This is a genomic window from Spirosoma knui (genome assembly GCF_054780635.1).
The window spans coordinates 1-115,343 of sequence record NZ_BAAGVY010000010.1; the positions used below are offsets into that span (position 1 = coordinate 1).

Consider the following 115,343-nt stretch of genomic DNA (forward strand, 5'->3'; position numbering starts at 1 on the left):
CGCAACAAGATTGTCTTGCGCATTTTCGCCTGTGTTCGGGAAGACCGCAATTATGACGAAAACTTTTCTTTCCCCTTTGTTTAAATCATAGAAATCGGTCCGATCTCACTCTTTAATAGTACCAAGCCACTGCCGGATGCCCTCTTCGGCGTATCCCGCCCCCGAACTCATGCCCTTTCCGCCAATGCCGGTCACAATCCGGATGTGCTCATCGACATTATACTCAAAAATTTCGGCTTTGGTCTGGCTGTAAAATCCCGCCCAGGTCTTTCGAATCTGTAGGGGAACGTTCATGATACGTCGAGCCTCGGTCAGCATCAGTTTATTAATAAAATCCTGGGTATGATAGCCAAGATCTTCAGCCTGTGTAGCATCGGCATATTCGTGCGAATCGCCAACGATAATCGACCCATCGGTCGCCTGTTTGAACAGAATATGGATGCCCCACTGCTTCAGTTCGGCCAAATGCTCGGGCAAATCCTGGTTAACCTTCGCGTAAGAAGGGCATTCCTGAAAGGCTTCGTACCGACGTATCGTCAACCCCGTTAAGATGTTGCCGGGCAACTGCAACCCATCAATGGGTTCGGCTAACAGCATCTGAAGCTTACTGACAACCAGTCCAGCTTCGGCTAGTATACTCGGAAACAGTAACCGCACCTCGTGCCCACCACAGATCAGTACGCGACTGGCCTGAAACCGTTGCTGGTTTGCGAGTGTCACGATGGCTCCGCCATAATTCGACTGGCAATCGATCACGACCGAACCGGGTCGATAATCTACTCCATGCACTTCCTGCACATAAGCAATGAGCCGATGAATCATCTGTTCCGGCTCCACACTTAACTCATCCGGGAAGAACAGACCGCCGACGACGTACTCGGGTTGCAAAGCCGGGTATTTAGCCAGGCACTGGGCTTTACTGAGCAATTCACTGGTATAGCCAATCTGTCTGTATCGATCGTGAAGCTCATGGGCGAGTGTCCACTCATCAGCATCCGATGCGATGTAGATGGTCCCATTGGCCCGTACGGTCAGATCGGTTTTGCCTTGGATTTCCCGATAGATAGCCAGGCTCCGACGACCGTAGTCAAACCAGCGCCCGGCAAGTCCGGAAGGTACTACCTGGCCGAAATTACGTACCGTAGCGCCAATTGGGTACCGATCTTTTTCGAGCAGCAATACGCGCTGCCCGGCTTTCGCGGCATGATAGGCATGAAAGGTACCCAGCACTCCCGCGCCAATAATAATCAGGTCGTACATAGTTCAGGTTACTGATACGAGCGTCAGTACTACGCTATGGGCAACTGAATGGATTAGGAACTGACAATGAATGCCAGCACTTAAGCGGCCAGAACCTCCCGCGAACGTAACAGTGCTGGTAGATCGGCTAAAGAGCTGAGTAAGTAATCGTGCGGATGAACCTCCAGTTGCTCACGCGTGTGCGTGCCGTTCGTAACGCCCAGGTTCAAGCCAACGCCAGCGGCCCGCCCCGACAGCAAATCCGAAGGTGTATCACCGATATTGACAACTGCTTTAGGATTAATGACCCCTAACAGCTGCATTGCCCGCTCGATCATGAGCGGATACGGTCGGCCGCGCTCAACCTCATCGCTGGCGATAGATACTTGAATAATACTGTTTGAATCACCCACGTGCTGTTCGTTAAGGCCGTCCAGCCAACCGAGTTTGCCCAGGATGATATCGGTTACAATACGGTAGAAACCGGTGGTGAGTGCGATAGCAATACCCCGGCTTCGCAGATAAGCAAAAACCTCCAGACAGCCTTCGGTGGGCGTCGCGCCGTTTGTGAGGTAATGCTCTTCCAGGATTCTTCGAAAAGCCGCGTACGATGCGTCTACCTGCGCTGGTATGTCAGCATGTAGCTCGCCCAACTGCTCTTTCCAGAGCGTTTCGAACACGTACCGTTTGGCTAGTCCCTGCATGGCCAGAATCCGCTCGTCGGTGACAATCAGGCCGGTTTCAGCGGCTGCCTGCGCGAAGCACCGCTCTACCTCGTGGTGGTCAGTCACCGTCGTGCCCGCCATGTCAAAAACCACTAACTCAATCGGTTGCATTATGAATGGGTTTAAAGAACGCCGAATTGCCGGGAGAGTAAAGCAACGGAAAGTTTTGACACGCTCGGCGCAGCTTGTATTAAGAAATCGAGAAGAAGTTAAGAATAAACGACGTATGCCCGTTCATACCAGACAGCAACCGGAGCCAGCGACCGCGAATCGAACAGGCAGCGTCACATACTTTGAACCGCCCTCATGTGATATAGCGTTTGCATCAACCCTCCCGTAGCTTCAGAATCAGTTCTGTTTTTAGCTCGTGCAGATTTTTTTCCAGGCCAACCGGATAGGTGTGCGGATTGACAAAGCGCTTGACGCCGGGGTGCAACTGGCTTAGCTGAGTCTGCACCCGAGCTCGCACCGTATGGATATCCGGACTATCGTACACGCACTTTCCATTCTGAAATACCGAAACGAGCAGATCTTCGTAGGCTTGTTCCGCCGTGAATCGTCGGCGTCGGGTGAAATCCAGCGGGTCGATCATAGTGGTGCCGGTTGCGCCCAGAGCTTCTTCGCCGGGGTTGCGGCTCTGATCGTAAATCATATCAGCCAGATACCCGCGCTCGTCGCGGTACCGCCGAACCTGCTGGATGCCGGGGGTTGATGTCTTAACGGCCTGTTCGGATAGCTTCATCTTATAGTCCCAGCCGGTCGTTTTGTCATTACGGAAAGCGGCCAGTTTATACACGCCCCCCAGCGCTGGCTGGTCGTAAGCCGTAACGAGTTTCGTACCGACACCCCAGATGTTGATCTTGGCCCCCTGCTGCTTCAGACTGTTGATGATTGTTTCGTCCAGGTCATTACTGGCCACAATGGCGGTATCCGTAAATCCGGCTTCGTCAAGCAGTTTGCGCGCTTCGATACTCAGGTAGGCTAAATCACCCGAGTCGAGCCGGATGCCCGAAAGTTTATGACCCTGTTGTTTTAGTCGTTTACCCGTTTCGATGGCGTGGCGAACCCCCTGTAACGTATCGTAGGTATCGACCAGCAGCGTTACGTTGTTGGGCAAGACGTCGGCATACGTATTGAAGGCCGTTTGCTCATTTTCGAACGACATCACCCAGCTATGCGCATGCGTACCCCGAATCGGAATATCGTACAGCTTTCCGGCCAGTACATTCGACGTAGCGTCGCAGCCGCCGATGTACGCGGCCCGACTCGCCGTCATGCCCCCGTCGACCCCCTGGGCCCGGCGCAGCCCGAACTCCAGCAACGTATCGTTCTCCGCTACCAGTCGTAACCGGGCCGCTTTGGTGGCAATCAGTGATTCGAAATTGACCAGGTTAAGCAGTGGAGTCTCAAGTAGTTGACACTGCAAAATGGGACCGCGCACCCGTACCAGCGGCTCGTTCGGAAACACTACCGTCCCCTCCGGAATCGCGTCGATGTCGCAGGTAAGTTTGAGCGTAGACAGATACTCGATAAAGCCGGTTTCGAACATCGGCTGACCGTCGTTGCCCGTCAGCATCTCCAGATAGCGCAGGTCTTTCTTCGACATCCCGAAGTTATTGACGTAGCCAATTACGTTGCTCAGCCCACAAGCCACCGTAAATCCACCGGCAAAGGGGTTTTTACGGAAATACAGGTTGAAAACCGCTTCTTTTTCGGCGGTCCCTGATTTCCAGTATCCATAGGCCATAGTGACCTGGTACAGGTCCGTGAGCAGGCTCAGCGAGGTATCGTACAGCTTATTTGTCATGGCGCGAAGGTAGTACTCAGGGGGTTCCCAGAAAATTTCTGCTGGCAAAAAACAATTAATTACCTAATTTGGTCTGATAATTGTGAGGGGCAGTTTTGCTACCAAGCTCACCACTCAACGTAGGCCCCTAATCTGTAATTCCGCAGTACCACCATGCAGAAGTTAAGCCTTTCCCAATCGCTCCAGCAGAAGCTATCTCCGCAGCAGATTCAGTTTATAAAACTGCTGCAGATACCGACGGCTGAATTAGACACCCGTATCGAGGAAGAACTGGAAATTAACCCGGCGCTTGAGGAGGGGATGGATGAAGAATACGATCAGAAAGAAGACGACCCATTCGACGAAACCGACGACTTTAAAGACCGCGACGAGGAGCTTGACATCGACAGCTACATTCAGGACGAAGATTATGCAGGCTACAAGATGCAGGGCGATGGCAACTACAACGAGGAAGAGCGGGAGATGCCGCTAGCCACCAGCTCAAGCCTGACCGATTCCCTGTTGCAGCAGTTCGGATATCTGAACTTAACCGAAGAGCAGCGGCTGGTTGGCGAGCAGCTCATTGGCAGTATCGAAGCCGACGGCTACATTCGACGGTCACTTCAGGCCATTGTCAACGACCTGGCGTTCTCTCAAAATGTATTTACCGACACCGAGGAGGTAGAGGAAGTGCTGAAAAAAATTCAGTCCTTCGACCCGCCCGGCATTGCCGCCCGCTCGCTTCAGGAGTGTCTGCTGCTACAACTGTACCGCAAAGACCAGTCTGATCCGTATAACGTGCTGGCGATCCGCATCATCGACGATTTCTTCGATGAGTTTTCCAAAAAGCACTACGACAAGATCCAGCGTCGACTGAATATCAGCGACGATTCGCTCAAGAAAGTTATCGACATCATCATTCGGCTTAATCCCAAGCCGGGTTCGGTCGAGGGCGAATCAGGCAGCGCGCAGTACCTCATTCCGGATTTTATCCTGACCAACAACAACGGCAAACTGGAGCTGACGCTCAACTCCAAAAACGCGCCCGAACTGCGAATCAGCCGGTCGTTCGCCGACATGCTCGATACGTATGACAAGAGCAGCAAGCAGAACAAAGCGCTCAAAGAAACGGTCTCGTTCGTAAAGCAGAAGCTGGACGCGGCCAAATGGTTTATCGACGCCATCAAACAACGCCAGCAGACCTTGCTCAAAACCATGAACGCCATTGTGCGTTTTCAATATGATTTCTTCCTGACCGGCGACGAATCGAAACTACGGCCTATGATCCTGAAGGACATCGCTACCCTGATTGACATGGACGTATCGACGGTGTCGCGGGTCGCCAACAGCAAAGCCGTACAAACCGAATTTGGCATCTACCCGCTTAAATACTTCTTCTCGGAAGGGATCTCGACCGATACGGGCGAAGACGTCAGCAGCCGGGAGGTTAAAAATATTCTGAAAGATCTGATCGACAACGAGCCCAAACTCAATCCGCTCTCGGACGACAAACTCGAAAAAATCCTGAACGACCGCGGCTACAACATTGCCCGCCGTACGGTCGCCAAATACCGTGAGCAGCTCAATATTCCTGTGGCCCGACTGAGAAAACAGTTGTAACTAAATTAGAATGATGGATGATGAACGATATACAAGCGCTCAGCACTTAAATTTGTCTCGGTAATTGTACCATTCATCATCCATCACCGCACCGGCGATCCGGTCACCGTCTTCAAGTTGAATACCCGTCTTGCTCAGTTTCTTTCTGTTGTCTTTCACCCCTTGCTCATGCCGACGCTTCTGTTCGGCGTTTTATTGTTTTTAGCGCCGGGGGTATTAGGACTGGATGCATTCTCCGATTCGCTTCGCTTTAGCCTGTTGGTCCTGATCTTCATCGGTACGTTCGCCGTTCCGTCGCTGCTGATTTATTACCTGTTCCGGAGCGGTTACGTCAGCAGTCTGCACCTGAACGATCTGGCCGACCGGCGGCTGCCTTACTTTCTGACGGCCCTTGTCTACACGTTTATGACCTATCTGTTTGCCTTTCGGATGCAACTGGTGTCGACGCAGGCACCGGGCGTAGCGGTTCTGTTAGGCGGCATTTCTTCGTCGATTCTGCTGGTTGGTCTGGTCAGTCTGTATTGGCAGATCAGCGCCCATAGCGTGGGCATGAGTGGCGTACTGGGCAGTATTGGCGGGCTGATGCTCAAATTTGGCACCGATGATCTGTTCCTTCCCCTGGTCGTTCTGGTACTCCTGACGGGTCTTGTCGCCAGCGCCCGGTTGAGGCTCAACGCCCATACGCCCGCCCAGATCGGAGCCGGTGTCGTGCTGGGGTTGGTAGTCAGTTTAGCAACGGTATTCTGGCTGATCTGATTTTTACCGCAATTAGTACGTAGCATCGGGACGCATTTCGTTAACTTGCTTCGTGCGACAACTAGCTCGTGCTAAACCACGAGCGGCTACCACCTATTCCCCTTTACTCGTATGTATGAAAACCTCCTTTATGACGTAACAGACGGCGTTTGTCGCATTACGTTGAATCGCCCTCAGGTCTATAACGCCCTCAGCCCCGGCCTGATTCGTGACATTACGGACGCTATGTATACGGCTGGTACCGACAACACGATTCGCGTTGTTGTGCTCACTGGTGCGGGCGAAAAAGCCTTTTGTTCCGGTGCCGACCTGAAAGAAGGCTTCGCGAACGCAGCCTCAACGGGGGGCCCACTCAACCTGGGCGAATCGTTACGTACAGGCTATCACCCCATGATTCGGGCGATCCGTAACCTGGCAAAGCCCGTGGTGGGACGTATCAACGGTGTAGCGGCCGGAGCGGGTTGCTCACTGGCGCTGGCCTGCGACGTAGTGATCTGCGCCGACGAAGCGTACTTCAGCCAGATCTTCGTTAACATCGGCCTCATGCCCGACGCGGGTTCTACGTTCTTTCTGCCCCGGCTGGTTGGGCCACAGCGGGCGTTCGAGTTAAGCAGCACCGGCCGACGCGTGTATGGTCCCGAAGCCGCGCAGATCGGTCTGGTTAACCGATCGGTTCCCGCTACGGAATTAGACACGGCCGTTGCCGATGTAGTGAGCTATTACGCCACTGCCCCTACCCTCGCCATTGGCGCGATGAAAAAAGTTTTGAATCAATCGCTGTATTCCGACCTCGACCATCAGCTGGAGCAGGAAGCTGAAAATCAAGATAGTTTGGGGCGTTCGGCGGATGCGGCAGAAGGCATCGGTGCCTTCCTGATGAAGCGTAACGCAAATTTTTCGGGCAAATAGGTTGACAGACGCCTTTTTTCTCTCTACTTTTGCACTCCCAATCAACGGGAAATGCCAACGAGCAATGCATTCGTAGCTCAATTGGATAGAGCACCTGACTACGGATCAGGAGGTTTGGGGTTCGAATCCCTACGAGTGCACGAAATAGCCAGCCGATTAGATTTTAAAATCTAATCGGCTTTTTTCTGTTTATAAATTTAAATTCCAACTCAGAACTCGCTGAGGAGGAGATCACTTATTTCTACAAGTACAAAGCACCGCGCTCACTGGCGTAGATAAAGGCCGATAGTCTGGCCCTGTAGAACGAGCGGTGGGGGTTTCTGTAGCTTTAGTAAACGCGATCCTACTAATTATGACAACGACCAAACTCAACCCGGTACAACTGCACCTGTTGCAACTGTTCGCTCATGACTTAAGCGAGCACGAACTGACTGACATCAAAAATTTGCTTGCCGATTATTTTGTCAGCAAAGCCGATGAAGAGATGGCAACGCTGCAAGAGCAAAAGCCAACTACTCAGGTCGATCTGGACGTTTTATTGAACACGCACTTACGTACTCCCTACAAAAAGTAATGAGGGTACTGCTCGATACTAACATTCTGTTAGTTATTACACCGCACTTCTCGCCTTTTCGCTGGGTGTATGATTCCCTACGCAATGGACAGTTTGAACTAGTGGTTTCGACCGAGATTCTGGACGAGTACGCCGAATTGCTCGAACGGCAGTACTCGGCTGCGTTTGCCGAACGTACCTTATTGGCCCTCGACAACTTCCCAACCGTAGTTCGGGTAGAACCATCATTTCGGTTTAGGCTTATTGCCCATGATCCCGACGACAATAAATTTACCGATGCTGCCATCGTTGGTAATGCTGATTATATTGTTACCAACGATGGACACTTTCGGCATCTACCCGACATTCCATTTCCCACGGTCGGTTTGTTATCCTTTGAGGAGTTTTGCAACCTACTATCTCAAAGCGGAGAAAGAGAAAATTCAGATATTTGATAAGCTGTTTACCGATCGGAGTGGCCCGCAGAAAGAAGCGTAAAACTTTAGTGAGTAATACCTAAGTTGCTTAAAAATCCTTTCGACTCAATAAATTCCAGGATTGTATTCATAAGCTGAATCAATTGTTGTAAGGATATAGTAGCGGGATTCTTGATTTTAGGTCAAAAGCAACAGTCACCTTCTCGTAAAAGCTTTTTGATTCTTCATACTGATTATTAGCATTCCAATTAACATTTAAAATGATACTTGGACCAATTTGAGAATATACTGGGAGGTCGTAAACGGTTGCCTCTACCTGATAGCTATAAGTAGCGTGGGAGAGCCTATCACTTTTCCTACTTGCATATAGACCATCTGGCAGATGTGCGTTATGCGCAAGATGAGAGAGAGGAACCAGTGCATTTAATAACATTGAAACATCTTCATCAGAGAACGTTATAGAATGCTGTTTTATAGAATTTAGTGCATTCTTAAAGGTCTGATAGTCGCCAAAAACGGTGGCCAGTATTTGTACCACTGAAAGTATTGGGAAGCCAGTACTGCTGAAATTAAAGAAATTAACGTCTTGTTTAATAGGTGTTGTATACTGTGATGCCCAAGCCTTTTTGCGCCTACCATCAAGGGCAAATGACAAGCTTGGTTCTACATCTTCAATATCCTCTTTGCTAAATGCATACCTACCTAGCTGAAAAGGTGTAATAGGAGATGTTCGTTCATGTTTGATTAAACCCCTTATGGATAGCTTCTTATTTAATACAAATATGTGTAGAAGTAATCCTAGTACTCTAAGTGCAGATTTATCAAGCTGGGTTTTATAATTTTTTAAGCAGAATTGAGCTATTGCATATTGGTTGCTAAAATGAAATACTTTAGTTGAATAAAATTTTTCTAAATAGCCGTCAAAGTCTACATCCTTCCCGTATTTATGTTCATAAATATTTTTGATATTACTTACACTACAAACTATAACTATTTTATCAAAGCCAAATTTATTTTCATTATCTAAGTAATTGTTATGAACGCTTAGAATATTTAGTATTCTGAAAATGTGATCCGGGTCTAGCCTATCGAAGTCATCAATAATTAATACGTTTTATTTTTTTGATATTTTCTTTCGTTTTTGTAATAAGTATCTTATTGATTGGGTAGTAAGGTCATCCTCGTAGATAGATCCCTTTATTTCCGTTTGTGATAAACTGTAATTTATTAGTTTCTCATAATCTGTCTTAGCCCCTTCAGTTAAATCTTCCTTCCATTTCTTGAACGCGTCATAAACTTTAATGCTACCATGGATTATAGAAGCAACAGATTTTACAACAGGTACTTCTGTGTCCTTCAACGATTCGATTAATAGCCTTCCGACTTCAGCGGGATGATTTCTGAGATATTGATTCAAATATAAATCGGTAGTAAAATTCTTTACTGACACATCAACTAGATCGTCAGTAGAAAGTAATTCCATCGCCAAATCCATTTTTATGTACTCAAATATGTCTTCATTTTGACCTACTACATATTTGATCGGTGAGAGCCAGATGGCATTATACCTTTTCTTGTCACGGAAATATTTATCAAGAAAGTAGGTTTTTCCGTAGCCAAATGGAGCGAATAGAAGTATTCGTTTGTTGCCACTTATCGAGAGGTGGTTATCAAATTCCTTGAAAGGGTTTTCTATTTCAATAGCAATAGGCATGAGTTTATGTATTTTGTTAAGCTACTGATTCCAATTTCAACCTCACGTGCACGCAGGTACTTGTACAAGGTCATCTTCGAAATGCCGATCTGCTTGGCAATCTCCTGCACCAAAGTATCTAGTAAAGATCTAGAATACCAGGCGCCCCTTGGCGGTGGTGTATAGTCTAGTTAATGTATTTCAAGATACACAAAATTAGACTCATTAACTATGCCTAGTGGTGAATACTCAACCCTTCTTTAGCTATGAAGCTGAGTTAAATTGCGCAATACTTAGTCTAACTCTTACCGATTAATCATTAGCATTCACCTTCGCTACTGATCGCGTAGAACCGGATGAACAGGTAGGTTTCGTCGGAATGGCTTGGCTTACCGATCAGTAATCGTTCCTGAATATTTCCGGAGAGTGGTCATTTTCTTGGGCTGTCCTACGTATCTTGGTCTGTATTAGCGCATTCTGCCGATATTCGGAAAGCATGCAGTTCGTCTCCAACACCTTTTCTTTATGCAGCAGTCGGCTGGTCTGCCAGTGGGTTAACGACGCCTTGAACCATCGGGTTGTAGGGGGACGCAACCAGGCTTCACCAACGTACCATACGTATCGTCTGCTGGCTGGTTTACTCCTGCTGCTGAGCCTGGCTACCGGCTCTTTACGGGCGCAGCAGTTCATGCTCCCGCCCCCACTACGGCAGATCACGCAGCCGTCGGGGATGAACCTGATGGTTGACTATATAGCGCATGGACCGGGACAGGAGGTATGGCTTCCTACGGACAATGGACTGGTTCTGTTTGATGCCGGGAAATTCCAGCCGATACGTGTCCTGCATGCCGCCTGGCAGCCCCAGGACGATGCATACGCGCAGCCCGCTTTTACGGCCGATGGGCGCATCTGGCTCCGGCAGCACCGGGTCGGTAATCCGAGGGGGCACTTAACGTATGTCGATCCGGCCAGAAAGAAGATCCACCGCGTCGCCGATACAACCCGACTCGTCCGGGAGTTTTTGGCTAGATACGATTTTGGGGCCATACTGGCGGGTCGGCAGGACCAACTCTGGATTGCGCTACGTAACCGGGGCCTGTTACGTGTCAATACGCGAACGCTGGCAACGGAGCACGTACTGATTGACTCGCTGAACATTCTGGATTTGACGGAAGCTGCGGATGGGCGCATCTGGTTTACGACCTCAGCCGCCCTACACTGGTTTGACCCACGTACTAGACAACGGGGCCAGTACGTACCAGCGCTTACCGACAAGAACCGGATAACGGGAGCCGTTCGAGTACGGGCCAACGGCGACATACTCATCGGTCTGCTAAACGAAATTCGTTTGCTTACACCCCGCACTGGCAACGTACGCCAGATTCACCTGCCAAAGCCCGACACGGAATCTGCGCTGTGGACAGAAATGTTCGAGCCTGACGGACAGGGAAATGAGTACTTTTCGGTGGGCCGTATGGTGTTCCGCCTGACGGCCGGGGGTGAGCTGCAACGTATCGAATTTCCGCGACCTGCCGAAAAAGTGATCAGCCTCTCCGTTCGGAAAAGAACGGGAACGGCTCCGATCCTGTGGGTTAACACCATTACCCGTAGCCTCTCCGCCTACGACCTCAGCCGCGTACGGCCTATCCCACCATTCAACATCCTCGACATAAAAGTAAACGGTACCCGACTGGCCGAAAACGAACACCATACCGACGACCGATTCCGGCGCGACTCAACCGGTCAGGCTAGCCTGACGTTACAGGAAGCGGATTTTGTTCAGCTCCGGTTCGCACCTAATGCCGAACTCAGCGTGTCTTCGTTCCGGTATAAACTCGAAGGCTACGACCAGCAGTGGACCGCCTATCGGGATGTTATGGGGCAGGCGAGTTACCAGCTGCCCGCCGGACAATACGTCTTTCTGTTTGCCCAGGCCAGACCGGGTGGAGGCTGGTCTGAGCAGACGGCCCGGCTGCTACTAAGCGTAGAACCACCCTTCTGGCGACGCGGCTGGTTTATGGTGGTCGTTGCTCTCGTTCTGGGCTCCGGAATCTGGGGGTTGTTCCGAATTTTGGCTCGGCGGCAGAAGCTCCAGCGTGAGCTGACGCGCCGGGAAGATGAAGCCGCCAACCTGCGCCAGCTGGATGAACTGAAAGGCCGTTTTTTTGCCAATGTCACCCACGAGCTACGTACTCCCCTTACGTTATTGCTCAACGCCAATGCACAGCTCCTCCGTCAGCCGCTGGACGATCAGGGCCATAAACACGTATCGGCCATTGAACGGAACGCCGACCAGCTCCTGCGGCTTATTAATCAGTTGCTGGATATGGCCCGCCTGGACGGGGGTAAACTGGCGCTTAAGCCCAGCCTCGGCGATCCGGTTGCGTTTGTGAGTCAGCTGGTGGAGTCATTCGGCGAGCTGGCCGAAACCAAGCAAATCAAGCTGTTGGTAGAAGCGGCCGAAACGGGCGGCAGCTACCTCTTCGACCACGACAAGCTCGAAGCTATCGGGCATAATCTGTTGAGCAATGCCCTTAAGTTTACTCCTATGGGTGGAACGGTACGCGTTGATGTTCACATCACCCCCGCCCATGTTCTGGTACTGACGATAACCGATACTGGCCCCGGCATTTCCTCCGTCGCCTTACCGCACATCTTTGAGCGGTTTTACCAGGTCGACTCGTCTAGTACCCGCGCCTACGGCGGAACGGGTATCGGGCTGGCGCTGGTGAAGGAACTCGTTACGTTACAACAGGGCACCGTTGCGGTAAACAGCCAGCCCGGCATGGGCAGCACCTTCATCGTCCGGTTACCGTATCATCCTGCGAATGATTCAGCTTTATTTTCGGAAGTCCAGCCGAATAGTCGTGTGCTGCCATCGGTTGAGGCCGAAGATCTCCCGGACGAGAAACCGGTTGTTCTGCTGGTCGAGGATAATGCTGAACTAGGTGATTTTATTGCCGACAGCTTACCACCTACGTATCAGATTCACCGGGCGATGAACGGGCAGCAGGGTTTTGAGCAGGCGCTACGTCTGCTGCCCGACCTGGTGATTAGCGATGTGCTGATGCCCGTGCTGGATGGATACGGACTTTGCCAATTGCTCAAAGCCGACATCCGTACGAACCACGTACCTATCATTCTGCTAACGGCGAAAGCGTCGATCGATAGCCGACTGGAAGGGTTGTCGGCCGGAGCCGACGACTACCTCACCAAACCGTTTCATGTGCGCGAACTTCAGCTACGGGTTGGCAATCTGCTGGAGCAGCGTCGTCGGTTACGGGAGCGGGTGCAGGCCAGCCTGACCAGCCTGGACACCCGCCCGCCCGACGCACTGGAAACGGTGCCTGATCCATTCCTGGGCCAACTCTACACCCTTATCGAAGCCCACCTCGACCAGTCTGATTTTGGCATCGAACAACTAGCGCAGGCCTTAGGCATCAGCCGAAGCTATTTGTTCCGAAAGGTAAAAGCCCTGACTAGTATGTCCGTCAGCGAGTTGGAACGTAACTACCGGCTGAAACGTGCTACGTACTACCTCCAGCAAGGGTACGGTGTTGCCGAAACGGGGTATATGGTTGGTTTTGAAACCCCGGCCTATTTTACGCAAAGCTTCCGAAAGCTCTACGGCCTTACGCCCACCGACTACCTCGCCCAGCACAGCAAACCCGACTAAAGCCTGGTTTAAATCAATTTTTCGGGCCTATGCAACATTTGCGATAGTCTGCGCAACATAATTGATAGTGCTTGCCAAGTAGAGATTTCACCTTTGGGCCAACTAAACAGCCCAATCATGAAACACCTTTCTTCATTCCTGCTGCTCATCTGCGGCAGCCTGCTCAGCCTAACTACACTGGCTCAGTCGACTACGATCTACGTACGCGAAAACGGTTCCAACACCGATCCAGCCACGGCCACCAGCTGGGCCAATGCCCTCTCGGGTACGGCCTTGCAAGGCGTTTTAGCCACAGCTCCGGCCGGCACAACGTTCCTGGTAGGGGCAGGTTTATACAAACCGACAACTGGTGCTGATCGCAGTTTTAGCTTCTCGATTCCGTCCGGAGTACAGGTATATGGCGGATACGCGGGTAGCGGTGCTACACCTGATGTTCGCACGGCTTTCCCTTCCTCGACAACTTTATCAGGCGACATTAATAGCCCGGGAAATGCAGCAGACAATAGTTACCATGTCGTCAAATTCAAAAATGCCAGTACCAATACCCGGCTAGACGGAGCGGTCATTACAAATGGTTACGCGGGGAATAGTGAGGACGATTCACCCGATGGAAGAGGAGGAGGGATTTACAATGACGGAAGTAACGGAGGCAGTAGCAATCCAACCCTGTTCAATCTTAGTTTAGTAAATAATCAAGCTTTCAATTCTGGAGGAGCCTTACACAACAATGGGGATGGTGGCAACAGTAGCCCTACACTTACCAATGTCAGTTTTTTTAAATAACTCAGCAGGCGGAGCTGGAGCGATGGATGATGTCGCGCTGAATGGGGGAACCAGTAGCCCCATACTCACGAATGTTAGTTTTTCAGGCAATTCGACAGTTCGGGGCGCAGGAGCGATGAGTAACTTGGCATTAGACGGCGGCACAAGTAGCCCCAAACTAACGAATGTTAGTTTTTCGAACAACAGAGCCGGTGACGCTGGTGGCGCCATGTTCAACCGGGCACTGCGCGGTAGTGTCTGTAATCCAGTCCTGATCAACGTTAGTTTCCTAAGCAACTCCGCCGATGCGCCGGGAGGGGCAATGTACAACGACGGACAGCTCCAAGGCACATGCAGACCTCAATTAACTAATGTGAGTTTCGCGAATAACACGTCCAGCAGTGGAGGAGCGATACATAATATAGCGAGTAACGTGACAATGACTAACTGTGTTGTCTTCGGTAATGGCAAATCAAACACGTTTTCTACCTCTTCCATTAATGTTGGCAGTATAACAGCCAGCTACTCTCTCTTCGATGTGACCATAACAGGTTACTCACCAGACCCTACTAATCTGACGACCACAGTCAATCCCTTTTTAAACCCAGTTAGTTCTCAACTTAACGCCTGCTCCCCAGCGATTAACGCAGGCTCCACCACTAATTACAATACTGTAGGTGGCCCTCCTGAGGATATAGCGGGCAACCCGCGTATTTCGGGTAATACCATTGACATGGGCGCTTATGAGTTCCAACGTGAGCCCATCGTTGGTCAGCCCGTAGCCATCACTCAGCAGCCCCCCAGTAGCTCTGCTGTCTGTGCAGGCAGCTCTGTTACAGTACCTGTCGGCGCGAGTGGCACGGGATCACTCACTTATCAATGGTATCAGAATGGTCAACTTCTGCCCGACCAGACGTCCTCTACGCTTAATCTGCCAGTTTCCACCACAGCGAACAGCGGATCCTATTCGGTGGTGGTGACAGGTAGTTGCAACAGTGTCCTCAGTGTTGTCTTCACCCTGACAGTTAACGCCCTCCCTACTCCTTTTACGGTAATAGGCGAGGGAGGCTACTGCGCTGGTAGCGCGGGGTCACCGATAGGATTAAGCGGCTCAGAAGCGGGCGTGAACTATCAACTGCTATTTAACAGCGCTCCACTCGGGAATGCTCTCCCTGGCAACGGTGATCCCCTGAGCTTTGGTAATTACACGCAAGTAGGCACTTACACCGTGCAGGCCACTAACCCTACCACAGGCTGTCAACAGATGATGACCGGCCAGATAAGCGTTAGCGTCAATGCCCTACCCGCAGCTTTTACAGTTACGGGTGGGGGCAGTTACTGCCAGGATGGTGCGGGTGTACCTGTAAGTCTTAATGGTTCGGAGACCGGCGTGAGTTACCAGTTGCTGTTTAATGGCGGTCTTTCTGGCACTGCTATAGTAGGTACGGGCCAGGCACTAAGCTTTGGCAACCAGACTCAGCCAGGCACCTACACCGTTCGAGCTACTAATATCGCTACCACCTGCAATCAACTCATGGCGGAGCAGGCCGTTGTTTCCGTCACCCCCCTGCCCACGACCTTCACGGTTACGGGTGGAGGGGCTTACTGCGCTGGTAGTGGAGGCATATCTATAGGCTTGAGCAGCTCACAGACCGGTATCAGCTATCAATTATTGCTCAATGGTAGTATTTCGGTCAGTGCGGTAACAGGCACCGGACAACCCATCAGCTTCGGTAATCAGACGCAGGAAGGCACCTACACCGTACAGGCCACTAACCCAACAACAGGCTGTCAGCAGACGATGACCGGCCAGGCTAGCGTTAGCATCACGCCCCTGCCCGATGCCAGTTTTACCGGTCTCAGCAGTCAGTACTGTCTGGGTAGCCCTGCTAGTTCACTCAACCCTATAGTAAATGGGGGCCAGTTTGAGTTACTGGGGGCTGGGACACTCAACAGCATCAGTTTTTCACCCACTTCAGTGGGCAGTAGCACCATTACCTACTCGATTACAGTCAATGGATGTAGCAACACCACTTCCCAGAGCCTGACCGTCAATGCGCTACCAACCCCTACCCTGAGCAACACGGGGCCACTCTCCTTTACCAACACGACCGTAAGCCTTTCAGCTACAGGAGGAACTTCCTACAGTTTTAGTACAGGGGCCAACCAAGTCGACAACGGCCCCACCGCCAGGGTCACAACAGCCGGTGTCTACTCGGTCACCGTTACCGACGCCAATGGCTGCTCATCTTCCACCTCTACAACCGTGGCGGGGGGTAACAACCCCACTGTATGCCGGGGTGGAACAGCGGTGATCAACGTAGTGGTAGAAGGTGATCCGGCGAAGTATGAGTGGTACAAGAATAACCTCACTACGCCCAAGATTATGGAAACACCCCAATTGTTCCGGGGCACCGCTACGTCAAGCTTGACCTTGATCAACGCCCAGACCAACACCCAGGGTAACTTCTTTCTCAAAGTCACCGACCGCTCGGGCGCGGTGAAGGTCTACGGTCCGTATCGGCTCACGGTAGACGCCAGTTGCCGGGCTAGAGAGGTGGCCATTGAAGGGATAGCGGAGCCAGGTTTGCAGGTCACGATCCTGGGCAATCCAGTGGCGAATGGGCAGCTTCGGGCGCTGGTTCAGGGAGCTGCCGGACAGCACCTGCAGGTTGAACTGCGCGATAGTCAGGGACGTAGTATCCGCAGCCAGCGGTGGACACAGGCGCAACCGGATCAGTTCATAGAATGGGACATCAGCCAGCAGCCTGCCGGACTATATCTGCTGCAAGCTCAGACTGATCAGCACACTCAGCAGCACAAGATCATTAAACCCTAATGATTAACAGTCCTGTTGGGTCTCTTCACCCTCTTCTGTTGATGGTATTCCGAGGTCTGATAGGGAATTTTTAAGTAAAAGACAACATAGCCACCGGGCGTTACTCCGTCATCAATACCGCTGAAAGTCCCTCGACAAGAGCCTGCTTCGCTATTCGGCTATCTAAATAAAATGCCCCTTACGGACTGGTCCGTAAGGGGCATAATTAGTTTAAACGAGTAGTAGCAGCCAGTTGTACTGCGTTACGTTAGCGACAATAAGCGCAGGCAATTCAATCGTGCGGAATCCTGACCCGGCCAACTAGCTTTGCAATCATAATTCTGCGTGTCCCCCACTTCATATATCAAACTTATTGACTATATTCATACCAAATTAATGAGTAGGGCAAACTCCTTCGCCGATGGTGCGCCTAATTGGTCAGAAATCCTTGATCTTATCCAATAAGCCTCAATAATTGCCGTTGGTTAAACAATTAATCGGGCGTGGGTGCAGCTTTCTTAGTTTTGTCCCATCTTTTGCTCGACAGTATAGTAGTGAATATGACGTACGAAGCGTGGCTGCTTTTCTTCTTGGGTATCGTAACAGCAATGCTGCTTTATAACGTAGTGCAGTGGGGACTATACCGCGAACGCATTTACGGTCTTTACACGGCTTACATGCTTGTCTGGCTAAGCTATTTTGCTTTACGCGCTATTGACTTGCCCGACAATCTGGCCAATTTTGTGCGAATCGTGGGGCCTATGGTCGCTTATTTTGTCTACTACGATTTCACCATCGCCTTCGTCAATATTCGTGATAGTCAGCCTAGATTGATGCGCCTATTCAAGGTTACGCAGGCGGGTCTGGTTGCCTATATTGCCGTAGAAATCGGCTTCTGCCTGCTGACCGATTACTGGCAGCAACCCGTTCATGAATTGATTCATTCACTGGCCCGCACCGTGCTGGCGGTTCTGTCCGGCTACATCATCGTTAACCTATTTCAGCGGAAAGACCTGATCACCCGCTTTTTCATCACGGGCTCGGCACTCCTGGTGTTCGGCGGTCTGGTCGCTATGGTTCTAACACTGGTCTGGACAGACTATCAGACGAATGTGTTCTGGAATGCGCCCATTGCCTACATGCAGATTGGCATCATTCTCGAACTGCTCTTCTTTTCGTTGGGTTTATCGTACCGCCACCGTCAGGACGCCGTTAAGCGGGCTATGTTCGAGCAGGCCCTCACCCGCGAACGGGAGCAGCGCTGGCGGGCGCAGCTGGAAGCGGAACTCGCCGTTCAGCGGCTGAAACAGGAAGTGACCGAAATGCACATGCGGGCGTTGCAGGCACAACTGAGCCCCCACTTTTTGTTTAATAGCCTGAACTCGTTATCCTCACTGATTGCCGACGATCCCATAAAAGCAGAACGGTTTGTGGATGAGTTGTCGAGCGTGTATCGGTACCTGCTTCAGGCCAGCGACCGCGAACTGACAACCCTCGCGACGGAGATGAAGTTTATCAGCTCGTATTATCACCTGCTGAAAACGCGCTACGGCCAGGGAATTTGTTTGCAGGTCGATATTCACGATACGTATCAGGAGTTTCTGCTGCCTCCACTCACGCTGCAACTGCTGGTCGAAAATGCCGTGAAGCACAACGTAGTGTCGCCCAACAACCCGTTGACCATCCGGATTTATACCGATAACGATGGAGCGCTGGTGGTTCGTAATAACCTGCAGCGAAAACGGCTCAATCGGCTTGCGTCGACTAAGAAAGGACTGGAAAATATCAACCTCAAATACAAGCTACTGAACCAGCCCGCCATCGATATCTGCGAAACCGACGATGCCTTCGATGTGATCGTGCCGCTGATTCCGTCGACGGAAGAACTGGTCTAAATCCTTACTTGCTCAATTGCAGAGCCGCCTGCTGATCTACCATCCAGATCAGTTCACCCTGCTCAGGTTTGATGACCTGCGAAGGATACGTATCGGGTTGATACTCCCCTTCCAGCACTTCTTTCAACGGGGCCGCTTTCTTGGGTCCGGCCACCAGAAACGCTACGCACGACGCCCGGTTCACGATGGGGGCTGTCAGCGTCAGGCGATACATGTTTTGCTGGGTCAGGAAATAGGCTTTTGTCCAGGCAGTTTGCTCGTGAACAACTTCGGTTCCGGGAAACAGCGAAAGCGTGTGGCCGTCGTCGCCCATGCCCAGCAATACCAGATCGAACGTAGGACCTGTATCGCCAAAATAGTCGTGCAGAATCCGGTCGTAATCGGCCGCAGCCGCGTCGGGTTCCAGGTCCGTGCGCCAGACGTGAATCTGGTCTTCGGGCGTGTATACGTGACCTAACAACGTATCATAGGCCATCCCGGCATTGCTTTGCTCGTCGTCAATCGGCACGTAGCGTTCGTCGCCCCAGAATACATGGAGTTGCAGCCAGGGAATCTGCTCCCGATACGGCGATTTAGCCAGTAATTCGTGCAGGGCTTTAGGGGTGCTGCCGCCAGATAAGGCGATGGTAAACCGATCCTGTTTTTTCAGGACGTCTTTTATACGCTTGGCGATGAAATCGGCCGCTCCCTTGGCCAGATCATTCGGATTTTTTTTGATAATGAGTTGCATGCAGTACGTTCGTAGGTTGCCGGGAAATCTGTTCACACAAAATCTTCCCGCATAGGCGTAAAGATATCAACGAGGACGCCCGCTTCTACGCAGACAGCTCCGTGCCAGACATCAGGTGGGATGTAATACGCATCACCAGCACGTACCGTTCGGCTTTCATCGCCGATGGTGATGGTAAACACTCCACGTTCAACGTAACTCATCTGCGTATGGGGGTGGCTGTGCGCTGCGCCAATGCCGCCTGCTTCGAAGGCTACTTTCACCATCATCAGGTTGGTATCGTACGTCATAATCTTGCGCTGCACTCCGGCTGCTACCGGTTCCCAGGGCAGGCGTTCATCATCCACAAACAGAGCGGCTAGCTGAGGTTGCGCCATAGCAGAACTAGATCTTAATTACTAAAAAAACAGGGTTAAGACCATTAAACGATAGCCCTAACCCTGCGAGGAATTTATTTAATTGCCCACTGGAAACCGTCTTTTTCAACGAGTTCATCAGCCGCTTTTGGGCCCCATGTACCAGGTTCATAATTCGGAAAGTCGGCGGGAGCTTCACTCTCCCAGGCATCCAGAATCGGGGTAACCACTTTCCAGGCGGCCTCGACCTGATCAGCCCGCATAAACAACGTAGCGTCGCCGGTCATTACGTCTAACAGCAGGGTTTCGTAGGCTTCGGGGTCCTGACCTTCGTAGGCCGTTTTATAGCTGAACACCATCTCGACCGGGTCGATCGCCAGAGTCTGGCCAGGCCGTTTTGCCTGAAACCGCAGCCGGATATCCATAGCCGGTTGAATACCAATCATGAGCCGGTTCGACTGCCAGGTTTGAGTAGCCTCGTCCGGAAAGGCATAGTCAGGTGCCGGTTTAAATTGAATTTTGATGACCGTTGTTTTCTCCGGCAGCGATTTACCGGTACGCAAGTAGAACGGTACGTTTTCCCAACGCCAGTTGTCAACGAAGAGCTTTACGGCGGCAAAAGTTTCGGTGGCGGAGTCCGGCTTTACGCCTTCTTCTTCCCGATAGCCCGGAATTGTCTTATCGTTAATCGTACCGGCACCGTATTGGCCGCGTACAGCTACGTCTTTCACCTGCTCTGGTTTGATCCGGCGAATGGCGTTCAGGACGTCTACTTTCTTATTCCGTACTTCGTTGGCATCGAACGAGATCGGCGCTTCCGTGGCCACCATGCAAAGCACCTGCAACAGGTGATTCTGGATCATATCCCGCAAGGCACCAGAACCTTCATAGTAGCCGCCCCGACCTTCGAGGCCAACGGTTTCAGCCGCCGTAATCTGCACATATTCCACGTAACGACGGTTCCAAATCGGCTCAAACAGCGAGTTCGCGAAACGTAGCGCCAGAATATTCTGCACGGTTTCTTTACCCAGGTAATGGTCGATGCGATAGATTTGCTCTTCGGCAAACAGGCCACCCAGCAACGCATTGAGCTCCTGTGCCGTTTTCAGGTCGTGACCGAATGGCTTTTCTACGACAATACGAACCCGGTTTTTGTCGGAACATAAGGGCAGTTTACCGAGATTAGTCGCAATGCCGGGCACTAATTGGGGCGCTACGGCCAGGTAAAACAAGACGTTCGGACAGTCGCCCCACTCCTTCTGTTTTTCCTCGACCAAATCTGTCAGCTGCTGATACGCTCCGGCATCGCCCGCGTCTAATTGCATGTAAGAGATTACGGGCGAGAATGTCTTCCAGGCATCTTCCGGGCCATTCTTACGGCGGGAAAACGATTGAACGCCTTCCAGCAACCGCTCCCGAAACGATTCGTCGGTATACTGGCTCCGGCCCAGACCAACAACCGCCAGTCGCTCCGGTAGATAGTTGTCTATAAATAGGTTATACAGTGCGGGCGTAAGCTTGCGAAGGTTGAGGTCTCCGCTGCCGCCGAAGATGAACAGCACCGTAGCCGGTGGCCGCTGATTCGTAGCTGGGATCATAATCCGGTTGTATTGACGGGCCGCAAATTACCGACGGTCCACGTTCGGAACAAGTTTACGTAGTTAAGGTTCCCTGAGGTACCCAAATCTTAGGCTAACCGGACTGGCCTTCCGCCTTTGCGGGAGAAGCGTCATCGCACTTGTATTTAACCAGCCACTACGTTCATCTGGCAAACCTGACGTAGCCAGACACTACTGTATAAGCACCCACTCGAACGTACTGGATAAAGCTGGTTCGTTTCGGGCTATAACTTATCGTACTTCCAGCGAGTTTTTTAATCAGGATTGCATCAACCGGTAAGAATGCGGTACTTTTGACCCGCGCTTACAACCATTTCTAATCGTATGAAAATTGCCATCGGCTCCGACCACGCCGGTTTCCGGTACAAAGAAGCCATTAAACAGTACTTGATTGACCTTGGCCATGAGGTTACAGACAAAGGTACCGACTCCGAAGCATCGGTCGATTATCCCCGTTTTATCCGTCCCGTTGCCGAAGCGGTTGCGGCCGGTGAGGTTGAGCGAGGTGTTGTGCTGGGCGGATCAGGAAACGGCGAAGCTATTATGTCTAACCGCGTCAAAGGCGTTCGCTGCGCGCTCTGCTGGAACGAAGAGTCGGCCCGGCTCGGTCGGCAGCACAACGACGCCAATGTAATTTCAATCGGCGAACGGATGATGAGCGAAGAAACGGCGTTGAAACTCGTCAAAATCTGGCTCGATACGCCTTTCGAAGGTGGCCGTCACCTCACCCGCATTCAGCAGTTGGATGAGTAGTTAACCCCCTCCCCGTGCGCATTCTCTGGACGTACCTAAAACCGTACCGCTGGTTAGCTGGCCTATCGTTGGCACTAGCGGGTATCGCGCAGGTGCTGGCCCTGGTCGACCCAATCATCTTTGGCAAACTCATCGATGAGTACGCGACCAACCCCGGCCAGAAAACCGAATCTGAGAAACTAACGGGCGTTCTTCAGTTACTCGCGCTGGCCGTTGGCGTCGCCGTGCTGTCGAACGTAACGAAGGCGTTTCAGGAATACCTGACCCGCCTGGTTGTCCAACGATTTGGCACGGATATTTTCAACGACGGCCTCGCGCAAACGCTGCGTTTATCGTACGAAGAGTTCGGTGATCAAAGCAGCGGGGCTACCTTATCCATTCTTCAGAAAGTACGTACAGACACCGAGCGGTTTATTAACTCCTTTGTGTCTGTACTTTTTTCGTCGGTCGTCGGCATTGGCTTTCTGAGCTGGTATGCTATCACGAAACATTGGGCACTGGTTCCGGTCTTTCTGATTGGCGTGCTGCTGCTGGGTGGCCTCACTGGCTTGTTGAGCAAAGAAATTAAAACAACCCAGCGATCCATCAACCGCGAGACCGCCCTACTCTCGGGCGTTATTACCGAGTCGCTACGTAACATCGAACTGGTGAAAAGCCTGGGATTGACTTTTCCCGAAATCCGGCGGCTGAAAGGCCAGACTGCCCGAATCTTTGATTTGGAAATGCTGAAAGTGAAGCGGGTTCGGCTGCTGTCTTTCTGGCAAAGTACAACGCTTAACATCCTGAAACAGTCGGTCCTGTTTACGTTGCTATGGCTCATTTTTCGTCATGTGCTGAGCACGGGAGAGCTTATATCCATGCAGTTTATTTCGGTGGCGATTTTCAATCCCCTGCAGGATCTGGGCAATATTATACTGGCGTATCGGGAAGCCGAAGCGGGTCTGAACAGCTTCGCTCAGCTGATGCAGAAACCGATCGAGCGTAATCCGGAGTCGCCCGTTGAGGTTGGCCCGATTGAGCGATTGCGGTTTGCTAACGTCGTTTTCCGGCACAAAGGCGCTGGTCAGAATGCTATTGACGGCGTTTCGTTTGAGGCTACTCTCGGCGACACCATTGCGTTTGTTGGTCCGTCGGGTTCGGGAAAGTCGACGATGGTGAAGTTACTGGTTGGCCTGTACCGCCCGGTTTCCGGCGAAATATTTTATAACCAGTTGTCGACGAAGGACATACGCTTCAACCCCATGCGTCGGCAAATCGGGTTCGTCACTCAGGAAACGCACCTTTTTGCGGGTACAATCCGCGAAAATCTGTTATTCGTTAAACCTGATGCGACTGAAGCCGATATGCTGGATGCGTTAGAGAAAGCCGCCTGTACGCAGCTCATGGCCCGCTCGGGAAAAGGATTAGACACGGAGATTGGAGAAGGAGGGCTCAAAATGTCAGGGGGCGAAAAACAACGACTCTCCATAGCCCGTGCCTTAGTCAGACGCCCTCGAATGCTTATCTTCGACGAAGCTACGTCGGCTCTCGACTCGCTGACTGAAGAAGAAATTACCGATACGGTTCGGCGTGTATCGACTTTGCACGGCCAGATTACCATTCTGATTGCCCACCGACTGTCAACCATCCTGCACGCCACCACCATTTTTGTCCTGGAGAAAGGTAAAATTGTTGAAATGGGCAATCACGATACGTTGGTTGCACAGAAGGGACTATATTACGCCATGTGGCGGCAACAGATTGGTGAACGTAAGTCCGAGCCGCTAGTCCGCGAAGCGTAACATCTGTTGCAATTGGTCCGTTAAAGTCCCATTATGAACAAACGTATCCGGCAAGCCAGCTACTTTCTTTCCAGTCAGTACTTCTCGAATGGTCTACGGATTACGCTGTCTATATTGCTTCCTTCCTTGCTGTTCGCGCAGATAGGGCAACTTCAGACTGGCATGGCGATGTCACTCGGTGCCTTAAGTGTCAGCCTGAGTGATGCTCCCGGTCCTACCGCTCACCGACGTAACGGCATGGTGGCCACAGTATTGGCTGGATTTATGGTAACCATCGTGACCGGTTTCGCCCGGTTAAATGTCTATACCTTAGGCCTGGAAATTTTCCTGTTCGGGTTTATCTTCTCAATGCTTGCCGTGTACGGTAATCGGGCCACTGCGGTTGGAACGGCGGCCTTGCTGGTGATGATCCTGATGATCGACCGACCGCTCGATCCTGCCGGGGTTGTAGTCGAAAGCGGATTGATCCTGGCCGGAGGGGTGTGGTACACAGCGATCAGTATGCTCTCGTCCCGGTTGCAGCCCTACCGGTCAGCTCAGCAGGCACTGGGCGAATGCATTCACGAAATAGCCAAATTTTTAACAATCAAAGCTGATTTTTATACAGTTGCCACGCAGTTGGACGACGACTATAGAAAGCTGTTGGCCCAGCAAGTCGATGTAAGCGAGAAGCAGGACGCCGTTCGGGAAATTTTATTTAAAAGTAGACGCTTCGTAGCCGAGTCAACACGGACCGGTCGGCTGCTGGTGTTGACTTTCGTGGATGTGGTCGATCTGTACGAGCAGATTATAGCGATGTACTATGACTACTCAGACATTCGCGAACGATTTGGCCACACGGGCGTTCTCGACCGGATTGCCGGAGTCATACGCGGGTTAGCCACCGAACTCGATCACATTGGGCTGAGTATTCAATCGCCCGTGCCGATACCCATTCACCGAGCTACAGATTTTACGCCATTGCTGGAAGACGTAAAACAGAGCATCGACGCGCTCGGAGAAGAGGATGGCAGCACGCTCGTGCTCAAAAAGGTGTTGGTTAGTCTGCGTAATCTGAGTCAGCGTTTAATTACCATTCAGCATAACCTTGCTGCGCCCGACGTTGGCCCCATCCGCAGCGATCTGGAATACGGCCGGTTCGTGTCTCACCAGGAAATTGACGTTAAATCCATTCTGGATAACCTAACCCTCGATTCATCGGTTTTCAGGCATTCGGTACGTGTTGCGGTGGCTATGTTGCTAGGTTTCGTACTCACCAAGCTCAGCTCATACGGTCACCACAGTTACTGGGTGATTCTGACTATTTCAGTTATTCTGAAACCGGCCTTTAGCCTGACCAAACAACGGAACATCGAACGGATTTCGGGAACGCTCGTAGGGGGACTTGTTGGGTTAGTAATTCTCAAATTCATACCCGATACGACAATCCATTTTGTCTTTATGGTTCTGTTCATGCTGGGTACATACAGCGCCCAGCGGGTGAACTACATTGTTATGGTCGTTTGCATAACCCCCTTCGTGCTCATTCTATTCAGCTTCCTGGGGGCCAGTTACCTGGGGGTTGCCGAAGAACGCTTTCTGGATACCCTGTTCGGTGGCGTTATTGCTTTAGCAACCGGGTACCTTTTGTTTCCCAACTGGGAGTCCGACCAGCTGGCGAAGCCCATGAAAGCCTTGTTAACGGCTAACGTACGCTACATGCAGCTATTATATGATGGACTACTGGGCCGTTCCATTAATCTAGTTGATTATAAGCTGGCTCGTAAAGAGGTCTACGTAACCTCGGCCAACCTGGCAGCAGCTTTCGAACGGATGATATCGGAACCCAAACATAAGCAACGGAACGAACGTATCATTTACGAGTTCGTGGTACTCAATCATATTTTATCCGCAAACGTTGCTACCATAACTTCAGCGTTAGTCAACAGTACCCCTATTGTGCATTCGTCCGGGGTATTACGCCCAGCGAAGCGGGCACTATTTGCCTTGACCGAAAGTCTGCGTCAACTAGGTGTAGAACCTGAACCGCAAAGCACCAATGCCACCCCAGCTCCTCCTAACTCCGACAACGTAACGCCTGACGATCCGCTACTCACCGAACAACTTCAGTTCATTCAGCGGGTCAGCAGCGATATTAGTAAACTTCTGGAAAAAGTTGAGCGATAAGCACCCACCCCAGCAATTGACCATCATACCGGGCGGAGGCAACAAAAGCGTTGATCTCGAAGCAGACCGGCCTGGCCAACATCACGCAATCCGCTACGACCGGCCGGGTGTGAAAGGCCGCGAAGGCCCTGTATGAAAGCAGCGCTGGTGCAGTCGCCCGAAGGGCCTAAGAAAGCAAACATAAAGAGCATGCTTGAACTGCTGGAAGAAGGTAGGAGTGCAAATTATCGTCGATAAATCATACGGATAAAGACAAACAACAAAGCCCCGGCGAGTGATCGTCCGGGGCTTTCCAGTGTAATTATGAGTAAAACCCGATAGCTGCCCTAAAAGTTTCAGCCTTGGAAAATAGGTAGATAGTTTTTCAGTAAAAATTGCGTTCTGTAAATCCGTTAACCATTATTAATTTTGGTTAACTCAATATCAACATGCCTTTTTTAGTTCTTGACCTGGAAATGACCGGTCCCGAGCCGGATTACAATGAAATTATTCAGATTGGTGCCGTTCTCTTCGACGATAATTGGGTCGAAAAAGGTCAGTACCTAACGAATGTCTACCCCGAAAATGAAGATGCGTTCTCGTCCTCTTCCGAGAAAATACATAACCTTTCGCTGACCGATCTGCAGGATGCACCGATGATGTACGACGTACTGCCCGAGATGGAAGAGTGGATTTGTGAACAGCTAGGGCTGCGCGTCCCCAAAGGTCAGCTAGACCGTACGCCTTATCTGCGTGATGTGATTATTTGCGGCCAGAGCGTGATCAACGATATTAACTTTCTCAAGGAAGCGTACCGCTATGAGAAGCTCAAGTGGCCTTACTCACGTGTGCTGATTGACCTCCACACCCTGAGTTATTTTCTATTTCGGGTACTGAAAGCCAATGGTCGCCGGGTGCCTGATCGGCTTAGTCTGACCGCTATTGCCAGCTATTTTGGCCTGGCCCGCGAAGATGGCTTTCATAACGCGCTGGAAGATGCGGTACTCACCGCACAATGCCTGAAAGAAGTATTCAAGCTGAGCGATGGAATGAGACTAGCGATTTAGCTCTCCATTTCCGGCGCCATTGCCAGGCCCCAATCCCACCTGTAATCAGCAGGAGTCCGCCGGCCACCCAGGGCCAGCGGCTACCCGCCCGGAGCGGTTCTGTATCGCCGACCAGGATCAGACCCGCCCAGAAGTTAGGAAGCTGCTCAACTCCTCCGGCCGATTTAAGCCAGTCCTGCTTTGCCCGTTGCAGAGCGAGATCTTTGGGCATACCCTCATCCACGTACTGATAAAACAGATTGGTCAGCTTATACGTAGCGTCGTTTTCAACACTCCATAAGGTGGTCAGGATACTCGGTGCACCCAGTCCGGCAAAACCACGAGCCAGACTAAACACACCCTCTCCCTGTTGATTGGCACCTACCCCTGTTTTACAGGCCGCCAGAACGATCAGTTGCGCATTCGGTAGACTGCCGTCGCCCAGATCGGAAAGCCGCAGCGTTGAATCCGCAAAATAAAGGAGAGGTTCGCGCTCCGAGCTGTCGGCAATAGCGTGCGTAAACAAATGAACAACACGGGCATCCGCAGCCTTTTGTAAAAACGCCCGCCGGGTAGCCGTTTGATACGTCAGCAGGGTTGGCGACGTAAAGCGGCTGGCAATCGACTGCAACGCTACGTCTGAGCCCGGCAGGGAAACCTGGCCCAGCGTTGGCGCAAACCGTACCGGCGCTACCCCCAGAAAATCAGTTACATCGAATCCAGATTTCCCAATATTGTCCGCATTACTTTTTAACAACAGACCAGCCGAGTACGTGTAGCTAAACGCATAATTATTAACCAGATACGCAGGCTGACTAGCTGATCGGCTCAATGTTTCAAACGGAATAAACACCCCGTCCGGAGATACTGAAACCCGGCCCGCGGGCACCCGAAGCGACGCCATGAGTTGTTGGTATAAACTATGTCCTAAGCTCAGAAACTGGTTCAGGTTCGCTTTACGGTTCATGGCATCGGCATTACTCAGCAAGTCCATAAACGCTTTTATATTCTGGTTATAGGGGTCGACAGGTTGCCGGATCAACGTACTGCTTGTGTCTGTAACGCCTAATACGTAGAGCGCTTTATCGCCCACAAAATAACTCAGAAAGTAGGTATTCAGCGCTCCCAGCTTACGACGTAGATCGGCTAGCGGGGGCGTAGCGTTATCGTATTTGTAGCGGAAATAGGCGCTGTTCGTTACTTCCAGGTGTTTCCGGAACGTATCCAGCTTGTCCTGCTCAGCCAGCAGGGTCGTCCGGGCTTTAGCGTAAGTCGCGCTGTCGGAGGCTGCCTGGGCCAGTTTAGCTTGATACAACCCAACCGACCGTAGTAAACGCTGTTCTTCGGCAATCTGCTGTGGCGAAAGCTTTTGCCGCGCGCCGAGTTCGTTTAACTTATCTGTCAGCATCACAGCCCGACTTTTCTCCAGAAATCGGAACGCCTGTTCGGTATCCTTTAACTGATAACACGTTTCAATCGCGCGTTCATACATACTCCGCGTCTTCTGCCGCCAGAATAGCTTTGACTGCTGACCTACCTGCTGCCAACGCATAATGTCGACCATCTCGTCAGCAATTCGATACGTATCCAGGGCATTACGCAGATACTGCCGGCTGTTAGTCGCCTTGGCGTAAGCCAGCCAGGTGTCGGCTTTATCCTGCATAATCGACAGCAGAATTTCCTCATGGGTAATTAACCGGATGGATTCAGCCGACGGATTTTTAGTAACGTCCTTATTCCTGAATGAAATTGGAAGCAGTTGAAACGCGTCCTGGAAGTAATGTAGTGCCTTTTCATAGGCCTTACGGCTTCGGTGAATACTACCAATGTTATCAAGGCTGATCGCTTTGTTATGCTTTTCGGGGTAGTTTGCATAAGCCAGTTCAAAATAAACCTGCGCTTTATCAAGCTCGTTCCGCCTGTAGTACAAGTCGCCGATACTATTGTACGCATGAGCCGCCTGATCCAGATAACCGATGGCTTTATACGCATTGGCCGAACGCTCCAATTCGTGAAGTGCTTCTTCTGTTTTATTCTGTGATCGGAAAATAATGGCTAAGATACCCCGGCTCACGTTCTCAATGTCGCTGCCATACGGGTCATTTTTGGCCAGTTCAATGCCCGCACGCGCCATTTTTTCGGCCTGCGCCAGTTTGCCCAGGTTGATTTGATTGCGGGCGATTTCGATGGAACACTCGGCGAGCAGAAGCTTATCCTGCTGGATGAGAGCGGTTTGATAACTCTCCTGCGCTTTAATCAGTGCCTGCTCGTAATCCCCACGAAGGTACAGAACCTGAGCCTGGCCAATGAGCGCTCGGGTAACATTGGCGATTTGAGCAAGCGACTGTTTCCCGAGCGTAATACACTGCTGATAAGCCTCAAAGGCTTCTATGGATTGATTATCAGCCCGCAGGTAATTTCCCAGATAATAAAGGGCTTGTATACGCCGGATCGGCGCTGCATTCGGCGATTTTCGGCTGTTTATGCCAATACTGGTCCTAGTCAGTTTGATGGCCTGGACGTTATCACCAGCGTAACTCTGGGCATAACCCAGCAAAAACAACACTTCGGCGTAATTCGAATCCTGAACCGCCCGGCAACGGTCGAGCTGTGCTTTTAACTGAGAACAAGCCGGTAGCCACTGCTCGGTTGGCCCTTCTTTAATGGTTATAATCCGTTTGGCTACAGCAACCGCATCCGCGCACTGCCCCCAAAGCAAGGTAGTGGCAAAACACAGCACGAGGGATAAGGTGAAGCGGAAAATCATTTGCTGCTTTCTTGTAAACCAGTACGTTCAGCAACAAAAGTAATTCGATCTCCGCAAAAACGTTTCTACACCTTATCGACCGCCCGTTTTGATTGTTTTCAGCAATACCGGCTGACCAACCATCTTGGCCATAATCTGATTCAACTCATTCGGATCAGGAATTTTGGGTCGTGGCGGGCGCGGAGCCTGGAACGAATCGACGCCGTTCATTACGTCGCCGGGACTTGCCATAGCCCCCGTTTTCTGAGTGGACTTACCACCGGATTTCTTATCCTGCCCCTGTACGGCTCCTATGTTTTTACCACTGACGATCACGGTTCCGTCGGCGCTAACGTGCATAGAATCAGCCGTAATGGGTGCCTGACCGGTTCGACGGGGCGCTTGCTTGAGAAAATAATCTACCCACTCCGTAATGTGCTGCACCGATGTGCCGGGCTCAAATTTCAGCACCAGTTTATCCTGCTGATTCATTAACGTGTTTACCGCCGAAACGGCCGATTTCTTATCAATCTTACTGGTATTCATAAGGCGTTTAGATTATGAATCTAATGTATTGAGCAGCTTTTCAGCTTCAGCTTTACCTTCCAAGTTCTTACGAACTACCTCTTCAAGCAATTTTTTCGCCTGACTCTTATCCGCTGGCCGACCTCGTTTTATGAGCGCGATCGCTTCGTAAAATGAGCCAGGATTGGCGAACAAGTCGGTGCGCTCACCAAGGCGGTGAAACCGCTCGATGGCCTGATCGTACTCACCCTGACGTAACGCGGCAATACCCGCGTATTTCAGAGCCCGGTCGTTGGTTGGCTGACTAGCCAGTACGCCTTCAAATACCGTTTCGGCTTCGGCCAGCTTGTTTTCATTGAATAAGCCAACACCCGTTTTCAGGCTATCGGTCTCGCCACTCATGGTCGTGCTCAATTGGTTGAACGTAGTGCTGATGTACGCATCGGCCAGTTGCGCGGCCCCCTCCGACTCGTTGCGAAGCCGATAGACTGACCAGCCTAACCCGAGAATGAGCACAATACTGGCAGCCGCGGCCCAGCGCATGGGTGCACTCATCAACGGTTTACTGGTGCGTTGGCGCAGGGCATCGAGTTCCGCCTGTCGTTCGGCGCGGGCTTCATTTCTGGCGGTTTGTTTCGCGAGTACGTAAAACGCGAGCGCGTCGGCTACGGCAGGGTCGGTACGTAGCGCTGTTTCGAACCGGGTTCGCTCGTCGGCGGAGAGCTGCCCGTTCACGTAGTTCTCAATGAGTTCCAGATCAATCATAGGGTTGCGCGATATCGTTCACGAAGTTTATCCAGGCAACGTAGGCGGCTGGTCTTGGCCACGGCAGCGGTGTTATACCCCATAGCCGCGGCAATCTCGTCATCCGAGTACCCCTCACCCCATGACAGAATCATGGCCCGACATTTCTCGCCCAGTTCACGCAGATGCCGGTAGAGATTTTCTACGTCGCTCTGCGCAATCAAACGCTGCACTGCCGACTTGGCCTCGTCGGGCAACTGCATCAGCGAATCATCCAGCGAGAAGGCATCGTGTACGCTACTTCGATTAGTCGTTTTTTTTCGAATTGCGTCAACACATTTGTTCGTAAATATTTGATAGAGATAGGTTTTAAGTTCCGAACGCCCTTCAAAACGGCCCGTAGTGATGTGCTCGAAGATCGTTAAAACCGCGTCAGAATAGGCGCTGGCGCACTCATCTTCGCTTAACCGATGCTTACGCGTACCATCGGCAATGAGGTAATCGTATTTTTCGTACAACTTGTTTTCGTAAAGCCGACGCTGCGTTCCGCCCGCCCGGATACCGGCCATTAAATCAGCATCGGGGAGCTGCCGGGAAAAAAGTCGCATACTATAAACGGGGATTGTGTGCCCGTAAGGTACTAAAAATAGGGTATTGGCAGCGCTATACGGCTGAATTTCATCAGGATAAGTCTGTAAACGGCAAAACCCTGTCTGCGTTGGTACGTAGCAGACAGGGTTTCGAAACCTTATATTCAATTCGGTAACGCCTACAACAGAAAAGGCCGGGGGCTAAAGCACAGCACGAAGATCAATAAGGCCAGCCAGCCCAACACCTGGCGCGTTGCATTGAGCGGCTGCTCCTGCTCGGTTTCGGGGTGATAAACGCCCAGGAATCGACCCACTACAAAGACAAATACCAGAAAATTAGGGTAGCCCTCCCAATCCGGACGTATCCACGAGCACAATAGTTGCAGGGCGACAACGCTCACTGTAATAAACCATACGGTGGTGCGATTCTCGCTGATCCGCGAAAAGCACAACGACAGAAACAAGATGTACAGGCCGAGGTAGCCCAGCTCGGTAAAAAAGGCTTCGTTTGAAGGAATCGCGAAATCGACTGGTTTGAAAAACCCAAGCCCGGCATAAAACGCGAACGTAATAAACAGAGCGGGTGCTATCCAGCGGTACCGTTTCGGGCCGACGAGGGCGTACAGGATGTGTCCGCCATCGAGCTGACCGATGGGGATCAGGTTCAGCGAGGTAAAGAACAGGGCTAGGTAGCCAGCCAGCACGTATGGGTAATGCATCATTTCGTAGGGATGAGGTACCCGGGCAGGATCCGCTACGTAGTTCGTAAAAAAGCTGAACAATAAATTGTCACCTAAACCAACTGGCCCATCCGGCGGCATATTGGCATAGGCGTATTTAGCATAATCAAGCCCCCATTTCTGGTATTCAGGATGAATGGTGAAGATAAACTCCGGTGGAGGCAGATGAGTAAACGCGTACCACAACACAGCAAGCGCCAGCACAAATCCCGCCAGCGGACCAGCAATGCCAATGTCGAAGTATTTCCGGCGACTATTGATGTAATCCTGAATGCGAATAAAGGCCCCTAACGTACCGATACTTTGCCCGATACCCAGCCACAGCGGAATATAATACGGTAGGGTCACCCGAACGCGGTTCGCCTTCGCCGTAAAATAATGACCGAATTCATGCACGGTAAGGATCGCCAGGAACGGTACCGAAAACTGAAATCCGGCCACGAACTCGGCCCAGCCCAACGGTTTCATACCCTTGACTCCCAAGCTTTCCATAACGCTCTCCGGAAGGAACACCCGGCCGTACATCCACTCCGCCCCGGCCAAGGTTGTGGTAACAAGCGTAATTAAAAAAAGACCTCCGTGAAGGAGGTACGTTTTGGTACGTGGCGTCATACAGGTAACGCGGGTAGAAACCCACAGTAAACAGCGGCACGGGCTTCCCACCCGCGTTACTTATTTATCCTCTAAGTAATCTAAAATCGTTTTGGGCGGTTGCACATGCACCGCCTGAATACCTAACTCCGCAGCCGCCTGGATGTTCGCAGCATTATCGTCGAAGAAAGCCGTTTCCTCGGCCACCAGACCCGCTTCGGACAAGACATGCTGGTAGATTTCAGGTGAAGGCTTCGCCAGGCGCACTTCGTACGAATAAAACACCCGCTCGAAGAGCTCCTCCAACGTGGGCTGGCCCATACCCGTCAGGACGCGGTTCACCTGCCGAATGTGGATGGGACTGGTATTGCTGAGCAGAAACAGCCGGTAGTTTGGTTTCAACGCTTTAATGCGCTCAATCCGTTCGAGCGGCAAATCCAGTAGCACGGTATTCCAGGCCGTATCGATGACCTCATCGGCCCACGCATCCGAGGCTACCGTTTCGGTGCCGGCCTCAGTCGCCCGATTTCTTAACAACTCCCGAACGTGGCTCCGGAAGGATTCATCATCGATCAGACCGGTTTCGTACCGATTGATAAAGTCGTGCTGTTTCCAGATCGCCCGCACGTCCTCTTCGGGCAGTTTAGCCAGCATAGCGAAGTTGCGGATAGGAGCCGTCAGGTCAATCGGTATAATGACATCTCCAAGATCAAAAATGAGGTTTTTAAGCGTTGCCATATACGTTAGTTAAACCATTCTAATAGTACGGGTTGAAAAGCAGGACCGTTCCGGATGGAAGGGACAACTTACTCAACCACTACGCCCATTGAGCAGAACTTATCAATACGCTGGTTGATACGTTCCTGTGGATCAATGGCACTCAGTTCGGCTAACGTATCAAGGATGACTGTTTTAAGATGGTTGGCCATCTCATTGTGGTCGTTATGCGCTCCGCCCAGTGGTTCGTCAACGATACCGTCTACGAGTTTGAACGTAGCCATATCTTTAGCGGTCAGCTTCATGGCTTCGGCGGCCTGCTCCTTATAATTCCAGCTTCGCCACAGGATGGTTGAGCAGTTCTCGGGCGAAATCACCGAATACCACGTATTTTCCAGCATGAGCACGCGGTCACCGATGGCAATACCCAACGCGCCACCGGAGGCTCCTTCGCCGATAACGATGCAGATAACCGGCACCGTCAGCATAAACATCTCTTTCAGGTTACGGGCAATGGCTTCGCCCTGCCCGCGCTCTTCGGCTTCCAGGCCCGGAAAGGCTCCTGGAGTGTCGATCAACGTAATGATTGGCTTATTGAACTTTTCGGCCAATTTCATCAGCCGCAGGGCTTTCCGGTAACCTTCCGGATTGGGCATCCCGAAATTGCGGTGCTGGCGCTGCTTGGTGTTACGTCCTTTCTGCTGACCGATGATCATTACGGTTTGTCCATCTAACTCGCAGAAACCGCCCACCATAGCCGGGTCGTCGCGGACGCTGCGGTCGCCATGCAGTTCGATGAACTGATCGCACATTAGCGAAATGTAATCCAGGGTATACGGCCGGTCGGGGTGGCGGGACAGCTGAACCCGTTGCCAACGCGTAAGGTTCTGATAGATCTCCCGGCGGAGCTTATCAATACTTTGTTCAAGAACACCAACCGCTTCACTAACATCTACATTACTGGTTTGCGCCAATGTTTTGGTTTCCTCCAGCCGCGATTCCAGGTCGGCAATGGGCTTTTCAAAGTCTAGGTATGTTCTCATAAAAGAAGGGAGGAAGGAGGAAAGGGACAAACCGGAGGAGAGACAAAACACGTTCCTCCTTACGCCCTCTCTTCCCTTTACTCCTTATAGTTCAAAGCTTTCGCCTTTTTTTGGAATAATTACTTGTGGGTAACCAGCTTCGGCCAGCGTCGCCTTAAACGACTCCATGCTCTCATATTCTCCGTGGACAAGAAAAATATTCCGAAGTGTTTCGGGCGACTGCATCCCCACAAAATTCATTAAGTCATTGCGATCGCCGTGACCGCTGAACACGTCGATTTTCTCGATGTTTGCCAGCACCTGGTGATCTTTACCTTTGATACTCAGCGTCTGCTGCCCGTTTAGCAGCCGCCAGCCAAGCGTTCCTTCGGCGCAGTAGCCGATAATCAGAATGGTTGAATACGGATTGCTAATATTTTCGGCAACGTGGTACTCGACCCGACCGCCCTGCACCATGCCCGATGAGGAGATGATAATGCAGGGTTCGCCGTAATTTGACACGGCTTTACTCGCTTTCGATGACTCCAGAAACTGGAAGTTCTGAAAGTCGAACAAGGCTTCATTTTCCTTATAAAACTCCTTAGCCTCCCCGTTCAGCATCTTTACGTGCTGCGTGTAGATTTTGGAGCTCTCAAACGCCATGGGGCTATCCGAGAAAACCCGAATCGGCGGAAAGTCGCGTTCAGTGTACAGACGATTCAGCGTATACAGCAAAGCCTGGGTCCGCCCCACACTGAACGAAGGAATAATGAGTCTGCCGGGAATATCGATACATGTCCGCTGAATAATTTCAGCCAGTGCATCTTCAGGCGACATCATATTCTCGTGCAGCCGATTGCCGTAGGTGCTTTCGCAGACCAGATAATCAACCGGCGGAACGGGAGCCGGATCAACCAGAAGCGGGTAATTACGACGCCCAATGTCGCCAGAGAAGCAAATGCTTTTACGCTCCCCGTTCTCCGTTACGTTGATCACAATATGGGCCGCCCCCAGCAAGTGACCAGCAGGAATGAACGTAACATCGACGCCATCGGCTACTTTAAACTTTCGGTTAAAGGCAATGGGCACTACGTTCTCCATGGCTTCGCGGACCTGTTTATCGAGAAACAAGTCTTTCTGCATCTGCGCCTGCCGATCTTTTACGCGCTGTTTCTTACTGGCGTTCAACTCGTTAATGCGCTTCTGATTTAGGGAAGCGGCATCTCTAAGCAATACGTTCGTCAAGGCGAATGTCGGTTCGGTACAGAGAATCTGGCCTTCGTACCCTTCCCGAAATAGATTGGGCAGATTCCCCGAATGGTCGACGTGAGCGTGCGTGAGTAGGACTAAGTTTATGCTTGAAGCCTCAAACGGAAAGAATCCTGGATGAGGAGTTGTTGGGACCGCTTGACCGTTGGAACCGGATCGTTCCATGTCCGACCCACAGTCAATCAGGATGCGATAATCATCCTCCAGTTCCAGCAGGTACATACTACCTGTAACCTGCCGGGCTGCCCCCAGAAATGATAATTTCATGCGTATAGCTTAAATAGCCAGTGGCTTTTTGATCAAAATCGTTAAAGGGTGGTTTAGCGCAAGTTGGGTGGTACGAATTACGTAAGTTTGCAAAAGTACGAAATACCGCTCGAATCGCCTAACTGTTCCCAAACGCGCTTTATGCCCTATTTTACCTCTTTCTTACGGGTCAACCCGCTCGCTTTTCTATTTGTTTTTTTTACGGCCATTCGAGCCTTTCCGCAGGCCCAGCCAACCGTCGATTCGCTGGCAACGCAACGTCTGTTAAGACAGGTAGAAGCGTTTCAGGCCGGACCTGCCGTCCGCTTCGGAACGGTCGCACTTTCGGTTCGTCGGGTGCGGGATGGTGAAGAGCTTATTGGCTATAATGCCCGCCAAAGTTTGCCTTCTGCCTCTACGCTTAAACTGATTACTACCGCTACGGCCGTAGCGGTGCTTGGGCCGAGCTATACCTATACCACCACACTCGAATACGACGGCACCATCGCCGACAGCGTGCTTACGGGCAACCTGTACATCCGCGGCACGGGCGACCCGTCGCTGGGCAGTTGGCGCTACCCCGGCTACAACGACGTATCAGCGCAGCTCAAAAGCTGGTCGGACGCGGTACGAGCCGCTGGTATTCGCCGGATTCAGGGCGCGGTGGTGGGCGATGCCAGTCTTTACGATGATCTGACGACTCCCGACACCTGGCCGTTCGGCGACCTGGGCAATTATTACGGTGCCAGCCTAAGCGCACTTAATATGAACGAAAACTTGTATCGCGTATTTTTCCGGCCCGGCAAATCGGTGGGTGCCCCGACGACGGTGTTACGTACCGATCCATTGATTCCATACGTAACGTTTCGCAATACGGTCACGACCGATGCCCCCAATACAGGCGATCAGGTAAACATTTACGGTACGCCGTTCATGAATCAGCAGTGGCTGACCGGGAAAGTACCGATGGGCGAACCCGCCAATGAGTTCAGCGTGAAAGGAGCCTTGCCCGACCCGGCCTATTTTGCCGCTTACGCCTTGCAGGAGCAACTCACTCAGGAGAACGTAACGATCAGCGGCCCACCCGTTTCGCTGGGCGGGGGCTTGTCCACCACAGTAGTTACGTCGGGAAAACGAACGGTGCTTAACCAGCACAAATCTCCAGCGTTGGCCGAGCTAATCCAGCAGACCAATTTCCAAAGTATCAATCTATACGCCGAGGCTTTACTACGTACTACGTCGCTGGCGCTCGCCAAACCGGTTCGTTCCACCGAAGCCAGCATTGACGCACTGGTAACATTCTGGAAAAACAAAGGGGTAGATCTGGAAGGGTTCCGAATTCGGGACGGCAGCGGTTTGTCGGCCGTTGGGGCACTCACCGCCGACAATATGACGGGCATTCTGAGCGCAATGGGTCGCGAAAAAACGTTTCCGCAGTTTTATGCAACGATCCCGGTTGTCGGACAGAGTGGCACAGTACGTACACTAGCTCGAGGAACAGCCGCAGCGGGTAACATCCGGGCCAAAAGTGGCTCGATTGAAGGCGTTCGGGCGTATGCTGGCTATTTTACCGCCACCGACGGCGAGCCTATGACCTTTTGTGTCCTTGTCAATAAGTTCACGCCCGGCCAGAACCGGACGGTTACTGCTGAACTGGAGAAGATTTTTGTGAACCTGGTGAAGCTATCGGGGAAATAAACGGAATAGATATCTGAAATGCGTCTTCCCTATAGTGGCACACGCATTTCATTTAGTAGCCTTCGGGCTTCACTCACCCGACTCGTGTTCGCAGATTGTCACTACGTTGAACCAGTACTGGCCAATTGCCTTAGTCACTTCACTCAGCCGCTGAAAGGTAGGCGGTTTGGTGATGAAGCTGTTGGCCCCATTGAAATACGAGGTTTCGATGTCGTCCTTCGCGTCGGAAGTCGTCAGGACAACAATCGGAATATGGCGCAATTGCTCACTACTCTTGATTTCACGCAGGGCCTCGCGACCATCTTTGCGAGGCATGTTCAAGTCCAGCAGAATCAGTTCCGGCAACGAATGTTCGGCACCAACGTAACGACCTTCATACTTCAAGAAGTCAAGCAAGTCCTCACCGTCTTCGGCAAATGAGATGCGGCTGGAGGGGTAGTGCTGATGAAAAGCCTCACGGGTGAGGTAACGGTCGTCCTCATCGTCATCAACCAACAGTATATGAATAGGCTTCGGTTGAGTTTGGTCGGTCATAGTTCTGCATTAATTGGCTTTCAGGTAAAACTACCACGAAGGTTGTGCCCTGATTAGGCTGACTACGGGCGGTAATGTACCCCTGGTGATACACAACAACCCGCTTGCAGATAGCCAGCCCGATACCGGTACCTTCAAAAGCGGTTTTGCCGTGCAATCGTTGAAAAACTTTAAAGATATGGTCCAGGTATTTTTCATCAAAACCGATTCCGTTGTCTTCGACAATTATTTCGAAATAACGGCGGCCCGCCACGAGTTCGGGATAGTCGCGGCCATCAACGGCCCGCGCTTCAATCCGTAAAACGGGCTGCACATCGGTTCTTACAAATTTAAGTGCGTTCGAAATTAAGTTATTAAACAGGTGATCCATCTGGCTGGCAACTGCCGGAATCATGGGCAACCACCCAACGATCACCTGCACGTCCAGTCCTTTGATCCGTAGCTCCTGATCGTCCAGAATCCGGCGAACAATGTCGTTCAGTTTGACGGGCTCAAAATCCTCGCGGTGATTCGAGATGCGCGAAAAATTCAGCAGGTCTTTGATCAGCTTGGACATCCGTTCCGCCGAATGGGAAATCTTGTTCATGAACATCCGGCTGTCCCCATCGAACAAATTACTGTACCGCTCCGTAATTAAATCGGCAAACGATTGAATCTTACGCAGCGGCTCTTGCAAATCGTGGCTGGCGACGAAGGCAAAGCGCTCCAGTTCATCATTGGAAGCCTGCAACTGCCGGATCTGCTCTTTCAGTTTAACCTCAAACGCCCGAAGCTGATCTTCGGTTTCCTGCCGGTGCGACAACTCCTGCTCAAGCAGGCGGTACGAAATTGCCAATGTAATGAACGTTAACAGCGACAGCGAAAAAATAAGGATGATGGTATGTCGAAACGACCGTTCGGCCTGATCATTTCGCAGCTCCACCAGAATCTGCTCCATGTCGACCATAATCGCCACCTGCCGACGTAACGCATCCATGCGCCGTTTTTCTTCGGCACTTAGCTTTAAACTGGCGATCTTACCGACCGGCGACTGATTGATGCGTACCTTGGTGATTTCCAGCTTCGCCAGGATGAGCTGCTCAAGCTTCCTGACTCGTTTCTGCGGAGACTCATTCGGCCCCATCAGGTTACGCAAGCGCGCTAACTCCTGCGGCAACTGACTGACGGCCAGGTCGTAAGGTTCCAGATAACCAGGATCGTTGGTTAGCGTATAGCCTCTGGCTCCAGTCTCCACATCCTTCACCAGCGATAAGATCGTTTCAATGGCGCTGGTGACTTCGTACGTATGCCGGACCTGCTTGGTTGCTTCCCGATATTGGGTGTAGCTGTAAAAAGAGATGGTAAACCCCGACGCAATCAGCACCATCGCTACAACGAAGCCCAACGCAATGCGTCGGCTCATAAGTTTGGGTGCAAATCGATTGATTAATTTCATAACGCCGGTTAATCGTATACGTCGCAAAGATAAAAAAGACAGCGTAAACCTAACGAACCGGCCTACGCCCTTCCCATCGGTTTGTTTCTACAACGTCTCGACCATAATATTATGATTGGTATAGATGCAGACGTCAGCGGCAATGTGTAAGCTCTCCCTGACCATCTCTTCGGCGGAGAGCGTAGCCGCGTGCTTTTTCAGGGCAACAGCCGCCGACTGTGCATACATACCGCCCGACCCGATGGCCGCTACGTCATGATCGGGCTCGATTACGTCGCCAGTGCCCGACACCAGCAGCAGATCTTCTTTGGAGGCAACGATCATCATAGCTTCCAGCTTACGCAAGTACCGGTCTGTACGCCAGTCTTTTGCCAGTTCAATAGCCGCTCGTTTCAGGTTGCCGCCATAGGCATTCAGCTTTTCTTCGAATCGTTCGATCAGCGTAAAGGCATCGGCGGTTGACCCCGCAAAACCGGCCAGTATTTTTCCGCCCATCAACACCCGAACTTTCCGAACATTACTCTTGGCGACAGTATTGCCCATCGTCGCCTGCCCGTCGGCACCGAGCGATACTTGCCCATTATGCCGGATGCCAACAACAGTGGTAGCGTGAATTACAGGTTGCATGTATTGTGATTTGGTTGTGTAGTATAACACGTCTGGGGCAAATTTCGTCCGCTACACGGTAAAAAAGCAACTGAACAAACCCAGCAAATGGTCAGTTCAGAAAAAACACCATAATGCAGAACGCTTATGAAGGCCGCTTTCTTGTTCATTTTCTTGACATCACTGAGCAGTGCAGCGCAAACGGTTTCGGCCCGATTGGAAGAAGCCGTGTCTTTTGGACCCTATCAGCCCGTTGGCGTCGCCATATCCAAAGCCAATCGATTGTTCGTTTCATTTCCCCGCTGGACCGATACGTATCAGTACGGTTTGGTCGAAGTAACCAAAGACGGTCAACGCAAACCGTTCCCGGATGCCGCCTGGAATCAATGGGACACGACGGCCCCTCAACAGCATTTTGTTAGTGTGCAAGCCTTGTTTATCGACCAGGACGATGCGCTCTGGGTGCTCGATCCGGCCAACCCCAACTTCGGCAAGTCGATTCCCGCCGGGGTTAAGCTGCTACGTATTGATTTAGCTACTAATCGGATTACAAACACGTACCGTTTCAACGATCTGCCTCTAACACAGGCCGGTCTGAACGACATACAGGTCGATCCGCGTCGGCAGGTGGTTTATCTCTCCGATCCGGGCCGGGCCTGCCTGGTTGTGCTGGATTTGAAAACGGGAAAAAGCCGGAGTGTACTCACTAAACATTCATCTACTACAGCCGACCCGAATGTGGTCTTAACGATCGACGGGAAGGAGGTTCGCGACAATAGCGGCAAACCGTTTTCCAGTCATGTCAACGGCATTGCTCTTACCCCCGACTTCAAGTACCTGTATTACCGCCCAATCACCAAAAAGCGCCTGTACCGCCTTGAAACGGACCGGCTGAACGATGCATCGCTTACGGATCAGCAGTTGGGCGCTTACGTAAAAGATATGGGCGAAGCGGGCATTTCGCATGGCATGATTGCCGACAAGGCGGGCAATGTATACATGGGTGACTCGCCAGCGAAAACCATCCGGCGTATGACACCGGCGGGTAAACTCGAAACGGTAGTAACCGATGAGCGGTTGCTTTGGCCCGACAGCTACGCCATTACGTCGGATGAGTACCTCTACGTAACGGCGGCCCAGTATGAGCGGCTTCCTAAGTTCAATGGGGGCGTCAGTCAGGTAAAAGAGCCCTACTGGTTATTCCGGGTCAAACTACTGCGTAAGTAACCCGTCAGGCGTTACTCTTTCAGTTCGGCGAAGGGAATAGGCCGATTTACGCTTTCTTCGAGGGATATAAACGTTTCAGTACGCTGGATGCCACTTACTTTCTGGATCTTATCATGTAGTACCTCGCGCAGATGTTGGGTATCGCGGCAGACAATCTTGGCAAAAATGCTATAGATACCTGTTGTGTAATGAATATTGACTACCTCGGGTATGCTTTCCAACTGCTTCGACACTTCAGCATATAACGAACTTTTGTCGAGATAAATACCCAGAAAGGCGCTGATATCCCAGCCCAGTTTGGCGTGATCGATCACCAGTTGCGAGCCGCGTACAATGCCCATCTGTTTCAGTTTATTCATCCGAACGTGAACCGTCCCGCCCGAAACGAAGATTCGTTTGCCAATTTCGGTATAGGCCATATTCGCGTCCTGCATGAGCAGACTGAGGATTTTCAGATCGGTATTATCAATCTCTAAATTTTTCTCGACCATTTTTTGATAGTTTTTGATGAATGCTAACAAAAGTAGCCATTTTTTAAACAAACGATAAATTTTCAGAAATTTTCATGTAAAATTTGCAATTAACTGACTGGCTATACTATATTTGCATTGTCAAGTTGATCGAGCGGGGTCACACGCCGATCTTCTTGGCAACTTTTCTCACACTGTAGGATGTCGAAATTGGCAGACGTGCCCTCCTGTCTCGGGGGTGGTGATAAGGGATAAACGCAGCATAATGCCGCCCGCAAGGGCGACTGGGGTTGACCACCAGGATTTGTACTGTAGCTAACTGCACCGTGGGCGGTTCGAGTCCCCCTCCTACAGCACTTGTCCAAGTCACGGACATTTACGATTTTAGTTTGTTGATGAAGTGTAATTGAACACGCCGGCTCCCTGATGAGTCCGGCGTTTGTTTTTTCTACTCGGCTTGGTTCTGACCAAACGCGGACTTTTTTGCTTATTTTTGCGGTTTATAGACTGTATGAATCTGCTACGTTAAATTCATACGTCCTACATCGTAAATCGCAATTCACCTACGTGAAACATATCCGTAATTTTTGCATCATCGCCCACATTGACCACGGCAAGAGTACACTGGCTGACCGACTGTTAGAATTTACCAAGACCGTTGGAGCCCGCGACATGCAGGCGCAATTGCTGGACGATATGGATCTGGAACGCGAGCGGGGCATTACCATCAAGAGCCACGCCATTCAGATGAACTACACCTACCAGGGTGAGACCTATACGCTCAACCTGATCGATACGCCCGGCCACGTTGACTTTTCCTACGAAGTGTCGCGCTCGATTGCCGCCTGCGAAGGCGCTTTGCTGCTGGTCGATGCTTCGCAGGGTACCGAGGCCCAGACGATCTCAAATCTGTACCTGGCCCTGAATAATGATTTGGTTATCATTCCGGTCTTGAACAAAATCGACCTGCCGGGTGCCATGCCCGAAGAGGTAAAAGACGAAATGGTGGACCTGCTCGGCTGCGAACGAGATGACATCATTCCGGCCAGCGGTAAGGAAGGCATCGGTGTGCCCGAAATTTTGGCGGCTATCGTCGAACGCATTCCGGCTCCCAAAGGTGATCCCAACGGCCCGCTGCAGGCGTTGATTTTCGACTCTCATTTCAATTCGTACCGGGGTATCGAAGTTATCTTCCGGAATGTCAACGGGCGTATTCGGAAAGGCGACCGAGTGAAATTCATGAACACCGGCAAGGAGTATGTTGCCGATGAAGTGGGTACGCTTGGTTTGTCGCAGGTGCCAAAAGACGTGATCGAGTGTGGCGACGTAGGCTACCTGATTTCCGGGATTAAAGTGGCCAAAGAAGTAAAAGTGGGTGATACCATCACTACGCTTGACAATCCGGCTACTGCTGCCATTCAGGGTTTTTCGGAAGTTAAACCCATGGTATTTGCCGGGATTTACCCCGTCGAGACCAGCGAGTTCGAAGACCTGCGTGACGCCATGGAAAAGCTACAGCTAAACGATGCGGCTCTGGTCTGGGAACCCGAAACATCGGCAGCGCTGGGCTTTGGGTTCCGATGCGGCTTCCTCGGCATGCTCCACATGGAGATCGTGCAGGAACGGCTGGAACGCGAGTTTGATATGACCGTTATTACGACTGTACCGTCGGTGCGGTTCGAGGTCGTAACCACCAAAGGTCAGGAACTGCAGGTGTCGGCACCCGCTGAGATGCCCGAGCCGAACCTGATCGATTACATCGAAGAACCCTTTATCCGGGCGCAGATCATCACGAAAGCCGAGTACGTTGGCGGCATTATGGGCCTGTGCATGGATAAGCGTTCCAACCTCAAAAACCAGGTCTACCTCACCGCCGACCGGGTCGAACTACAGTTCGAAATGCCGCTGGCGGAGGTCGTGTTCGACTTTTTTGACAAGCTTAAAACCATTTCGCGCGGTTATGCGTCGCTCGATTATGAGTTTATGGACAACCGTGAGTCCGATATGGTGAAGCTGGACGTAATGCTCAACGGCGATAAAGTCGACGCGCTGTCGGCCATTGTTCACCGGTCGAAGTCGTACGAATGGGGTAAAAAATTGTGCGAGAAACTTCGGGAGTTGATACCCCGTCAGCAATTTGAGATAGCTATTCAGGCCGCTATCGGCCAGAAAATCATTGCCCGTGAAACCCTGAGTGCCCTGCGTAAAGACGTACTGGCGAAATGCTACGGGGGTGATATTTCCCGGAAGCGTAAACTGCTGGAGAAGCAGAAGAAAGGTAAAAAGCGGATGCGTCAGGTCGGTAACGTAGAGATTCCGCAGGAAGCGTTTATGGCCGTTCTGAAAATTAATCAATAGCTTACATTTTGCAGGCACTATGTACAGGCCCGTCGGTATGCCGACGGGCCTGCTTTGTTAGCGGGTCAATCCATCGCGACGAGCGCGGTTACGTACCCGATCGGCCCGGGTCTTGCTGTCGGGGTGGCTAGAAAGAAACGTAGTGATACGTCCTCCGCTATTTCCGCCACTTAGCTTGGCCAATTTCTCGAATGAGGTAGCTAAGGCCATGACGCTATAGCCGTTCCGTTTCAGAAAATCATAGCTGTAATCATCGGCCTCCGTTTCCTGCTGACGGCTAAACGACGCGCCTACCAGGTAATCCGCGGCACCCGCCAGTTGCGACCGCGACACTTTACCTACAAGGCCGGATTGGGAAGCACCCGCATTCCGCAGAGCCGACCGGCGAAGTGCGCCTTTCATGGCATCGCGGGAGTCGTGATTAATGACGTGGCCAATTTCGTGGCCCATAATGGCCAGCAGCTCGTTGTCCGTCATGATGTCCATAAGTCCTTTGAAGACTCGTACGCTGCCATCGGCGGTGGCAAATGCGTTTACATCAGGGACCATATACACCTTGTAATTGATGGGCAAGCCCCCGATCGTCCGGTGACGGCTGACAATTCGGTTCAGCCGCTGTGTGTACGGGTCATTCGGTCCGGCAATGGGATTTTTAGCATCCATCTCCTGTATAGCCTGTTTGGAGTATTGAGCCACCTGCGCGTCGGACAACGTAATGGAGCTGGCACCTTCCATCAGCGCCTGCAAGAGATTCGGGTCGATCCGTATCTGAGCCAGTATGGGAGTAGATAAGCCGACTACGAAAAAGAGACTACTTAGTATGCGTTTCATGGTTTATATCGGTTGAGTATGGATGGGCAGAACAAGCGATCGTTATGCTCCACTTTCGTTTCGTTACTTATCCTATTGACTACTCAACCCAGGCAAAAGTTTAATCAGGGTACATATATCAACCTAGTTTTCGCCTAACCGTAACGACCGAAACAGTTCGTTGCCAGCAACTATCCAGCAGGTTGCTGCAACGGATCAAACCCTTCGAAAGCGTCTGTACATCTTCCGATTCAATGTAACAGAGAGGCCTGAACGTACTAAACCGGATAGCCTGAACAAGCCGAAGACACGCTGTTCTTCCCTTGCTCAGGCTACCGAACGTAACGTGGCTTATACAGAAATTTAGGCCTTTGCTCCTTTCTCCTGACCGCTAGTGAGCTTTGTCAGTTTAGTCGCGTCATAATCCTCTTCCGTCGGATTGTCTTCATTGCTGGTCTCACAGGTTACGGTCCGGCCATTGTCTTTAACGGCTTTTACGGTCATTGGCGCGCTACCTTCCAGCAGGGTAACCTGATCGCCGGGTTGAAACTGGGTTGGCGTGTTTTCCATATCGTTTGATGGTTAGATGGATTGGAGTGATTTGTTTCCAGCTTCTTCTGGAAATCGATTCTTATTACCCAAAACTATAAAACTGGGGATATGGTGTTCCTCAACCCATCATATTCTTATTGTATACCCAAATCAGGAGCGCGTTTTACTTAAGCACTGGGTGTCTCACGCTCGAATTAACACTCCGTTCAGGCCGCTAGCCGCTAAATTCTACCAGTTACGGACGTCTGTGGGCCAGCTATTGGTTTTAGCTGGTCGCTCACTAGCGCCCCATCTACTTTTGCCACGTAATAACATTCTCTTTGTTAACCATGCAACAACATACGATGGCGGCCTTGGCCGTAAATGGACTTTTGATTACGTGTCTGCTGAGCGCTTGCCAAACCGAAAAACTGGTGTCTCCTCTAAATCCTGCGGCCCAAGCTCCGGACCCAGCCGCGACCTTAACCAGTACCGATGGAGCAACTACCCGAATTAATCGCAAGCTGATTAAGTATGATGGCAGCAAACTGCTTTACAATGCCGACGATCGGTTATGGAAAGTAATCGATACGCCTACTGAGTATACTGAGTACTCCTACAGTCCGGGAACGCTTGTGTCCATCCGTTACAAGAATGGTCAGAAAACCAGCCAGATTTCATACACGCTAAACGCCGATGGACGATGTATTTCGTCTAAACACGTTAATTCGCTGGATACCAAGGTGTATAAGTACGAGTACAATGCGCAGGGGCGGCTTATTAAACGGTATAACGCCAACGCCGTGAACGAACGTCACGAATATGAGTACGACAGTAATGGCGAATTATTGGTGTTTAAAACGTTTGACTCAGGTAATCTGAAGGGCGTTGAGATTACCTTTAGCTACAGTGTGCCAGGCGAGCCCATGCAGATAGACCGTTACCGGCTAAACTCCACCTTGTTAGCCCCGCTAGATGAGCATCTACCAATCTTTGGGGCCTTTTCGAAACACCTCATCCGGCGTATTACGTACAAGGCGTGTGGTAACAACGATGTGGTTGAATACCTGTATACGTACACGTTGAACAACGACGGGCTGGCTACAGAACAGAAAGTAACAAACATGGTTACGAACGCGCTAATCTGGAAAAGCGTGTTTGTATACTCAGGTTACGGTCTAATCCTAGTAAATTAAGCCTTAACTCCTTCTAAAACACCGCCTGGTTATGCATCGAATAATCAGGCGGTGTTTTGTATGTTGATTTATCAAGGTAAACTTAATCCTCAGATTCGGCTCATCCGTACCATTAGACCAAAGCGTTACGTTTCTTTCCAGTAAAATACACACCATTAATTCATGCATTCAATTTGGTTTACGATTGCCACTGCGGCCTGGTGCATAGTAGGGTTGGTCCTGTTGATCCGTAGTGTTACGTCACTCATTGGCGCGTATACATCTGGCATCCGCATCGAGCAGAGTGCCCTGGCAGCAACGTTCCGCTTCGATCTGCCAGAGCCAGGGGTGTATGAAGTAGCGATAAAGCGAGCTTCAGTCTTCGGCGCAATCCCCAGGAATAACTCGTTTCAGATCAACGAACTCGCGAATAATCAGTCAATCGCCGTCGATAATTACGCCTTTCTAACCAGCAAACGTACCGACATGTCCGGTCATCGTATCGTACCGGTGGCGGAGTTCGCCATTGAACAACCGGGCTCTTTTCAGTTTACCAATCCAGCTACGGCGAAGTTTACTCAGACCGACAAATTATTGATTGGACCCAAGGCAGGTCTTAAAGGAGTGCTGCTGATCCTGGCGACCGTATTTACGGGTATTCTTTTCATCAGCGGATTCGTGTTTTTCCTGCTGTCGCTCATCAACAGGTAGTGCCTCGGTTTGAATTAACTTAACCTTTCTAGGCGTCTGCTTTTCCCAAAGCTGCCTGGCCGGTGAGCATAAATAAATTTTGGCTATTAAAACCTCATAACGGTTCAGTGAAACAGCCGTCATATGTGTAATGGCTTATTACATTTGTACCGAACGTTTCACTTTACCGTCTTTTGATATGCGTTTATTTCACCGACTGGGTTTAACCCTTCTCGCCGTTGGACTATTGCAAGCTTGTAAGCCGGAACAGCCCGATCCTGCTGTGACAGATCAAAGCTCAACCAGCGATTCGTTGATAACGGTCACGGTGCCTGACTTTGCCACCGTTATTAAGACTTCAATTACACCTAAGGGGAAGTTAGATCGGATAACGAATACATATCAGTATGGTAATCCTGGTAACCCTGATGGCATCACCACTAACTTACTCTACGATGCCAAACAGCGAATCATCGGCCATACTGTGCTTAACTCACCTTCCAAAGGTGTAGACAATGCGTTTATCTACGAGTACGCCAATGACAAACCTTATCGTACTTTCAATAAAGTAATCAATCCAGATAAGTCGGTATTCTATTTTATGGAGCAGTTGGTGTATGATGCGAAGGAGCGTCCCAGTGCGCACCTTTTGTACCGGGTAGAGGTCGGTGGGCAGGCTCGTTTGCTGGAACGCAACACCCTGATTTACGACTCAGCGAATCGACTAGTAGAGATTAAAGACCCAAACCGATATCACCTTGGCCAACTATTCGACTACAAAGGCGATAACCTACAGTTATTGAGGCACAAAAACGCCGATGGCACACTTTCAAACCTTCAGACGGAGTACCGCTATGATGACAAACCAAACATCCTGAAAGGCGTTTTTTGGCGATTTAGTCTGGACTATATTCATGAAAATCTGAGTAACAATAACCTAATCAGCCGAACCTTCAAAGACAATATAACTCTTTCCACGCCCACGGATTACGTTTTGGAGTATGATACTCAGAACAGGTTGATCCGTCGATCATCCACCTCTGCAAGTTTAGGCTTGGAGACGGTATCGTACTTCTTTAATGATTAAGCACCCGCGACGCGGGTTTGAAAGATTATAGACAGCTCCGAAGACTTTTTAGGCCTAGCTTCTTTAGTATTGATCTTAAGCCTAAAAAGTCTGGGGCTCTACGTATCGTTACGCTCCTAAACGGATTGCCACAGGCTAGTCAGTCTGCCCATGTTCAGGCGCTCAAGCCAGGAGCCAGTAACTGTTTAGGGTTGAGTTGATTGTCGTAGGCTGCGATACGTTCACCGCTGTATTTTCCAGATGCGCGACAACTTTACCAATGGCCTCCTTGGAGGTTTCGATGCCATGTGCCGTGTTCGCCAGCACCTGGTGGCTCCGCAACGAAGGGATATGCCGTTGAGCCAGCCGAACCGTTTCCTGCGGGGGAAATAGGAGGTCTTTTTCGCCCAATACCAGGTGAATATCAGTACTTAGGTTGTTCAATTCTTCCTTGCTCAACGGTGCCGGATAGTCTCCCCGGAACTTGTGATTTTTTAACGCGTAGAGCAGGTATTGACTGATCAGATGCCGATAAACAGGTGGAACGGTATGCGTCGGTGAACAGAAAATAGCCGCGTTCAGAAACTGATTGAGTGTCTCCTGGGTGGGCCAGAGCATGGGTAATAGATTGTAATATAGATTTCGGAACGACGACGAGAAGGGTTGGATACCGGCCGGGTTCAGCAGTATCGCTTTCTCAATCCGTTCGGGTGCAGCCAGGCACAGTTTAAGGCAAATCAGTCCACCCAGCGAGGCACCGGCAATGGTGGTCTTTTGCAGCCCGAGTCCATCCAGCACTTCGGTGGCCCAACGCCCGTAGGCATCCGTTTTTACGTCGGGGCACTCCCCGTCACTCAGGCTCGGCTGCCCGTTCACTTCTACGATGTAATACCGATACTGTTCCCGAAGGGGAAGCAGCGCATTATCCATATCCCAAAACAAACCGCAGGTACGGGCACCGGGAAAAAAGACGATTGTTTTGGCTTCTGTCAGGTGCAGGTTAGCGCCCCATACCCGCGTCATGCCGAATGAAGTCAGCACCGTAATCCGCTCGTACGAAAACCCATTCAGTGCTTCTATTTTCTGATTCCAGTGTTCCAGAAAGGTGACGGCTTCGGCCGGTTTTTTAAACGTTGATACACGGTGAGTTCTCATACGGAGTGTTCGTGGGTTAAAGTAGGATGACAACTCAAAACTATCCGTGATACCCGGAATCCGGTAGGCGAAACCGATAGTAGGCAGATCTGGGTCAATAACTGGTCTGTTCAGCTTGATAATTGGGTAATTGCCATCAAATACGTTCGAGCAGATTCAGAAACTCCTGCTTCTTATTCCGCGATACCGGAATGTTTTTGTTGTTAGCCATGATTACCTCCCCCCCGTCTCCCCGGATGTATTTCTGCACGTACCGCACGTTGATCAGGTAGCCATGATGCACCCGGCAAAACCCCTTGCTTTCGAGCACGTCTTCAACTTCCTTCAGCGTTTTCGAGATTAAAACGGCTTTTCCATTTGTCAAAAAGAAATGCGTATAGCCACCGTCAGATTCGCAGTAGTATATCTCTTCGCTTTGCAGAATTTGCAGACCTTCCATGGTGGGCAACGCAATGCGGTCGCCGGTCTTCTGCCGATTTAGGTAGGCCACAAACTCATCAACCTGAGAAGTCGACCGGATTGACAGGGCTTCCTGAGCTTTTGAAATCGCCTGCCGCAGTTCGTCCTTATCGATAGGTTTCAGGATGTAGTCGAGCGCATTATGCCGAATCGCCTGAATCGCGTATTCATTGTAGGCCGTCGTAAAAATGACCCGAAAATCTCTAAACTGGCAGGTCTTGAGCATATCGAACCCACTCATTCCCGGCATTTCAATGTCCAGAAACACCAGATCAGGGTGATGAAGATCAACCGCAGCTACTCCCTCCGGACCGTCGCTGCAAGAGGCCAATAACGTAATTTGAGGGCAGTATTTCGCCAGCAACAACGCCAGTACGTCGCGGCAATGTTTTTCATCGTCTACCAGAACAGCAGTCATGAGAACGGTAATTTTAAGGTAAAAGATACGCTCGTTCCGGCCGCTACTCCCTCGGCCCGGTATTGATCAACTATATCGATGCGGGCGTTAGCGCCGTACATTTCGTTTACAAGCTGCAACCGCTCCTCCATCAGCTTTATGCCTTCCGCTTTGTGACTCGACAGCTGATTAGGACGTAGCTGAGCTGCAGCTACCCGCCCGATGCCATTATCGTCGATTTCAATAATCAGGTTTCCGGCCTGCTGCCGACACGTAATCTGCAACTTCGGCGCTCCGCCTTTCATCGGCAACAGCCCGTGCCAAATCGCATTTTCAACGTAGGGATGCGTAATGAGCGGAGGCACATGAATGGTATCCAGATCAAGGTCAGGCTGGACCTCAAACACGACGTCAAATTTTTTGTCACAACGCAGTTGTTCCAGTTCCAAGTATATTTCCAGCGCTTTAAGCTCTCTCCGCAACGATACCCACTCGGTTTTTGAGTTATCGATTACCTGCCGCATCAGCCGCGAGAACTTGGTGAGCAGATCGGACGCTCGTTCCATATCCTGCTGCAGAATAAAGCTGTTGATCGACGTCAGGCTATTGAAAATAAAGTGCGGGTTCATCTGCATCCGGAGCGCCAGTAGTTTCGTTTCGGCCACCCGCTTATTGGTTTCCATCAACTGTCGCTCAGCGTTCTGATACGCCTGTTGTACGTCTACCTGCCTGATCTTCTGCGCACACAAAGCCGCTACGGTCGTCAGGATCTTCAGGTGCCGGGGCTGAAAGAAATTCCGGGCTGGGTGTTCGGCATCAATAACGCCCAGCACCTGCCCTTCCCACACAATCGGTACGGTGATCTCGGACAAACGAACGGCATCATCCGGTATATACCGACGATCGAGGGACGTGTCGCCAATCACTTCGGGTTGGCCCGATCGGGCTACCGATCCCACAATTCCTTTTCCCAGCGGAATCTCGATCGGCTGCAAAATAGTATAAGATTGAGGGCTTTTAGGCCCGTGAGCCGCTTTCTGCACCAGCACCCCACGCTCCTGGTCAAGCCAGTATACCACACAGTCGACAAAATTGAGCCGGCTGATGCAGTTTCTGGCGACGTCCCAGAGTACCTCGTCGATGGTCGTTTGGGTAATGAGCGAGGTCGCGAAAAAGGTAATGGCCCGTTCCGCTTCCAGCTCTTCTGCCAACGCCCGACAACTCGGTGACTTACTAGGGGGAGCCATGGAGTGTTTAACTATTTTTCTCATTCACATAGGTCGACAATCGCTTTGCAGCCCTTCAGAATCCTACCGATTACTAAAAGGTGAGGCAATCCGTAAAGTTAACAGCGGGTTAAGCCGTTACGTTGGTAGCAACTACGCAAAACAGAGCTTAACTTGAAAGCCCAAATAAACAGTAAGTGATTTTTGGCTGATAACTTCCGCAAAACAGATTAGTCCTGACATTCCATTCTCGGTATGTATCACTCCCTGATCAGTAGCTGCTCAACTCCTAGCCTGGTATTTGCTTGAAAAATCGATTCAGCTTTATTCTTTTCCTTTTAGGGCTTGTTTCGGGGCAACCGCCGGGGCTCAGGGCACAACCGGTTACGCTGCGTCCAAACGTCAGCACCTCATCGCCTTCGCCCACGCCCTGGTTTCAGCACTTTACGCTACGTCAGGGGCTGGCGACTAATTTTGCGACCTCAATCACGCAGGACAGCCTCGGCTTTATCTGGATCAGTACGGTTAGTGGCCTGACCCGCTTCGACGGGGTACGTTGCCGCACCTTCGCCCGGCAGGCGGGCAATTCCCGTTCGTTGTCGCACCGCATTGTCCGCTCGTTATTCACGAGTAGGAATGGTACCCTTTGGGCGGGTGCCCAACACGGGTTAAATCGCTTCGACCCACTTACCCAGCAGTTTCAGCGCTATTCCTTTCCGAAGTTAAGTCCGGATCAGCATTTTATTCGCGTAATTACCGAAAGTGCAAACGGCCTGCTCTGGTGCGGCACTAAAGGCGGAGTCGTTCGCGTCGATCCGGCTACGGGTAGCGCGCAGGCTATTGCTATACCCGCCGATTCCAGTTCGCGGGAGGGGGCCAACTCCGTTCGAGCGCTGCTGATGGATGGGCCGTTGCTTTGGATTGGTACCCAGGCTGGGCTTTATAGCTTTAACTGGCAAACCAAACGCCTGTACAGCTATCGACACACCCCGACAGCCCCCTTGTCGCTACCGGAAGATTACATCACTTCACTGGCAAAAAATCCACGTACCGGCGAACTGCTGGTTGGTACGACGAGTGGCTATGTCGGCGTTTTTAATCCATCAACAAACCGGTTCAGCAGCCTACCGTTAGCCGCAACCAATCAAGGCGCGGCCTATTTACTGTTCACGAGAAAGGGAGATTTGTGGGTGGGTCTTGGCAGTGGTGGTCTGCATCAGTATAACGTCCAGAAAAAACGGTTCACTACGTATCAGAACGATGAGCTTAATCCGCGCAGCCTGGGCTCCAACTCCGTAAAAGGCTTATTTGAGGACCGGAGCGGGGTGATTTGGGCCATTACCGACGACGCGGGCGTCAGCTGGTTTAACCCAACGGTCGAGAAATTCCACTCCCTGTTCGATGAGGTTTCGTACCGCCCAACTTCATCCCTTGGTTTAGATGCTGCCAAGCTATCCATAGATCCGAAAAACTGTCTTTGGGCGTCTACGCGCGACGGGCTGGTCTGGATTGATCCCACAACGCAGACGTATCGGTTATACCGCCATGACCCGGCAAACCCTAACAGCCTAATTACCAACTTCTTGTATGGCGTCCTGGCCGATACCCAGGGATATGTATGGGCGGGCAGCCCAAAAGGGATTACCCGCTTCCATCCGGCCACCAATACATTCAAGCGCATTCGGTACGTAAGTGCTCCGGCCAACACTGTTCCATCTATTCGCCCACAGAACACTACGTATCAGGAAACAGCCGGCGAGCAGGTGTTCACGATCATCCAACACCCCGATGGGCGCATATTTATAGGCACGAATGAAAAAATAACCATCTACGATCCCAAAACTCGCCAGTTCCGGCACCAGTACAACGACGAACGCATTCGAAAGCTTCCTGGCAAAAACTACAATACCCTATACGTTGACCGCCATAACAATTTGTGGGTAGGTGGCTTAGGCCCCGTCTACAAGATCAGTCCAGATCTGCGCCTGCTGACCCAATACGTATACAAGGAAGACGACCCGAACAGCCTGCCCGATGAGGGCGTTACGGGTTTTGCCGAAGATAGTTTTGGTTACATGTGGATGGCTACCGATAATGGCCTCGCTCGGTTAGACGAACGAACCGGCCGGTTCGTGACCTTCACTACCCGCGACGGCCTGCCGAGTAATGATACAGCCGCTTTGTTAACGAAGGGCGACACACTCTGGGTCAGCACCAGTCGGGGTCTGGCCTGCGTAGACACTCGCCGACTGCGGCTGACTAAGTTCGACGAAGCCGATGGGCTCCCTTCGTCTGAGTTCGAATCCAATTCGATGGTTCGGGATGCGGCCGGACGGATTTATTTCGGGGCTATGCGCGGGCTGGTCTACGTACAGCCCGATAAGATTCGCCCGAATCGCTTTGTGCCACCCGTGTTTGTCACCTCATTCCGGGTAAACGATCAGGAGTTTCTGCAAGGGCCAGCGGTAAATCCGGCAACCATCGTTCTGGATTATACCCAGAACGGGTTTACGTTCGACATGGCCACGCTCAGCTTCGACAATCCGGCGGGAAATCGCTATGCCTATCGGCTCGAAGGCTTCGAAGATCGGTGGAACGAGGCCGGTGACCGGTCATTTGCCAGTTACACCAACGTACCGCCCGATCGGTACGTACTGCACATTATTGGAGCCAATAATGACGGGGTCTGGAACCGGCAGGGCTACCGCTTACCCGTTGTCATTACGCCCCCCTTCTGGCAAACCTGGTGGTTCCGGATTAGCGTTCTTTGTTCGCTTGTGGCCGTCACGGTGGTCACGGCCCGTTGGCGGGTACGGCGGATCGTGCGCGAACAACGGGAAAAAAGTGAACTACGGGAGCGGATTGCTGCGTCGGAGATGAAAGCGTTGCGGTCGCAGATGAACCCGCACTTCCTCTACAATTCACTAAACGCCATCCGGTTGTTTGTCTTGCAGAACGACAGCGACAACGCCGACAAATACCTGGTAAAATTCTCAAGGCTCATGCGGCTTATTCTCGATAACTCCCGTCAGGAATGGGTAACCCTGGCCAGTGAGTTGGAGCAGTTACAGTTGTATCTGGAACTTGAACAACTCCGGTTTGGCAATAAATTCGATTTTTCGGTGGATGCAGCTCCTACCTTGGATAAAGAACAGACGTCGATTCCGCCGATGATTATTCAGCCCTACATCGAAAACTCGATTCTTCACGGGATGGCGCATAAGAAAACACGGGGCCACATTCAGGTGTGTATTAAGCCGATGAACGACGGACTGGAGTGCATTGTCGATGACGATGGCGTGGGCCGAAAACGAGCGGGTGAGTTAAAGAGCAAAATGGTGTCGTCGCACCGAAGCGTAGGGCTCAAAGTAACCGAAGAACGGCTCCAGCTCATCAGCCAGCGCAGCGGCAAAGAAACCCGCGTAACGGTACTCGATAAGATGGATGCGGCCGATGAGCCAACTGGCACCAAAGTAATCGTCCTCCTGCCCGTGATGCCGGTATAAAAACGAGTCTGGCAATTGTGCCAGACTCGTTTTCTCATTGCAGGATATTCTAGGTTATACGTATTGTCCTTAAGGCTGTACGCTAATAACACTAATCTTGTAGTCGTACGGCTTGGTATCAACCAAAGCAGCATTAGCTACGTTAAATTCTTTTTCTTCTGTTACATACCCGTCTGCATTGAGCGTGTAGTTGTGGAAACGATCAAACTGGATTTGGTTACCTGGAAGCTTTTTCTGCGTAATGCGCTTCACTAGGTGTTTACTCGACTTGCCGAAAATTTTCAAATAGGTGTCGGGGAGGTTCGCCCAGCCAGGGTTCAAGGCAGTCCGATCGTCCAGAATCGGATCGCTGACGGGCTGGTTATACGCGAACGTTATTTCGTTAGAAGCGGCTCCATTTGCGCCATAGGAAGTAACTTTGGCTAAGTCGCCTTCCGCGTTGAAGCTATAATCAGTACGTTCGGCCCCGTTGCTTTTGTTGGCGCGCGTCTTCAACTGGCCTTTGTCAGTATACTTGTACACCCAGTTTTTCTCGTTGACCACCGTGCCAGAACTGTAATAGCTGTACGTTACGTGCTTCGATTCGTAGCAGCGACCGGTATTTACGTCAATCTGATACGTATCCTCCTGCCCAACTTTGTTGCCATCGTATGATGTAGCTTTGATCGACAGAAAGCCATAATTATACTCCGTCCGGTTGTAGATGTTTGCATACGTACCGGGGCCATACGTTACTTTCTGGAGTTTCCCATCGGCAAGATAAGTCAGCGTTGCCTGCCCATGTTTAACCAATTGATAGTTCTTTGGCAGGCCTGGCGATATAATGTCTTTCGCGGACTCGGTTGACGCATACACTGGCTTATCGGGCGTAACCAGGTTATTTTCCTGACAAGAGAGCAGGCCGAACGATGCAACGAACCCAACGGTTGTGATACTCTTTTTAAATAAGGTATTCATTAGTACTTGTTGTTGTTTTGGTAAAGAAGATTGTGAATAACGCTGCAAAGTTGGCGGCTAGTCGAACAGGCATCCAGCCGTAACCAATAGCCAGTAGGTTTGGCTGCATAACGTGTTTTCCCTTGCTCATAACTGGTTAATTCACCCGTTCTTTCGGCACACGAGTGCACCAAAACAGCTGTCAATTCTCTAGAATAGCCTTTTTTCACTTTTTTGACTGTGTCAATTGACAGCTATACCGCAGAGACTACTCGTTGTGTTCGGAATGCTACTAGCTGTTAAGTCGCACTCGCCTACGAATCGGGTGGGCGGTACCTTTAGCGCGTACAATCCAGATTATTCCCAACGCCCTCTTTTTCAACCAAAACCGGAATGGAACGTGTAATTTCGTCGCTTCTGGCCAGCCTGTTCGCGGCTCCTCTGTTTTACTTCGCAACGGCCTGGCTCCTGAAAGCCGCCAACTCAGAGACGGGTGGCCCCGACGATCGCCTGGCGGTAGCGTATCTCAGTACGTTTGGTGGGTTTGCGGCCATGATTATCGGCTTTTTCCTCGTCGGCTTTGTTACGTATCGGTTTCTCAGCCCGCACTACCTACGTATCGTTCAGCTTACGGATGCTGTTGCCCTCATTGGCTGGATCATTGTCTACATGAATTACGCCGACCAGCAGCCCCAGCGGTTAGACTACGGTGATTACCGACCCGTATTGGAAGTCGAATTGCGGGCTACGAACGCGCTATTGGGCGACAGCGCCATTGACTCGCTACTTACCCTGGATTTCAGTGGAGGTACAGACGTAAATTCTCCGCACCCCGAACAGATTCGCCACGAAGCCGACGTAACAATCCTGCCCTGGGAGACAACGCCTATCGACGTAAAGCAATGGGAGGTACGGGCGTTTTTACGTAATCAACCCATGCTGTTTCCACTGGATCTACCCCGACGCCCGGATCAATCAACGGACTGGTCAAATTGGCAGAAGCCCGTTCAATACCAAGATTATACACTGCCGGAAAAGGCCAAGCATGGCCTATCGCTACGGTATCGCTTCCGCCTGATCCCGTACGGTCAACCGTAGATACACTTTGAACGGCAGGTTACTTGTCGCCAAATGAGGCTACCCAGAAAATGAGGGCTAGGAAACCGGCGAGCACGCCTACAACAATCAGCGTCCACTTTAAAAATGGCATAAACGGCCACTTGGTTGCTAAAAACAGCACGGCGATGCAGCTACCGACAAATAGGGTCATCATACCTAAGCCAACAAACATGATATAACCGCTGCCCACCCCCGAATTACGACTATCGCCATAGTCAATGCCTGCGCAGAGACAGGCAGGCACCAGCATAATTCCAATGCCCCCGGCCAGAATGATACGTGCCAACACCCACCAGGGACTGCCGGGTGCCCAGGCTAAAGAAATAAAGGAAAGCATAACACCCAATATGGGCAGAAACCAGCCGATGTGTTCGAGCTGTAGATTACCAGCCTCCGTAGCGGGTTGATTTCGGAATACCAGTAAAACCGTTATGGCCAGCATTAGCAGCCAGGCCAGTTCCGGACCTAACGAATAGGCAGCAATACGATTCATATTCTCAATAGATTGATTGATTGATAGTTAGCCATTCCTGCAAACCGCTGATGACACATACGGTGATGGCCAGCAGCCCACCTCCCATCATGGCAAGGCCGAGCGCACTGCGAAGCAACCAGCTGCGCCGGGAACCCGGCTGCGTATCGTCCAGTTCTTCGGGCACATACGTAAGCCGGGTCGTGGTGCCTTCGCTCAGTTGAATCCAGCGCCTTGACTGCATACTGACATCGACCTCCTGGGGTAGCCCGGCGGCATCCAGGAACATACAGCGAGCGTAGTAGTTTTCCAGTTCTCCCAGTAAGCCGGGATCTTCCCTTCGAAATTTCGTGAGCACGGTTGCCGTCACGGTGAGACCACTGCTTCTGAGGTCACGTCCTTCATACCATAAATACCAGCCAACCAGCGTACAGAATACACTAATAACAAAGCCGCCAAAGGCGATGAGCAGGGGGATGATAGAGATGGAGGAAGTCATGGATTTGCCGGTCGTTCAACCAAAGTTGCCGATCCTCTCCACCGAATACCAGCCCCAATCAGTAACTGGTGGAGTTGACGTAATAACTCGTTGAATCTACGGATAACCGGTTCGTGGTCATTTCACGAGCCTGCCTACCTGTTATTGCTCCAAACCCGCCAGCTGTTGATTCGTGATAGGTCAGGCCCGGCACATACGCTAGGTTTGTAACGTCCCGCCGAATAACGATGAGCGGACGTAGTAACCGACAACCCTTATGAAAATTATAACGATAGCCAACTGGATTCTGGTGGGTATATACGGCGCTCTGCTCCTGTTCACCCTCGTAAACATCAGTCGCCCCGGAAACGATGCGGCCGGCCGGGGGATGGAATCTGGATTCATTTTTATCGGATTTCTGCTGCTGGCAGCACTTGTCGGCTTGAACCTTCTCCCATACCGGGCGGCCCGAATAACCGCTTTAGTATTGGCAAGCTTACCCCTGCTGATCGTTCTCTACAACCTGGTTTCCGATCAGCTGACCTCAGTCCACCAACCACAGCCGGACGATACGAATACACCTGACCGACAAGCGTAATTAGCGGCATCGAGTATTGTCACCCAACACCTGTTCACTACCATGATTTGGTTATTCAGATTCGGCGCTGCTATTGATTGTTTAGGCGTATTAATCACCTGCTGGATTCTCCTGTCGCCCGAGATCAACCGCCCTAAACAGTTCAGCAACAAACAACTTTTCGGACTCGTATGGCTGGGTATAGGGTTGGTCTGGTTCTCGTTCTACCTCAAGAACTGCCATTACCTGACCACAGCTACGGCGCTGGTCTGGTTGCCCGGTCTCCCCCTGCTAGCCAGCGGTTTACTGCTGGTTAGAACGCTGACGACAAAGTCAACCTGGTAACAACAACAGCTGTTGTATCAGAACCGATTCGGTCCCTTTCGATTAAGGCGCAACATCACGCATCTATCTAAAAACACCTTCCATCGCCCCAATTTTGCCAGCACAAATCTGACGTTCAACCGCTTAGTAACGTGAAAGCTGTCGCGTAGTCCCGCCACGAACACTCTGTATATGAGCTAGTTACCTTATACTTTATGCATAACTTACCCGATACGAGCTGCCAATCGTATCGGTTTCGTAAAGTGCCGGGCGCTACGTTCGCGCAACGGCACTAGGTAATGCGCGGCTTCAGGCATCTTTACTGCCCGATGCAATCAGGTATTTAATCAGCGCTTTGAAGGTTGGGGGCGCATCGTCGCCCGCGGCAAAAATTTCGGCGTGGCGGTCGATGAGTTCACGAAACACCAGGCGTTGAGGTCCCGTAACGGCAGGGTCGGCACCGCGCTCCAGCAGAAGCTGACAAACATCCCACAACTCCAGGCGGGCAGCAGCCAGTAAAGCCGAATGCCCCGCCAGCCAACCCGTTGCCGTTGGTGGATACACAGCATTTGGATCGGCACCGTGTGCCAGCAAGAGCTTAATTTTTTCCAGCCGGTCTTTATCGTAATCCATTACGGTAAACAGAATCGGCGTAGGCTTGTCCTGCATTCGGTTGGCGTTCGGGTCAGCGCCGTGCGTAAGAAACCACGACATCAGTGAAGCCGGGCAGTCGCGACTGATCAGCGCGTGCGTAGGCGAACGTAACGTATCGTCAGTTTGAATGGCCGCGCCTTTGGCCAGCAGAAGGGACAAATAAGGAACTACCCAGTCCGCACTATCGCTGTACACCCCACGCATGGCCGCAAAGTCGAGCAGCGTAACATGGTCGGTTCCACTCTCGTTTATTGCTGGGACAGACTGTGCTAACAACGTTTGTACCCGCACCAGATCCCGATTTGCAATTGCCTGAGCGATCTGGCGTCGCTGGGCATCCCGGAAATAATACGTACCGTTGAAACGCCCGTCGTCGTCCCGGCTGGTTTGTCGGGCCGAAAATCCCTGCCCGATCAGTTCAACAAGTCCGCCCAGGAGTGGCAACAACAGCAGGACAAACACGCCAAGTCGTGTAGCGTGGAATGAAAGACAATTTACGCCTACCAGCACAACCAGGAGGATGCATCCAAAAAGAAGGTAAGCCGTTGCCAGGCCCCGACCCGCAGCATCAGTATTCGACGGATTCATCGCCAGCGCACTGTACGCAAGCAGGATTCCGTAAATAGCCAGCAGCAACCAGTTGATAAGGGCGATGAGTTTCATACGTAACGAGCTCTATGACAAGACAATCTCACCCGAGCGAAGACAATTAGTTGGTGATGGCAATTCGATACATACCCCGGCGGCTACTGGTAATTGCGCTGCCCGCCAGAAATGGGTCGTCGGCCTTTACGTTCTTTTCTGAGTCAACGAGTAAATCCAACGTATTGAACCGCTGTAAAGGCCCTTTGAAATACGACTCCGGTATGGTGAATGTCCCCTGCCCCGACCCGATATGGGTACTGAGGTAATCGGCATCGTCGGCGCTGCCCCGCTCATACTGCACATGGCCCCAGGGGTCGACCAGCATGCTGCTTTTAGAGATTTTCAACTCAGTTACGGAGCTTTCCCCCTGCCATTTTTTCCACTGGGCCACAAACCAGTTGTGGGGCTCCAGCCCTTGCCACTGTAAACTGAGTGGTTGCTGTTTCGAGTGCTTTATTGGCGGAGAAAATAGCCCCGGTGTAAGCTCAGTCTGCGTTTCAATGGTTCCAACTTTGTATTCTTTACCGTTCGTAAGCACAACAGTAACCGTATACGCAGCGTCGGCTTCGACAGCCACCTCCGAATTAACGAGTTGGTAGTACGGGTAGGCTCCGTAATAATTCGACGAACCGTTATTTAGCCACAAAGGCTTGCCATTTACTTTCAGTTGGATATCCCGATTGGCAACCGTTTTATTGCTTTTATCACGGATAAAGCCCTCAATCGATTCGGTTAGGGTGCCCCCGTAACTCATGGAGCGGCTAATGACCACATTTATTCGTAGTAACGAAGGATCGACTACGGCTCCGGTTGATAACGATGACGTACTACAACGCATAAACAATACGCTAAACGGAATAATTAAACCCCGAAACACAAGACGCAGGCGATACGACATGGCTTCTCATGGCTAACTGATGACATACTTCTGGTCGATGATTATTCATCAACAGCGTAAAAGTATAGACACAGGAAGTCCTCAACCAGCCCGACTTAATAGCAGGAAGGTTTCACTGAATAACTAGCAACAACGGGCTTACTTGCGGTAGAACCGAGAACAGGACGTGATCAGACAAGGGTACATCATGCAGTACCAGTGGTTGGCGTATAAATAGGATCTTATTTATTCAGGAGAGCCATTACAGCTTCGTCGCCAACTACGGCTTGGGCGGGGCGGGGGTGTTCGGCGTTGAAAACCTGAAGCGCGGAAGGCTCCAGTACCGTGTTCACCCCTTCATCAACCTGGCTATCTTTTAAGGCCTTATTTAAATCGAGGTTGAGGTGCTTCGCCAGAAACCGATACGCTGCTGCCCGTTTGCTGGGTCCGTAATCATGCCCTTCAGTCGGCAAATGAACGTTTTCGACACGGTCGGTAGCTCCGCAGTACCCATAAATAGTGCGAATGTACGGGTACTCAACATCGGGCGTATTTTTTGTCCAGTCTTTGCCGTCAGATATCAGCAGCATAGGCCGGGGAGCCGCCAGCGCGGCCAGTTCTACGTTACTCGTTTGATGCGTTGGCCGTTTGTGGATCGGCATTCCGCTTTCGCAGGTGCACCCGCCAAAGAAGTGCGCCGAGACCATCACCACCGGTACCGACACTTTCACCCGCGAATCCAGTGCCGTTAACAGAAACGTCTGCGTGCCGCCCCCCGATTCACCGGACACCCCAATGCGCGCCGGGTCAACGTCAGGCAGGCTGGTCAGGAAATCGAGTGCCCGTATACTGTTCAGCGTTTGCAGTTTCAGCGCCTGCGGCAGTTTATGCGAGCACTGCTGCGAATCACCGTAGCCAATCATATCGAACACGAACACGGCGGCTCCCATTCGGGCTAACGTAGCGCATCGCTGCTGGGTCTGCTCCATAAACCGGGCATTCTGTTTGGGCGCGTGCCCGTGTGGACAAAGCACCCCCGCCAGTTTACCCGTTTTCCCGATGGGGCGATACAAGTTTCCGGTTACAAAAAAGCCGGGTATACTTTCGAATGCTACGTTCTCGACGGTGTAGCCGTTCATGGTACGAACACTATGACGTATCGGACGAAGGGGGGCAAAAACGGGTTTGCCGGGCAAGGCCATGCCCTCGCGTATTCCCTGCCGTATCAGAGCGGCCCGCTTCTCCCACGATGCCCGGTCGTGGTAGGTACGCGCAAACGAACGTAACGAATCGGCTCCCTGCGCTTCGGTGAAATAAGCCCCCTGGCATAAATCAGGGCGATCGGGATTGGGTTGAGCCAGAACGGCTAGAGACGCGAACAGGCAAACTGCAGAACCAACAAGCCGGGTTTTCATGAGCGAACAGGAAGGGCTACGCGTGAACGGGTTAGGACCAGGGATACGCATTCCTAAAGACGTTCACCTCGCGAACTTACCTGTTCAGACTCCGTTGATCGGCCTATACGCAACTGAGCCGCCCCGGCCGTTGATCAACGGCCGGGGCGGCTCAGTTATTTGTAATGACTTAACTAGTTCTTCACCTGCACCGGCAGGTCTTCCAGTTGAGCGTAGCCAAGCTTCCAGCTATCATCGGCCTGTTTCTTCCAGACGAAGATAAAATTACCTTCGCCGAAACCGCGGGGGCGGTTGGGGCCATCGGGCAACACATCTACTGAAAACGTACCGGCCTGATACGCCGTTTGCGCGTCGACGGTTGAACTCACTACGTTTGTTTTCAAATCGCTGATGGTCGGTAGAGTTTCGCGTACCCATTTTTGGGATACCTCCGATTTTCCATTGAAGTGGACGTCGCCCTGCAAAAAGTTGACATCTTCGGCCAGGAACGAGATAACCTTGTCCGACTCCTTGTTATTCCATGCACCAATAAATTGCTTGTTAAGGTCGTCGATAACGGCCGGATCGGCAGGTTTCGAGCACGACGAGAATAGTGCTGCCATAAGCAGCAGTGATACGATCGGTTTCATAAGATTGAACGGTTAGAAAATGGTGAATGATATGCACTGCGTGTTTACCCGGAAACCGGCTGGCAAACCGGGTAAACACGTTTATTAAGCCTTACCAGCTTTTGCGCCGATATTCGGACGTAGGGTATGGCGTTGAGGGATCGCCGTACGTATCGTTTGGCAAGAAGAGAGTATTCGTGGTATACGCAGCCGCCACCTGAGGGCTATACGCCGTTGCCATTGGGCTAGGTGCAGCAACAGGTGCAGGAGTTGGCGCAGCCGCTTTTGCGACCGCAGGTCGGGGAGCGGCTATGGCTGGTGCCGATTTATGGGATGCAGCTTCCTGACGAGCCAGAGCGGCTTCGCGTCGGGCTTCAGCGGCCTCCCGTTCAGCTGCAGCTACCCGAGCCGCAGCCTTCTTCCGGTTATCGACCCCTTTACCGATGGCATACCCGGCTGCCGTACCGGCTACCCCACCAATGACACCACCGACTACGCGGTTGCGTTTGTTGATAATAGCTCCGGCAGCACCACCAGCAGCACCGCCAATCACGGCTCCTTTTGCCTGTGGGCTCCAGCGTCTACCAAATTGAGCCTGAGCCGATTGTATGAGTGTAGTCGTTACTAGTAAGATCAGCACTACACTGGTTATGGTCTTTTTCATGGTTGTCTTTAGTTTACTAGTGGATTTTAAGCGTGAACTGGTTCTTTGACAGTTGCTAAATCAAAAGGTTTATTCAGCGGTCGTTCACTAAACAACCAATAACGAGACAAGCGAATTGATTGTTTGTTCCAAACCAATTCGCCAGTGGGCGATTCTTTCAGATATCGAGCACTTTACCTATTCAAAATCAAGCACCTACTACGTAACGACACCCACTATCATTTATCACATCCAGGCTGGTGTACTGTCAGTTTTTGTCGGTCTCAATGTCTTTCTCTTCTGGTTAAAATACCATTAATGAACCAAACAGTCTGCTCTGCTCAGCGTAGTTGATAGCGGAATTAACCCATCACGTATGTCGCTTTTAATTCTTGTCCGGCACGGACAGTCGCAGTGGAACCTGGAAAACCGCTTCACGGGAACGGTTGATACACCCCTAACGAAACTAGGCCGTCACGAAGCCCGCGAAGCAGGGGTCTTGCTGAAGTCCGACCGCTTTGCCATTGGATTTACGTCCGTCTTGCAGCGCGCCATCGAAACTATGGATATCATCCTGCACGAAACCGGCCAGACCGACTTGCCGATTGAACGTAGCGCGGCACTCAACGAACGTATGTACGGCGATTTGCAGGGCATGAATAAAGCAGAAGCCGAAGCGCGTTTTGGTGCCGAACAGGTATTCCGCTGGCGTCGGGGTTATGCCGACCAGCCCCCCAACGGCGAAAGCCTGGCAGATACGTATCACCGGGTTGTGCCGTACTTTGAGTCCATTATTCTCCCGCATCTGCAACGGCAGGAAAATAGCCTGATCGTAGCGCACGGAAATAGTCTGCGGTCGCTGGTGATGCGGCTGGAATCGATAACTCCCGCTGATATTGAACGAGTTGAACTGGCAACGGGTGTTCCCCGGCAGTACGAATTTGATCCCGCAACAGGCTTGTTTCAGCTAAAACCGCGCTAAGGATGCATTTTTCGGAGTCTTTCGCTGTTACAGCAGACAAGTAAAAAAATATACGTATGAAAGCCGTTGTTTTAAGTGATTGGGGTGGCGTTGAGAATTTTGCCATCCAGGATGTAGCTAAGCCTACCATCCAAGCATCGGACGTATTGGTGCAGGTAAAGGCGTTTGGGGTTAATCCCGCCGATTTCAAAACCCGCACTGGCACGACTCCTTATTCCAAAAACTATACGCATCCTATTATTCTAGGTTGGGACATCGCTGGTGAAGTCGTAGAAACAGGCTCCGACGTAACAGAATTCAAACCGGGCGATGCCGTCTATGGTATGGTGAACTTTCCGGAGCCGGGCCATGCCTACGCTGAATACGTTGCCGCTCCGGCCGCCCATCTGGCCCGCAAACCCGCCGAACTTTCGTTCGAACAGGCGGCAGCCGCTCCGCTGGCGGTGCTTACGGCCTGGCAGGCCTTAACCGAACATGGTCAGCTACAGACTGGCGAAAAGGTGCTGGTTCAGGCTGCTTCGGGTGGCGTGGGGCATTTGGGTGTTCAGTTAGCCAAAGCGCTGGGTGCCCACGTAATCGGTACGGCCTCAACTAAAAACGAAGCGTTCGTGCGGTCGCTGGGCGTAGATGAATTTATTGACTACACCCAGACCAACGTCGAAGAAGCCGTATCGGATGTTGATCTGGTTTTCGACACAGCCGGTGCCGACACCATTTTCACCTCGGCGAAAGTGCTTAAACCGAACGGGCGTTTGATCTCGATTGCCTACGGAGCCATGGATAAAGTACTGGAGGTTCGGCCGGACATCCAGGCGGAGCGCATTCTAGTCCACACCAGCGGTAGCGATCTGACTAAAATCAATCAACTGATTTCGGACGGAAAGCTAGCCATCGAAGTCAGCGAAGTGCTGCCCGCCGACAAAATTGGCGACGCCCACCAGCGGCTAGAAAGTCGCCGGACTACGGGTAAAATCGTATTGACGTTTTAATTTTTTGAGTCTGTAAATTCCGTAAAAAGCTGCCGTAAATCAGGCGGCTTTTTACGGAATTTTGTGGGTCACCGCGGCATAAAATAGGTTTATTTATAAAACAACACCTGGTAATTGGATTTTCCCGCTGGCTCGAAGCGCGTTCGTTCATATAACATTTCTTCGCAGAGGGGCGTTCTGTGACTGTACTACCTCTTACAGCCGTTTATCGGACTAGTATTTTGTAGATTCATTCAGTTCATTTAACACGCTCTCAACGTATGAACAATCAAGGTTTTTTTAGAACGCTGCGGCAAGCGCTAGCTATGGTATTAGTTGGTTCAGCCACACTGCTGATCGGTTGTACTGGCACCGAAGACCCTCAGCCATCGGGCACGGGTACAACGGGCCCTGGCTCAACAACGACAACCCCAGGATCGGGTACAACCACGACACCGGGCTCAGGCACAACCACGACACCGGGCTCGGGCACAACTACTACGCCAGGCACCGTGGTAGCGAGTGTAGACTACATTAAGGCGAAAGGGAATCTGACCTTTCTGGCAGCTGCTATTGCACAGGCGGGCCTAACGGCCGATCTTAATAAAGCCAACATAACCATACTGGCCCCCTCGGATGATGCGTTCAAGGCTGCGGGTTTTGCCAGCGTTGCAGCTGTAAGCGCTGCACCAGCGGCTGATCTTCGTCGGATTCTGCAATATCATGTTATCGGCTCCCGGATTGACCTGTCGTCTATTCCGACAGTTCCTACGTATTACCAGACCACGTTAAGTGACAGTCGGGTATATGTTACCAAAGTGAGCAACAGCGATGTAAGCTTTAACGAGTCAAAGGTGATCGAAGGTGACATTCCAACGACGGGAAGTACAATTCATATTATTAACAAGATACTTACTCCGCCCTCACGAAGCTCAAGCGACGTAGCTAAAGCCAACGCTGACCTGTCAATCTTCTACGCTGCAGTTGATAAGGCGGGTACGGCCGTACAGAACTTACTAACTCAGTCTACGGAAACTGGCATAACCGTATTTGCGCCAAATAATGCGGCCTTTAAAGCGGCTGGCTATGCCGATGAAGCGGCTGTTCGTGCGGTTAGTGCGGATACCCTCGCTAATCTGCTTTCGTATCATATTCTAAAATATCGCGCTTTCTCGCAGACATTCCAAAATGGAGCGGATGTTGTAACAGCACAGGGTACCAGTGTTCGTACCAACGTTTCCAACGGTAAGGTGACCATTCTGGGCAAAGGCAATGGCACCAATGTTGCCAATGTTGTGCAGGCCGACCAGATTTCTACGAATGGCGTAGTGCACGTCATCGACCGGGTATTGCTGCCGAAGTAACCCTGGTTCAGCCAAGAGGTAGTAGACGAAAAAAGCCCCAATTGGGGCTTTTTTCGTCTACTACCTCTTTCACCTGTTACGTCTTCCGCTTCTTCTTACGAGCGGATGGAAATAAGACGTTATTCAGAATCAGGCGATACCCTGCCGAGTGCGGGTGAAGATTTAGATCGGTAGGCGTACGAAAATTACCCCCGCGCGTTCCTTCCGGGTCATGACCGCCGTAGAACGTCCACTGACCTTTGCCCAGCTCGCCGTAGAGGTAACGATGCGAGCTTTTTCCCTCGCCCATCACCAGCGAACTCGCCTTCACCGCATCTTTCCGAAACGCCGTGGTCTGTCCGAAAAACTCTTTGATAATGTTCTCGTGATTCTGCGTCAGCATAGACGGTATTACGTCCCACTTAGCCGAGAAGTTGAACAGCTCGAAGAAACCCGAGGTCTGATCGTAGCCTCGACCACCCGACGAGTTGATGTCCGAGAAAGTCGAAAAACCCCGGTAGCCGTTGTCCCCTTCGAGCGTAAAGTTCTCGAAGGCCACGCACTTGCTGAAATCGAGTTTGGATTGCGCATTGGGGTCAACGCCGTCCCCGTCGTACGAACTGCCGACGATGTCAACGCCCTCGGCCGCCAGGGCAATGTCGAAGGTTTCGGCAGCTGAACACATGGCAAATAGATACCCCCCACCCGCGCAGAACCCTTTGATGGCTTTGGCAACGGCCAGTTTCATCTGCGATACTTTCGAATACCCGAATTTCCGGGCGATGTCCTCCTGCGCCTTTATATCGGCCAGCGTTTGCCGATGCAGATTTCGGCCGTACTGCCCCGTAAAATCTTCGTGGTGCAGGTGCAGCCAGTCGTATTTGACCAAGTCTCCTTTTAGGACTTCCTCGTCATAGACCACTTCATAGGGAATCTCGGCATAGGTCAGCACCAGCAGCACCGCATCGTTATTCTCAAATTCGGCGGGACCCACTTTAATGGGCGAATACACTACGATTTTAGCCGCTTTGTGGAGCGTCACTACGTTCATATTCACATCCGGATCACTGAGTTGCTGCCGGATCGACGCAGCCCGGGCATCGGAAATCACCTCTGCCGATACGCCCCGAATGCGGCACTCCGCTTCTACGGCCGGGCTGTGTTTAAGGAGGAAACTGCCCCCCCGATAGTTCAGCAACCAGTCGAGTTCCTGGTCGTCTTTAAGCACTTTGTAGGCAATACCGTAGGCCTTGAGGTGGTTGGCCTGCTGATCGTCCATGGGAATCAAGATTGCATTGGCCAGGCTAGAGAGGCTGCTGCCGCAAAGGGCTACAAAAACCAGGAGCGTAGAGACGTAGCGTTTCATAAAGTGCGTTACTTTTAAGCCTATGTTGCAAACCTACCGCCCAACCACGCCGAACATGGTCAGGATTATTCAACGAAATACGTGTTACGGCATTATTATAAGCATCACTCTTTTACTCGCGGCTATGGCCTATGGTCAATCGGTACCCGTCAAACAGCCATCGGTCGAAACAGGGGTGTCACAAACCCTTGCGAAGTTTCGGAAGCAAACGATCCGTCAGCTATCCTATGAATTAAATTTAGACATTCCGGCGCAGAAAACGCAACCCATTCCAGCAACTGAAACAATTACTTTTCACTGGACAAAGCATTCGGCTCCTCTTCAACTGGATTTTAAAGAAGAACGCGCTCATTTGCAGAATGTTTGGGTGAATGGAGGAGACATCCCTATTGTTTTTAAGAGCGAACATTTGCTGATTTCTACTGCTTATTTAAAGCCCGGTAAGAACACAATTATCATCCGGTTTACGGCGGGTAACTTATCCCTCAATCGAACCGATGATTATCTCTACACACTGCTTGTTCCAGACCGCGCCCGGACGCTATTTCCGTGCTTCGATCAGCCGGATTTGAAGGCTACTTTTCAGCTTTCGTTAACGCTACCCGAAGAGTGGCAGGCCATGACCAACGCCCCATACCGTTCCAGCGTTGTGGATGCAGCCAAGGGACGAATCAGCTACGGTTTTGAACCCTCTGCAGTCATTCCTACGTACCTGTTCTCGTTTGTAGCGGGCAAGTTTACGTCGGTTCAGCGCACCATGAACAACCGACCGATGACGCTGTTGCACCGCGAGACCGATTCGACAAAGATCAGGCTGAGCCTGGACCCAATCTTCACGCTCCACGCCGACGCGTTACGTTTCCTGGAAGACTACACCCAAATTCCGTACCCGTTTCAGAAACTTGATTTCGCGGCCATTCCGGATTTTCAGTACGGGGGTATGGAGCATGTGGGAGCCATTGATTACCGGTTATCAAGTCTGTTTCTGGATGCCGGAGCCACCCGTGACCAGAAGCTTTCCCGCGCTACGTTGATTGCGCACGAAACGGCGCACATGTGGTTCGGTGATCTGGTGACTATGCGCTGGTTCGACGATGTCTGGCTGAAAGAGGTGTTTGCCAATTTTATGGCCGACAAGATCACGGAAACCGCAATGGCCGATGCCAACTACGATCTGCAGTTTGTAGTCGATCATTTCCCGGCGGCTTACGCTGTTGATCGAACCGAAGGAGCCAATCCGATCGGCCAGCCGTTGGCGAATTTGCAGGAGGCTGGTACGTTATATGGGGGCATCATCTACCACAAAGCGCCCATTATGATGCGTCAGTTGGAGCGGCTGATGGGCAAGACGGCCATGCGCGACGGGTTGCGTGAGTATCTCAAAACGTATTCGTTTGGTAACGCGACCTGGGCCGACCTCATTGCGATTCTGGATGCCCGCACGCCAACGGACCTGGCCGCCTGGAATCAGGTGTGGGTCAATCAAACGGGTCGCCCTAAATTTTCGTACAAGCTGGCCAGACAGAACGGCAAAATCAGTCAACTCACGATTTCGCAAACCGGCGAAGACGGCTCGGCCCGATTGTGGCAGCAGAAATTTGAGGTTGCGCTGGTGTATGCTGATCACATCGACGAATTGACCGCGTCCATGGACCAGCCAGAGGTCACGCTACCGGAGGCCGTTGGCAAACCTGAACCGCAGTATATTGTCTTTAACTCCTCCGGGCAGGGCTACGGCTTGTTCCCCGTTGATCCGGCCATGATCCCGCTGGTAAGCACGATTAAAAACCCGGTTACGCGAGCCGCTACGTATATCAACCTGTACGAAAACATGATAAATGGACAGGTTATCGAGCCGAAGCAGTTAGCCGATATGTACCAGCAGCTATTGGGCAACGAATCCGAAGAACTGAATATACGCCTGCTTACGAGTCAACTGTCGGATCTGGTCTGGACGTTCACCCTTCCGGAAAACCGCAGGTCGTTGGCCACCTCGCTGGAAAAAACGGTTTGGCAGGCGATGGAGCAGGAGTCAGCTCCCGGCAAAAAGAAGCTCTTGTTTAGACTTTATCAGAACCTTGCCATCAGCGCCGAAGCCCAGGAACGTTTATATACCATCTGGACGAATCAGCAAGCACCCGCTGGCGTTACGTTAACCGAAGATGATTATACATCGTTGGCCCTGGCCTTAGCCGTACGCGACTATCCGGCTGACGGCATTTTAACGAAGCAGCTAAGCCGGATAAAAAACCCCGACCGCCAGAAACGACTACAGTTTATGATGCCAGCCTTATCGAGCGACGTAACGCAGCGTGATGCGTTCTTCGCTTCGCTGGCGTCTGAACAGAATCGGGAACGCGAAGCCTGGGTGACAGCCGCGCTGGGTTACCTGCATCATCCCTTACGAGCGGCCACCTCGGCTAAGTATCTGCCCAAAAGTCTGGACTTGCTGGAAGAGATTCAGCGGACGGGCGATATTTTCTTTCCCGAATCGTGGCTTCGTTCTACCTTTTCGACCTACCAATCACCCGCTACAACTCAGTTAGTCCGGCAATTTTTAGCTGACCGCCCAAATTACAACCCGCGACTCCGGGCGAAACTTTTACAGGCTGCGGATAGTCCGTTTCGGGCGAGTAAACTCTTGTATCAGCCATGACTTCCGATGATCCCTTTCCAGCCATTAGTCCCGGAATGGCTAGGGAACGTTTTTTAGTAAAAGACGAGCTGTGGGACACGCGGTTCCGGCCAAATTTCAATCGATTCATTATCGCTACCTTAGAATTTGCCCGACCGGTCATTAAACTTCCGGTGCCTCCCGGTCGAACGGGGAACCACGCCTTATTTTTCCTGACCGCCGGGCAAATTCAGTTGACAGTGGGACACCAGACGTACACGCTTTCGGCGCAGGACCTGGTGATTGTCCCGGCTTTACAGATTTTTTCGATCACGGCTATTCAGGAAGATACCGAAGGCTTTATGTGCTTTTTTAGCCCGGAAGCACTGCTCAGCACGGCTCAGGAAACCGATTATGACTTCTTAAAGCTCACGGGCAATCCATTCGTTACGTTATCAGCGGAACAATCCGGTTATGTTAAAAACCTTTTAAACCGGTTACATGCAGAGTATACAGAATTCGGCGCGACCAAAACTGACCTCATCGGTGCTTACATATTGGCGCTGCTGACGGAAATCAATCGGGCTTACGTTGGTATCAATCCTGCCAAAGTCGATGCAAGTGACCGACTCGTTCAACGATTTCTGGATCTGCTCAATACTTACATTCGGCAGAAACGATTGGTTACGGATTATGCAGAGTTGTTAAGCGTTAGCCCGAACCACCTGAACAAAGTCGTTAAGTCCCGTACTGGCCGCTCCCCTTCCGTGTGGATTGACGAACGTATTGTACTCGAAGCTAAGGTGTTGCTGTTCCAGTCGAACCTGACCGTTGCGCAAATCGCGGCTGAGGTAGGCTACGACGATCAGTCTAGCTTTGGAAAGCTGTTTCGAAAATACGCACAAACGAGTCCGGCCAGTTTTCGTAAAATGATTGATTCCAACCAATTTCTGACGAGTTTAGCCTAACTCGAACTGCGCCTTATGCTGAACTTTGCGGCTGAATTAAGTTTGTTGTTTGGTAATGTTGTACCCTATTTTATTAGCCCTTCATAGTGCGTTACGCTGGTTCGTCCTGGGCGGTCTGGTTGCTACGTTGTTCAGCGCCTATTCGGGTTGGATCACTGCTCGCACCTATCGTCCGACCGATCAGAAGCTCCGAATCATCACCACGTCGATTCTGCATACCCAACTGCTCGTTGGATTTTATTTGTACACGATCAGCCCTATTATACAGTACTACTGGAGTTATAAACCCAGCTTTAACGAGTCGCCGGAGTTTCCTTTTTTTGGCCTGATTCACATCAGTTTCATGTTTACGTCCGTAATTTTGATGACGATTGGATCGAGCAAGGCAAAACGGCAGACAGACCCGCTGCAGAAGTTTAAAACCACGGCCGTTTACTTTACTATTGGGCTGCTCCTGATTTTGATGGCCATACCCTGGCCGTTCTCTCCGCTGGCGGCTCGCCCCTTCGTTCGACCTTTCTGATTTAGCGCGGTTTGGTGTAAATCCTTTTCGGGGGAATTGCATGCAGACCGTACGTAACATACATGACGACAAGCTATGACTGCTACTATTTTTAACTCGACTAAAGTTCGGTTACGTGCCATTGGCCTCGCCGAAGGTGTTTCGTACCTGATTCTCTTGTTTATTGGTGTTCCTCTGAAACGGCTTGCCGACCACCCCGAAGTGGTGCAGATTGTCGGCCCCATCCACGGTCTGCTGTTTGTACTCTACGTGATGATTGTGATTCAGGCCAAAATCGAATACAGCTGGTCGATTGGTAAGACCCTACTGGCTCTAGTGGCGTCAATTCTTCCCGGCGGTACGTTTTACGCCGACCATAAACTGTTCCGCCACCTCCCGGACGACTCAACATCTGAATAGCCATGAGCGTGTTGGTGTTTAAAACAAATATGGTGCACCCGGAATGCGTTCAAATAGTCGCTCATGCATTAAGTCGGTTCGGGACGGCCATCCGCTGGAACACTGATCTTGATGACAGCGATAAAATCCTACGTATAGAAACCCAAACGATTTCGGCCGATGATATTGTTCAGGTGATGCACGACGCAGGTTTCGTTTGCCAGGAGCTGGTTTAACTACAAACACAAGAAGCCGGACACATGTCCGGCTTCTTGCCTACTATATCTTTTCCACAACTATTTAGCAGCGTCGACTGCTGCGGCAGCTTCAGCCGCTTCGATTGCCGAGCGATTCGCATTTCCAAACTCATCACGCTGCTGCTCGAAATAAGCGAAGATTTCCGTAATCGCGTCTACGTTCTGAGCGATTTTCGAGTGCATATCACCCAAATCTTCTTCCAGCCGTTTATCATTGAGACCGTTCATATTGTCTACTTCAATTTGCCCGATCTTAGTAATTAAAGCTGTTTGACTATTCTGTAAGTCTTCCAGCTCCCGAACGACTTTGTTCATCAATTCGAACTTCTGTGCCTTATCCATATCGTTTATCTCTTGTTGAGTAATCTTCATTAAACGCATCCGGCGCCGAATAGTTTTCAATCTCCATCCGTAGGTTATCCATCACGTCATTGTTAAAATTGATGTTATTATAAATTAAATCAATTTGAATGATGAGTAACTAGTTCCTAATCTTACCTTCGTAAACTGACAAAGTCAAGATCAGATTTGTCAACCTCTTACCCCATTAAACTGATTATATCCATGGAGAACCAACCCCAAAAACTCACTACCGCATCGGGCAGCCCGTACTTTGAAAATGAAAACTCAATGTCCGTCGGACAGCGCGGACCACTTTTGCTGCAGGACTATATCTTGCACGAGAAGATGGCCCACTTCAACCGCGAGCGTATTCCAGAGCGCGTTGTTCACGCCAAAGGCTCCGGCGCATTCGGTACGTTTACGGTAACAAATGATATCACTAAATACACCCGAGCCAAATTATTCAACGAAATCGGCAAGCAAACACGTGTTTTTCTGCGTTTCTCGACGGTTGGTGGCGAAAAAGGGTCGGCCGATACCGAACGTGATCCGCGCGGCTTTGCTGTAAAATTCTACACCGAAGATGGTAACTGGGATTTAGTTGGAAACAATACGCCTGTTTTCTTCCTGAAAGACCCGAAGAAGTTTGGCGATTTCATTCACACCCAGAAACGCGATCCCTACACCAACTGCAAATCGGCGACGATGATGTGGGATTACTGGAGCCTGAATCCAGAAAGTCTACACCAGGTCTTGATTCTGATGTCGGACCGGGGTACACCTGATGGCTACCGGCATATGAACGGATATGGCTCGCACACCTTCTCCCTGATCAATGCCGACAATGAGCGTGTATGGGTAAAATTCCATTTCAAAACCGCGCAGGGTATCAAGAACCTAAGCAGCGACGAAGCCGTCCGGCTGAAAGGGGTCGACCCTGACTACGCGCAGCGTGATCTGGTAACTTCCATCGACAGCGGTAACTTCCCCCGGTGGAACCTGAAAATTCAGGTCATGACCGACGAGCAGGCCAAGACGTACAAGTGGAACCCATTTGACCTGACCAAGGTATGGCCTCACGCTGATTTTCCCCTGATTGATGTAGGTGTGCTCGAATTGAATGAAAACCCGGATAACTATTTCCAGGATGTAGAACAGTCGGCGTTTGCACCCGCGCACGTAGTAGACGGGATCAGCTACTCGCCCGACCGGATGCTGCAGGGACGGTTGCTGTCTTACCCTGATGCGCATCGTTATCGTCTGGGTGGTAACTACGAGCAGATTCCGGTGAATCGCTGCCCGTATGCCGTTAACAATTACCAGCGCGACGGACAGATGCGTATAGACGGGAACGGTGGCCGCAAACCCAACTATTTCCCGAACAGCTTCGACACGATTGTTGCGGACGAAAGCTACAAGCAACCCACTTGGCAACTAGAGGACTCGGTAGCTGGCTGGTATGACCGTAACGCCCCCGGCGAAAACGATCATTACACGCAGCCCGGCAACCTCTGGCGTCTGATGAATCCTGAACAGAAGATTAATACAGTTAACAACATCGTTGGTGCTATGAATGGGATTGATGGTCCTAAACGTGACCAGATCATCAACCTGCAGCTGTGCCACTGGTTCCGCGCCGACCTGTCGCTGGGTATGGCCATCGCACAGGGGCTGGGCATCAGTATGGAAAACTTGCAGGGAGCCATGCCTCAGCAGCACGCATAAGCTTGTTTTAAATTGATATATAGAGTAGTCGAAGGGGTGCCAGTTTTCCACTGGCACCCCTTCTTTGTTTAGCTCATCTGACCTGGTACTGTGACTATATCAGTAAACAGATTCTATTCTCAATTGTAATTCGTTGTCTATATTAGTTTATCAATTGGTCTTATACCTAATTATTAGCACTAACTAGTTAACTCTTTTTACTAAACTACCGTATAATTAATATTATACATTTATTGAAATCAGTATGTATATAATCATCTACACAATAACCACTATTTATATTTATTGAACAAAATCTACTGTAAACCAATACACTAAGTAGCCTATCTATTATAAAATAGGTGTAATGACTTCTGAATTTTTTGTATCATATATAAAAATTTATTTTGCAGATAACATTTTTATAATACTTTTAAGCCGTAAAAACGCTTTCTGAATATAATAAGTTATCAATATCTTGTCGATATTAACTTAATTACATTACAGCAGGCAGTAGTTAATACTATTCACCTCAACGTTAAACTTTTTGCTTATGTAGTACTCGCTCTACCTCATTATCCGCTGCCGCTGGCTTTCGTTGAAAAAGCCCCTCTCCCGTCGTCCTGTTTTTTGCACCGGCGACCTGGATCGCTTCAATTACATTCCTAATTACTTAGTACTCATTATTCTTTTCTTCTATGAAACGAACGTTTATCGTCTCCGACAGAAGAGCGCCCTCCAGCCTAGTGGCCTGGTTCGCTCTTATTCTTTTGTTCGGTCTATTCACCCAGGCCAACGCTCAATCGGGAAATGCATCCTGCAACACGATTACTCCGCTTATCAGCTCAACTTTTTCAAGTTTGTCAGTTACTTCTAGCCGAAGTCTGGGAAGTGATGAATTTGACAATAAAGGCAGGTTAATTGATTCAGACCTTACCAACCCATCTACTTTCGGCTTTCTTGGGGTGGGTTCTGCTTACGTTGAAGTGAAAGACCTTGCTGCTACAGGAGGAAACGTCTATCCTGCTGGCGGCTATGCCGGTTTTGTTATTGATAATGACGCCATTTCATTATTAGGTACCGGTACAATTACCACCTATTTAGGTGATACTCAGCAGGAATCTTTTCCTACTACTTCCTTGATTGCGGTGGGAATTGCATCTGGGCGGTCAAGAGTTGGCTTTGTAACAACACAAGCTTATGATAGAATACGCTTTACATTCACATCGATAGGGGCTGGTAGCATAGATGTCTATTACGCTGTCGCCGAACGAGTCTGTGCAGCGCCAGCTTTAAATTGTAATAACACAGCAACTCGTAATACGCCTGTAAGGCTTAATAAACCTACATACCCAGTAGCAGTTAGCACCAGTTTTAGTGGTGCGAACGTAGCTACCATAACTGATGCTGAGGCAGCTATTTCATCAGATGCGAGTGACGTCGCCACACTTAATCTTATTGTTGGAGCAGGAAGCGCTACGTTTTCGGTACGAGACGTAACCGGTACTGATTTTCCAGGCGGTACGTTTGCTGGTTTTGATATAGCAAGCACATCCCTGGTAGATGTAGGCGTTTTGAGTGGGATAACGGTTACAACCTATAATAACGGCGCGCCTACGGGCCAAAGTGCAACAGGTGGTAGTTTGATTTCAGCGAACGTTTCGCTTTTATCGGGCACTGGTCGGCGAACTGTAGGCTTTGTTCCAACACTGCCATTTGATGAAATACGGTTAACCGTTAGTGGCGTTAATGTTGCAGGAACTACGAACATTTATGGAGCCGTAGTTCAGCAGTTCTGTGCAGGTCAAGCATTGACCTGTAATGTAACAACTCCATTGACCTCTCCTGCCTATCCCGTTATTGTTGACCCAGCCAACACGGGTTTTAGTGGGATATTAAACGTGGGTACTATATCGAATGAGACTAATGCGATCGACGCTGACCCTAACACTGCGGCCTCTCTCGCGTTAACAGGCAGTGTTGCTGGAAGTGGGTCATTCGCGGTAAAGCTACAGGCAGGGGCAGATCTTCCGGCCGGTACGTTTGCTGGGTTTGATATCAGCAATCCCAATTTGTTAACCGTCGATGCCAACACCCGGATTCGGGTTGAAACGTATAACGATGGAGCCCCTACCGGAGATTTTGTTATAGACGCCGGTACCCTGATCGCAGGCAGTACGAATTTACTGACCCCATCGGGGCGTAGAACGATAGGTCTTGTCGCAACCAAGCCTTTCGACGAGATAAAGCTAACCGTCTCTAGACTACTAACCGTATCGGTCGGAACGCTTCAAATTTATGGCGCAGTTGTCAGAAACCTGTGTGGGACTACGATCACATGTAATCAATCATATCTGTTAAACAGCTCCACGTCTTCCGTTGTAATCGACAATCAGCGAACTGGTATTGTAGGTTTATTGGGTGTAGCAGCAAGCATTCAGAACGTAGAGAATGTAATTTCAGGCGACCTGACTGACTTCGCTCAAATTACCAATACTGCTTCTGCCGGTACGGTCGCGTCAATTGCAGTACGTAACCCGATAAACGATTATCCGAGAGGATCATTTGCCGGATTTACAATTAGAAGAGCACCTAATCTCGTACTTCTTAATGTGTCTGACCGATTATTCATCCGGACATATCGGGATGGTACTTTCGTAGAGGAAAGAACAGCTACCAGCTTACTTGACCTATCAATCAACCTGTTTGGGCCGCCAAGTGATCGCATCAATGTTGGCTTTATTACAACGCAGCCATTTGATGAAGTCCAGATCAGCGTTTCGCCATTAGTTGGCGTCAACGCGTTGAATGGTGGCATTGATGTATTCGGTGCCTTCGTGAATACGAGCACGGCATCGGGTGATGGCTTCTTCTGCGCGCAGAACCCGAAACCTGATTTCAACGTAACCAACATCAACCAGCCGGTAACGGGTAACGTCAGCACCAATGATGTGGTGGCTTCCGGTACTACGTATGGGCCGTTTACGCTGGCAAGTGGCCCTAACGGTTCTAATCCGTCGCTGACTCCAAATGGTAACGGCGGCAGCTACACCTTTAATACGGCTACACCAGGTGTGTACGTATATAATGTAACGGTTTGCGCTCCTAACCAAAGCAACTGTCCGACTCAGACGCTGACCATTACCGCTCTCAACCCAACGGTTACCACCAACGCGCCGGTGGTTAACCCGGACATTGCGTCTACTACTGCGAATGTAGGGGTAACCATAAACGTAAAAGCGAACGATGGGCCAGGAAACACGGGTGGTACGCTAGGTACACCGACCATAGCAACCAACGCATCTAATGGTAATGCGGTAGTTAATGGGCAGAACATCGTTTACACTCCGAATACAAACTTCACGGGAACCGACCAGTTCACCTATCAGGTTTGTGAGACACCTGGTGGTTTGTGTGGCACGGCGAGAGTAACCGTTACGGTGCAACAAGCTGGACTGCCAGTGGTGGTTACTGCCGCCGATGACTATGTCAGCACCCGGCCTGGCTCAGCTACTACGGGTAACGTTCTGACCAACGATAGCCCCGGCCTGACCGTTAGTAACCCAGGCACCCGCAATGCAACTGGTGGCTCGCTACAAATAGCCGCTGATGGTAGCTATACCTTCACGCCGACAGCAGGCTTTACGGGGCCGGTTGAGTTCCCTTATACAGCTTGTGTCAGTGGTGGACAACCCTGCGCTACGGCAACTCTGCACGTATTGGTTAGTCCAACAACGCCGACAAATACCAATCGGACAAATCCGGACTTCAATGTGACCAACATCAATCAGCCGGCCACGGGTAATGTCAGCACCAACGATGTCGTACCAGCAGGTACTACCTACGGTGCACCAACGCTGGCCAGTGGCCCAGGAGGTGCTACCTTAAGCCTACAGCCTAATGGCTCCTACACCTTCACGACGCCTACAGTGGGTGTGTACGTCTATAACGTACCGGTCAACTGTCAAGGGGGCGGATGCGCGGCTCAAACGCTGACCATCACGGCAATTAATCCAGCCGTGACTACCAACAACCCAGTTGTTAACCCAGACATTGCTACCACCACTGGCACTACGCCCGTGACTATCAATGTGAAGGCCAATGACGGACCAGGGAACACCGGTGGTACACTAGGTGATCCAGCCGTTATCACTGGTGCAACGAATGGGAATGCAGCAGTTAATGGTCAGACCATTGTCTACACCCCCAATGCAGGTTTCACTGGTACTGACTCGTTCACCTATCGGGTATGTGAAACCCCGGCCAATACGTGCGGCACCGCTACGGTAACCGTTACAGTACTACCTGGCGGCAGCCCAGCTGTAGCAACAGCCGCAGATGACTACGTCAGCACCGCTCCGGGCGTAAACGCAACCGGTAATGTGTTGACTAACGACAGTCCCGGTCTGACCGTTACTAACACAGGTGTGCAAAATGCAGCTGGTGGTACACTGACATTAAACCAAGATGGCAGTTTCTCTTTCGTTCCAGCGGCCAACTTCACGGGTCCAGTCGACTTCACCTACACCGCTTGTGGTAGTGGTGGACAGCCTTGTGCTTCGGCTAGCCTGCACGTACTGGTTAAACCAACGACCCCTGCAAACACCAACACAATTTATCCAGACTTCAACGTAACCAACATCAATCAACAGGTGTCGGGTAATGTAAGCACGAACGATATAGCTCCAGCAGGTACTACGTATGGCCCAACAACTCAGGCCAGCGGTCCAGGAGGAGCTACCTTTACGCTGCAACCTAACGGTACGTATACGTTCATTACGCCAAACCCTGGTGTGTATGTTTATAACGTACCGGTCAACTGCCCAGGAGGTGGATGTGGAACTCAAACGCTGACCATTACGGCGCTGAACCCAACAGTAACGACTAATGCTCCGGTAGTTAACCCAGACGTTGCGTCAACAGTTGGCCCCAATGCTGTAACAATCAACGTGAAGGCGAATGATGGTCCAGGTAATACCGGTGGTACACTAGGCGCTCCGGAGATTTCTACCGGCGCAACGAATGGCAATGCAGCAGTTAATGGTCAAACTATCGTCTATACCCCGAATCCAGGTTTCACCGGTACTGACTCGTTCGTTTATCGGGTATGTGAAACCCCAGCCAATCAATGCGGTTTCGCGACGGTGACCGTTACGGTACGGCCTGCTGGTAGCCCAGCAGTGGCCACCGCTGCTGATGACTATGTCAGCACCGCTCCGGGTTCGACCACGACCGGCAACGTGCTGACCAACGATAGCCCTGGCCTGACAGTTACCAACCCGGGTACCTACAGTCCTGCGGGCGGTACGTTAACATTGAACAGCAACGGTACGTATAGCTTCGTGCCTAACCCTGGCGTTACAGGTCCAGTCGACTTCACATACACGGCTTGTGGCGGCACTCCTCAATCGTGTGCTTCGGCTACCCTGCACGTGCTGGTGAGCCCAACGGCGGCACCTGACCTTACGCCAAGTATAAACCTGCCACAAGCGAACTTTACTACATCAGGGGATAATGCGACACGAAACTTCACGGTAGAACTTGAAGAACTGAATGGCCTGCCAACCTCTTCTGGAAATGTTGTCTTTACGATAACTGCCCCGATTGGTTATCAGCTATCATACAATGGTTCGCTAACATCGATTGCGGTTTCGGGCGGAGGAACGGTTAATGTAGACAACACCAAGTGGACGGTTACTTCTAACAATGGCCTGCAACTGGAGTTGAAGATCAATAACGGCCAGTTTATCCCTGCAAGAGGAAGAGCAGTTATTGGATTTACGATAACTAGAACGGTAGCTAACTCTGGCACGACGGCAAACCTGACGGTTAACATTACGAATGATCCGACGAATGCTTCTTATGACAGTAATCCAGTAAATAATAGATTTACAAGAAACATTAACGCACTGTCAAATTAAATTGGAAAATAAACGGCACTGTGTAGTTTTGCACGGTGCCGTTTTTAGCACCTTCAACTTAAAAACTCCCATAATCATGACCAGAAAAATTTTACTAGTTTTTCTACTCAGTATAGTCGGCAAGTATGCCTGCTACGCTCAAGATCCAACTGTGGGCGGAATCGCTTCCGTTCCGGGCACTTTGCCTTCAAGTACTACAGGTACGGTTCAGGCTAACTTTGGTAACAATAGCTCTGTCCCAATCCCCCAGGCAAACAATGCCACGTACACGATTAACCTTCCACCCAACATTGGTGTTACGAGCTTTAGCATCACCCCGGCGGCTCCGAACCTGTCGGTAACCATCGGCGCATACGATCCTGCCGTTGGAACAATTGTTACCATTGTTAGCAATCAGGGACCTGTACCAGCTAACGCCAATTATATCCTTACGCTCAATGTCCTAGCTTTACGTACCACGAATGGTGTAGCAGCCCCTATCAGCATTAATGCTAGAACAACACCAGCTGTGGGAACCAATGATCCGACTAACGATAACGCAAATGGTAATATTCAAGTAACGGGTACAGCTCTCCCTGTTAACCTGATTTCGTTCACGGCTAAAGCACAGGACAATCGCACGGTAGCGCTGGAGTGGTCGACTTCGCTGGAGACAAGTAACAAAGGGTTCGTAGTTGAACGAAGCAAAGACCTTAAGTTCTTTGAAAAAGTTGGCGAAGTAAGCGATGTGGCTGCGAACAGTACAGCTCGCAAGAACTATCGGCTCTTCGACAACTCACCTTTCCAGGGCACCAGCTATTACCGGTTAACGCAAATCGATCTAAGCGGCAAAGCCACAGCCTACCCAACGGTATCTGTAGTACTTCGCGACGGTGCTTACGGTATTTTCCCGAATCCGGTTGCTAACGATCAAGTGTTCAGAATCAGCATGGATGAGCCAGAAACGGCAACGGTTCGTTTCTTCAATACAGACGGTCGTTCATTGCCATTCCAGAAGGCAGGTGTTGAATCCGGTAGCCTTTTATTGAAATCTGTGGGTAAACTACCTACTGGTGTTTACATTGTGACGGTTGAAGAGCGTGGTCAGACCCGTAAACATCGTGTTGTAGTTGAGTAAGCATAGTCTCTTACCAGATTGATTTCAACCCATTAGCATTTGACTTCCAATGAATAAGAACTCAAAAAATAGCATAAATCCTTCCGCCAAAAAGGCGTATAGAACCCCGAAGCTTAAAGTGCTGGGGAATGTTAAAAAACTTACTCTCAAAGTAGGTTCTAATACGGACGGCTTCGGCGGATCAGGATTCGCCGGATAAGCGCAATTGAATTACGGCACACTAAAAGCTTGATTCGTGAACGAATCAAGCTTTTTTTTATCTTTATACTGTTGTCCATTTTTAGAGTATGCTCATTACGCCCGATACCCGTATCCAGATTGTTTCCAGCCAGTCGTCGTCTGTTCTTGGCAACGAAACGATTGTCTTAAATTATGAAGTTGGTAATTACTACGAACTCAATGAAATCGGCGGGTTTATCTGGTCGCAGTTACAGGCGAATAAAGTGATGTCTGTCAACGAACTAAAAGCCCGGTTGCTTGACGAATTCGACGTAGAGGAATCCGTTTGTGAAGAAGAACTCATGCAGTTTTTAGACAATCTTTTTCATGAAAAGCTCATTGAAAAAACAGTCTGATTTCGCAAAACTTCGGTCGCTACGTGGTCACGATATAGGCTTGCTCACTCAAGCTTTTTTTGCACTTCTAGCCTATAAAGCTCTTCTGCTTGTCTTCCCATTTAATAAATTCGTTGCGGTTAAACAGCGCCCAGATGGTTCGGCAAACGTGCTGCCGGATGAGGTAATTGACAAAACGACCTGGGCGATCCGGGTAATCAGCGCTCGCATTCCCTTTGGTTTTACGTGTCTGGTACAGGCGTTAAGCGCGAAGTGGCTATTAAAAAACCCCGAAGTTCAGATCTGTATCGGCGTTCAGAAAAGTGCAACCGATCAGTTCTCAGCGCACGCCTGGGTTGTCTATAAAGGAAGAACGATTCTCGGCGAACAGGCCAATCAGGTGTTTCAGCCTATTATGGAATGGAATTGAGTACGTATTATTATAAAGCATACGGGTTAGTGATTGGCTCCGAAATTCCACTGCCTCCCCTACCCGCAATCACCCCAGCTTCGGCCGATTTACGTATCAAACGAGGGCAGCTCCCAGCCAACCCACCACTGGATCCCTCGAAAGCATACCGGGCAGGTTTGAATGCACAGTGCGGCCAGGACCAGTCGGGACAGATTTGGTTAACCTGGCCTCCCCTCTTTTCTTATCTGGCTACTAATGGTACTGAATTGCTGGTCGACACGACGCAGACCGACGTGGAACTGGTGGCACTATTTACGTATAGTGAGGCACTCGGCCTGATCCTGTTTCAGCGGGGGTACTTTCTCCTGCACGGGAGCGCGGTGCAGATCAACGATAAAGGTGTTGTGTTTTTGGGTGAGCCGGGGGCTGGTAAATCAACAACCGTGGCCGCGTTCGCGCAGCAGGGTTTTAGCGTAATCAGCGACGATATGGTTTGCATCCGAATTAATGAAAGTGGTATGCCCGTATTGATTCCGGCGTTTCCGCAAATCAAAATTTGGGAGACCAGCGTCGATGGATTGCAGTTAACGAAAGAACGGCTGGCACCAGTCCGTGAAGGAGTGAATAAATTTTCGTGGAACGATTCCGTTACGTTTGAACGGAACGAAGTGCCGCTGGAGCAAATTTATGTCTTAACCGCCCCCACCGACTCAGTCGGCTCGACCGAACCACTTCTGCCGAGCCAGGTCCCGGTCGAACTGCTGGGGTACTTTCCCCTACCCGACTCCTTACTTCGCGGTGCTTCGCTAAAAGACTTCTTCGAAAAAAGCAGTTCCATAGCGCGATCGGTATCGGTTGTTCGGATGAGTCGGCCCGCCAACTTCGCTAAACTTTACGACTTTGTTGAGTCCCTGACAACTATTGTATAATGGATTCAGGGCACTCTATTGAATTAACCGTACTACTCAACGCCTGCACGCTTGAACTTTCTGACGAGAGACGCTTAGCACTAGGCCAGCTCATCACGCAACCAAATCTGGACCTGAATCGGGTACAAGCTCTGGCAGATCGTCATCGACTGGCTCCGTTTCTATATCGTACGCTTCAGCAAATTCCGCAGACGCCGGAGCCGTTTTTAACGTCGTTACGGACGACCTGCCAACGGTTGGCTACCGACAACCTGCTTAAACTGCATGAGTATCATCAGGTCGCCAGATTGCTGACCGAGCACGGCATTGATCATATTGCTTACAAAGGGGTGCATCTGGCCCAAACGTATTATCCGGATAGCAGCCTGCGCATTTCCGGCGACATCGACATCCTGGTCGCGACCGAAGATGCTATCAACGCCATTCGGCTTCTCCAGGAGAATCAGTATCAATTGAACGAAAAGCACACCCTTTATTGGGAGCATAGCGCACAGGGTCTGATTGATGATTTGTACGAGGTAAGTTTGTTTAAACCCTTCTTTACCAATCATTTTGATATCGACTTACACTGGGACATCTTGTTCTTTAATCGGGATTATGCCTCGTTTCGCCTGCCTGATTTTCGGGCGGAGCCCACACGCCAGCCCGAGTGGGAAGTAGTTTTGCTCCTTACGCACCACGGAGTAACGAATCTCTGGCAGCATGTTTACTACGTGAATGATCTGTATTTTTTGCTGGCCAACCAATCCATCGACTGGACGTGGTTATTGAAGAAACTTAGTCAATACGGCCTGGAACGCGTATTTCTGGTTGGCTTACACTGGTGTCAGCAAATCTGGGATTTGTCGTTACCCGAGCCAGTTCGGTCGCAGGTGAACACGGAAGCGATCCGTTCGTTGGCTCGTATGTACGAAACCAATTGGGATGCTACTCAATCGGTTAAAGGCAGCGATCTGGTATTAAAGCAGTTCACCTATTTTGTAAAGGCGCAAACGCAGGTAAGCAAGTTGGTACGCATCTATTTTACTTCATTGACAAGCCGGGTTTTTCGGGCCAGTACGTTCAGAGTCGGCAAACGAATGATTTATATTCCCAAAGAATGGGGGTTGGTCACGATCCTTCTCCGGGCCGCCCGCTCCGTTTATCGCCTTATCTCAAACCGCTAGTCGCGCTGATCAGTCAGCGCTGTTTGACAGTTCGCCCAGCCAGATCGCCAGGTAGATAATCCGACTCAGCAGCCAGTTGTAACGTGTTTTTTTCTGGACCGGCATCCTGGAGTTAAACACCAGCCCCACAATTTTAGTAAACACAACTCGGTCAACAATGCCCCAGATCGGGTGGCCGGGCGACGCAAATTGCTCGTGCGTGGCGTCATACAACTGTTGCGCCGACAGCGTTGCGTACTCAACAAAATTAGTCTTCGTCAGCCGGGTTGTAATGCTCGGCGGTAAAATCGATTGCAATCCATTCCGGATCAGCCCTCTCCCTCGGCCCCGGTCGAACCCAATTTCTAGGGGCGTCGCCAATCCGAGCTCAATAACCTGCCGATCGAAAAACGGAAATGAATACTGATGACCGTAGTAAGCACCAATGTGATTCAACTGCTCGTTGCAGATTACGTTGGTCGTATTGATAACCTGGTCAACAGGTACTCCATACTCCGACAAGAAATTGGCTGTAAATGCTTTCGTTGTTCGTTGAGCGCTGGGGGGTACGCGTTGTGTAAAGTCGGCACTCAACGCATTGTTGATTAGATTCCGGTGAGCCAACTTGTTCTGAATGCGTTTCACACAATACGTAATAAGCGTGGCGCTGGGAATGCCGAACACTCGTTTCTGCGCAAGGGTTGTGTTCAGAAAAATGCCCAGCGGCTGCGTTTTAAATCGCTTAACGATCTCAGCGCCTAACAGGTAAACGATGTAGTTTTGGAACTTCCCCTGTTCGCTAAGGCTCAACCAGTTGCTGTTTATAGGTGTCAGATTACGTTCCGGATAGGCTACAAACTGCCGGCCCGCTACCGCTAAACTTGCCCAGTCACTCTGATCGATCAGCGTATCGAGATACTCGTAACAGGTGGCGATTACGCTGTCTCCGTCGTGCCCGGTCAGCAGACAATCGCAGCCAATCTGCTGAGCTTTCAGCGAAACGCTCAGGTGAAAACTGGAAGGAATAATGAAGTGTTCCGGCCGGTCGAACAGGCGATTGATTTTCAGAATAGAGTCGAGGACATCCGGAACCGGATGCACTACGTGGTGCTCGGGATGATGACGATCGACGACCGCCTGGACGTATTCAGATTCATCAGTAGAAGCCAGTCCGGTGTCGATGTTGAACGTATGGAGTGAAGCACGGTTCTGCTGGGTGAGTAGCTGTTGGGCTACGCAACTAACCGACGACGAATCGAGTCCACCGCTCAAATGAGACCCGATTGACGTTTTGTGCTGCATACGACCCTCAATGGCGGTCTCAAAATAAGCACGGAACCGATCGGCATAAGCGTCTGCACCTTTTAGACTGGTGAACCGATTCAGGTCGGGTTTCCACCAGGCGTGCGCGGTCACCTGTTGCGCATCTACTTCCAGGTAATGCCCCGGCAGAACACTGTAAATACTGTTGTAGAAAGTTTCGGCGCTATACGGTACGTAGCTTGTTACCCAGACCAGGTATTCGTACGCCTTATGCAGGTTCGGCTTTACGGTCACTTCCTTCAACGCCAGCAACGCTTTTAGTTCCGACGCAAAAGCAAAAAAACGACTCGGCTGGTGCACGTAATAAAGCGGCTTAACGCCGACAAGATCGCGGGCACAGGTAAGTTTTTGCTGACGGGGTTCCCACCCAACTACCGCAAACTCGGCATTACGTTCGTTGAAAACGGCTGTGCCCCGTTGCAGATACTGACTCACAAACGGTTGTCCGGCAACCGTAGCGTCGAAAAGATCGGCATCCGATACGGCATACGTCGACGCGCTGCTGCTAGTTTCGATCTGGCCGCCAAACGACAGGAAAATACCCTGTTCAACGGACTGACTGATTACTTCGCCCCTATGCTTTAGTAACCGGTTCAGGCTGGTGATATCGTCGGGGTCAATCGTTTGCCCATCAAAGCGAATCATACCGGCGATTCCACCCATAATAGTCTGATACGGCAAAACTTGTTGTTGCCCTTCCCTGCAAAATAAACGAAAGCCTGGACAATCTGCTATATTTAGTATCTTCGCCAGAACCAACGTTGATTGTTTTATCCTTTATCGCTCCGTGTTGTTGCGCTCACCGTTCTTACCGAAATCTATTCTGTATCTGGTTACCGCGCTGGTCTGCCTAGGCATCTGTGGCAGTTGCGACCAGCCGTCGACCGAAGCCGCCCCCGACGATTCGGCTTACTATCCGCTCAACGTTGGCGACTACTGGATTTATCAGTTAACGCAGGAGAATTACGTATCGGCGGATTCGGTAATCCGGCGCGTGTATCAGGTTCAGGAACGAATTCAGAGTACGTATAATCAGAACAATCAGTTGATTTACGTCGTCGAAGAATCCACTCGCCCGTCAGCACAGTCAAGCTGGAAAATTAGTGGCCTGCGTACGCTCTACAAAACGCTTTCGGAGGTTGTTAGCCAGCGCAACAACGTACCAGTTGTTGATCTGACGTTCCCAATTGGCTCCACTACGTCCTGGAACCTGAACGCCTACAACGCAAATCCGGATACGTTGCTTCAGTATCATTATCCGGTCCGTTCGTATACAGTTGGCAAGCTGACGTTCGACAAAACCGTATCGGTGATAGGCACCAACGACTCTACACTAGTGGATCAGTCGAAGTACCTCCGCGTATATGCCCAAGATATCGGTTTAGTGTATCGTGAGAATCTGGCGCTGGCCTTCTGTCAGTCGTCGCCCGATTGCGTTGGTAAAGGTATCGTTACGTCCGGAACGCGGTTTAAACAGGAACTTATCGCCAGTAACCGCCTGCCGTAACCCTTCAGCCAGATTAGTCAATACGTAGTGCTTCACTCCTACTGCCAAATCACTTTCCCCGTGCGGATTTCAGTACGTCCGTCTTTCCAAACCAGCCGCAGCGTATACGTATACAAACCAGCGGTATTCGCTTGCCACAGCAACGAATTACGGCCCGCTGCCACCGGAAACGCCTGGTTGGAAATTGGTACGCCCAGCAGGTTATAGATCGTCAGCCGGGCCTCATCAGGCAATTCCTGAACGGGTAAATCCAGTTCAAATTTGGCGTAGGTAGTGGCCGGATTTGGGTATACTGTAAAGCGAATTGGCTGGTCAGTGCCGACAGCTGTAATGGTTAACACATAAGGCGGCTGGGTTCGGTTACCAGCGGCATCTTTCCCAAAAACAATCAACTGATACGTAGCACCGGGCTTAAGATCAAGGTTGGTCGTCACTTTGAGCTGATTCGCCGATACCGAAACGATGGTGAACGACTGCGGTGCGATTTTCTGGGCACTGCACGTATCGCAGGCCGACAAATACATGTCCACGGCAGTAAGATCAGTCGGAATTAGGGCGTTTTCATCGAGCAACAACACCTCCACGCGGGGCTTTCCATTGACAACGGCACTGTCTTCTTTGATCGTCCCGTTGATGAACACATTAAGCGCGGGACTGATCCGATCGGGCAAACTGTTGAGCGGGTAACTGCTGCCCGCGCCAGCCTGCGCCCAATCGACGGTCAGTGTGGCCGTATTATTAGCGCGGCTTAACTCGGCTAACTGGTTATCCGGGTCGATCAAGACGTCGATTTGTTGCAGGTTTTCATCCCTCGGAATCGTATACACCAACGTATCGCGGTACCGAAAGGCGTTAAAACGTACCGTGTGACTAACGGAGCTTTTACTGGTTGTCTTTACCGACACATTTACGGGCTGATCGGCCGAAAAGCGACCCAGATTAGCCATCGGCACCACAACCCGGATTGAATCACTCGTGCGCAGTGTTCCTCCCGCTACGGTCGACTCCAGATAGATGCCTTTCTGTTCAACGGCATAATCCGGATTGGGCAACGGATAAACAACCAGAGCGGGATCGCCCTGTAAAATCATTTCGGTTAAAACGGCCACATCATGCAGGTCAACGCCTTCTTTCTCAAGCGCGGCATTTAGCTGCTGCTGAATTTTCCCCAGCGACATGCCCAGCGTAGCCGGGTTACCAAACAAGTCGCCATACAGCTTGTTCAGGTAACGGGTGGTGGGTTCTTCGTAGCTGTAGTACGAGTGCGCCAGCACCACAGCGGCCCCTTTGTCCGGTGCCAGCAGCCAATCGGTCGACAGCGTATTGAAACGGGAAAATATCTCACCCACTCCGCAACCGTTGAAAACCATGAGCGGATAAAACGGATTCGCGTAACCGTTCTGCGGGGGCGATGCATAGCCAAAGTCCACGTCCGTGATGGAAGGACCCGCATGACCAAAAAAGGTAATCAGGCTAACCCCTTCGTTCACAACGGGCGCAATATTGACCGATTCGATCGCGTCGTAGGGGTTTGTTTTGCTGTACGACGTAACGTGTCCGCCGAGCAGGCCATTTTGGAATAAGTCGCCCAGATTGCGCATGGCGTTCCGTAAGCCCTGCGCTTCAAACTCCGACTTGCCCCCGCTGATGTGAATGATATTTTTGCGCCACAGCCCATTTGGTACTGAGGTTTCAAACTGTTTGACTTTGGTCAGGTAGGCCATTACCTGATCGTTGGTCAGTACGTTCAGCCGCCCAGTCGGAATGGCGGGTGTATTGGGCGCGTATCCGTTCAGACCAGCCGTCAGTAGCACGTCGGAGCCGGGGTAGCCAATGGTTGGCACCAGATCATCGGAGGCCGTTTTTACGTAGTACGGATAGCTGTTCGCTTTACCAAGCAGAAACAGGTATTTCACGGCGGTGTTAGCCAGCATGTAATCGGCAAAGCGCCGAAGCGCGAGCGGGCTACGCTCTCCGTAGTTGAACTGGTCATACAACGAATCCGCGTTAACCATAAAGGACGTAAAACGCCCACCTGCTGCTGACGCCCGGTAATTGGCATAAGCAGTTGCCGATTGGGTAAGCGACGCGTGGGTAATGATTAAAAAATCAGCGTTTTTCGGATAAACAAACCGAAACCGGGCGGGCTCAATCGCCAGGGGTTTAAGAAATTTACTGGTCAGAAGAACGTTGCGCCCCTGGTTCGTTTCGTCCACAACAACCTGCCGTTGCCCATCCGGACCTTGTAAGGTCAGGTAACGGCAATTTGTTTTATCCGTAATGTCGTAGGCAACGGCCCCGGAAGGAACGTTCTGAATGGCCAGTAGCGCGGTTTGCCGGGTGCCCGCCGGTACGTGAAATACCTTCGTCGACTGACTGGCCATATCCAGCGCCTGCGGATACGACAGCTTCACGTAGGTAACCGAAAACTGGGTGGTCCCCCCCTCCTGACCGGCTCTAAAACGCAGCGAAAGCTGTCCGTTCTGAAGGGTAGTCGGATTGATCGTTGCCTGAAACGTCTGGCTGGAGAATCCGGGTGCATCCAGTACGGCCAGGGGCGTCTGCGGGTTAGCATCCGACTGAACCAAAATTCGGTGGGATAGGAAATCCCGGCCGTTAACCATACCCTCTACCCTGATGGGCCAGTCCGTGGCCACCCGGCCCGTTACTTTAAACGCAACGGTTCCAATCGAATCGACCCGAATCAGCTTTCCTGACCAACCTTCGCCGGGTTCAAAATAGCTTTGCTGTAGGGGCGGCTCAATCCCTTTCAAGTTATTAAACGTGTATTCGTCGGTGAATGCCTGGACAGTTTCTTCAACGTGAAACTTCTCAGCAGTAAGTCCCTGTGTTGATAGAGTTGATTCAGGGATTCGCTTTCCCACTGCGGTCGGGTCGCTGGTCAGGAAATAGGCGGTGACGTCCGAAAACAGCGTTTGGTACGGGTGCAGCCGTTGCTGAGGCCGGTAGAGCAGCGAATCCTGACTGCCATCATTGCCTTCCCCGTAAAACTCCAGATAATCTGATTCATCAAACGCCCCATCCTGCTGGCCCACAACCCGAATGGCAACTTCTTTTCCCCGAAAAAATAGCTGCCAGTGGGCGGGGTTCGTCCGGAAAAACGTAGCGTCAGCGGCTTTGAGGTCCTGATAACTGATCCGGTAAATTCCCGTCTGGTTCACCGAGAGCTTCAGGTATTGCTGACCCGCCCTGATCCATTCGTTACCGAACCGTTGTTGCGCCTGCAGGGTTAGCGTAGTTAGGACTAAAAATATGGTGAGTATTCCTTGTTTCATGCTGCAATCAACCCAGCCGGACTGTAATCCGGCGTACAACGCTGGCGCGACTAAATAGGTAACGCACGCGCAGGTAAAATCAGGTAGTCAACTTCGCTAAAGCACGACCTTATACGTAGTAGATTTCATCAAAGATAAACAGATCGCTTGAATTAACGGATGATCTTCGGTACGTAGACAAGCGATCGGTTCGGAACAGTACGTAGGTGGCTCTGATCCCGAAAACTCCGCAAGAATCGGGTTTCTAAACCCCTCTACAGATGGCAACTTTGTAGCAACAAACAACTACCGGAGCGCCGGACCGTCGGATTGCCCGATCGCAACGACTATGAACACTGACAACCCCTATACGTATCGGCAGATCGCCCGCGTTATCGAGCACTTGATCGAGAACTTCCGCCAGCAGCCTTCGTTGAGTAGTCTGGCCGAGCAGGTCAGCCTGAGCGAATTTCATTTTCAACGCCTGTTCACCGAATGGGCGGGTGTAAGCCCGAAGAAGTTTCTGCAATATCTGACGCTCGAACACGCCAAGCAGCAGCTTCGTGAGGGCCTTCCACTGGCGGAAACGGCCTACGAACTGGGCTTATCGGGTACTGGACGCCTTCACGATTTATTCGTTACGATTGAAGGTGTTACACCAGGGCAGTTCAAGCAGTTGGGACTCGGGCTGGAGGTAACATACGGCGTTTTTAACAGTCAGTTTGGCGAATACGTGCTGGGGGCTATTAACGGTAAGGTCTGTCTACTACAGTTTCTGGAGGGGCACACCAGCCCGGAAACGATCTTAACCAGCGCATGGCCGGAGGCCGTATTACGCCATGATCCGCAGACTGTCAGACACTTGGCCGAACAGATTTTCCCAACCAGCTCATCGGCATCCGGCGATACGTCGCAACCACTACGTGTGCTGGTTAAAGGCTCGGCGTTTCAACTCAAAGTATGGGAAGCCCTACTGAAAATCCCCGAAGGTCGGCTGGTCAGCTACGATCAGATTGCGACCGCCATCGGACAACCATCGGCCTCGCGGGCGGTAGGCACCGCCATTGGCAGTAATCCAATCGGTTACCTGATTCCGTGCCATCGGGTTATCAAGAAAACCGGATTAGTCGGCGGGTATCGCTGGGGTGCCGGACGTAAACATGCGATGCTGGGCTGGGAAGCCGCCCGGGTCAACGGATAATCATACTTCTCTATCCGCTGATAGGGTTTACACATAATATGACAGCTATGAAGTTTTCACAACCAGACTGGCCCGGCTATCAATCGGTCTTATCCGAAACCGGCTTTGTGCTCCTGCCACCGCTCCTATCCCCTCAGGGCTGTCAGGAACTGGCGGCTCTGTTCGATACGCCGGGCCTGTATCGAAAAACGATTGTCATGCAAAAGCACGGCTACGGCAGTGGTGAGTACAAATACTTCAGCTATCCCCTACCGCCCGTTGTTGATACGTTGCGGCATGATTTGTTTCGCTATTTGGTTCCGGTCGCTACTGATTGGAACGAGCGGCTCGGCATTGAGCAACGGTATCCCGTTGACCTCGACACCTGGCTGGCTACTTGTCACGCAGCAGGCCAAGCGCGCCCAACTCCGCTGATTTTGCGCTATCGGGAAGGCGATTGGAATGCGCTGCACCAAGATCTGTACGGAACGTTTTATTTCCCGTTTCAGGCCGTTTTGTTTCTGAGTCAACCCAGACAGGACTACACGGGCGGTGAATTTGTCCTGGTTGAACAGCGTCCCCGGATGCAGTCGAAAGCGACGGTGTTACAACCCGAGCAGGGGCAGCTATTGGTGTTTACCACCAAATACAGACCTGCCAAGGGAGCACGAGGGTATTATCGGATGCAGATGCGGCATGGGGTAAGCGAAGTTCGTAGCGGTACCCGCGTAAACCTTGGGCTTATTTTTCACGACGCGGCATGATTCGTCACACCGATTTGGGTGCAACATCGTTCGCCCGGCTCCGCACCTTAGCCTCGCTAATTTCTTCCCGAGTCATTACGTTGGGCGGCAACCGGCCCGGCAAAATTTACGGACGACTGGATTGTCGGGCGGGCAAACGCATGAATCCCAAAAACAGAGTGTTTTTCCAAAACGAAGCTGAAGCAATTAAGCAAGGTTTCCGTCCGTGTGCCATCTGTTTGCCAGATGCTTACCGGGCCAGGCGCGAAAGCCACTGAACCGTTTGCCATTGCCGTTTTTTTACGGTAAACTTGTTAATCACAACTGACACTTTTATGACGGCCATTGCTGAAACGAAACGCCGACGAACCGGCCGTTTGTCGACCCGCAACATTCCCTCCGCGCTCATTTATGAGATGTGGCAGGGTAAGCCCGTGTATTACCGAGGCTATCGGGACGTATTAGCCGGAAAGAAAACTATCGAAGAAGTTATGTCATGTTCCGATTTACAGGGGGTACTTGTATCGTTGTTAAATGGCCATTTATTCAGCGCCATCAACCGCAAAAAATACCTATTGGCAACGAATGAAATCGGACTGCATCTTGCCTTAAACGATAACTTAGGCAATGACGTCGTCATCTTCGAGAAAGAAAAGCTAGGTAAGCTCAAAGGCAAATACTTCGATATCGCACCAAAGGTTGTCATTGAAGTGGATATTAAAGCAGACACGGCCGAATTTGAGAACGGAGCCGATGGCTACGTCATGCAGAAGGCCCTGAAACTGCTCGACTTTGGCGTTGAAAAAGTGCTCTGGATCATCACCAGTATGCAGCGGGTGTATGTCATTGACCGTAACGACCCGACCTGGCACATTGTCGACTGGGGTCAAACCATTGCCGTTGTAGACGATTGTGCCGTTGTAGACGATTGCACATTGAACATTAAGCAGCTACTCGACGACGAGGAACTCACCTATTAACGCCGGATTAATTTCCTGAGCACAGCTACTGCCTGCTCCAGTTCGTCCTCCGTACTCGATGCGAAACCGAGCCGCGTACCATTGATTCGCCGACTAGGCGGGTTGTGAGAAACCCCGCTCGACAAGAAAAGCCCGGCTCGTCCGGCATCTTCGGCCACCTGCTCCAGATCAATCGCCGGATCGAACACCGCCCAGACGGCCATACCCCCATCAGGCTTTTCAAATTGTACACTGTCTGATAGCTCATTGCTAAGCAACGCGCAGAAATGATCGCGCCGATGATGATACGTCCGCAGTGCCTTGCGAAAATGCCGTTTCAGGTCGCCAGTTTTAAAGAGTTGCCCAATAGCAAATTCCAGCATGGGATCACCCTGTCGGTCGATAATGCGCCGGTGACGGGCCAGTTCATCAATCAGCGTGGTTGGCGCTACTACGTAACCAATCCGAAAGGCGGGAGCTACGGACTTGGTCAACGATCCGACGTAAACGACCATACCGTGATCGTCGGCACTTGCCAGGGGTAAGATAGGCCGACTCAGGTAGTGAAAATCATAATCGTAATCATCTTCCAGGATCACAAACCCATACTGCTCGGCCAGGTGCAATAACTGCACACGCCGATCGGCCCGTAACGTAACCGTAGTTGGATAGTGATGATGCGGGGTCACAAATACCATGCGAACGGACTCCCGACTGCACAGTTCAGCCAGGGCAGCTACATCAATACCATACTGATCGACCGGTAGAGTACGTATCGCTGCGCCAGCGTTAAGAAAATTCATGGTTGCCCCGGCCCAGGTAGTTTCGCCGGTAACTACTACGTCGCCCGGCCGCAGTAACACCTGACAGCTGAGGTGCATCCCCATGATACTACCCCGCGTAATAAGTACGTTATCGGGTATAGTTCGTAAGCCACGGGTTTCGTTGAGATGTTGAGACAGCTGTTCCCGCAACAACGGATGCCCTTTGGTATCGCTGTAGCCAAAGTGTTCCTGCGGATTTCCCCACCGAAAATAGGATCGGTACGCCCGGCTCAACTCGGCCATCGGAGCCAGCCGCAAATCGGGGAAACCATCGTCCAGCCGCAGGCCACTCTGGTTTGTCAGAACTGGACGAGCCAGGAACGGACGAGATTCAAACGTGTAGCCCGACGTTTCGTTAGGTCGACGTAGCAGCCCCGAATCTTCCAGAGCCTGCTGGGTGCGGTCCTGCGTCCGAAATCCCTGCGGGCGGGCTTCCTGACTATGCGAAGCCACGTACGTTCCGCTCCCTCTACGGCTCTCTAACCACCCCTGCGCCATTGCCTCGTCATAGGCAGCAACAATCGTCTGCCGGTGCAGATTGAGTAGTTCGGCTAACTGCCGTGTACCGGGTAACCGTTGACCGGCGGTTAGGGTGCCTGCTCGGATCAACTGCCCGATTTGTTCACTGATCTGGACAAAAACCGGCGTAGCCGATGACTTCTTGATTTGCAGTAGTGACTTGAATGGCAACACAACCGGACTAGTCTATATCTGAAAAGTGGACGATTTGAACCAGCCGGTAAGATACGACATTTGTCATCATCTTATTCACTCACCATCAAGACGGGCCAGGCCCACAATACGCATGTCATCGACACGTACCACCCCAAGCCGCTTAGCTAAGCGCACGCACTACGACGAAGCCAGTATTTATTCCATTCTAGACGAGGCTATGTTCTGTACCGTCAGTTACGCCATTGACGGTCAACCCATGGCGATTCCGACCGCCTTCGCTCGTAAAGAAGACAAAATCTATATCCACGGTTCGGTAGGCAGCCATTTTATCCGTCAGATTGAGCAGGGCAGCTCCGTTTGCATCAGCGTGATGCTGGCGGATGGGCTAGTGCTGGCAAAGTCCGCGTTCAGTCACTCGGTAAATTATCGGTCAGTTGTCATTTTCGCGAACGCAGAGAAGGTGACGGATGAAACCGAGCGAATGGATGCCTTGGAATTTATCACCGACAAATTGATTCCTGGTCGCTGGGCCGATCTTCGTCCAACTACGGCTAGTGAGATGCGCAAAACCACCGTACTCGCTTTTTCGCTGGCCGAAGCGTCCGCTAAAGTCCGTACGGGCGGCCCAAACGATGAGCCAGAAGATCTTGAACTACCAACATGGGCGGGCGTAATTCCTCTTCAGACCACCCGGCTGGCTCCCGTTCCGGCTCAGTACAATCAGGAAACGCCGTTACCATCGTATCTGGCAGTTTAGTTTTATTGAGGAACACCAATTAACGAACAAGGCCAGCTACGTAGCTGGCCTTGTTCGTGTAATTAAGCAGGTTTATGATAAATCAGCACCGGCACCGACGACTTTTCGACCAGGGCCGCCGTTCGATTCGGGTGCAGAAGTTTATCAAGAAAGCCCGGCTCCGGATACAGTTCCATAACGATCAGATCGGCATGCGCGTTGTCAATCTGATCGTCGGTCAGTACGGATAATTCAGCATCAAACGCGTTGACCAGCGAATCCGTTTGAGCCGTTACGTCACTCCGGGTAGTGCGTGGCTGCATAGCATAGGCAATGGTCCGTACCTGAGCCGGGCGAATGGCTCCGCCCTCGGGGCTTGTCGGCACAACCAACACCGGACAGAGCGCGTCGCTGGCCACATCACTTACCGCACTACCGGCTAGCCGATCGAAGAACGTACTTAGATCGCTACGTCCCATGATGATTAAGTCAGCGACATACTCCTTAGCAGCGTCAAGAATTTCGTTCTCCGTGCCCCCTGCCCGCCACTCGGTCTGTACCGACAGTCCTTCGGCCTGTAACGTAGCGGCTAATTCGTTAAGTCGACGGCGGCTTATATCTTCCACCTCGCGCGAAGCCGCAATGCCCATACCCGGATCACCCAGTGTTGGCAATGTCGAATCGGGCACCATTGGCTGATAGACGTGCAGCAACGTAATGGTAGCGCCAGTTTTACGCGCAAAGAGTCGCACCCAGTCGAGTGCTGCATTGGTATTGGTAGAGAAATCTGTGGGGAAAAGCAAGTTTGTCATATGCGAGTGAACAGGTGTTTAGAAGCATCAACAAACAAAACGCCGAATCGTCCCGCCCGCCCCCCAAATTTGTTTGGTTTACCCGTATCCAGACCAGTGATCAGGCAGTGGCGGGTATAATACGTCCGTTGCCGTTAGTACCACCCGTATTCATTTTTTCCACCGCCAGCAATTGCCGCATCGTTTTCTCCATACCTTCCGTCGAGCCATCGAGGAAAATGACGTTTCCCTGCCCATTCTCGGCGAAGTGCTTGATGGCCTCCGTCCAGATGGAGAACAGAATCAATGAAGCATCCAGGTTGGCTTCGGTCATCACTTTGGCCGACTCCGCCATACCTTTCGCCACCTCTTCGCGGAATAAAGCGACGCCCTGACCACGTAATTGTGACGCCGTTTTCTCCGCTTCAGCCGATATTTTAATGGCATTCCCCTCCGCTTCGGCCGATTTCGTTTTCGTAATCAGCAGGGCCTGACCCTCATTTTCGGCAGCCGCCCGCAGGTTTGAAGACGCAACCACCTGAGCCATCGAGCGCATTATCACTTCGTCGAATGCAATGTCGTTCAGTTGGAGATCGGTCAAGTGGTATCCCCAGCTTTCCAGCAACGTATCGAGTTGGGATTTTACGTGTTCGATGATCTCGGAACGTAACGCCAAAATTTCGGATTGCCGCTTGGTGGCCACAAAACTCCGGATCGAACCTTCGATGGTCCGGATGAGCGCCTGCATGAACGAGGCTTCGTCGATGAACTTAAACGCTACGTTCTTGATGGTTTCCTCGCCCTGATTCAGCACCGAGTACACCAGCATGGCTTTGAAGTTGACATTTGCCTGATCGGCTGTAATCGCCTGAAAGGCCAGTTCAACGGACCGGTTCTGGATAGAGATTCGCCGGTAAACGACTTCAATGAATGGAATTTTGAAGTTCAGTCCCGGTCCCATCACGCGGGTATATTTTCCGAAAATGGTGATAACGGCAACCGTTCCCTGTTGAACGACAACAACAGACAGGTAGATAATAATGATTGCCAGTAACGCGAAAATACTGAATAACGTCATTAGGATAAGGGGTTAAAAACAACAGGATTCTATACCAAGGTACAGAATCCTGTTGAACTAGCTGCCAATTAGTGTCTAATCGGTCGTTTGTTGCGTTAAGCCGCCATCTCGAAACGCACCGATTCACGGCGCACATTTCGTTGCCGGAGATATATTGCCGTAGCCAGCAGGAATCCGGCAAAGGCCATAATCGCACCCACCCACTGGGGCGATGCATAGCCGAGTCCGGCCGCAATGGGTAATCCACCAAAATACGCGCCCAACGCGTTACCGATGTTGAAGCCAGCCTGCGTAACCGACGAAGCCAGCATTTCGGAGCCGTTAGCCGCGCGAATCATCAGGATCTGGATAGGCGCACCCAGCGAAAACGCGATAGCGCCCGTCACGAATGTCATCGCCAGCAAGGGTATCTTAAACGGAGATACTACGTAAACGATCAGCAGACTCGCCACCATGAGCGCCAGAAACAGCATAGTCGCTTTAATGGGCGATACCTTGTCGGCCACCCGCCCCGAGATCAGATTGCCAACGGCCATACCCATGCCCGCCAGCACCAAAATCCAGGTAATCTGGCTGGGCTGAAAATGCGCTACTTCTGTTAGCAAAGGAGCGATGTAGCTGAACCAGGCGAACAAGCCGCCGGTACCAATTGCAGTGATACCCAGAATAAGCCAGGGCTCCGCGAAGGTGAACAGTTTCAGATCTTTACGAAGATTCGATTCACCCACCACCGGCATTTCAGGCAACAGTTTATGAATGCAGAACATCGTACTTAACCCAACAACGGCTATGAGAACGAAGGTTATCCGCCAGCTCAGAACATGCCCAATGTAGGTTCCCAGCGGCACGCCAATGATGTTAGCAATAGTTAATCCCGCGAACATCATTGAAATGGCCTGCGCTTCTTTACCGCGTCCCGCCAGCCGACTGGCCACCACCGCGCCTACGCCAAAGAAAGCGCCATGCGGTAAGCCCGACAGCAATCGGGTGATCATCATGATCGGGTAGTTCGGTGCAAAGGCCGAAAGTGCATTACAGAAGGTAAACATGGCCATCAAGGCCAGTAAAATCTTCTTGGGCGGGTAGTTACCCGCAACGCCTACCAGCAAAGGAGCCCCCAGTACAACCCCTACAGCATACGATGAGATCAAATGACCCGCTTCCGGAATACTGACATGCAGCGTCTGGGCCAGATCGGGCAGAATACCCATCATCACGAACTCGGTCATGCCAATGCCGAAGCCGCCCATCGTCAGCGGCAACAGATTCTTTTTCATACGGAGTGTACTAAATGTAAACAGTCAGTACAACCGCACTGACCCAGAGCCGCCCTATACAGGTCCGACTCTAGGATAAATGCAAAAAATCTGGATTCGTTTCCGGGTCTACGAATGTTCTAATAAGTTAGTCCATCCGTGCAATTAGAGGCATTCCGTTTGATCACTAGCGCAAAAACTGCCAGAAGCCGTTTCCCTCACATTTATAACGGAATGCAAAGAAAACGGCTTCTGGATCGCCAGCTTTACGATCTTCCTCTACGCCTTGTTGGCTCAAGGGTATTGGTTTTTAACGAACGATCAACCTGCCTGTTTCAAAATATCCCAACTTTCAAATGGAACCGATACTTGCTTGACAGGGGGTTGACCATCTTGGTAAATTGCATTAAAGCGGTTCTCAATTTGCTTTAACGTCTGGATGTCGTAATATTTCTCTCCACAGTACGAACAAACGAGTGCGGGTACATTATCAACTACCATCAACGATCCATTCCTTTGATAAATGTATTGAGTTGACAGCTGTTTAAATTCTTCATTCCCGCAAAAACTACATTTATCAGTCATAGTCTATTTCGTTTAAACGGCGTTATGAACTTAGGAGGTGTCGGAATGTAAACTGTAATAACAATTACTCTATCTAGCTTACGGCCGACTACAATGTGAATTGGTTTACCTGTGGTAGTAAAGCCAGCTACTAAACAACACGGACCACGACCAGTATCTTCATATTGTTCAAGGATGATTCCATTCCGAATAGCCTCTTCCACTTCATCAAGCGTTAAGTTATCCGCTAATCGTTCCCTGTCACCGTGAGCAGAATATAAATACTTCTGTTCATCAATGCATTGCTTGATCCAACTAAGTTCTATCATAGAAGAGTTACGGGGCCAGCAAAGCTAAGCAAAAAGTTTCCGTGATCACCAGGATCAGTCTCAGTGCGCCAGCAGCCAGTTTTCACCAATACCGATGCCGGTTTCCATTTGCACGGCCATTGGAATTGCGTTCTTCATAATGTGGTTCACATGCTCGCGAAGATGATCGATTTCATCCCGATGCGCGTCGAATACCAATTCATCATGCACGGTCAGAATCATTTTCGACTTTAGATGCTCCCGCTGCATAAAGTCATGAATCTGAATCATGGCGATTTTGAGCATATCGGCCGCACTGCCCTGAATCGGCGCATTGATGGCGTTCCGCTCGGCAAACATCCGGTCGGTCATGTTCCGCGAGTTAATGTCGCGCAGATACCGACGTCGGCCCAGAATCGTTTCGGCGTAACCAAATCCGCGCGCTTTTTCAATACTCTGGTCCATGAACGCTTTTACCGCCGGGAACTCCACGAAATATTCTTCGATAATCTGAGAGGCTTCTTTGCGCGGAATCTTCAGGCGCTGCGCCAGTCCAAACGAAGAAATACCGTAAATGATACCGAAATTGATCGTTTTAGCTTTCCGGCGCATATCCCCCGTTACCTCACTGATCGGTACGTGGAAGACCTTGCTTGCCGTCTGCGTATGAATGTCAACGCCGTTATTAAAGGCGTCGAGCATGGTTTGGTCACCACTGAACGCGGCCATAATCCGAAGCTCGATCTGCGAATAGTCGGCAGACATAATCAGAAACTCCGGCCCGCGCGGCACAAACGCTTTCCGTATTTCCTGACCGCGGGGCGTCCGGATCGGGATGTTCTGCAAGTTCGGATTCGCCGACGACAATCGTCCGGTCGACGCTACTGCCTGGTTGAACGACGTATGGATACGGCCGGTACGTTTACTGATTAGCAGCGGCAAAGCATCGACATACGTATTCTTCAGCTTAATCAACTCCCGGTAATCGAGAATCTTGCGGGCAATTTCGTGCTCTTCTTCCAGCTTCGACAGGATCTCTTCACCCGTAGCGTACTGACCAGTACGTGTCTTTTTAGCGTTCTTGTCGAGCTTGAGTTTGTCGAACAGAATTTCGCCGAGCTTCTTAGGCGAACCAATATTGAACGACTCCCCGGCGATCTCGAATACCTCCTGCTGCACCAGCCGCATATCGGTTTCCAGCGTTGCCGAAAGCTCCGCCAGGGCGTTGACATCAATCGTGATTCCTTCTAGTTCGAGGTCAGTCAACACCTGCACCAGCGGCATTTCAACCTGATCGAATAGTTTATGGAGATTATCTTTTTCGAGCCGGGGCGAAAACGCTTCCTTTAGCTGCAACGTAATGTCGGCATCCTCACCGGCATACTCAACTACCTTCTGGACATCAACATCGCGCATCGTCAGTTGCCCTTTTCCCTTCTTCCCAATCAAGGCTTCAATTTCAACCGGTTGGTAATTGAGGTACGTCATGGCCATCATATCCATATTATGGCGCATTTCCGGCTCAATCAGGTAGTGTGCAATCATGGTGTCGAACAACTTACCCTGCACCTCCACACCATACTTTTTGAGCATCAGCAGGTCATACTTCAGATTCTGTCCAATTTTTTCAATGGCCGGATTCTCAAATACGGGTTTGAACTGATCAACAATCGCCTGCGCTTCGGCACGATCGGCGGGAACGGGTACGTAGAACGCTTCGCCTTTGCGGTATGAAAATGAAAGGCCCACCAGATCAGCCTCAACGGGGTCAATGGCCGTCGTTTCGGAATCGAAACAAATGCTGGTTTGCAGATTCAGGTAATGTACCAGACTCGCCCGGAGTTCTGGCGTATCGACCAGCCGATAATCGTGCTTTACGGAATGAATCGTTTTGCGTCGTTCAGGCTGATGCTCGTCAATCTCGTAGTCTGGGTATACGTCCAGATAGGCCGGTTGATCAGCCGACGATTGAGTAACCTCGGCACCGGGCGCATCTTCTATCGCAGCCGTATCGGTTACCGCCTTCGGCGTCGCATCGGTAGCCGACGCGGCTGGCGCGGCAACTTTAGTCCGTTTCGCCCTGGTTTTAGCCGGAGGCTCAGATGGGGCGGCAGGCGCTGCAGGCGTATCGTCAGCGCTAAAATCGAATGGCAGATCATCAGCCCCCGACGGATTGACGGCGCTCATGTTCGGGAACGGCAAGAAGGCTGGCTGATCGTCGCCCGGTGAATCGAACAAATCCATCTGCGCCGGAGCGTTAGTTTTAAACGCCGTTGGCAACGGTTTTTCGTCGTAGTTGCCCCCCAGCAGCCGGGTTTTCATCTGCCGAAACTCTAACTCATCCAGCAGCGCAGCCAGGCGGGGTTTATCGTATTCGGTATGCCGCAGCCGGTTTTCGTCAAAATCAACCGGTACGTCCAGATGAATGGTCGCCAGTTGTTTCGACAGTAAGCCTTGCTGACCATAGTTCACTACGTTCTCTTTTAGCTTGCCTTTCAACTGGTCGGCGTTCGCAATCAGGTTCTCCACGGATCCGAAATCGGCAATGAGCTTCTGCGCCGTCTTTTCGCCAATACCCGGTATGCCGGGAATGTTATCGACCGAATCGCCTACTAGTCCGAGCATGTCGGTTACCTGCTCAATACGTTCGATCTGCCACCGCTCCAGCACTTCGGCAATGCCCAGCTTCTCGGCGGGTTTGCCCATAAACGCCGGTTTGTAAATGTGCACATGCTCTTCGACCAACTGTCCGTAGTCCTTATCGGGCGTCATCATGTACACTTCAAAATCTGCCAGGGCCGCTTTTTTGGCAATTGTTCCGATAATGTCGTCGGCTTCGTACCCGTCCATGATCAGGATCGGGATGTGCATGGCCTCAATAATCTGCTTGATGTAGGGCGTAGCTACGCTGATATCTTCCGGTTGTTTCTGGCGGGTAGCTTTATACATCGGAAACTGCTCGTGCCGGAACGTCTTTTTGGATGAATCGAAGGCAACGCCGAGGTGGGTAGGTTTTTCTTTGGTGAGTACCTCGATCATGGCGTTCATGAAGCCGAAAATGGCTGAGGTATTTACGCCACGTGATGAAATGCGGGGCGATTTGCTAAAGGCAAAGTGAGCGCGGTAAATCAGGGCTAGCGCGTCTAACAAAAAGAGTTTTTTCTGTGGTTTGGCCATTCGATAATGATCACTAAGATGTCCCTTTCCGGCCGATCGGCAGGGTTTGCCAAAGGTCGGTAAACAGACGAATACTACAAAAATAGAACGGTTAAAGGTGAGTTTTGATTCAGATATATGGCGGCTAACTCATAAAACTAAACAGAGATTGAACCTGTTTCGAGGACACTGTTAAGCTTCTGAAATTAAGCCTTTCAGCTATGCAACGGCTGTAAATAAAACGAACCGCTTTATTGAAAGCGGTTCGTTTTTGTGGATTCTATAAGTAGGATCAATCTAGGGCAATAGCACCCGATCAATCTTGTGAATAACCCCGTTCGTGGCACTAATATCAGCGGCTACTACGTTCGACGCAGCGCCATTATTGCCTCGTCCGGTCAAGGTTACTGCATTGTTAGCTCCTACATTGGCCGTTACCGAGCCTCCCTGGAAGGTTGTGATAGCCGCTCCGTTGGTCAGCGTTGGCGAATAGGCCCGAACACCCGGCACTACGTGGTATGTCAGAATACTGGTCAGGGTAGCTGGCGGAGCTGCCTGGAGAGCTGCAGCGGACCCAAATCCTGCTGCCCGGAAGGCCGCATTGGTGGGCGCAAACACGGTTAAGGCAGTAGAACCACTCAGTGCTGACGTTACTGCAGTGCCCCCTAATTGAGCAGCGGCAGCCAGTAAGCTCAGCGACGTATCGGCAGCCACAACCTGTAGAATATTACCGGCCGGTGGCATCAGCACCCGATCAATCAGGTGAATAACTCCATTGGTAGACTGCTGGTCAGCCACAACAACGCGCGCGTTGTTTACCGAGATACCCGTTGTTGCCGACCCAGATGTACCAGATGTAGAAGCGGCTTTACTGATGTACAGCGTACCGTTACTCGTTAGCGACGACTGCTGTGCCGTTTGACCAGCGGCAATAGCCGACGAATTTATGGCCGTGCCATTGATAATATGGTACGAGAGAATTTGCTGAAGCGTAGCCGCCGGCGTCCGATTGATAGCGGCTGTGTCGGGGAAACCGGCAGCCCGGAACGCATCATCCGTTGGCGCAAAGATGGTGAATGGCCCTGCCCCGTTGAGCGTTGTAGCCAGCCCCGCCCGATTGACGGCGGCTTCAAAAAAGTTTAACTGTTTGTTCGAAATTACCGATAAACCAATGTTTTGTGGTGGGGGTACGTCTGGATTATCTTCGTCCCAGCAGGCGGATACCGTCATCGTTACGGCGACGGCTAGGATCACTAACAAAGGCACTCTACGCCAGGCGCTGTCGTGTCGTTTGGTGTACATAATTAGTTAATAAGCTAGTTAGTTGGGATACTTCGTGTACGCGATTTAATTCGGCCACTATCTGGCAAACGAATTACTCCATATTTTGTTTAAGCTGCTTTGCGTTAACCGCCGTGTTCAACCGCTTATGGCTATGTAAGCTATCTTTTGTAACACAACAAAGCCATCCCCAATGAGTGAGATGGCTTTGTTGTTCACGGGTAATGTATGTTGATGAAGTTTTAATTATGGCAGCAATACCCGGTCAATCTTGTGAATGACCCCGTTGGTGGCGTTGATGTCGGCGGTTGTTACGTTCGCTGCGTTTGTACCGTTTCCGCGGCTTAGTAAGGTTATAGCGTTGTTGCTGCCTACCGTTGCCGTTACAGACCCTCCGGCGGTAGTGATTGGTCCGCTCACAACGGTTGGCGAATACGCCCGGGCATTGGCAATCACATGGTTGGTTAGTACGCTGGTCAGACGAGCCGTATTCACCGTATCAATAACGGCTCTGGTGAAGCCAATTGCACGGAAAGCTGCGTTCGTTGGGGCAAGCACCGTTACTGGTGTTGTTCCACCCAGCGCTGACGTTACAGCAGTTCCACCACGCAGGGCAGCCGCCACCAGTAAGCTCAGTGACGTATCAGCCTGCGCCACCTGTAAAATGTTTCCTCTGGCTGGCATCAGTACCCGGTCAATGACATGAATAACCCCATTACTCGCCTGCCCATCGGCAGCTATAACACGGGCACCATTCACCGATATACCAGATCCACCCGATGCTGACGTTGAAGCAGCTCTAGTGATATACAACGTACCGTTCGTGCTGAGCGACGTTGGTTGAGCTGTTTGGCCAGCCGTAATTCCAGATGCAGGAATGGCCGTTCCACTAATCACATGGTATTGCAAAATGCGCCGAAGCGTGGTATCAGGTGCCGCATTAATAGCCGCTACGTCAGCAAAACCAGCCGCCCGGAATGCATCGTCGGATGGCGCAAAAACGGTAAAGGGACCAGGCTGGCTCAACGTAGTACCAAGTTGGGCCCTGGCCACTGCCGCTTCCAGCAGTGTGAATCGGTCGCCTGCCGTAACGAGTTCGTTTATTGTTTGAAGCTGCGGAGTATTGTTGTTGTCGTCATCGTTATTACACGCGGAGAGCGCAAATGTGCCAGCAATGACTAAAGTGGCTAGTCCGGCCCATCTTTGGCCAACTGATGCTTTTTTCATAAGTTGTAATATTTATGTTAATTAAGTGAAACCGAGTAGGCCTGCATCTGTCTACTCGGTTTTGCAAACACGATGTTCACAGTTTTGTTTAATACATTTTCTTTTTTATTAAACAGTCTGGCATTTTACCCAAATTTCCCTACCGGATATTTAACCAATTTCCAGTACCTCCAAAGCAACCGGTGTTCGTAACAAAGCGTCATCGTTTGAAAAAACGGTTCGCCTTTAAACTAAACAAGGGGACTACCTTATTGAAAAGCAGTCCCCTTGTAATGACGTGTTAAGCCCTTAAACGGTCGTTACCTGATCCGGTTTCTTAGTATCTCCGACTGGTGGACGGTATTTCTGGAACGGAATCTTCAGCAGATTGCCAACGTGCGAGTGTTCGTGCGGCTCTGGATGCGTATCAATCCCATAGTGCAAATCTTTACCGGCCATCTCGTGATACGTTCCAAAGAGCCGGTCCCAGTACGGAAAAATATTCCCGTAATTAGTATTTGTAACGGGCAATACATGATGATGGTGCACATGGTGCATATTGGGCGTAACAATGACCAGTCCCAGCAGACGATCAGCCCAGCGGGGTAACTCGATGTTCGCATGGTTGAACTGAGAGAGCCCGACCGACAAAGCCTGGTACATGAATACCAGCCACATAGGCGCGCCGGTTAGGAGTACAGCCAGCGTTGTAAAGGCAAACCGAATTACACTTTCGCCGGGGTGATGCCGATTGGCCGTTGTCGTGTCGACATACGTATCGGTATGATGAATCAAATGAAACCGCCAAAGAAATTTCACCTGATGCTCCGTCCAGTGCGCCAACCAGGCACCGATCAAATCCAGCGCCAATAAGCCAATTACAGCTTCTATCCAAAGCGGCCAGTTCACCCATTGCAGTAAACCAACGTGATTGCGAACGGCCCAATCGCTGGTTTGCAGAAGAATAAACGCCAGAGCAAAATTGACAATAATGGTCGTTAGGGTGAAAAAGATATTGATGCCCGCGTGGTGAAACTTCCGGTATTCGAATCGAAATAGAGGAACTGCACTTTCGATCAGCCAGAAAATAGTGATGCCGCCGACCAGAATGAGGCTCCTGTGCAGCGATGGAATATGTTCGAAGTAATCGACGATACGCTCCATACGTTTTACCCTATTTTATATGCTTATTCTACAAATATAAACAGCACCGACATAGTGTTTGGTTTGCCTGTTTGAAAAAACCGTCGTTGGTTTGCAACTGAATCCGGGTACGGCCCAATAGGGTAACCGGTACATTTCAGTTAACGGCTCAATACGAAATTATAAATGCCCCAACCCAAACACGCCCGAGAGTCCATAACGGTTATGACCGAAATGGTACTTCCTAACGATACGAATACGCTGAACAACCTGATGGGCGGCCGTTTATTACACTTCATGGATATTGCCGCGGCCATTGCCGCTCAGAAACATTCGAACCGCATTGTCGTGACGGCCTCTGTCGACAACGTATCGTTCGCCGAACCCATCCGACTGGGCAATATCGTGACTATGAAAGCGCAGGTAACCCGCGCGTTCAGTTCGTCGATGGAAGTGTTTATTGAAGTATGGGCAGAAGATATTCCGGCGGGCGTTCGGGTGAGCACGAACAGTGCGTTCTACACCTTTGTGGCCGTGGACCAGAGCGGCCGACCGATTGAAGTACCGGCGGTTATTCCAGAAACCGATGAAGAAAAAGACCGCTACGAAAGTGCGCTACGTCGGCGGCAGCTTCGCCTGGTCCTCGCTGGTCGGATGAACGCCCAAGACGCCACCGAATTGCGAGAGTATCTGAAAGTTTAGTGTGTTGTACTGTCATTTGCCAGGTCACTCTTGGTCTATCTGACTGTAATTAATGAGTTGAATGCCATTTTGAGCAATTAACGCTCGAATGCGTGGGTGCGTCCAGAGGTCAGTAACGCCTTGCCGGTCGGCGGCTACGTTTTCATACCCCTTATGGCGAAAGGCCCGTGCTTCGGGTGTGTCCAGGCCTGGATGCTCGATAAATATATAGGTCTTACCTGGCTTCAGTTTCGCCAGCATTTTTTCAAAACTGCCGAGCTTCTCAGCCAGCGTCGAATGAGCGCCCGCAAAACCGACAAATCTCACGCCTTTAGCCCGAAGACTATCGTCTGAATGTTCCAGGTTATATTCCTTGCACAATCGGCTGACTAACGCTTTGACTTCTTTGTTCATGCTCGTGCAATACATGTGCCCCGAAACGTGACTGATTTGCGGAATGTGCTTTTGCGCCACTTCGATCTGCGCCCTAAACTCTTTTTCAATGTCGGCGAGTTGCCAGTTGTTCTCCACGAGCGATTGCTTCGGGTAATGTATATTCGGCTGGACCATCGGATAAAAATACCCGTTTGCATCCTGCAGGCTGGGGCAATCGCTTATGGGTCGCCACTTCAAATTTTCCCACTCGCTGGTCAGCGTTAAGTGGATACCCACATCCGCCGTTGGGATTTTAGCCAGCATGGCTACGGCTTCCGGAAACCAGGGTGGAGGCACCATCACTTCGATTGACGTTTCGATCCCTTCCTCAAAACAGCGCACGATGGCTTCGTTAGCCGAGTGAGACGAACCCATATCATCGCCACGTACAATCAGACGTGGGGGTCTGGGCTCCTGATCGGTGGATTTATCCCCGTGCCGCTTAGCCCGCTCCTCTCTCCAGGAAGCTGCGTTTTCGATATACTGCTGGAGTAGATTTAGAAATCCTACTATATAGGTATAGTAACCTACTATGAATACGTGCAGTATTCTCTTCATGTTGTGCAATCAGTATTACGTCAACTTAAGCGAATCAGATGGAACAGCCTGCGGAGAGCAGGTACTAGCCAATGAATTTCCCCATGAAAATAGGCCATGCAAAATGGATACCATCATCACGATAGTCTCTCATTCTGCATGGCCCATTATTGTCTTTATCTGTCCCTATTGAGTTACTCGTAGCGACTGCCAGGCGACCAACTGCCATTGACCGCTTTTTTTCACGTACACATCCGTGTAGCGAAGTTTGAATTCGGTAGGCTGGTTATTGTTGTTCATTTTCACCTGCACAACTCCGTTCACAACCGCCGTGTTGCCATACAGCCGCACTTTCTGTTCCTGTGGCTGAAGACCCATATAATTCGATTTCCCCTCGACGATTGCCTGAATAAACGCTTGCTTGCCGTCCGTATTGCCATTGGAGTGGGTGTACATCAGATCATCGGCCAGGACTTTGTTCATTACCGCCTGATCTTTGTTTACCTGGGCGTCAAAGCGTTGTTTTTCAACGTCCAGCACCGCTTTTTCGTCGCCACTCTGGGCGCGGACAAGCTGAACAAACAAGAGAAGGCAAAGTGTTAGGAAAGATTTCATAATAACTTACGATTGTTAGGGCCGTCAGGCAACGTAGTGAACTGATTTGAATGATACAGAATACGTTCCTGGAAAGATGAATTCCAACGAATTCTACCGCTTTGCCGCAATCGACTCGACAATCGCCTGATAGACCAGCCCTTTAAACTTATCGTTCAGATCGCCGTAATTGTTCGGCGCTTTCCGGGTATACAACAGCGCGACGATGCCTTCTTTTAGGTCCACCCAATACGTAGTGCCGAAGGCTTTGTTGTAGACGATGCTACCATTCCGGGCCACGAGCACGCCAATGCCTGCCTGACGTCCACGCGCAATATAGTGTTGCAAACGGGCCGTACTCATACCGAGGAATTCGGCCGAAGCTTCTTTTAGTACGTCCTGAACGAGGGCTAACTTATTACGTCCTGCTGACCAGCGGTCGACTGGGCGGTAGCGGGCAAAAAATAACCGGCCATCAAGCCGGTTAAAATAAACAGTTTCATGAAAATCGGGAATTAGGAACCAGCGCTAAGATAGCTATTTCTTCGTACCCGTAATAGACCCGTATTTGGCGTATTTTACGCCCCCCCGTAGTCCCTGTGCGGTTGTCGATATAGCAATCTGCGTTTTGTCGAATGCGCCGGTAGCGGTGTAGGTAGCGTCAATTTTCGTGTTGTTTATACTAATCTGATCCTGCGTTTTGTCGATGATGGTAAAATTGGTACCGTCGCTCAACTCAGCCGTTAATCGTTCTTTTGTCGTGTTGTTGAACAGGATGTCCAGATATAGCTGTCTGGCCACTGTGCTTTTCGATACGGTGATGGCTGCGGTACCACTTTCGGGGTCGAGGCCGTCGCCGTCCGCGATTCGAATTGTAGCCTGATAACCGCCCTCATACGCCCCAACATACTGATCGCGGGGATCAACGTCGGGATCAGAACCACCCGATTTTTTACAGGCCGTAGTCAACGAACCAACGACAAGCAGAGCAACAAGCAGATTACGGAGCGATTGAGCGGCAGGACGAGTAGCCATATTGAATTGAAGATGGGTTAAGTTCTATATTGTCTATCAAACGCCGTGCCGGGTTTGCCAAGTATACACGTACCGGAAAAGTCATAATAAGACTGTTCATAAACGAACTCCTATTCCAGGCAGTAGTAGATTTTTGAACTTGCGGTGTTAGTCAAGTTTATCACTCTTCCACCCAAACATATAAAATGGAAAATCAAAACCGTCCCAATATTTTCACGTACGCACAAGTGAGTTGTCGCAAGATGGGTTTATCTGCTGACTAACATGCTTCGACGATGCCGAACAGCAGGCCGACCCTATAACATTGAATGAACAGACCTAGCTCCAAGTTAAACAACGAGTCTGAAGAGCCAAGATAAAGTGGATTCAGAATCTTCGCCGAATTGATTTACCATCAAGCCATTACAAATTCCTTTTAAAATTTCCGGTTATACGCTTACACTTTACCCATCAGGATGGGCTATTTTTAAGCCAGTAAACCGCGTAACGTATGCAATTCTCTCACCTCCACACGCACACCCAATACTCGTTGCTTGACGGGCAGGCCGACATCAAGAAGCTGATTAAGAAGGCTAAAGGTGATAACATGCCCGCCGTCGCCATTACCGACCACGGCAATATGTTCGGTGTATTTGAGTTTGTAGCTGAGGCCAGTAAACAGGGCATTAAACCCATTGTGGGCTGCGAGTTTTACGTCGTCGACGATCACCACAAAAAGCAGTTCACCAAAGAACAGAAAGACATTCGGTACCACCAGCTGCTACTGGCCAAGAACCCAACGGGCTATAAGAACCTAACGAAGCTTTGTTCGCTGGGTTATATGGAAGGGCTGTATGGCAAGTACCCGCGCGTTACGAAAGAGTTGATTGATAAGTACAAGGAAGGGCTTATCGCCACGACCTGCTGCATCGGCGCCATCGTCCCGAAAACCATTCTCAAAAAAGGCGAAGAAGCCGGGGAAGCCGAGTTCAAATGGTGGCTCGACCGGTTTGGCGACGATTATTACGTTGAGCTACAGCGCCACGAGATTCCCGACCAGATCAAAGCCAACGAGGTGTTGGTCAAGTTTGCCAGGAAACATAACGTCAAGATCATTGCGTCGAACGATTCGCACTACGTCGACCGCGATGACTGGGTAGCCCACGACATTCTGCTGTGCGTGAACACCGGCGAAAAGCAGAGCACGCCGTCGATGAAGGAGTTCAACGACGAGGAAGCCATGCCCAAAAACACGCGCTTCGCCTTCTTCTCGGATCAGTTCTATTTCAAGAACACCCAGGAGATGACGACGCTGTTTCACGACATGCCGCAGGCCATCGACAACACCAACGAAATCGTTGATAAGGTCGAAACGCTGAAGCTCAAGCGTGATATTCTGCTACCAAATTTTCCGATTCCGCAGGAGTTTCAGCTGCACGCCGACGACGTAGCGAACCAGTGGGAATACCTCAAACACCTGACCTATGAAGGCGCTCGAAAACGCTACGGCGAAATCGAGAGCCACGTACAGGAGCGCCTTGACTTCGAGCTATTTACCATTAAGACAATGGGTTTCGCGGGGTACTTCCTCATCGTGGCCGATTTCATCAAAGCCGGTCGCGATCTGGGCGTAATGGTTGGTCCTGGACGCGGTTCAGCCGCCGGAAGTGCCGTAGCTTACTGCATTGGAATCACCAACATTGACCCCATCAAATACGACTTACTGTTCGAGCGGTTCCTGAACCCCGACCGAAAGTCAATGCCCGATATCGATACTGACTTCGATGATGAAGGCCGTCAGCGGGTGATTGACTACGTCGTGCAGAAATACGGCAAACAGCAGGTTGCGGCTATCGTTACGTATGGTACCATGGCGGCTAAGTCAGCCATCAAGGACGTATCCCGCGTGATGGATTTGCCGCTCAACGACGCCAACGCGCTAGCGAAGCTTGTTCCTGACAAGCCGACGTACAACATGACGCTCCGGCGCATCTTCGAAGATCCGATTGAAGGGCCGGGTGGGCTGTCGAATTTGATTCAGCCTGAAGAAGTTGAGAACGTAAAGCGGATGCGGGCGCTTGAATCAGGCGACCAGAATGTAGGGCGGGCGATGAAGTTGATCGACACCGAGAAGGTACAGAACGTACTTCAGCAAGCGCGTCGATTAGAAGGAACAGTACGTAACACGGGCGTTCACGCGGCCGGAATTATCATTGCTCCTGATGATCTGTCGAACATCGTACCAGTCTCTACCTCGAAAGATACCAACCTCATCATTACCCAGTACGAGGGTAAAGTAATCGAGGATGCGGGCGTTATCAAGATGGACTTTCTGGGGTTGCGCAACCTCACCATTATTAAGGAATGCCTCCGGCTTATCAAGCAAAACTACGGTGGCTTCCTTGTTAACGGCGTCGAAACCGATATCGACGATATTCCGCTCGACGACCCCAAAGCGTACGAACTCTTCCAGCGGGGTGAAACGAACGCGATTTTCCAGTTCGAATCCGATGGCATGAAAAAGCACATGAAGGACCTGAAGCCTGACCGCTTCGAGGACCTCATTGCGATGAACGCCCTCTATCGCCCCGGCCCGATTGCCTATATCCCAAACTACATTGCCCGTAAACACGGCCGCGAAGAAGTTAAGTATGACCTGCCTGAGATGGAGGAATACCTGGCCGATACGTATGGCATTACCGTGTATCAGGAGCAGTTGATGCTGCTTTCGCAGAAGCTCGGCAACTTCACGAAAGGTGACGCCGACGTCTTGCGGAAGGCGATGGGTAAAAAGCAGAAAGACGTTCTCGACAAGATGAAAGGTAAGTTCATGGACGGTTGTGCCGCCAATGGACTTAACCTGAAAATCTGCGAAAAAGTCTGGACCGACTGGGAAGCCTTTGCCAGTTACGCCTTCAACAAATCGCACTCCACCTGTTACGCGTTCGTAGCGTATCAGACGGCCTACTTAAAGACATACTATCCGTCTGAGTACATGGCGGCCGTCCTGACGAGCTGCTTAGGTAACATCGAAAAAATTACGTTCTTCCTCGAAGAGTGTAAAAACCTGGGTATTCCGGTACTTGGCCCCGACGTGAACGAATCGGAACGCGTGTTTGGTGTAAACCAGAAAGGTGAGATCCGCTTTGGTCTGGGTGGTATCAAAGGGGCGGGCGACGCAGCCGTAGAAGCCATTATTGAAGAGCGCCAGGCAGGTGGCTTCTATAAAGATATTTTTGACTTTGCGATCCGGGTAAACCTTCGGACGGTAAACAAGAAAACCTGGGAATCGCTGGCCTATGCTGGTGCCTTTGATAGCATTGATGAATACCACCGGGCGCAGTATTTTGAAATGGCCGATGGTGATACGTCACCGTTTCTAGATAAGGTAATCCGCTATGGTAACAATTACCACGCTGAAAAAGCGGCTGCCCAGCAGTCGTTGTTCGGCGCGATGATGGGTGGTGAACCGATGCTTGCACGGCCTAAACCGCCAACCGTACCTGAATGGAACCAGATTGAAAAGCTCAAAAATGAGAAAGATGTAGTCGGCTTTTACATTACCGGTCACCCACTAGATGAGTTCAAGCTCGAATTAGAAGGTTTCTGCAACTGTACCCTCGACAGAATCTACGAGGTAAAAACGCCTGAAATCAAAGTGGCAGGTATCGTTTCCTCGTTGCAGACGAAGGTAGCTAAGAACGGTAACCCGTTCTGTATCTTCAAAATCGAAGACTACAGTACGTCGATTGAACTGGCGCTCTTCGGTGATGATTACGTCCGGCTGGGTCAGTACGTTGAGGTGGGTCGATTCCTGCACATCACGGGGAAAACGCAAAACCGCTGGAATTCCGACCAGCTCGAATTCAAACCCGTCACCATTCGGTTGCTATCGGAAATGCGCGAGAAGTTTTGCAAGGAACTACGCGTGTCGTTAACGCTCGATGCTTTGAACGCCCAGTTCGTGGCAAAAA

The 115,343-nt window shown here is 51.0% G+C and carries 99 protein-coding genes and 1 tRNA gene (1 of these 100 running past the window's edge); 48 read left to right on the plus strand and 52 right to left on the minus strand.

Annotated features, from left to right (window positions below):
* Positions 1 to 105: 105 nt before the first annotated feature.
* From ACYVIY_RS19410 to ACYVIY_RS19420, 3 genes are all read right to left on the minus strand, one after another.
* The gene (locus ACYVIY_RS19410; RefSeq protein WP_460978056.1) at positions 106 to 1,260 is read right to left on the minus strand and encodes a TIGR03364 family FAD-dependent oxidoreductase; all 1,155 of its coding nucleotides are present in this window, start codon (positions 1,258 to 1,260) and stop codon (positions 106 to 108) included.
* 80 nt (positions 1,261 to 1,340) lie between these two features.
* Positions 1,341 to 2,075: an HAD family hydrolase gene (locus ACYVIY_RS19415; protein ID WP_460978057.1), complete on the minus strand. Its 735-nt coding sequence runs from the start codon at positions 2,073 to 2,075 to the stop codon at positions 1,341 to 1,343.
* A 214-nt stretch (positions 2,076 to 2,289) separates the two neighbouring features.
* Positions 2,290 to 3,771, minus strand: a complete 1,482-nt coding sequence (locus ACYVIY_RS19420; RefSeq protein WP_460978058.1) for a nicotinate phosphoribosyltransferase — start codon at positions 3,769 to 3,771, stop codon at positions 2,290 to 2,292.
* Between the two features lie 153 nt (positions 3,772 to 3,924).
* Between ACYVIY_RS19420 and rpoN the strand changes: the two genes are divergently transcribed.
* The 6 genes from rpoN to ACYVIY_RS19450 all read left to right on the plus strand — a co-directional run bounded on the left by rpoN (position 3,925) and on the right by ACYVIY_RS19450 (position 8,043).
* Positions 3,925 to 5,370, plus strand: a complete 1,446-nt coding sequence (gene rpoN, locus ACYVIY_RS19425) for an RNA polymerase factor sigma-54 (RefSeq protein WP_460978059.1) — start codon at positions 3,925 to 3,927, stop codon at positions 5,368 to 5,370.
* A gap of 168 nt (positions 5,371 to 5,538) precedes the next feature.
* Positions 5,539 to 6,126 (plus strand): hypothetical protein, encoded by a 588-nt coding sequence (locus ACYVIY_RS19430; protein WP_460978060.1) that lies wholly within the window; start codon positions 5,539 to 5,541, stop codon positions 6,124 to 6,126.
* A gap of 111 nt (positions 6,127 to 6,237) precedes the next feature.
* Positions 6,238 to 7,035: an enoyl-CoA hydratase/isomerase family protein gene (locus tag ACYVIY_RS19435; protein WP_460978061.1), complete on the plus strand. Its 798-nt coding sequence runs from the start codon at positions 6,238 to 6,240 to the stop codon at positions 7,033 to 7,035.
* Positions 7,036 to 7,101: 66 nt separating this feature from the next.
* Positions 7,102 to 7,175, plus strand: a tRNA-Arg gene (locus tag ACYVIY_RS19440).
* 212 nt (positions 7,176 to 7,387) lie between these two features.
* Entirely contained in the window at positions 7,388 to 7,609 is a 222-nt protein-coding gene (locus ACYVIY_RS19445; RefSeq protein ID WP_460978062.1) for a hypothetical protein, read from the plus strand.
* Complete coding sequence (locus tag ACYVIY_RS19450; protein WP_460978063.1) at positions 7,609 to 8,043, plus strand: putative toxin-antitoxin system toxin component, PIN family; 435 nt, start codon at positions 7,609 to 7,611, stop codon at positions 8,041 to 8,043. Before ACYVIY_RS19445 ends, ACYVIY_RS19450 begins: the two co-directional genes overlap by 1 nt.
* A gap of 121 nt (positions 8,044 to 8,164) precedes the next feature.
* Here ACYVIY_RS19450 and ACYVIY_RS19455 read toward each other — a convergent pair whose 3' ends face one another.
* The 3 genes from ACYVIY_RS19455 to ACYVIY_RS19465 form a co-directional block, all read right to left on the minus strand.
* Positions 8,165 to 8,680 carry a hypothetical protein gene (locus ACYVIY_RS19455; RefSeq protein WP_460978064.1) on the minus strand — a complete coding sequence of 172 codons (516 nt, stop codon included), beginning with the start codon at positions 8,678 to 8,680 and terminating at the stop codon, positions 8,165 to 8,167.
* A 459-nt stretch (positions 8,681 to 9,139) separates the two neighbouring features.
* Entirely contained in the window at positions 9,140 to 9,739 is a 600-nt protein-coding gene (locus tag ACYVIY_RS19460) for a hypothetical protein (protein ID WP_460978065.1), read from the minus strand.
* Positions 9,718 to 9,849, minus strand: a complete 132-nt coding sequence (locus tag ACYVIY_RS19465; RefSeq protein ID WP_460978066.1) for a helix-turn-helix domain-containing protein — start codon at positions 9,847 to 9,849, stop codon at positions 9,718 to 9,720. The genes ACYVIY_RS19460 and ACYVIY_RS19465 overlap by 22 nt, the downstream gene beginning before the upstream one ends.
* A gap of 365 nt (positions 9,850 to 10,214) precedes the next feature.
* Here ACYVIY_RS19465 and ACYVIY_RS19470 point away from each other — a divergent pair, with 365 nt between their 5' ends.
* The 4 genes from ACYVIY_RS19470 (at position 10,215) to ACYVIY_RS19485 (ending at position 18,869) form a co-directional block, all read left to right on the plus strand.
* On the plus strand, positions 10,215 to 13,394 hold the full coding sequence (locus tag ACYVIY_RS19470) for an ATP-binding protein (protein WP_460978067.1): 3,180 nt from the start codon (positions 10,215 to 10,217) through the stop codon (positions 13,392 to 13,394).
* A 117-nt stretch (positions 13,395 to 13,511) separates the two neighbouring features.
* Complete coding sequence (locus ACYVIY_RS19475; RefSeq protein ID WP_460978068.1) at positions 13,512 to 14,177, plus strand: hypothetical protein; 666 nt, start codon at positions 13,512 to 13,514, stop codon at positions 14,175 to 14,177.
* The gene (locus ACYVIY_RS19480; protein WP_460978069.1) at positions 14,158 to 16,995 is read left to right on the plus strand and encodes a choice-of-anchor Q domain-containing protein; all 2,838 of its coding nucleotides are present in this window, start codon (positions 14,158 to 14,160) and stop codon (positions 16,993 to 16,995) included. The genes ACYVIY_RS19475 and ACYVIY_RS19480 overlap by 20 nt, the downstream gene beginning before the upstream one ends.
* A gap of 539 nt (positions 16,996 to 17,534) precedes the next feature.
* Positions 17,535 to 18,869: a histidine kinase gene (locus tag ACYVIY_RS19485; RefSeq protein ID WP_460978070.1), complete on the plus strand. Its 1,335-nt coding sequence runs from the start codon at positions 17,535 to 17,537 to the stop codon at positions 18,867 to 18,869.
* A 4-nt stretch (positions 18,870 to 18,873) separates the two neighbouring features.
* On the opposite strand, the gene pgl is transcribed toward ACYVIY_RS19485, so the two are convergent.
* From pgl to zwf, 3 genes are all read right to left on the minus strand, one after another.
* Positions 18,874 to 19,599, minus strand: coding sequence for a 6-phosphogluconolactonase (gene pgl, locus ACYVIY_RS19490; RefSeq protein ID WP_460978071.1), 726 nt, complete (start codon positions 19,597 to 19,599; stop codon positions 18,874 to 18,876).
* Between the two features lie 32 nt (positions 19,600 to 19,631).
* Positions 19,632 to 19,976 carry a cupin domain-containing protein gene (locus ACYVIY_RS19495; protein ID WP_460978072.1) on the minus strand — a complete coding sequence of 115 codons (345 nt, stop codon included), beginning with the start codon at positions 19,974 to 19,976 and terminating at the stop codon, positions 19,632 to 19,634.
* A 74-nt stretch (positions 19,977 to 20,050) separates the two neighbouring features.
* Positions 20,051 to 21,553 (minus strand): glucose-6-phosphate dehydrogenase, encoded by a 1,503-nt coding sequence (gene zwf / locus ACYVIY_RS19500; protein ID WP_460978073.1) that lies wholly within the window; start codon positions 21,551 to 21,553, stop codon positions 20,051 to 20,053.
* Between the two features lie 345 nt (positions 21,554 to 21,898).
* Between zwf and rpiB the strand changes: the two genes are divergently transcribed.
* The 5 genes from rpiB (at position 21,899) to ACYVIY_RS19525 (ending at position 27,320) form a co-directional block, all read left to right on the plus strand.
* Complete coding sequence (rpiB, locus tag ACYVIY_RS19505; protein WP_460978074.1) at positions 21,899 to 22,327, plus strand: ribose 5-phosphate isomerase B; 429 nt, start codon at positions 21,899 to 21,901, stop codon at positions 22,325 to 22,327.
* Between the two features lie 14 nt (positions 22,328 to 22,341).
* Positions 22,342 to 24,108, plus strand: a complete 1,767-nt coding sequence (locus ACYVIY_RS19510) for an ABC transporter ATP-binding protein (protein WP_460978075.1) — start codon at positions 22,342 to 22,344, stop codon at positions 24,106 to 24,108.
* Between the two features lie 33 nt (positions 24,109 to 24,141).
* Positions 24,142 to 26,274 (plus strand): FUSC family protein, encoded by a 2,133-nt coding sequence (locus ACYVIY_RS19515; protein WP_460978076.1) that lies wholly within the window; start codon positions 24,142 to 24,144, stop codon positions 26,272 to 26,274.
* Positions 26,264 to 26,410 carry a hypothetical protein gene (locus tag ACYVIY_RS19520; RefSeq protein ID WP_460978077.1) on the plus strand — a complete coding sequence of 49 codons (147 nt, stop codon included), beginning with the start codon at positions 26,264 to 26,266 and terminating at the stop codon, positions 26,408 to 26,410. Before ACYVIY_RS19515 ends, ACYVIY_RS19520 begins: the two co-directional genes overlap by 11 nt.
* Positions 26,411 to 26,702: 292 nt before the next feature.
* Positions 26,703 to 27,320 carry a 3'-5' exonuclease gene (locus ACYVIY_RS19525; protein WP_460978078.1) on the plus strand — a complete coding sequence of 206 codons (618 nt, stop codon included), beginning with the start codon at positions 26,703 to 26,705 and terminating at the stop codon, positions 27,318 to 27,320.
* Here the strand turns inward: ACYVIY_RS19525 and ACYVIY_RS19530 are convergent.
* The 8 genes from ACYVIY_RS19530 to ACYVIY_RS19565 all read right to left on the minus strand — a co-directional run bounded on the left by ACYVIY_RS19530 (position 27,286) and on the right by ACYVIY_RS19565 (position 36,510).
* Entirely contained in the window at positions 27,286 to 30,066 is a 2,781-nt protein-coding gene (locus ACYVIY_RS19530; protein WP_460978079.1) for a CHAT domain-containing protein, read from the minus strand. The two genes, ACYVIY_RS19525 and ACYVIY_RS19530, sit on opposite strands and share 35 nt — an antisense overlap.
* A 72-nt stretch (positions 30,067 to 30,138) precedes the next feature.
* Complete coding sequence (locus ACYVIY_RS19535) at positions 30,139 to 30,591, minus strand: hypothetical protein (RefSeq protein WP_460978080.1); 453 nt, start codon at positions 30,589 to 30,591, stop codon at positions 30,139 to 30,141.
* Between the two features lie 12 nt (positions 30,592 to 30,603).
* Positions 30,604 to 31,335, minus strand: coding sequence for a tetratricopeptide repeat protein (locus ACYVIY_RS19540; protein ID WP_460978081.1), 732 nt, complete (start codon positions 31,333 to 31,335; stop codon positions 30,604 to 30,606).
* The gene (locus tag ACYVIY_RS19545) at positions 31,332 to 31,922 is read right to left on the minus strand and encodes an RNA polymerase sigma factor (RefSeq protein WP_460978082.1); all 591 of its coding nucleotides are present in this window, start codon (positions 31,920 to 31,922) and stop codon (positions 31,332 to 31,334) included. Before ACYVIY_RS19545 ends, ACYVIY_RS19540 begins: the two co-directional genes overlap by 4 nt.
* Positions 31,923 to 32,083: 161 nt before the next feature.
* Positions 32,084 to 33,256 (minus strand): site-2 protease family protein, encoded by a 1,173-nt coding sequence (locus ACYVIY_RS19550; RefSeq protein WP_460978083.1) that lies wholly within the window; start codon positions 33,254 to 33,256, stop codon positions 32,084 to 32,086.
* Positions 33,257 to 33,316: 60 nt separating this feature from the next.
* Positions 33,317 to 33,973: an HAD family hydrolase gene (locus ACYVIY_RS19555; RefSeq protein WP_460978084.1), complete on the minus strand. Its 657-nt coding sequence runs from the start codon at positions 33,971 to 33,973 to the stop codon at positions 33,317 to 33,319.
* 68 nt (positions 33,974 to 34,041) lie between these two features.
* Entirely contained in the window at positions 34,042 to 34,995 is a 954-nt protein-coding gene (locus ACYVIY_RS19560; protein ID WP_460978085.1) for an acetyl-CoA carboxylase carboxyltransferase subunit alpha, read from the minus strand.
* Positions 34,996 to 35,079: 84 nt separating this feature from the next.
* Complete coding sequence (locus ACYVIY_RS19565) at positions 35,080 to 36,510, minus strand: MBL fold metallo-hydrolase RNA specificity domain-containing protein (protein WP_460978086.1); 1,431 nt, start codon at positions 36,508 to 36,510, stop codon at positions 35,080 to 35,082.
* 141 nt (positions 36,511 to 36,651) lie between these two features.
* Between ACYVIY_RS19565 and dacB the strand changes: the two genes are divergently transcribed.
* Positions 36,652 to 38,187 (plus strand): D-alanyl-D-alanine carboxypeptidase/D-alanyl-D-alanine endopeptidase, encoded by a 1,536-nt coding sequence (gene dacB / locus ACYVIY_RS19570; protein WP_460978087.1) that lies wholly within the window; start codon positions 36,652 to 36,654, stop codon positions 38,185 to 38,187.
* Between the two features lie 69 nt (positions 38,188 to 38,256).
* On the opposite strand, the gene ACYVIY_RS19575 is transcribed toward dacB, so the two are convergent.
* The 3 genes from ACYVIY_RS19575 to hslV all read right to left on the minus strand — a co-directional run bounded on the left by ACYVIY_RS19575 (position 38,257) and on the right by hslV (position 40,783).
* Positions 38,257 to 38,721 carry a response regulator gene (locus ACYVIY_RS19575; RefSeq protein WP_460978088.1) on the minus strand — a complete coding sequence of 155 codons (465 nt, stop codon included), beginning with the start codon at positions 38,719 to 38,721 and terminating at the stop codon, positions 38,257 to 38,259.
* Positions 38,675 to 40,123: a sensor histidine kinase gene (locus ACYVIY_RS19580; RefSeq protein ID WP_460978089.1), complete on the minus strand. Its 1,449-nt coding sequence runs from the start codon at positions 40,121 to 40,123 to the stop codon at positions 38,675 to 38,677. Before ACYVIY_RS19580 ends, ACYVIY_RS19575 begins: the two co-directional genes overlap by 47 nt.
* Positions 40,124 to 40,243: 120 nt before the next feature.
* A complete protein-coding gene (hslV, locus tag ACYVIY_RS19585; protein WP_460978090.1) occupies positions 40,244 to 40,783 on the minus strand; it encodes an ATP-dependent protease subunit HslV in 540 nt (179 codons plus the stop codon).
* A 126-nt stretch (positions 40,784 to 40,909) separates the two neighbouring features.
* Here hslV and ACYVIY_RS19590 point away from each other — a divergent pair, with 126 nt between their 5' ends.
* Positions 40,910 to 41,989 carry an SMP-30/gluconolactonase/LRE family protein gene (locus tag ACYVIY_RS19590; RefSeq protein WP_460978091.1) on the plus strand — a complete coding sequence of 360 codons (1,080 nt, stop codon included), beginning with the start codon at positions 40,910 to 40,912 and terminating at the stop codon, positions 41,987 to 41,989.
* A gap of 11 nt (positions 41,990 to 42,000) precedes the next feature.
* Here ACYVIY_RS19590 and ACYVIY_RS19595 read toward each other — a convergent pair whose 3' ends face one another.
* Positions 42,001 to 42,480 carry an Lrp/AsnC ligand binding domain-containing protein gene (locus ACYVIY_RS19595; RefSeq protein WP_460978092.1) on the minus strand — a complete coding sequence of 160 codons (480 nt, stop codon included), beginning with the start codon at positions 42,478 to 42,480 and terminating at the stop codon, positions 42,001 to 42,003.
* A gap of 546 nt (positions 42,481 to 43,026) precedes the next feature.
* Between ACYVIY_RS19595 and lepA the strand changes: the two genes are divergently transcribed.
* Entirely contained in the window at positions 43,027 to 44,817 is a 1,791-nt protein-coding gene (lepA, locus tag ACYVIY_RS19600; RefSeq protein WP_460978093.1) for a translation elongation factor 4, read from the plus strand.
* 57 nt (positions 44,818 to 44,874) lie between these two features.
* Here the strand turns inward: lepA and ACYVIY_RS19605 are convergent, their stop codons facing one another.
* Positions 44,875 to 45,648, minus strand: a complete 774-nt coding sequence (locus ACYVIY_RS19605) for a M48 family metallopeptidase (protein WP_460978094.1) — start codon at positions 45,646 to 45,648, stop codon at positions 44,875 to 44,877.
* A gap of 342 nt (positions 45,649 to 45,990) precedes the next feature.
* Entirely contained in the window at positions 45,991 to 46,197 is a 207-nt protein-coding gene (locus ACYVIY_RS19610; RefSeq protein ID WP_460978095.1) for a hypothetical protein, read from the minus strand.
* A gap of 311 nt (positions 46,198 to 46,508) precedes the next feature.
* Here ACYVIY_RS19610 and ACYVIY_RS19615 point away from each other — a divergent pair, with 311 nt between their 5' ends.
* The 3 genes from ACYVIY_RS19615 (at position 46,509) to ACYVIY_RS19625 (ending at position 49,110) form a co-directional block, all read left to right on the plus strand.
* Entirely contained in the window at positions 46,509 to 47,354 is an 846-nt protein-coding gene (locus ACYVIY_RS19615; protein ID WP_460978096.1) for a hypothetical protein, read from the plus strand.
* Positions 47,355 to 47,516: 162 nt separating this feature from the next.
* Entirely contained in the window at positions 47,517 to 48,044 is a 528-nt protein-coding gene (locus ACYVIY_RS19620) for a hypothetical protein (RefSeq protein ID WP_460978097.1), read from the plus strand.
* A 178-nt stretch (positions 48,045 to 48,222) separates the two neighbouring features.
* On the plus strand, positions 48,223 to 49,110 hold the full coding sequence (locus ACYVIY_RS19625) for a hypothetical protein (RefSeq protein ID WP_460978098.1): 888 nt from the start codon (positions 48,223 to 48,225) through the stop codon (positions 49,108 to 49,110).
* Positions 49,111 to 49,272: 162 nt separating this feature from the next.
* Here the strand turns inward: ACYVIY_RS19625 and ACYVIY_RS19630 are convergent, their stop codons facing one another.
* The 3 genes from ACYVIY_RS19630 to ACYVIY_RS19640 all read right to left on the minus strand — a co-directional run bounded on the left by ACYVIY_RS19630 (position 49,273) and on the right by ACYVIY_RS19640 (position 52,347).
* Complete coding sequence (locus ACYVIY_RS19630; protein WP_460978099.1) at positions 49,273 to 50,244, minus strand: alpha/beta fold hydrolase; 972 nt, start codon at positions 50,242 to 50,244, stop codon at positions 49,273 to 49,275.
* 136 nt (positions 50,245 to 50,380) lie between these two features.
* Positions 50,381 to 51,121 (minus strand): LytR/AlgR family response regulator transcription factor, encoded by a 741-nt coding sequence (locus ACYVIY_RS19635; RefSeq protein ID WP_460978100.1) that lies wholly within the window; start codon positions 51,119 to 51,121, stop codon positions 50,381 to 50,383.
* Positions 51,118 to 52,347 carry a histidine kinase gene (locus tag ACYVIY_RS19640; RefSeq protein WP_460978101.1) on the minus strand — a complete coding sequence of 410 codons (1,230 nt, stop codon included), beginning with the start codon at positions 52,345 to 52,347 and terminating at the stop codon, positions 51,118 to 51,120. The genes ACYVIY_RS19635 and ACYVIY_RS19640 overlap by 4 nt, the downstream gene beginning before the upstream one ends.
* A gap of 284 nt (positions 52,348 to 52,631) precedes the next feature.
* On the opposite strand from ACYVIY_RS19640, the gene ACYVIY_RS19645 reads away from it, so the two are divergent.
* Positions 52,632 to 55,832, plus strand: coding sequence for a sensor histidine kinase (locus ACYVIY_RS19645; RefSeq protein ID WP_460978102.1), 3,201 nt, complete (start codon positions 52,632 to 52,634; stop codon positions 55,830 to 55,832).
* A gap of 69 nt (positions 55,833 to 55,901) precedes the next feature.
* On the opposite strand, the gene ACYVIY_RS19650 is transcribed toward ACYVIY_RS19645, so the two are convergent.
* Entirely contained in the window at positions 55,902 to 56,789 is an 888-nt protein-coding gene (locus ACYVIY_RS19650; RefSeq protein WP_460978103.1) for a hypothetical protein, read from the minus strand.
* A 372-nt stretch (positions 56,790 to 57,161) separates the two neighbouring features.
* On the opposite strand from ACYVIY_RS19650, the gene ACYVIY_RS19655 reads away from it, so the two are divergent.
* Complete coding sequence (locus ACYVIY_RS19655; RefSeq protein ID WP_460978104.1) at positions 57,162 to 57,866, plus strand: hypothetical protein; 705 nt, start codon at positions 57,162 to 57,164, stop codon at positions 57,864 to 57,866.
* Between the two features lie 19 nt (positions 57,867 to 57,885).
* On the opposite strand, the gene ACYVIY_RS19660 is transcribed toward ACYVIY_RS19655, so the two are convergent.
* Together ACYVIY_RS19660 and ACYVIY_RS19665 are read right to left on the minus strand one after the other, a co-directional pair.
* Positions 57,886 to 58,380 carry a hypothetical protein gene (locus ACYVIY_RS19660; protein ID WP_460978105.1) on the minus strand — a complete coding sequence of 165 codons (495 nt, stop codon included), beginning with the start codon at positions 58,378 to 58,380 and terminating at the stop codon, positions 57,886 to 57,888.
* Between the two features lie 4 nt (positions 58,381 to 58,384).
* Complete coding sequence (locus ACYVIY_RS19665; RefSeq protein ID WP_460978106.1) at positions 58,385 to 58,858, minus strand: hypothetical protein; 474 nt, start codon at positions 58,856 to 58,858, stop codon at positions 58,385 to 58,387.
* Positions 58,859 to 59,114: 256 nt separating this feature from the next.
* Here ACYVIY_RS19665 and ACYVIY_RS19670 point away from each other — a divergent pair, with 256 nt between their 5' ends.
* Together ACYVIY_RS19670 and ACYVIY_RS19675 are read left to right on the plus strand one after the other, a co-directional pair.
* On the plus strand, positions 59,115 to 59,435 hold the full coding sequence (locus tag ACYVIY_RS19670; RefSeq protein WP_460978107.1) for a hypothetical protein: 321 nt from the start codon (positions 59,115 to 59,117) through the stop codon (positions 59,433 to 59,435).
* A gap of 42 nt (positions 59,436 to 59,477) precedes the next feature.
* Positions 59,478 to 59,759, plus strand: coding sequence for a hypothetical protein (locus ACYVIY_RS19675; protein WP_460978108.1), 282 nt, complete (start codon positions 59,478 to 59,480; stop codon positions 59,757 to 59,759).
* A gap of 288 nt (positions 59,760 to 60,047) precedes the next feature.
* On the opposite strand, the gene ACYVIY_RS19680 is transcribed toward ACYVIY_RS19675, so the two are convergent.
* The 5 genes from ACYVIY_RS19680 to ACYVIY_RS19700 form a co-directional block, all read right to left on the minus strand.
* A complete protein-coding gene (locus tag ACYVIY_RS19680; RefSeq protein ID WP_460978109.1) occupies positions 60,048 to 61,055 on the minus strand; it encodes an ankyrin repeat domain-containing protein in 1,008 nt (335 codons plus the stop codon).
* Between the two features lie 46 nt (positions 61,056 to 61,101).
* A complete protein-coding gene (locus ACYVIY_RS19685) occupies positions 61,102 to 61,875 on the minus strand; it encodes a hypothetical protein (RefSeq protein WP_460978110.1) in 774 nt (257 codons plus the stop codon).
* Positions 61,876 to 62,156: 281 nt separating this feature from the next.
* Positions 62,157 to 63,329 (minus strand): alpha/beta hydrolase, encoded by a 1,173-nt coding sequence (locus ACYVIY_RS19690; RefSeq protein WP_460978111.1) that lies wholly within the window; start codon positions 63,327 to 63,329, stop codon positions 62,157 to 62,159.
* A gap of 173 nt (positions 63,330 to 63,502) precedes the next feature.
* A complete protein-coding gene (locus ACYVIY_RS19695) occupies positions 63,503 to 63,958 on the minus strand; it encodes a YybH family protein (RefSeq protein WP_460978112.1) in 456 nt (151 codons plus the stop codon).
* A 91-nt stretch (positions 63,959 to 64,049) separates the two neighbouring features.
* The gene (locus ACYVIY_RS19700) at positions 64,050 to 64,601 is read right to left on the minus strand and encodes a glycine zipper 2TM domain-containing protein (RefSeq protein WP_460978113.1); all 552 of its coding nucleotides are present in this window, start codon (positions 64,599 to 64,601) and stop codon (positions 64,050 to 64,052) included.
* Between the two features lie 355 nt (positions 64,602 to 64,956).
* On the opposite strand from ACYVIY_RS19700, the gene ACYVIY_RS19705 reads away from it, so the two are divergent.
* The 3 genes from ACYVIY_RS19705 to ACYVIY_RS19715 all read left to right on the plus strand — a co-directional run bounded on the left by ACYVIY_RS19705 (position 64,957) and on the right by ACYVIY_RS19715 (position 67,894).
* Entirely contained in the window at positions 64,957 to 65,562 is a 606-nt protein-coding gene (locus ACYVIY_RS19705; protein ID WP_460978114.1) for a 2,3-bisphosphoglycerate-dependent phosphoglycerate mutase, read from the plus strand.
* Positions 65,563 to 65,618: 56 nt separating this feature from the next.
* The gene (locus ACYVIY_RS19710) at positions 65,619 to 66,551 is read left to right on the plus strand and encodes an NADP-dependent oxidoreductase (protein WP_460978115.1); all 933 of its coding nucleotides are present in this window, start codon (positions 65,619 to 65,621) and stop codon (positions 66,549 to 66,551) included.
* Between the two features lie 260 nt (positions 66,552 to 66,811).
* Positions 66,812 to 67,894 carry a fasciclin domain-containing protein gene (locus ACYVIY_RS19715; protein WP_460978116.1) on the plus strand — a complete coding sequence of 361 codons (1,083 nt, stop codon included), beginning with the start codon at positions 66,812 to 66,814 and terminating at the stop codon, positions 67,892 to 67,894.
* A gap of 76 nt (positions 67,895 to 67,970) precedes the next feature.
* Here ACYVIY_RS19715 and ACYVIY_RS19720 read toward each other — a convergent pair whose 3' ends face one another.
* Positions 67,971 to 69,239, minus strand: a complete 1,269-nt coding sequence (locus ACYVIY_RS19720) for an asparagine synthetase B (protein ID WP_460978117.1) — start codon at positions 69,237 to 69,239, stop codon at positions 67,971 to 67,973.
* Between the two features lie 124 nt (positions 69,240 to 69,363).
* Here ACYVIY_RS19720 and ACYVIY_RS19725 point away from each other — a divergent pair, with 124 nt between their 5' ends.
* From ACYVIY_RS19725 to ACYVIY_RS19745, 5 genes are all read left to right on the plus strand, one after another.
* Entirely contained in the window at positions 69,364 to 71,895 is a 2,532-nt protein-coding gene (locus ACYVIY_RS19725; protein ID WP_460978287.1) for a M1 family aminopeptidase, read from the plus strand.
* The gene (locus ACYVIY_RS19730) at positions 71,892 to 72,821 is read left to right on the plus strand and encodes a helix-turn-helix domain-containing protein (RefSeq protein ID WP_460978118.1); all 930 of its coding nucleotides are present in this window, start codon (positions 71,892 to 71,894) and stop codon (positions 72,819 to 72,821) included. The genes ACYVIY_RS19725 and ACYVIY_RS19730 overlap by 4 nt, the downstream gene beginning before the upstream one ends.
* A 55-nt stretch (positions 72,822 to 72,876) precedes the next feature.
* Positions 72,877 to 73,344 carry a hypothetical protein gene (locus ACYVIY_RS19735; RefSeq protein WP_460978119.1) on the plus strand — a complete coding sequence of 156 codons (468 nt, stop codon included), beginning with the start codon at positions 72,877 to 72,879 and terminating at the stop codon, positions 73,342 to 73,344.
* Between the two features lie 75 nt (positions 73,345 to 73,419).
* On the plus strand, positions 73,420 to 73,743 hold the full coding sequence (locus ACYVIY_RS19740; RefSeq protein ID WP_460978120.1) for a DUF3817 domain-containing protein: 324 nt from the start codon (positions 73,420 to 73,422) through the stop codon (positions 73,741 to 73,743).
* 2 nt (positions 73,744 to 73,745) lie between these two features.
* A complete protein-coding gene (locus ACYVIY_RS19745) occupies positions 73,746 to 73,958 on the plus strand; it encodes a hypothetical protein (RefSeq protein ID WP_460978121.1) in 213 nt (70 codons plus the stop codon).
* 60 nt (positions 73,959 to 74,018) lie between these two features.
* Here the strand turns inward: ACYVIY_RS19745 and ACYVIY_RS19750 are convergent, their stop codons facing one another.
* Positions 74,019 to 74,321, minus strand: coding sequence for a hypothetical protein (locus ACYVIY_RS19750; RefSeq protein WP_460978122.1), 303 nt, complete (start codon positions 74,319 to 74,321; stop codon positions 74,019 to 74,021).
* Positions 74,322 to 74,543: 222 nt separating this feature from the next.
* On the opposite strand from ACYVIY_RS19750, the gene ACYVIY_RS19755 reads away from it, so the two are divergent.
* The 7 genes from ACYVIY_RS19755 (at position 74,544) to ACYVIY_RS19785 (ending at position 86,124) form a co-directional block, all read left to right on the plus strand.
* Entirely contained in the window at positions 74,544 to 76,046 is a 1,503-nt protein-coding gene (locus ACYVIY_RS19755) for a catalase (protein ID WP_460978123.1), read from the plus strand.
* A gap of 677 nt (positions 76,047 to 76,723) precedes the next feature.
* Positions 76,724 to 81,946, plus strand: coding sequence for an Ig-like domain-containing protein (locus tag ACYVIY_RS19760; protein WP_460978124.1), 5,223 nt, complete (start codon positions 76,724 to 76,726; stop codon positions 81,944 to 81,946).
* Positions 81,947 to 82,022: 76 nt separating this feature from the next.
* Positions 82,023 to 83,063: a T9SS type A sorting domain-containing protein gene (locus tag ACYVIY_RS19765; protein WP_460978125.1), complete on the plus strand. Its 1,041-nt coding sequence runs from the start codon at positions 82,023 to 82,025 to the stop codon at positions 83,061 to 83,063.
* 287 nt (positions 83,064 to 83,350) lie between these two features.
* Complete coding sequence (locus ACYVIY_RS19770) at positions 83,351 to 83,638, plus strand: PqqD family peptide modification chaperone (protein ID WP_460978126.1); 288 nt, start codon at positions 83,351 to 83,353, stop codon at positions 83,636 to 83,638.
* The gene (locus tag ACYVIY_RS19775) at positions 83,610 to 84,047 is read left to right on the plus strand and encodes a lasso peptide biosynthesis B2 protein (RefSeq protein WP_460978127.1); all 438 of its coding nucleotides are present in this window, start codon (positions 83,610 to 83,612) and stop codon (positions 84,045 to 84,047) included. The genes ACYVIY_RS19770 and ACYVIY_RS19775 overlap by 29 nt, the downstream gene beginning before the upstream one ends.
* Positions 84,038 to 84,958 (plus strand): serine kinase, encoded by a 921-nt coding sequence (locus tag ACYVIY_RS19780; RefSeq protein ID WP_460978128.1) that lies wholly within the window; start codon positions 84,038 to 84,040, stop codon positions 84,956 to 84,958. Before ACYVIY_RS19775 ends, ACYVIY_RS19780 begins: the two co-directional genes overlap by 10 nt.
* Positions 84,958 to 86,124 (plus strand): nucleotidyltransferase domain-containing protein, encoded by a 1,167-nt coding sequence (locus tag ACYVIY_RS19785; protein WP_460978129.1) that lies wholly within the window; start codon positions 84,958 to 84,960, stop codon positions 86,122 to 86,124. The genes ACYVIY_RS19780 and ACYVIY_RS19785 overlap by 1 nt, the downstream gene beginning before the upstream one ends.
* A 9-nt stretch (positions 86,125 to 86,133) precedes the next feature.
* Here ACYVIY_RS19785 and ACYVIY_RS19790 read toward each other — a convergent pair whose 3' ends face one another.
* Positions 86,134 to 88,089 (minus strand): asparagine synthase-related protein, encoded by a 1,956-nt coding sequence (locus ACYVIY_RS19790; protein WP_460978130.1) that lies wholly within the window; start codon positions 88,087 to 88,089, stop codon positions 86,134 to 86,136.
* Between the two features lie 124 nt (positions 88,090 to 88,213).
* Between ACYVIY_RS19790 and ACYVIY_RS19795 the strand changes: the two genes are divergently transcribed.
* Positions 88,214 to 88,933 (plus strand): hypothetical protein, encoded by a 720-nt coding sequence (locus tag ACYVIY_RS19795; RefSeq protein WP_460978131.1) that lies wholly within the window; start codon positions 88,214 to 88,216, stop codon positions 88,931 to 88,933.
* Positions 88,934 to 88,971: 38 nt separating this feature from the next.
* Here ACYVIY_RS19795 and porU2 read toward each other — a convergent pair whose 3' ends face one another.
* On the minus strand, positions 88,972 to 92,229 hold the full coding sequence (porU2, locus tag ACYVIY_RS19800; RefSeq protein WP_460978132.1) for a putative type IX secretion system sortase PorU2: 3,258 nt from the start codon (positions 92,227 to 92,229) through the stop codon (positions 88,972 to 88,974).
* A gap of 328 nt (positions 92,230 to 92,557) precedes the next feature.
* Here porU2 and ACYVIY_RS19805 point away from each other — a divergent pair, with 328 nt between their 5' ends.
* Genes ACYVIY_RS19805 through ACYVIY_RS19820 form a run of 4 tightly spaced genes read left to right on the plus strand, consistent with a single transcriptional unit; the run spans position 92,558 to position 95,111 of the window.
* Positions 92,558 to 93,409, plus strand: coding sequence for a methylated-DNA--[protein]-cysteine S-methyltransferase (locus ACYVIY_RS19805; protein ID WP_460978133.1), 852 nt, complete (start codon positions 92,558 to 92,560; stop codon positions 93,407 to 93,409).
* Positions 93,410 to 93,456: 47 nt separating this feature from the next.
* Entirely contained in the window at positions 93,457 to 94,152 is a 696-nt protein-coding gene (locus tag ACYVIY_RS19810) for a 2OG-Fe(II) oxygenase (protein WP_460978134.1), read from the plus strand.
* Positions 94,149 to 94,409, plus strand: a complete 261-nt coding sequence (locus ACYVIY_RS19815; RefSeq protein WP_460978135.1) for an Ada metal-binding domain-containing protein — start codon at positions 94,149 to 94,151, stop codon at positions 94,407 to 94,409. The genes ACYVIY_RS19810 and ACYVIY_RS19815 overlap by 4 nt, the downstream gene beginning before the upstream one ends.
* A gap of 57 nt (positions 94,410 to 94,466) precedes the next feature.
* Positions 94,467 to 95,111: a Uma2 family endonuclease gene (locus ACYVIY_RS19820; RefSeq protein WP_460978136.1), complete on the plus strand. Its 645-nt coding sequence runs from the start codon at positions 94,467 to 94,469 to the stop codon at positions 95,109 to 95,111.
* Here the strand turns inward: ACYVIY_RS19820 and ACYVIY_RS19825 are convergent.
* Positions 95,108 to 96,607, minus strand: coding sequence for an aminotransferase-like domain-containing protein (locus ACYVIY_RS19825; RefSeq protein WP_460978137.1), 1,500 nt, complete (start codon positions 96,605 to 96,607; stop codon positions 95,108 to 95,110). The two genes, ACYVIY_RS19820 and ACYVIY_RS19825, sit on opposite strands and share 4 nt — an antisense overlap.
* A 112-nt stretch (positions 96,608 to 96,719) precedes the next feature.
* Here ACYVIY_RS19825 and ACYVIY_RS19830 point away from each other — a divergent pair, with 112 nt between their 5' ends.
* Positions 96,720 to 97,346: a pyridoxamine 5'-phosphate oxidase family protein gene (locus ACYVIY_RS19830; RefSeq protein ID WP_460978138.1), complete on the plus strand. Its 627-nt coding sequence runs from the start codon at positions 96,720 to 96,722 to the stop codon at positions 97,344 to 97,346.
* 62 nt (positions 97,347 to 97,408) lie between these two features.
* Here ACYVIY_RS19830 and ACYVIY_RS19835 read toward each other — a convergent pair whose 3' ends face one another.
* The 9 genes from ACYVIY_RS19835 to ACYVIY_RS19875 all read right to left on the minus strand — a co-directional run bounded on the left by ACYVIY_RS19835 (position 97,409) and on the right by ACYVIY_RS19875 (position 108,129).
* Positions 97,409 to 98,137 carry a universal stress protein gene (locus ACYVIY_RS19835; protein WP_460978139.1) on the minus strand — a complete coding sequence of 243 codons (729 nt, stop codon included), beginning with the start codon at positions 98,135 to 98,137 and terminating at the stop codon, positions 97,409 to 97,411.
* A gap of 100 nt (positions 98,138 to 98,237) precedes the next feature.
* Positions 98,238 to 99,194, minus strand: coding sequence for an SPFH domain-containing protein (locus tag ACYVIY_RS19840; protein WP_460978140.1), 957 nt, complete (start codon positions 99,192 to 99,194; stop codon positions 98,238 to 98,240).
* Positions 99,195 to 99,289: 95 nt separating this feature from the next.
* A complete protein-coding gene (locus tag ACYVIY_RS19845; protein ID WP_460978141.1) occupies positions 99,290 to 100,471 on the minus strand; it encodes an MFS transporter in 1,182 nt (393 codons plus the stop codon).
* A gap of 300 nt (positions 100,472 to 100,771) precedes the next feature.
* Positions 100,772 to 101,035 carry a type II toxin-antitoxin system MqsA family antitoxin gene (locus ACYVIY_RS19850; RefSeq protein WP_460978142.1) on the minus strand — a complete coding sequence of 88 codons (264 nt, stop codon included), beginning with the start codon at positions 101,033 to 101,035 and terminating at the stop codon, positions 100,772 to 100,774.
* Positions 101,032 to 101,343 (minus strand): DUF4258 domain-containing protein, encoded by a 312-nt coding sequence (locus tag ACYVIY_RS19855; RefSeq protein ID WP_460978143.1) that lies wholly within the window; start codon positions 101,341 to 101,343, stop codon positions 101,032 to 101,034. The genes ACYVIY_RS19850 and ACYVIY_RS19855 overlap by 4 nt, the downstream gene beginning before the upstream one ends.
* Positions 101,344 to 101,403: 60 nt before the next feature.
* Positions 101,404 to 104,499 (minus strand): DNA polymerase I, encoded by a 3,096-nt coding sequence (gene polA / locus ACYVIY_RS19860; protein WP_460978144.1) that lies wholly within the window; start codon positions 104,497 to 104,499, stop codon positions 101,404 to 101,406.
* A gap of 276 nt (positions 104,500 to 104,775) precedes the next feature.
* Positions 104,776 to 105,780, minus strand: coding sequence for a fasciclin domain-containing protein (locus tag ACYVIY_RS19865; protein WP_460978145.1), 1,005 nt, complete (start codon positions 105,778 to 105,780; stop codon positions 104,776 to 104,778).
* Positions 105,781 to 106,005: 225 nt separating this feature from the next.
* On the minus strand, positions 106,006 to 106,986 hold the full coding sequence (locus ACYVIY_RS19870; protein WP_460978146.1) for a fasciclin domain-containing protein: 981 nt from the start codon (positions 106,984 to 106,986) through the stop codon (positions 106,006 to 106,008).
* A gap of 288 nt (positions 106,987 to 107,274) precedes the next feature.
* A complete protein-coding gene (locus tag ACYVIY_RS19875; RefSeq protein WP_460978147.1) occupies positions 107,275 to 108,129 on the minus strand; it encodes a sterol desaturase family protein in 855 nt (284 codons plus the stop codon).
* Between the two features lie 165 nt (positions 108,130 to 108,294).
* On the opposite strand from ACYVIY_RS19875, the gene ACYVIY_RS19880 reads away from it, so the two are divergent.
* Positions 108,295 to 108,810 (plus strand): acyl-CoA thioesterase, encoded by a 516-nt coding sequence (locus ACYVIY_RS19880; RefSeq protein WP_460978148.1) that lies wholly within the window; start codon positions 108,295 to 108,297, stop codon positions 108,808 to 108,810.
* 24 nt (positions 108,811 to 108,834) lie between these two features.
* On the opposite strand, the gene ACYVIY_RS19885 is transcribed toward ACYVIY_RS19880, so the two are convergent.
* The 4 genes from ACYVIY_RS19885 to ACYVIY_RS19900 form a co-directional block, all read right to left on the minus strand.
* On the minus strand, positions 108,835 to 109,782 hold the full coding sequence (locus ACYVIY_RS19885; protein ID WP_460978149.1) for a polysaccharide deacetylase family protein: 948 nt from the start codon (positions 109,780 to 109,782) through the stop codon (positions 108,835 to 108,837).
* Positions 109,783 to 109,947: 165 nt separating this feature from the next.
* Entirely contained in the window at positions 109,948 to 110,376 is a 429-nt protein-coding gene (locus tag ACYVIY_RS19890) for a nuclear transport factor 2 family protein (RefSeq protein WP_460978150.1), read from the minus strand.
* 93 nt (positions 110,377 to 110,469) lie between these two features.
* Complete coding sequence (locus tag ACYVIY_RS19895) at positions 110,470 to 110,718, minus strand: hypothetical protein (RefSeq protein ID WP_460978151.1); 249 nt, start codon at positions 110,716 to 110,718, stop codon at positions 110,470 to 110,472.
* A gap of 174 nt (positions 110,719 to 110,892) precedes the next feature.
* A complete protein-coding gene (locus ACYVIY_RS19900; protein WP_460978152.1) occupies positions 110,893 to 111,390 on the minus strand; it encodes a hypothetical protein in 498 nt (165 codons plus the stop codon).
* Between the two features lie 490 nt (positions 111,391 to 111,880).
* Here ACYVIY_RS19900 and dnaE point away from each other — a divergent pair, with 490 nt between their 5' ends.
* Positions 111,881 to 115,343 carry the 5' portion of a DNA polymerase III subunit alpha gene (gene dnaE, locus ACYVIY_RS19905; RefSeq protein WP_460978153.1) on the plus strand. 173 nt of this gene lie beyond the right edge of the window, so 3,463 of the gene's 3,636 nt are visible here — the first part of the coding sequence; the start codon lies at positions 111,881 to 111,883; its stop codon lies off the right edge, out of view.

Coding starts and splice junctions, on each gene's coding strand:
- ACYVIY_RS19410 (WP_460978056.1), bottom strand. CDS start 1,260: ATGTACGACCTGATTATTATTGGCGCGGGAGTGCTGGGTACCTTTCAT.
- ACYVIY_RS19415 (WP_460978057.1), bottom strand. CDS start 2,075: ATGCAACCGATTGAGTTAGTGGTTTTTGACATGGCGGGCACGACGGTG.
- ACYVIY_RS19420 (WP_460978058.1), bottom strand. CDS start 3,771: ATGACAAATAAGCTGTACGATACCTCGCTGAGCCTGCTCACGGACCTG.
- rpoN (WP_460978059.1), top strand. CDS start 3,925: ATGCAGAAGTTAAGCCTTTCCCAATCGCTCCAGCAGAAGCTATCTCCG.
- ACYVIY_RS19430 (WP_460978060.1), top strand. CDS start 5,539: ATGCCGACGCTTCTGTTCGGCGTTTTATTGTTTTTAGCGCCGGGGGTA.
- ACYVIY_RS19435 (WP_460978061.1), top strand. CDS start 6,238: ATGTATGAAAACCTCCTTTATGACGTAACAGACGGCGTTTGTCGCATT.
- ACYVIY_RS19445 (WP_460978062.1), top strand. CDS start 7,388: ATGACAACGACCAAACTCAACCCGGTACAACTGCACCTGTTGCAACTG.
- ACYVIY_RS19450 (WP_460978063.1), top strand. CDS start 7,609: ATGAGGGTACTGCTCGATACTAACATTCTGTTAGTTATTACACCGCAC.
- ACYVIY_RS19460 (WP_460978065.1), bottom strand. CDS start 9,739: ATGCCTATTGCTATTGAAATAGAAAACCCTTTCAAGGAATTTGATAAC.
- ACYVIY_RS19470 (WP_460978067.1), top strand. CDS start 10,215: ATGCAGTTCGTCTCCAACACCTTTTCTTTATGCAGCAGTCGGCTGGTC.
- ACYVIY_RS19475 (WP_460978068.1), top strand. CDS start 13,512: ATGAAACACCTTTCTTCATTCCTGCTGCTCATCTGCGGCAGCCTGCTC.
- ACYVIY_RS19480 (WP_460978069.1), top strand. CDS start 14,158: ATGTCAGTTTTTTTAAATAACTCAGCAGGCGGAGCTGGAGCGATGGAT.
- ACYVIY_RS19485 (WP_460978070.1), top strand. CDS start 17,535: ATGACGTACGAAGCGTGGCTGCTTTTCTTCTTGGGTATCGTAACAGCA.
- pgl (WP_460978071.1), bottom strand. CDS start 19,599: ATGCAACTCATTATCAAAAAAAATCCGAATGATCTGGCCAAGGGAGCG.
- ACYVIY_RS19495 (WP_460978072.1), bottom strand. CDS start 19,976: ATGGCGCAACCTCAGCTAGCCGCTCTGTTTGTGGATGATGAACGCCTG.
- zwf (WP_460978073.1), bottom strand. CDS start 21,553: ATGATCCCAGCTACGAATCAGCGGCCACCGGCTACGGTGCTGTTCATC.
- rpiB (WP_460978074.1), top strand. CDS start 21,899: ATGAAAATTGCCATCGGCTCCGACCACGCCGGTTTCCGGTACAAAGAA.
- ACYVIY_RS19515 (WP_460978076.1), top strand. CDS start 24,142: ATGAACAAACGTATCCGGCAAGCCAGCTACTTTCTTTCCAGTCAGTAC.
- ACYVIY_RS19525 (WP_460978078.1), top strand. CDS start 26,703: ATGCCTTTTTTAGTTCTTGACCTGGAAATGACCGGTCCCGAGCCGGAT.
- ACYVIY_RS19530 (WP_460978079.1), bottom strand. CDS start 30,066: ATGATTTTCCGCTTCACCTTATCCCTCGTGCTGTGTTTTGCCACTACC.
- ACYVIY_RS19535 (WP_460978080.1), bottom strand. CDS start 30,591: ATGAATACCAGTAAGATTGATAAGAAATCGGCCGTTTCGGCGGTAAAC.
- ACYVIY_RS19540 (WP_460978081.1), bottom strand. CDS start 31,335: ATGATTGATCTGGAACTCATTGAGAACTACGTGAACGGGCAGCTCTCC.
- ACYVIY_RS19545 (WP_460978082.1), bottom strand. CDS start 31,922: ATGCGACTTTTTTCCCGGCAGCTCCCCGATGCTGATTTAATGGCCGGT.
- ACYVIY_RS19550 (WP_460978083.1), bottom strand. CDS start 33,256: ATGACGCCACGTACCAAAACGTACCTCCTTCACGGAGGTCTTTTTTTA.
- ACYVIY_RS19555 (WP_460978084.1), bottom strand. CDS start 33,973: ATGGCAACGCTTAAAAACCTCATTTTTGATCTTGGAGATGTCATTATA.
- ACYVIY_RS19560 (WP_460978085.1), bottom strand. CDS start 34,995: ATGAGAACATACCTAGACTTTGAAAAGCCCATTGCCGACCTGGAATCG.
- ACYVIY_RS19565 (WP_460978086.1), bottom strand. CDS start 36,510: ATGAAATTATCATTTCTGGGGGCAGCCCGGCAGGTTACAGGTAGTATG.
- dacB (WP_460978087.1), top strand. CDS start 36,652: ATGCCCTATTTTACCTCTTTCTTACGGGTCAACCCGCTCGCTTTTCTA.
- ACYVIY_RS19575 (WP_460978088.1), bottom strand. CDS start 38,721: ATGACCGACCAAACTCAACCGAAGCCTATTCATATACTGTTGGTTGAT.
- ACYVIY_RS19580 (WP_460978089.1), bottom strand. CDS start 40,123: ATGAGCCGACGCATTGCGTTGGGCTTCGTTGTAGCGATGGTGCTGATT.
- hslV (WP_460978090.1), bottom strand. CDS start 40,783: ATGCAACCTGTAATTCACGCTACCACTGTTGTTGGCATCCGGCATAAT.
- ACYVIY_RS19590 (WP_460978091.1), top strand. CDS start 40,910: ATGAAGGCCGCTTTCTTGTTCATTTTCTTGACATCACTGAGCAGTGCA.
- ACYVIY_RS19595 (WP_460978092.1), bottom strand. CDS start 42,480: ATGGTCGAGAAAAATTTAGAGATTGATAATACCGATCTGAAAATCCTC.
- ACYVIY_RS19605 (WP_460978094.1), bottom strand. CDS start 45,648: ATGAAACGCATACTAAGTAGTCTCTTTTTCGTAGTCGGCTTATCTACT.
- ACYVIY_RS19610 (WP_460978095.1), bottom strand. CDS start 46,197: ATGGAAAACACGCCAACCCAGTTTCAACCCGGCGATCAGGTTACCCTG.
- ACYVIY_RS19615 (WP_460978096.1), top strand. CDS start 46,509: ATGCAACAACATACGATGGCGGCCTTGGCCGTAAATGGACTTTTGATT.
- ACYVIY_RS19620 (WP_460978097.1), top strand. CDS start 47,517: ATGCATTCAATTTGGTTTACGATTGCCACTGCGGCCTGGTGCATAGTA.
- ACYVIY_RS19625 (WP_460978098.1), top strand. CDS start 48,223: ATGCGTTTATTTCACCGACTGGGTTTAACCCTTCTCGCCGTTGGACTA.
- ACYVIY_RS19630 (WP_460978099.1), bottom strand. CDS start 50,244: ATGAGAACTCACCGTGTATCAACGTTTAAAAAACCGGCCGAAGCCGTC.
- ACYVIY_RS19635 (WP_460978100.1), bottom strand. CDS start 51,121: ATGACTGCTGTTCTGGTAGACGATGAAAAACATTGCCGCGACGTACTG.
- ACYVIY_RS19640 (WP_460978101.1), bottom strand. CDS start 52,347: ATGGCTCCCCCTAGTAAGTCACCGAGTTGTCGGGCGTTGGCAGAAGAG.
- ACYVIY_RS19650 (WP_460978103.1), bottom strand. CDS start 56,789: ATGAATACCTTATTTAAAAAGAGTATCACAACCGTTGGGTTCGTTGCA.
- ACYVIY_RS19655 (WP_460978104.1), top strand. CDS start 57,162: ATGGAACGTGTAATTTCGTCGCTTCTGGCCAGCCTGTTCGCGGCTCCT.
- ACYVIY_RS19660 (WP_460978105.1), bottom strand. CDS start 58,380: ATGAATCGTATTGCTGCCTATTCGTTAGGTCCGGAACTGGCCTGGCTG.
- ACYVIY_RS19665 (WP_460978106.1), bottom strand. CDS start 58,858: ATGACTTCCTCCATCTCTATCATCCCCCTGCTCATCGCCTTTGGCGGC.
- ACYVIY_RS19670 (WP_460978107.1), top strand. CDS start 59,115: ATGAAAATTATAACGATAGCCAACTGGATTCTGGTGGGTATATACGGC.
- ACYVIY_RS19675 (WP_460978108.1), top strand. CDS start 59,478: ATGATTTGGTTATTCAGATTCGGCGCTGCTATTGATTGTTTAGGCGTA.
- ACYVIY_RS19680 (WP_460978109.1), bottom strand. CDS start 61,055: ATGAAACTCATCGCCCTTATCAACTGGTTGCTGCTGGCTATTTACGGA.
- ACYVIY_RS19685 (WP_460978110.1), bottom strand. CDS start 61,875: ATGCGTTGTAGTACGTCATCGTTATCAACCGGAGCCGTAGTCGATCCT.
- ACYVIY_RS19690 (WP_460978111.1), bottom strand. CDS start 63,329: ATGAAAACCCGGCTTGTTGGTTCTGCAGTTTGCCTGTTCGCGTCTCTA.
- ACYVIY_RS19695 (WP_460978112.1), bottom strand. CDS start 63,958: ATGAAACCGATCGTATCACTGCTGCTTATGGCAGCACTATTCTCGTCG.
- ACYVIY_RS19700 (WP_460978113.1), bottom strand. CDS start 64,601: ATGAAAAAGACCATAACCAGTGTAGTGCTGATCTTACTAGTAACGACT.
- ACYVIY_RS19705 (WP_460978114.1), top strand. CDS start 64,957: ATGTCGCTTTTAATTCTTGTCCGGCACGGACAGTCGCAGTGGAACCTG.
- ACYVIY_RS19710 (WP_460978115.1), top strand. CDS start 65,619: ATGAAAGCCGTTGTTTTAAGTGATTGGGGTGGCGTTGAGAATTTTGCC.
- ACYVIY_RS19715 (WP_460978116.1), top strand. CDS start 66,812: ATGAACAATCAAGGTTTTTTTAGAACGCTGCGGCAAGCGCTAGCTATG.
- ACYVIY_RS19720 (WP_460978117.1), bottom strand. CDS start 69,239: ATGAAACGCTACGTCTCTACGCTCCTGGTTTTTGTAGCCCTTTGCGGC.
- ACYVIY_RS19725 (WP_460978287.1), top strand. CDS start 69,364: ATGGCCTATGGTCAATCGGTACCCGTCAAACAGCCATCGGTCGAAACA.
- ACYVIY_RS19730 (WP_460978118.1), top strand. CDS start 71,892: ATGACTTCCGATGATCCCTTTCCAGCCATTAGTCCCGGAATGGCTAGG.
- ACYVIY_RS19735 (WP_460978119.1), top strand. CDS start 72,877: ATGTTGTACCCTATTTTATTAGCCCTTCATAGTGCGTTACGCTGGTTC.
- ACYVIY_RS19740 (WP_460978120.1), top strand. CDS start 73,420: ATGACTGCTACTATTTTTAACTCGACTAAAGTTCGGTTACGTGCCATT.
- ACYVIY_RS19745 (WP_460978121.1), top strand. CDS start 73,746: ATGAGCGTGTTGGTGTTTAAAACAAATATGGTGCACCCGGAATGCGTT.
- ACYVIY_RS19750 (WP_460978122.1), bottom strand. CDS start 74,321: ATGGATAAGGCACAGAAGTTCGAATTGATGAACAAAGTCGTTCGGGAG.
- ACYVIY_RS19755 (WP_460978123.1), top strand. CDS start 74,544: ATGGAGAACCAACCCCAAAAACTCACTACCGCATCGGGCAGCCCGTAC.
- ACYVIY_RS19760 (WP_460978124.1), top strand. CDS start 76,724: ATGAAACGAACGTTTATCGTCTCCGACAGAAGAGCGCCCTCCAGCCTA.
- ACYVIY_RS19765 (WP_460978125.1), top strand. CDS start 82,023: ATGACCAGAAAAATTTTACTAGTTTTTCTACTCAGTATAGTCGGCAAG.
- ACYVIY_RS19770 (WP_460978126.1), top strand. CDS start 83,351: ATGCTCATTACGCCCGATACCCGTATCCAGATTGTTTCCAGCCAGTCG.
- ACYVIY_RS19775 (WP_460978127.1), top strand. CDS start 83,610: ATGAAAAGCTCATTGAAAAAACAGTCTGATTTCGCAAAACTTCGGTCG.
- ACYVIY_RS19780 (WP_460978128.1), top strand. CDS start 84,038: ATGGAATTGAGTACGTATTATTATAAAGCATACGGGTTAGTGATTGGC.
- ACYVIY_RS19785 (WP_460978129.1), top strand. CDS start 84,958: ATGGATTCAGGGCACTCTATTGAATTAACCGTACTACTCAACGCCTGC.
- ACYVIY_RS19790 (WP_460978130.1), bottom strand. CDS start 88,089: ATGGGTGGAATCGCCGGTATGATTCGCTTTGATGGGCAAACGATTGAC.
- porU2 (WP_460978132.1), bottom strand. CDS start 92,229: ATGAAACAAGGAATACTCACCATATTTTTAGTCCTAACTACGCTAACC.
- ACYVIY_RS19805 (WP_460978133.1), top strand. CDS start 92,558: ATGAACACTGACAACCCCTATACGTATCGGCAGATCGCCCGCGTTATC.
- ACYVIY_RS19810 (WP_460978134.1), top strand. CDS start 93,457: ATGAAGTTTTCACAACCAGACTGGCCCGGCTATCAATCGGTCTTATCC.
- ACYVIY_RS19815 (WP_460978135.1), top strand. CDS start 94,149: ATGATTCGTCACACCGATTTGGGTGCAACATCGTTCGCCCGGCTCCGC.
- ACYVIY_RS19820 (WP_460978136.1), top strand. CDS start 94,467: ATGACGGCCATTGCTGAAACGAAACGCCGACGAACCGGCCGTTTGTCG.
- ACYVIY_RS19830 (WP_460978138.1), top strand. CDS start 96,720: ATGTCATCGACACGTACCACCCCAAGCCGCTTAGCTAAGCGCACGCAC.
- ACYVIY_RS19835 (WP_460978139.1), bottom strand. CDS start 98,137: ATGACAAACTTGCTTTTCCCCACAGATTTCTCTACCAATACCAATGCA.
- ACYVIY_RS19840 (WP_460978140.1), bottom strand. CDS start 99,194: ATGACGTTATTCAGTATTTTCGCGTTACTGGCAATCATTATTATCTAC.
- ACYVIY_RS19845 (WP_460978141.1), bottom strand. CDS start 100,471: ATGAAAAAGAATCTGTTGCCGCTGACGATGGGCGGCTTCGGCATTGGC.
- ACYVIY_RS19850 (WP_460978142.1), bottom strand. CDS start 101,035: ATGACTGATAAATGTAGTTTTTGCGGGAATGAAGAATTTAAACAGCTG.
- ACYVIY_RS19855 (WP_460978143.1), bottom strand. CDS start 101,343: ATGATAGAACTTAGTTGGATCAAGCAATGCATTGATGAACAGAAGTAT.
- polA (WP_460978144.1), bottom strand. CDS start 104,499: ATGGCCAAACCACAGAAAAAACTCTTTTTGTTAGACGCGCTAGCCCTG.
- ACYVIY_RS19865 (WP_460978145.1), bottom strand. CDS start 105,780: ATGTACACCAAACGACACGACAGCGCCTGGCGTAGAGTGCCTTTGTTA.
- ACYVIY_RS19870 (WP_460978146.1), bottom strand. CDS start 106,986: ATGAAAAAAGCATCAGTTGGCCAAAGATGGGCCGGACTAGCCACTTTA.
- ACYVIY_RS19875 (WP_460978147.1), bottom strand. CDS start 108,129: ATGGAGCGTATCGTCGATTACTTCGAACATATTCCATCGCTGCACAGG.
- ACYVIY_RS19880 (WP_460978148.1), top strand. CDS start 108,295: ATGCCCCAACCCAAACACGCCCGAGAGTCCATAACGGTTATGACCGAA.
- ACYVIY_RS19885 (WP_460978149.1), bottom strand. CDS start 109,782: ATGAAGAGAATACTGCACGTATTCATAGTAGGTTACTATACCTATATA.
- ACYVIY_RS19890 (WP_460978150.1), bottom strand. CDS start 110,376: ATGAAATCTTTCCTAACACTTTGCCTTCTCTTGTTTGTTCAGCTTGTC.
- ACYVIY_RS19895 (WP_460978151.1), bottom strand. CDS start 110,718: ATGAGTACGGCCCGTTTGCAACACTATATTGCGCGTGGACGTCAGGCA.
- ACYVIY_RS19900 (WP_460978152.1), bottom strand. CDS start 111,390: ATGGCTACTCGTCCTGCCGCTCAATCGCTCCGTAATCTGCTTGTTGCT.